The 115343-nt window shown below is 47.0% G+C and carries 95 protein-coding genes, 3 rRNA genes, 2 riboswitches and 1 other annotated feature (2 of these 101 only partly in view); of the genes, 25 read left to right on the top strand and 73 right to left on the bottom strand.

The annotated features are described in order from the left end of the window. From ACR32F_RS03850 to ACR32F_RS03835, 4 genes are all read right to left on the bottom strand, one after another. Positions 1 to 2093 carry the 5' portion of a TrlF family AAA-like ATPase gene (locus tag ACR32F_RS03850; protein WP_440116318.1) on the bottom strand. Its footprint begins 688 nt before the window's first position, so the window shows 2093 of its 2781 coding nt (coding positions 1-2093); the start codon lies at positions 2091 to 2093; its stop codon lies beyond the left edge, outside the window. A gap of 376 nt (positions 2094 to 2469) precedes the next feature. Next, on the bottom strand, positions 2470 to 3384 hold the full coding sequence (locus ACR32F_RS03845) for a hypothetical protein (RefSeq protein ID WP_440116316.1): 915 nt from the start codon (positions 3382 to 3384) through the stop codon (positions 2470 to 2472). Between the two features lie 268 nt (positions 3385 to 3652). Next, the gene (gene rlmD / locus ACR32F_RS03840; protein ID WP_440119672.1) at positions 3653 to 5203 is read right to left on the bottom strand and encodes a 23S rRNA (uracil(1939)-C(5))-methyltransferase RlmD; all 1551 of its coding nucleotides are present in this window, start codon (positions 5201 to 5203) and stop codon (positions 3653 to 3655) included. Between the two features lie 283 nt (positions 5204 to 5486). Then, positions 5487 to 6368, bottom strand: a complete 882-nt coding sequence (locus tag ACR32F_RS03835; protein WP_440116314.1) for a diacylglycerol kinase — start codon at positions 6366 to 6368, stop codon at positions 5487 to 5489. 608 nt (positions 6369 to 6976) lie between these two features. Here ACR32F_RS03835 and ACR32F_RS03830 point away from each other — a divergent pair. Next, positions 6977 to 7693: an NPP1 family protein gene (locus ACR32F_RS03830; protein ID WP_440116312.1), complete on the top strand. Its 717-nt coding sequence runs from the start codon at positions 6977 to 6979 to the stop codon at positions 7691 to 7693. A 152-nt stretch (positions 7694 to 7845) separates the two neighbouring features. Here the strand turns inward: ACR32F_RS03830 and ACR32F_RS03825 are convergent, their stop codons facing one another. From ACR32F_RS03825 to ACR32F_RS03810, 4 genes are all read right to left on the bottom strand, one after another. Next, complete coding sequence (locus ACR32F_RS03825; RefSeq protein WP_440116310.1) at positions 7846 to 8049, bottom strand: DUF4395 family protein; 204 nt, start codon at positions 8047 to 8049, stop codon at positions 7846 to 7848. Between the two features lie 42 nt (positions 8050 to 8091). Then, a protein-coding gene (locus ACR32F_RS03820; RefSeq protein WP_440108848.1) for an IS3 family transposase occupies positions 8092 to 9425 on the bottom strand; the annotation gives its coding sequence in 2 pieces (ribosomal slippage) (positions 8092 to 9021 and positions 9024 to 9425; 1332 coding nt in all). 93 nt (positions 9426 to 9518) lie between these two features. Further along, entirely contained in the window at positions 9519 to 9734 is a 216-nt protein-coding gene (locus ACR32F_RS03815; protein WP_440116308.1) for a DUF4395 family protein, read from the bottom strand. Between the two features lie 151 nt (positions 9735 to 9885). After that, the gene (locus tag ACR32F_RS03810; protein ID WP_440116306.1) at positions 9886 to 10812 is read right to left on the bottom strand and encodes a ketopantoate reductase family protein; all 927 of its coding nucleotides are present in this window, start codon (positions 10810 to 10812) and stop codon (positions 9886 to 9888) included. A 166-nt stretch (positions 10813 to 10978) separates the two neighbouring features. Here ACR32F_RS03810 and ACR32F_RS03805 point away from each other — a divergent pair, with 166 nt between their 5' ends. Then, a complete protein-coding gene (locus ACR32F_RS03805; protein ID WP_440116304.1) occupies positions 10979 to 11545 on the top strand; it encodes a TetR/AcrR family transcriptional regulator in 567 nt (188 codons plus the stop codon). Between the two features lie 19 nt (positions 11546 to 11564). Here ACR32F_RS03805 and bioC read toward each other — a convergent pair whose 3' ends face one another. The 8 genes from bioC to ACR32F_RS03765 form a co-directional block, all read right to left on the bottom strand. Then, complete coding sequence (gene bioC, locus ACR32F_RS03800) at positions 11565 to 12428, bottom strand: malonyl-ACP O-methyltransferase BioC (RefSeq protein WP_440116302.1); 864 nt, start codon at positions 12426 to 12428, stop codon at positions 11565 to 11567. Beyond that, positions 12415 to 13206, bottom strand: coding sequence for an alpha/beta fold hydrolase (locus tag ACR32F_RS03795; protein ID WP_440116300.1), 792 nt, complete (start codon positions 13204 to 13206; stop codon positions 12415 to 12417). Before ACR32F_RS03795 ends, bioC begins: the two co-directional genes overlap by 14 nt. Beyond that, the gene (gene bioF / locus ACR32F_RS03790; protein WP_440116298.1) at positions 13203 to 14381 is read right to left on the bottom strand and encodes an 8-amino-7-oxononanoate synthase; all 1179 of its coding nucleotides are present in this window, start codon (positions 14379 to 14381) and stop codon (positions 13203 to 13205) included. The genes ACR32F_RS03795 and bioF overlap by 4 nt, the downstream gene beginning before the upstream one ends. 12 nt (positions 14382 to 14393) lie before the next feature. Further along, positions 14394 to 15398 carry a biotin synthase BioB gene (bioB, locus tag ACR32F_RS03785; RefSeq protein ID WP_440116296.1) on the bottom strand — a complete coding sequence of 335 codons (1005 nt, stop codon included), beginning with the start codon at positions 15396 to 15398 and terminating at the stop codon, positions 14394 to 14396. After that, a complete protein-coding gene (gene bioD / locus ACR32F_RS03780) occupies positions 15395 to 16129 on the bottom strand; it encodes a dethiobiotin synthase (RefSeq protein WP_440116294.1) in 735 nt (244 codons plus the stop codon). The genes bioB and bioD overlap by 4 nt, the downstream gene beginning before the upstream one ends. Positions 16130 to 16134: 5 nt before the next feature. Next, on the bottom strand, positions 16135 to 17484 hold the full coding sequence (gene bioA / locus ACR32F_RS03775) for an adenosylmethionine--8-amino-7-oxononanoate transaminase (RefSeq protein WP_440116292.1): 1350 nt from the start codon (positions 17482 to 17484) through the stop codon (positions 16135 to 16137). Positions 17485 to 18031: 547 nt separating this feature from the next. Beyond that, on the bottom strand, positions 18032 to 18811 hold the full coding sequence (locus ACR32F_RS03770; protein ID WP_440116290.1) for a sirohydrochlorin chelatase: 780 nt from the start codon (positions 18809 to 18811) through the stop codon (positions 18032 to 18034). 1 nt (position 18812) lies between these two features. Beyond that, entirely contained in the window at positions 18813 to 19103 is a 291-nt protein-coding gene (locus ACR32F_RS03765) for a YerC/YecD family TrpR-related protein (protein WP_017690665.1), read from the bottom strand. 452 nt (positions 19104 to 19555) lie between these two features. Between ACR32F_RS03765 and ACR32F_RS03760 the strand changes: the two genes are divergently transcribed. Then, positions 19556 to 20185, top strand: coding sequence for a tyrosine protein kinase (locus ACR32F_RS03760; protein ID WP_440116287.1), 630 nt, complete (start codon positions 19556 to 19558; stop codon positions 20183 to 20185). A gap of 175 nt (positions 20186 to 20360) precedes the next feature. Beyond that, the gene (locus tag ACR32F_RS03755) at positions 20361 to 21443 is read left to right on the top strand and encodes a DNA alkylation repair protein (RefSeq protein ID WP_440116285.1); all 1083 of its coding nucleotides are present in this window, start codon (positions 20361 to 20363) and stop codon (positions 21441 to 21443) included. A 693-nt stretch (positions 21444 to 22136) separates the two neighbouring features. On the opposite strand, the gene corA is transcribed toward ACR32F_RS03755, so the two are convergent. From corA to ACR32F_RS03735, 4 genes are all read right to left on the bottom strand, one after another. After that, a complete protein-coding gene (corA, locus tag ACR32F_RS03750; RefSeq protein ID WP_440116283.1) occupies positions 22137 to 23096 on the bottom strand; it encodes a magnesium/cobalt transporter CorA in 960 nt (319 codons plus the stop codon). 361 nt (positions 23097 to 23457) lie between these two features. After that, positions 23458 to 24447 carry an anion permease gene (locus ACR32F_RS03745; protein WP_440116281.1) on the bottom strand — a complete coding sequence of 330 codons (990 nt, stop codon included), beginning with the start codon at positions 24445 to 24447 and terminating at the stop codon, positions 23458 to 23460. A gap of 14 nt (positions 24448 to 24461) precedes the next feature. Next, positions 24462 to 25079 (bottom strand): DUF47 domain-containing protein, encoded by a 618-nt coding sequence (locus tag ACR32F_RS03740; RefSeq protein WP_440116279.1) that lies wholly within the window; start codon positions 25077 to 25079, stop codon positions 24462 to 24464. A 315-nt stretch (positions 25080 to 25394) separates the two neighbouring features. After that, positions 25395 to 26468, bottom strand: coding sequence for a DUF3048 domain-containing protein (locus ACR32F_RS03735; RefSeq protein WP_440116277.1), 1074 nt, complete (start codon positions 26466 to 26468; stop codon positions 25395 to 25397). Between the two features lie 343 nt (positions 26469 to 26811). Here ACR32F_RS03735 and ACR32F_RS03730 point away from each other — a divergent pair, with 343 nt between their 5' ends. After that, positions 26812 to 27351, top strand: coding sequence for a DoxX family protein (locus tag ACR32F_RS03730; protein WP_440116275.1), 540 nt, complete (start codon positions 26812 to 26814; stop codon positions 27349 to 27351). Positions 27352 to 27503: 152 nt separating this feature from the next. Next, positions 27504 to 27716 (top strand): hypothetical protein, encoded by a 213-nt coding sequence (locus tag ACR32F_RS03725; protein ID WP_440116273.1) that lies wholly within the window; start codon positions 27504 to 27506, stop codon positions 27714 to 27716. A gap of 173 nt (positions 27717 to 27889) precedes the next feature. On the opposite strand, the gene ACR32F_RS03720 is transcribed toward ACR32F_RS03725, so the two are convergent. Further along, positions 27890 to 28675 (bottom strand): DODA-type extradiol aromatic ring-opening family dioxygenase, encoded by a 786-nt coding sequence (locus ACR32F_RS03720; RefSeq protein ID WP_440116271.1) that lies wholly within the window; start codon positions 28673 to 28675, stop codon positions 27890 to 27892. A gap of 178 nt (positions 28676 to 28853) precedes the next feature. Continuing rightward, complete coding sequence (locus tag ACR32F_RS03715; RefSeq protein ID WP_440116269.1) at positions 28854 to 29684, bottom strand: alpha/beta hydrolase; 831 nt, start codon at positions 29682 to 29684, stop codon at positions 28854 to 28856. A gap of 932 nt (positions 29685 to 30616) precedes the next feature. On the opposite strand from ACR32F_RS03715, the gene ACR32F_RS03710 reads away from it, so the two are divergent. Further along, complete coding sequence (locus tag ACR32F_RS03710) at positions 30617 to 31459, top strand: hypothetical protein (RefSeq protein ID WP_440116267.1); 843 nt, start codon at positions 30617 to 30619, stop codon at positions 31457 to 31459. A gap of 171 nt (positions 31460 to 31630) precedes the next feature. Here ACR32F_RS03710 and ACR32F_RS03705 read toward each other — a convergent pair whose 3' ends face one another. Continuing rightward, positions 31631 to 32488: an AraC family transcriptional regulator gene (locus ACR32F_RS03705; protein WP_440116265.1), complete on the bottom strand. Its 858-nt coding sequence runs from the start codon at positions 32486 to 32488 to the stop codon at positions 31631 to 31633. 203 nt (positions 32489 to 32691) lie between these two features. Beyond that, positions 32692 to 35835 carry a stalk domain-containing protein gene (locus tag ACR32F_RS03700; RefSeq protein WP_440116263.1) on the bottom strand — a complete coding sequence of 1048 codons (3144 nt, stop codon included), beginning with the start codon at positions 35833 to 35835 and terminating at the stop codon, positions 32692 to 32694. A 316-nt stretch (positions 35836 to 36151) separates the two neighbouring features. Here ACR32F_RS03700 and ACR32F_RS03695 point away from each other — a divergent pair, with 316 nt between their 5' ends. Together ACR32F_RS03695 and ACR32F_RS03690 are read left to right on the top strand one after the other, a co-directional pair. After that, entirely contained in the window at positions 36152 to 36865 is a 714-nt protein-coding gene (locus ACR32F_RS03695; protein WP_440116261.1) for a hypothetical protein, read from the top strand. After that, positions 36862 to 37119 carry a hypothetical protein gene (locus ACR32F_RS03690; RefSeq protein ID WP_440116259.1) on the top strand — a complete coding sequence of 86 codons (258 nt, stop codon included), beginning with the start codon at positions 36862 to 36864 and terminating at the stop codon, positions 37117 to 37119. The genes ACR32F_RS03695 and ACR32F_RS03690 overlap by 4 nt, the downstream gene beginning before the upstream one ends. A 121-nt stretch (positions 37120 to 37240) precedes the next feature. Here ACR32F_RS03690 and ACR32F_RS03685 read toward each other — a convergent pair whose 3' ends face one another. The 23 genes from ACR32F_RS03685 to ACR32F_RS03575 all read right to left on the bottom strand — a co-directional run bounded on the left by ACR32F_RS03685 (position 37241) and on the right by ACR32F_RS03575 (position 63985). Beyond that, positions 37241 to 37843 carry a GNAT family N-acetyltransferase gene (locus ACR32F_RS03685; RefSeq protein ID WP_440116257.1) on the bottom strand — a complete coding sequence of 201 codons (603 nt, stop codon included), beginning with the start codon at positions 37841 to 37843 and terminating at the stop codon, positions 37241 to 37243. Next, positions 37843 to 39135: a threonine ammonia-lyase IlvA gene (ilvA, locus tag ACR32F_RS03680; protein WP_440119671.1), complete on the bottom strand. Its 1293-nt coding sequence runs from the start codon at positions 39133 to 39135 to the stop codon at positions 37843 to 37845. Before ilvA ends, ACR32F_RS03685 begins: the two co-directional genes overlap by 1 nt. 415 nt (positions 39136 to 39550) lie before the next feature. Beyond that, the gene (locus ACR32F_RS03675) at positions 39551 to 40156 is read right to left on the bottom strand and encodes an alpha/beta hydrolase (protein WP_440119670.1); all 606 of its coding nucleotides are present in this window, start codon (positions 40154 to 40156) and stop codon (positions 39551 to 39553) included. Between the two features lie 14 nt (positions 40157 to 40170). Further along, the gene (locus tag ACR32F_RS03670) at positions 40171 to 41124 is read right to left on the bottom strand and encodes a ring-cleaving dioxygenase (RefSeq protein ID WP_440119668.1); all 954 of its coding nucleotides are present in this window, start codon (positions 41122 to 41124) and stop codon (positions 40171 to 40173) included. A 300-nt stretch (positions 41125 to 41424) separates the two neighbouring features. Then, positions 41425 to 42507 (bottom strand): hemolysin family protein, encoded by a 1083-nt coding sequence (locus ACR32F_RS03665; protein WP_440116255.1) that lies wholly within the window; start codon positions 42505 to 42507, stop codon positions 41425 to 41427. 296 nt (positions 42508 to 42803) lie between these two features. After that, the gene (locus ACR32F_RS03660; protein ID WP_440116253.1) at positions 42804 to 44141 is read right to left on the bottom strand and encodes a hemolysin family protein; all 1338 of its coding nucleotides are present in this window, start codon (positions 44139 to 44141) and stop codon (positions 42804 to 42806) included. Positions 44142 to 44780: 639 nt separating this feature from the next. Next, positions 44781 to 46046: a phosphoribosylamine--glycine ligase gene (gene purD, locus ACR32F_RS03655; RefSeq protein ID WP_440116251.1), complete on the bottom strand. Its 1266-nt coding sequence runs from the start codon at positions 46044 to 46046 to the stop codon at positions 44781 to 44783. A 373-nt stretch (positions 46047 to 46419) separates the two neighbouring features. Next, positions 46420 to 47967, bottom strand: a complete 1548-nt coding sequence (gene purH, locus ACR32F_RS03650) for a bifunctional phosphoribosylaminoimidazolecarboxamide formyltransferase/IMP cyclohydrolase (protein WP_440116249.1) — start codon at positions 47965 to 47967, stop codon at positions 46420 to 46422. Between the two features lie 295 nt (positions 47968 to 48262). Next, positions 48263 to 48880: a phosphoribosylglycinamide formyltransferase gene (purN, locus tag ACR32F_RS03645; protein ID WP_440116247.1), complete on the bottom strand. Its 618-nt coding sequence runs from the start codon at positions 48878 to 48880 to the stop codon at positions 48263 to 48265. After that, positions 48880 to 49920: a phosphoribosylformylglycinamidine cyclo-ligase gene (gene purM / locus ACR32F_RS03640; RefSeq protein WP_440116245.1), complete on the bottom strand. Its 1041-nt coding sequence runs from the start codon at positions 49918 to 49920 to the stop codon at positions 48880 to 48882. The genes purN and purM overlap by 1 nt, the downstream gene beginning before the upstream one ends. Before the next feature lie 67 nt (positions 49921 to 49987). Then, complete coding sequence (locus tag ACR32F_RS03635; protein ID WP_440116243.1) at positions 49988 to 50428, bottom strand: immunity 26/phosphotriesterase HocA family protein; 441 nt, start codon at positions 50426 to 50428, stop codon at positions 49988 to 49990. A 12-nt stretch (positions 50429 to 50440) separates the two neighbouring features. Then, positions 50441 to 51919 (bottom strand): amidophosphoribosyltransferase, encoded by a 1479-nt coding sequence (gene purF / locus ACR32F_RS03630; RefSeq protein WP_440116241.1) that lies wholly within the window; start codon positions 51917 to 51919, stop codon positions 50441 to 50443. After that, positions 51904 to 54147: a phosphoribosylformylglycinamidine synthase subunit PurL gene (gene purL / locus ACR32F_RS03625; protein ID WP_440116239.1), complete on the bottom strand. Its 2244-nt coding sequence runs from the start codon at positions 54145 to 54147 to the stop codon at positions 51904 to 51906. Before purL ends, purF begins: the two co-directional genes overlap by 16 nt. Continuing rightward, entirely contained in the window at positions 54125 to 54814 is a 690-nt protein-coding gene (purQ, locus tag ACR32F_RS03620; protein ID WP_440116237.1) for a phosphoribosylformylglycinamidine synthase subunit PurQ, read from the bottom strand. The genes purL and purQ overlap by 23 nt, the downstream gene beginning before the upstream one ends. Before the next feature lie 4 nt (positions 54815 to 54818). Further along, positions 54819 to 55064 (bottom strand): phosphoribosylformylglycinamidine synthase subunit PurS, encoded by a 246-nt coding sequence (gene purS, locus ACR32F_RS03615; RefSeq protein ID WP_017690695.1) that lies wholly within the window; start codon positions 55062 to 55064, stop codon positions 54819 to 54821. Positions 55065 to 55890: 826 nt separating this feature from the next. Then, positions 55891 to 56766 (bottom strand): phosphoribosylaminoimidazolesuccinocarboxamide synthase, encoded by an 876-nt coding sequence (locus ACR32F_RS03610; RefSeq protein ID WP_440116234.1) that lies wholly within the window; start codon positions 56764 to 56766, stop codon positions 55891 to 55893. Positions 56767 to 57000: 234 nt separating this feature from the next. Continuing rightward, positions 57001 to 58299, bottom strand: a complete 1299-nt coding sequence (gene purB / locus ACR32F_RS03605; protein ID WP_440116232.1) for an adenylosuccinate lyase — start codon at positions 58297 to 58299, stop codon at positions 57001 to 57003. Beyond that, complete coding sequence (gene purK, locus ACR32F_RS03600; RefSeq protein ID WP_440116230.1) at positions 58296 to 59498, bottom strand: 5-(carboxyamino)imidazole ribonucleotide synthase; 1203 nt, start codon at positions 59496 to 59498, stop codon at positions 58296 to 58298. The genes purB and purK overlap by 4 nt, the downstream gene beginning before the upstream one ends. After that, positions 59495 to 59980 (bottom strand): 5-(carboxyamino)imidazole ribonucleotide mutase, encoded by a 486-nt coding sequence (gene purE / locus ACR32F_RS03595; protein ID WP_440116228.1) that lies wholly within the window; start codon positions 59978 to 59980, stop codon positions 59495 to 59497. Before purE ends, purK begins: the two co-directional genes overlap by 4 nt. A 191-nt stretch (positions 59981 to 60171) precedes the next feature. Next, positions 60172 to 60273: riboswitch (purine riboswitch) on the bottom strand. A 271-nt stretch (positions 60274 to 60544) separates the two neighbouring features. Next, on the bottom strand, positions 60545 to 60979 hold the full coding sequence (locus ACR32F_RS03590) for a universal stress protein (protein ID WP_440119667.1): 435 nt from the start codon (positions 60977 to 60979) through the stop codon (positions 60545 to 60547). Positions 60980 to 61168: 189 nt separating this feature from the next. Beyond that, the gene (locus tag ACR32F_RS03585; RefSeq protein WP_440116226.1) at positions 61169 to 61432 is read right to left on the bottom strand and encodes a DUF1294 domain-containing protein; all 264 of its coding nucleotides are present in this window, start codon (positions 61430 to 61432) and stop codon (positions 61169 to 61171) included. A gap of 125 nt (positions 61433 to 61557) precedes the next feature. Next, entirely contained in the window at positions 61558 to 61695 is a 138-nt protein-coding gene (locus ACR32F_RS03580; protein ID WP_440116224.1) for a hypothetical protein, read from the bottom strand. A gap of 160 nt (positions 61696 to 61855) precedes the next feature. Next, positions 61856 to 63985: a DNA topoisomerase III gene (locus ACR32F_RS03575; RefSeq protein ID WP_440116222.1), complete on the bottom strand. Its 2130-nt coding sequence runs from the start codon at positions 63983 to 63985 to the stop codon at positions 61856 to 61858. Between the two features lie 369 nt (positions 63986 to 64354). Here ACR32F_RS03575 and ACR32F_RS03570 point away from each other — a divergent pair, with 369 nt between their 5' ends. Then, positions 64355 to 66289: an amidase family protein gene (locus tag ACR32F_RS03570; RefSeq protein ID WP_440116220.1), complete on the top strand. Its 1935-nt coding sequence runs from the start codon at positions 64355 to 64357 to the stop codon at positions 66287 to 66289. A 174-nt stretch (positions 66290 to 66463) separates the two neighbouring features. Here ACR32F_RS03570 and ACR32F_RS03565 read toward each other — a convergent pair whose 3' ends face one another. The 8 genes from ACR32F_RS03565 to ACR32F_RS03530 all read right to left on the bottom strand — a co-directional run bounded on the left by ACR32F_RS03565 (position 66464) and on the right by ACR32F_RS03530 (position 78395). Further along, positions 66464 to 67465, bottom strand: a complete 1002-nt coding sequence (locus ACR32F_RS03565; protein WP_440116218.1) for a ketoacyl-ACP synthase III — start codon at positions 67463 to 67465, stop codon at positions 66464 to 66466. 441 nt (positions 67466 to 67906) lie between these two features. Continuing rightward, complete coding sequence (locus tag ACR32F_RS03560) at positions 67907 to 69403, bottom strand: alpha/beta hydrolase family protein (RefSeq protein WP_440116216.1); 1497 nt, start codon at positions 69401 to 69403, stop codon at positions 67907 to 67909. 357 nt (positions 69404 to 69760) lie between these two features. Beyond that, a 5S ribosomal RNA gene (gene rrf, locus ACR32F_RS03555) occupies positions 69761 to 69877 on the bottom strand. 84 nt (positions 69878 to 69961) lie between these two features. Continuing rightward, positions 69962 to 72888, bottom strand: a 23S ribosomal RNA gene (locus ACR32F_RS03550). Positions 72889 to 73227: 339 nt separating this feature from the next. After that, positions 73228 to 74780 (bottom strand): 16S ribosomal RNA (locus ACR32F_RS03545). The 16S, 23S and 5S rRNA genes sit together here, the layout of an rRNA operon. 690 nt (positions 74781 to 75470) lie before the next feature. After that, complete coding sequence (locus tag ACR32F_RS03540) at positions 75471 to 75860, bottom strand: hypothetical protein (RefSeq protein WP_440116214.1); 390 nt, start codon at positions 75858 to 75860, stop codon at positions 75471 to 75473. A gap of 240 nt (positions 75861 to 76100) precedes the next feature. Then, positions 76101 to 77477 carry an NCS2 family permease gene (locus ACR32F_RS03535; protein WP_440116212.1) on the bottom strand — a complete coding sequence of 459 codons (1377 nt, stop codon included), beginning with the start codon at positions 77475 to 77477 and terminating at the stop codon, positions 76101 to 76103. Positions 77478 to 77658: 181 nt separating this feature from the next. Beyond that, a riboswitch (purine riboswitch) is annotated at positions 77659 to 77758 on the bottom strand. A 382-nt stretch (positions 77759 to 78140) separates the two neighbouring features. Then, complete coding sequence (locus ACR32F_RS03530; protein WP_440116210.1) at positions 78141 to 78395, bottom strand: hypothetical protein; 255 nt, start codon at positions 78393 to 78395, stop codon at positions 78141 to 78143. Positions 78396 to 78764: 369 nt separating this feature from the next. Between ACR32F_RS03530 and ACR32F_RS03525 the strand changes: the two genes are divergently transcribed. Further along, positions 78765 to 79289, top strand: a complete 525-nt coding sequence (locus tag ACR32F_RS03525) for a pyruvate kinase (RefSeq protein WP_440116208.1) — start codon at positions 78765 to 78767, stop codon at positions 79287 to 79289. A 640-nt stretch (positions 79290 to 79929) separates the two neighbouring features. On the opposite strand, the gene ACR32F_RS03520 is transcribed toward ACR32F_RS03525, so the two are convergent. From ACR32F_RS03520 to ACR32F_RS03490, 7 genes are all read right to left on the bottom strand, one after another. Further along, the gene (locus tag ACR32F_RS03520) at positions 79930 to 80178 is read right to left on the bottom strand and encodes a tyrosine-type recombinase/integrase (protein WP_440119666.1); all 249 of its coding nucleotides are present in this window, start codon (positions 80176 to 80178) and stop codon (positions 79930 to 79932) included. Between the two features lie 79 nt (positions 80179 to 80257). Next, positions 80258 to 80833, bottom strand: a complete 576-nt coding sequence (locus ACR32F_RS03515; protein ID WP_440116206.1) for a tyrosine-type recombinase/integrase — start codon at positions 80831 to 80833, stop codon at positions 80258 to 80260. A gap of 159 nt (positions 80834 to 80992) precedes the next feature. Beyond that, positions 80993 to 82531: a glutamine-hydrolyzing GMP synthase gene (gene guaA, locus ACR32F_RS03510; RefSeq protein WP_440116204.1), complete on the bottom strand. Its 1539-nt coding sequence runs from the start codon at positions 82529 to 82531 to the stop codon at positions 80993 to 80995. Positions 82532 to 82904: 373 nt separating this feature from the next. After that, positions 82905 to 85268, bottom strand: coding sequence for a transglutaminase TgpA family protein (locus ACR32F_RS03505; RefSeq protein WP_440116202.1), 2364 nt, complete (start codon positions 85266 to 85268; stop codon positions 82905 to 82907). After that, positions 85255 to 86508, bottom strand: a complete 1254-nt coding sequence (locus ACR32F_RS03500) for a hypothetical protein (protein ID WP_440116200.1) — start codon at positions 86506 to 86508, stop codon at positions 85255 to 85257. The genes ACR32F_RS03505 and ACR32F_RS03500 overlap by 14 nt, the downstream gene beginning before the upstream one ends. Beyond that, positions 86505 to 87494: an AAA family ATPase gene (locus ACR32F_RS03495; protein ID WP_440116198.1), complete on the bottom strand. Its 990-nt coding sequence runs from the start codon at positions 87492 to 87494 to the stop codon at positions 86505 to 86507. Before ACR32F_RS03495 ends, ACR32F_RS03500 begins: the two co-directional genes overlap by 4 nt. Before the next feature lie 102 nt (positions 87495 to 87596). Continuing rightward, positions 87597 to 88898 carry a polysaccharide deacetylase family protein gene (locus tag ACR32F_RS03490; RefSeq protein WP_440116196.1) on the bottom strand — a complete coding sequence of 434 codons (1302 nt, stop codon included), beginning with the start codon at positions 88896 to 88898 and terminating at the stop codon, positions 87597 to 87599. Between the two features lie 250 nt (positions 88899 to 89148). Here ACR32F_RS03490 and ACR32F_RS03485 point away from each other — a divergent pair, with 250 nt between their 5' ends. Beyond that, the gene (locus ACR32F_RS03485; RefSeq protein ID WP_440116194.1) at positions 89149 to 89793 is read left to right on the top strand and encodes a DedA family protein; all 645 of its coding nucleotides are present in this window, start codon (positions 89149 to 89151) and stop codon (positions 89791 to 89793) included. 98 nt (positions 89794 to 89891) lie between these two features. Here ACR32F_RS03485 and ACR32F_RS03480 read toward each other — a convergent pair whose 3' ends face one another. Further along, the gene (locus ACR32F_RS03480) at positions 89892 to 91196 is read right to left on the bottom strand and encodes an MFS transporter (protein WP_440116192.1); all 1305 of its coding nucleotides are present in this window, start codon (positions 91194 to 91196) and stop codon (positions 89892 to 89894) included. Between the two features lie 174 nt (positions 91197 to 91370). On the opposite strand from ACR32F_RS03480, the gene ACR32F_RS03475 reads away from it, so the two are divergent. From ACR32F_RS03475 to ACR32F_RS03455, 5 genes are read left to right on the top strand one after another with little or no spacing between them, the layout of a single operon-like run. Continuing rightward, the gene (locus tag ACR32F_RS03475; RefSeq protein ID WP_440116190.1) at positions 91371 to 92885 is read left to right on the top strand and encodes a spore germination protein; all 1515 of its coding nucleotides are present in this window, start codon (positions 91371 to 91373) and stop codon (positions 92883 to 92885) included. 18 nt (positions 92886 to 92903) lie between these two features. Beyond that, on the top strand, positions 92904 to 94106 hold the full coding sequence (locus tag ACR32F_RS03470; RefSeq protein ID WP_440116188.1) for a Ger(x)C family spore germination protein: 1203 nt from the start codon (positions 92904 to 92906) through the stop codon (positions 94104 to 94106). A 5-nt stretch (positions 94107 to 94111) separates the two neighbouring features. After that, on the top strand, positions 94112 to 94348 hold the full coding sequence (locus ACR32F_RS03465) for a hypothetical protein (protein WP_440116186.1): 237 nt from the start codon (positions 94112 to 94114) through the stop codon (positions 94346 to 94348). Between the two features lie 17 nt (positions 94349 to 94365). After that, positions 94366 to 95472 carry a GerAB/ArcD/ProY family transporter gene (locus ACR32F_RS03460; protein WP_440116184.1) on the top strand — a complete coding sequence of 369 codons (1107 nt, stop codon included), beginning with the start codon at positions 94366 to 94368 and terminating at the stop codon, positions 95470 to 95472. A 52-nt stretch (positions 95473 to 95524) separates the two neighbouring features. Continuing rightward, positions 95525 to 96637 carry a GerAB/ArcD/ProY family transporter gene (locus tag ACR32F_RS03455; RefSeq protein WP_440116182.1) on the top strand — a complete coding sequence of 371 codons (1113 nt, stop codon included), beginning with the start codon at positions 95525 to 95527 and terminating at the stop codon, positions 96635 to 96637. Between the two features lie 168 nt (positions 96638 to 96805). Here the strand turns inward: ACR32F_RS03455 and bcp are convergent, their stop codons facing one another. From bcp to ACR32F_RS03435, 4 genes are read right to left on the bottom strand one after another with little or no spacing between them, the layout of a single operon-like run. After that, complete coding sequence (bcp, locus tag ACR32F_RS03450) at positions 96806 to 97270, bottom strand: thioredoxin-dependent thiol peroxidase (protein WP_440116180.1); 465 nt, start codon at positions 97268 to 97270, stop codon at positions 96806 to 96808. 45 nt (positions 97271 to 97315) lie between these two features. After that, a complete protein-coding gene (locus ACR32F_RS03445; protein WP_440116178.1) occupies positions 97316 to 98101 on the bottom strand; it encodes an ABC transporter permease in 786 nt (261 codons plus the stop codon). A 4-nt stretch (positions 98102 to 98105) separates the two neighbouring features. Next, complete coding sequence (locus ACR32F_RS03440; protein WP_440116176.1) at positions 98106 to 98900, bottom strand: ABC transporter permease; 795 nt, start codon at positions 98898 to 98900, stop codon at positions 98106 to 98108. Position 98901: 1 nt separating this feature from the next. Further along, complete coding sequence (locus ACR32F_RS03435) at positions 98902 to 99948, bottom strand: ABC transporter ATP-binding protein (RefSeq protein ID WP_440116174.1); 1047 nt, start codon at positions 99946 to 99948, stop codon at positions 98902 to 98904. Positions 99949 to 100162: 214 nt separating this feature from the next. On the opposite strand from ACR32F_RS03435, the gene ACR32F_RS03430 reads away from it, so the two are divergent. Both ACR32F_RS03430 and ACR32F_RS03425 read left to right on the top strand, forming a co-directional pair. Continuing rightward, positions 100163 to 101206, top strand: coding sequence for an LCP family protein (locus tag ACR32F_RS03430; protein WP_440116172.1), 1044 nt, complete (start codon positions 100163 to 100165; stop codon positions 101204 to 101206). A gap of 137 nt (positions 101207 to 101343) precedes the next feature. Beyond that, positions 101344 to 102663: a glutamate-1-semialdehyde 2,1-aminomutase gene (locus ACR32F_RS03425; RefSeq protein WP_440116170.1), complete on the top strand. Its 1320-nt coding sequence runs from the start codon at positions 101344 to 101346 to the stop codon at positions 102661 to 102663. Between the two features lie 195 nt (positions 102664 to 102858). Here the strand turns inward: ACR32F_RS03425 and ACR32F_RS03420 are convergent, their stop codons facing one another. After that, entirely contained in the window at positions 102859 to 104244 is a 1386-nt protein-coding gene (locus tag ACR32F_RS03420; protein ID WP_440116168.1) for a PLP-dependent aminotransferase family protein, read from the bottom strand. Positions 104245 to 104435: 191 nt separating this feature from the next. Here ACR32F_RS03420 and ACR32F_RS03415 point away from each other — a divergent pair, with 191 nt between their 5' ends. The 5 genes from ACR32F_RS03415 (at position 104436) to ACR32F_RS03395 (ending at position 108970) form a co-directional block, all read left to right on the top strand. Then, positions 104436 to 105371, top strand: a complete 936-nt coding sequence (locus ACR32F_RS03415) for a DMT family transporter (RefSeq protein ID WP_440116166.1) — start codon at positions 104436 to 104438, stop codon at positions 105369 to 105371. A 27-nt stretch (positions 105372 to 105398) separates the two neighbouring features. Beyond that, positions 105399 to 105720: a binding site (T-box leader), on the top strand. A 384-nt stretch (positions 105721 to 106104) separates the two neighbouring features. Further along, the gene (gene trpS, locus ACR32F_RS03410) at positions 106105 to 107100 is read left to right on the top strand and encodes a tryptophan--tRNA ligase (protein ID WP_440116164.1); all 996 of its coding nucleotides are present in this window, start codon (positions 106105 to 106107) and stop codon (positions 107098 to 107100) included. 124 nt (positions 107101 to 107224) lie between these two features. Then, complete coding sequence (locus ACR32F_RS03405; protein ID WP_440116162.1) at positions 107225 to 108106, top strand: GerAB/ArcD/ProY family transporter; 882 nt, start codon at positions 107225 to 107227, stop codon at positions 108104 to 108106. Between the two features lie 203 nt (positions 108107 to 108309). Continuing rightward, positions 108310 to 108513: a hypothetical protein gene (locus tag ACR32F_RS03400; RefSeq protein WP_440116160.1), complete on the top strand. Its 204-nt coding sequence runs from the start codon at positions 108310 to 108312 to the stop codon at positions 108511 to 108513. Positions 108514 to 108565: 52 nt separating this feature from the next. Then, positions 108566 to 108970, top strand: a complete 405-nt coding sequence (locus ACR32F_RS03395; protein ID WP_440116158.1) for a Ger(x)C family spore germination C-terminal domain-containing protein — start codon at positions 108566 to 108568, stop codon at positions 108968 to 108970. Positions 108971 to 109047: 77 nt separating this feature from the next. Here ACR32F_RS03395 and ACR32F_RS03390 read toward each other — a convergent pair whose 3' ends face one another. Further along, the gene (locus ACR32F_RS03390) at positions 109048 to 109458 is read right to left on the bottom strand and encodes a sensory rhodopsin transducer (protein ID WP_440116156.1); all 411 of its coding nucleotides are present in this window, start codon (positions 109456 to 109458) and stop codon (positions 109048 to 109050) included. 96 nt (positions 109459 to 109554) lie between these two features. On the opposite strand from ACR32F_RS03390, the gene ACR32F_RS03385 reads away from it, so the two are divergent. Next, positions 109555 to 110922: a hypothetical protein gene (locus ACR32F_RS03385; protein ID WP_440116154.1), complete on the top strand. Its 1368-nt coding sequence runs from the start codon at positions 109555 to 109557 to the stop codon at positions 110920 to 110922. Between the two features lie 150 nt (positions 110923 to 111072). On the opposite strand, the gene ACR32F_RS03380 is transcribed toward ACR32F_RS03385, so the two are convergent. The 4 genes from ACR32F_RS03380 to ACR32F_RS03365 form a co-directional block, all read right to left on the bottom strand. Then, positions 111073 to 112281 carry a rhamnogalacturonan acetylesterase gene (locus ACR32F_RS03380; protein WP_440119665.1) on the bottom strand — a complete coding sequence of 403 codons (1209 nt, stop codon included), beginning with the start codon at positions 112279 to 112281 and terminating at the stop codon, positions 111073 to 111075. 99 nt (positions 112282 to 112380) lie between these two features. Next, entirely contained in the window at positions 112381 to 113220 is an 840-nt protein-coding gene (locus tag ACR32F_RS03375; RefSeq protein ID WP_440116152.1) for a carbohydrate ABC transporter permease, read from the bottom strand. A 2-nt stretch (positions 113221 to 113222) separates the two neighbouring features. Next, positions 113223 to 114125 (bottom strand): carbohydrate ABC transporter permease, encoded by a 903-nt coding sequence (locus ACR32F_RS03370; protein WP_440116150.1) that lies wholly within the window; start codon positions 114123 to 114125, stop codon positions 113223 to 113225. 144 nt (positions 114126 to 114269) lie between these two features. Continuing rightward, positions 114270 to 115343: the 3' portion of an ABC transporter substrate-binding protein gene (locus ACR32F_RS03365; protein WP_440116148.1), read on the bottom strand. The gene runs 210 nt beyond the window's last position; the window shows 1074 of its 1284 coding nt (coding positions 211-1284); the start codon falls outside the window, past its right edge; its stop codon occupies positions 114270 to 114272.

Below are 115343 nucleotides of genomic sequence, written 5' to 3'. Positions count from 1 at the left end.
TCTATCTTCAAATTATCAGAGTTCATAATACTGTTTACAAATCTTTGCCTATGAACAGTTACATCTTTCCGAATTTGGATGTATTGCTTTTTTATCTCTTCTTTCTTCGTATGCTCTAATAATAGTTGCTCTTCAAGTTCTGTTATTGCTTGTAGTTCTTGTTTTTTCGTATCTCCATTCACATGTAATTGTTCAATGTTTTGTAGATCTTCAATCCCCTCCGCGAGCAAGTTCTGTTTTTTCTGTTCGAAAAGACTATTTACATCCTCTTTTATTCTTTTCCAATCTGAATTCTCCAAATCAACCTCCATTTTGTCTATGGAAGTCGATAGTTTTTCGTTTATCAATTTTAATTCTATTGATAATTGCTTAATCTCTTGAGAAGTATTTTGATAAATAATTGAAAGCTCATCTCTGTACTCTTCAGAAATATTATTTATCAAATTATTGATTTCAAATTTCTCGAATTTTTCAACGAACTGTTTAAATTCATCTTTCTTATTATTGAGTTTCTCTCGAACAGAATTCAGAATAACTGAATCTTCTTTAAACGACTGATGTTCTTTATAAATTTTCTCGAAGCCACTTTCTTTATAGGAGGTTATTTGTTTTTCATTATCAATGATTTCAGTTTGTATTTTATTTTTAGTACTTGTGCGTTGTTGAATTTTTCTTATTCTTGCAGTTTGTTCAAGGAATTCTAATTTCTTGTTCGATAACTGTTCTGTTAATAGAGTCATTTCTGTAACTGAGTTATCTATTCTATTTCTAAGCGCATTGGGCGTTTGAGCAATCTCATAAATTTGTTTTTGCGAAAAGATATCGACATCAAAGAATTCTAAAAAACCGTCGAGTTCCACAACACTATAACAACTTTCCTCTGGTAGCCACTCTTCAATTTTTGACTCCGAATTTATTCTTGTAAAATTACTTACTGAGATTTTATACTTTACATTATTTCGATAGAATATAACTTCAATTTGGGAGCCATTATTCAGTACTCCCTTTTTATCCCTCGGGTCTTTTAACTTGTAAAAATCACTTTGCTCCTTGAGTATGCTCTCCAACGAAGAAAGATCTTCTGATTTATTAAGTACCCCTCTTAGGAATCTAAATATACTAGATTTTCCAGTGCCTCTGCCTCCGATGATTGTTGTTAACTGAGGGCTAAATTCCACATAAAAAGGTTGTAGACTATTAGTTACTTCTGTCATTGAGATTTTAATACTCTTAATCCATAGAGCAGGAATTTTATATGGGTTATGTTGCATATTAAAATCATTTCTAACTCTAAATTTCGGTAATAGTAGTGCTTGTCTTAAACTTTCCAAACTCACACTTTCACTCATTTTTATCCACGTGTATCTATTCCCAATTCCCCACAGTCCATGTTGTGAATCGCCCTCATCATGGGGATTATCTGAAAACGTCAATATAGTTTTATTATTAGTAAGTGCTTGATTTACAGTACTTGCCCACTCTTTCCTATAATCAGTACCAATTGATTTTCCATAATAATCATCCAAGTTGACAATTATTTGTTCATTTGTAAAGCTATCTTTTTCAACAAATTCTTTATGAACAACTTGTACAGCCTGTATTGATTTATTTTTCAGAAACAGATCACGGTTGGCATATCCTGCCTCTGAGATTCCATTAAATTCATCAATATGTGCAGGAATTATTAAAGCATTCTTCTTCTCAGCAATTTTTACAACTTTGTCTAAAGACATACTTGAAAAAGCAGTATCTTGTGCAAAAACCGATCTTTCTATTCCAGTCTCTATTAAGAAATCTTCTACATCAACCCTACCCTTATCAAGGTCAAAAATTATAAGCAAATGAACCTTGGCATCACTGCAAGTAATCTCAACACCTGGAAAAACAATAAGCTCGGTTGCAAGTGCCGCCTGCTTTATTTCATCAATCCATTCACCGGTATTGTGGTCAGTAACTGCGACGCACTTAAGGCCTTGATCTAAGCATCTTTGAACCCAATTTTCAGCTGAAACTTTCTTATTTCTGAAGCATTTACTGGCTGGAGTATGTAAATGAAGATCACACTTGTACCATCTCGTTCCCCTGTATTCCAAGTCTCAACCTCCTAGAATTATCTTCTTGGAGACTATATTCAACAAATAGCAATTATATCCTGCAAAATCCGCCTATTTCAGATAACATTCAAGTCTATTCTCTATACATTGTCACAATATGAAGCCTCTAACGCTAAAAAAAGACAGCATTTCTGCCGTCCGATTATAAGGTCTTGGAAAAGATATATGGTTTGCTTCTCACCGTATTCTCGCTGTAACTGAATCACACTTCTACCAACTACGTTAAAACCTATTAAAATGCATGAGTTAGTACAAAGTCTATTATTTTGAAATATTGATTAGACTTTCCTTATTAGGTGTTAAAGTAAGGTATTGGCACCACTATCTCATCAAAACTTAACTATTTCACTATACATCATACAGCACCATCTATACTTACTCCATTGAACAAGTTAGGATAGATATTAAATACATGCAGAATTTTATTGATTTTTGTATTAGAAGATATAGATACTAAACCAGGTATATCTTGGAACTTAAAATATCTATCATTTATACTACTCGAATACTGTTGCAATAAAAATGATAAAAAGAATTTCTCCCCTGAAGAAATTGATTTCACCACAGTTTCAAAATGATCAAAATTTAAACCAACCACATTGGTATTCTTATTAAATGCGTCTCTCCTAATTAATATACAATCTTCGAACTTTAATAAAGAGGTATTAAAAATTTCCCCCCATAAATCTTTAATAAGTTTATATTTTGTATATTTTTGATACTTCGTTTTCAGACACAACTCCATTTCCGATAAAACTTTTGTTAAAATATCTATAAGATTCATGGATTTCTCTAATGAGAGGTTATTACTTTTCCTAGTTTGTCCACCTAGAATATATTCCCTTCTTGATATTGTATTATCATGAGCCAATCTATTTCTATATTCTGAGACCTCCTCTATTGCCCCTTTATCAAACATTAATTCAATAGCCATAATACTTTGTGCTTTTTGCAAAAGAGCTAATGCATCACCTTTTGAAATAGATTTAATTTCGGCATTAATAATAGCATCGACTATGTAATTAGATGAATAAATATTATTGAAAATATCTGAATTTTTAATTTTCGGCTGTTTTTCATCTGATAGCTTTTCGGGAAAGGCGGCTAGTATTCGACGTAAAGCCTCACAAATACTACTTTCAAATAAAGCAAATGAGTAAACAAAAAATGCTTCATAGTTGCTTCTATTCAATTGTGAAGACATATCTTTAATTTTGTCAATATTCACATTAAGATCATTAATCAGTTCTTCGCAAACAAGTATCCTCATTCTAAATTCACTTCCTCTTATTTAAAAAATTCATTAAACAAATCATGATTAATTTCATTTCTAAAACTATTAGAAGAACCCACACAGATGATACTTAACTCCACTGGCTCTATTTTACCGTAATTTTTAGTATTTGGGTTATAGAAATGAGGATTTGGGCTGCCATTCCAAGACAGCCCATTTTGAGGTCTTATTTGTACAAAAATACCTTAAAAATGACAGCTTACACTATTCCTATTTGATAAAAATACAAACAAGAGCTCAAGCATTACTCCTTAACCAACAAAGCCACCGACTCCACATGAACCGTGTGAGGGAACATATCCACCGGCGTTACCTCAACCGTACGGTACCCTCCATCCTCCAGCACACGAAGATCACGTGCCAATGTACTCGGATTACAGCTCACATACACCACTCGCTCCGGCTTCATCTCCAGGATTGTATCCAGCAAACGTGGATCGCAGCCTTTGCGCGGCGGATCGACTACAATGACGTCGGCTTCGATGCCTTGTTCTTTCCAGCGAGGGATAACATCCTCGGAAGCGCCGACTTCGAACTTGACGTTCTTCATCTCATTCAAGAGCGCATTGCTGCGAGCATCCTCTATCGCTTCGGGCACAATCTCCACCCCATACACCTGATCCGCATGTTGCGCCAGGAAAAGAGAAATCGTACCGATGCCGCAATAGGCATCAATGACGGTTTCTTTGCCGCTCAGGCCTGCGTACTCCACCGTTTTGCCATACAGCACTTCCGTTTGCACCGGATTCACCTGATAGAACGAACGCGGAGAGATGGCAAACTGCACATCGCCAATAAAGTCATAGATCACATCACGGCCCCACAGGACGCGAGTCTCATCGCCAAAGATGACGTTCGTTTGCTTCTTGTTCACGTTCTGGCAAATGCTCGCGACATGCGGAATCGCTTCACGGATACTACCAATCCATTCGTCCTTGTAAGGGATGTCTCGTCCATTGGTGACCAGGACGAGCATCATCTCGCCTGTACGGAAAGCCTTCTTCACGACCACGTGACGCAGCAAGCCACGACCTGTCTCTTCGTTATAGGCACTGATTCCAAAATGACTCCCAATCTCCTTGACCTTCGCAACCACTTCGTCGTTATGCTCGTGCTGAATCAAACAGGTGTCCATATCGATGATCCGATGGCTTCCTTTGGCGTAAAATCCACCCACCAAGCCACCCTCTGCTGCACCGATGGGCACCTGTGCCTTGTTCCGATAGCGCCATGGCTCGTCCATGCCCATCGTAGGCAGTACGCGAATGCCTTGCTCCGCATCTTCTTCGTTCATGACACCTTCGAGACGAAAACGAATACGATTACTTCCAATCATTTGTGCTTCAGAAGATGCTTGTCCAGGTTGAGTTGCCTGATTCTCATCCTGTACCAACCGTTCCTCCAGCTTCGCCTCAACAACTAAAGCATCATTCTGCACACGCTGTTCAGCGCCCTCTTCATCTTCCTGCACGTTGGATGCCAACGTTTCCGCATCCTCCACCATCACGTTCAGCTTGCCAATCCGCTGCAAATTATCTACCACCAACTGGCGTTTCCACGCAAGCTGACCAGCGTAACTCATATGCTGGATCTGGCAGCCGCCGCATTGATCGTAGATCGGGCAAGGCGCGGATACACGATCCGGGCTGGCCTTCACGATTTCCAGCAACTTGGCGTAGCCATATTGCTTCTTGGTTTTCATCACACGTACGCGCACGGTTTCACCTGGAAGCGCACCCTGCACAAAGAGAGTGTATCCACTCGCACGACCTACACCCTCCCCGTCATGGTTCATGCCAATGATGTCGATGACGGTCTCTTCATTTTTGTTGACAGGCAGTCCCTCAATTGAGGCAGATTCACGCGCACGTCCCTTCGGACGAACGGCAGAAAGAGATGCGCCTTGTGGCCGCACCTCTTTCCCTTGCTGACGTGTAGATGGACGAGATGATTGACTTGGCTGACGGGACACTGAAGCGTTCCCTTGCTCCTGAGAGGCAGCCGAATTCCGGCGGTTTTTTCCACGACCGCTGCGGTTCGTATTAGACAACGTACATTCACTTCTTTCTTTTTAGTATTTAACGATACAACATCAGATGATGACGCAGGTTTGTAAATGTGGCCGGCAATGTGCCGCCCAGCTCTCCATCCAGGTTCAGCTGCACGTATCCTGGCGACGTCACTTCCATATGATCCGTTTGGAAATGAATGACCTTCTTGTCGTTCAGATGTTCACCACGGAGCGCAAGCGTCACGAGGCGAATCATGTCGGCCAGATTACATTTGCGCACACCAAGCACATCGAACAGACCATCATCAATAGTCGCACCCGGAGCCAGCTTCTCGAAGCCCCCGACGGAGTTCGTATTGGCGATGAGGAATAACATGAATTCATCATGAATTTCTTCCTGACCATTAGCGCGGATAATCAGCTCCTGCGGAGAGAGGCTTGCCATTTTTTCAATACCCTTCATATAGTAGGCCAGTTGCCCAATCATCGTTTTCAGACGGCTTGGTACCTCATAGGTCAATTCGGTTAACGAGCCACCGCCCGCAATATTAATAAAATATTTATCATTCGCCTTGCCCAGATCGAGCGGACGAAGTTGCTGATTAATGACCAGATCGACGTAATCTTCCCATTGTCTTGGAATACCCAGCGCGCGCGCAAAATCATTCGTCGTACCCAAAGGAAATACACCCAGCGGAGGACGATTCTCCCGCTCGGCCATACCGTTAATTACTTCGTACAACGTACCATCTCCACCAGCGGCAATGATCATATCATACCCTCGCTCAATCGCGAGTTCAGCTTCCCGGGTTGCATCTCCTTCACCCGTTGTTGCGTGACACGAGGCTTCGATGCCACCTTGATCCAAACGCTGCAAGATATCAGCCAGACGTTTCTTCATTTCTTCCCGGCCAGAGGTCGGATTATATATTAAACGAGCTTTTTTCATCTCATACGCCACCTATTCCACAATATCCATGAGTTTGAACGACCTCATTATCTTTCCATTACAAGCGTCCACAGAAAGGTACAATTTAACACGATCACTCACATCTGTTAATCCTGCTCGAATCTTCATCCATACCTATATCTATGCATAAAGAATTCCGTCTCATTCCAAAGCCTTTAGCTTCTATCATATCATCAAATGTGAAGATGTCCTAGCCTATAAGGAATAAGTAATTTTTTTCATATCAACGCATACCCACATTTTACATTAAGATGATAAGTTCAATATGTACCTAGCACTGCACACCACTCTAAATTGAATATTCAATCCTTATTACTGCTTTCGATCCTATCTATCCTTTACAAAATAAACCTCTTACCCCCATCTTGAATCGGATCGCCTTGATTTCCTGTCATTCACAACCGTCCATCACCATTCTGCCCCTCTGGGCAGGAATTAGTCTTTTACACTCCTATCATCCAGAAAGAGGAATCGCACATAAATTTACAAAAATCCAAATAAGAAGACAAATAAGATGAATACTCTTCCAATATAGTCATAGTACACCTCAATAAATTATAAATCATACCCATGAAGGAGATTTACAAATGAAAAAACTCGTATTATTGCTCATGGTTTCGCTCTTGGCTTGTATTCCCTTTGTTACAGCCGTTGAGGCGGCAGTTATTAGTCATGATCAGGTTGTCGGATTCCAGGAGGTAAGCCCCGTCACCGTCACGCAAAAAGCAGCAAAGCGTTTCCAACCTTACTTAAAAGTCTATCATGGATGTGTCCCTTTTCCTGCGGTCGATCAACAGGGCAATACCAATGCAGGCCTGCAGACCTCCGGCACCCATAATGGAAACTGCAGCTCAAGTACAGGACAAGTGTACTCCCGTTCAGCATGGCACAATGGCGTATGGGCGATTATGTACGCATGGTATTTCCCTAAAGACTCCCCTTCCTCTGGCCTCGGTCATCGTCATGATTGGGAGGGCATCGTTGTATGGGTAGACAATCCCGCAGCAGCTAACCCACAGATCCTCTCCATTGCCTATTCTGGGCATGGGCAGTTCACCAATATTGCCCCAAGTAGCTCAAACCTGAAGGGCACAAATCCTTTAATTAGCTACAATAGTACCTGGCCTCTAAACCATGAACTTGGCGTTACCGGTACCGTGGGTGGAATGCAGCCTTTAATTGGATGGGACGATCTGACACCTGCAGCACGTAATGCACTCAATACAACAGACTTTGGCAGCGCAAATGTCCCTTTGAACGACAGCAATTTTACGAACAATTTAAACAAGGCCTGGTTTAGATAAATGAGTCTAGGTTATTGCTATTGATCAACATATTCAATCTCTTGCTCTGTGTCTTTCTACGTTAGAACAAAATAACGCTAACAAGGGATGTCCCCCGTCATATTCATGACTTATGGAACATCCCCATTTTTGCAGTCTCACCTGATTTTAATTCAGAAGCCAATCTTCCTACCTGCACGAAGTTGTTTGTACCAGAAATAAACGGTGCAGCCCACACAATAACCGAGCAATGCGGCACTTGCAGCCGCGAGAAGCATCACGGAGAATACATAACCTGCTGCCTGCCAGCTCAGAGAGAACGAGAGGAGTGCCAGAGACAGAAACAGTACGGCCAGAACATTATTAAACCGTTGCAACTCTAAACTGTACCCTATGTAAAGGACATTTCTAAAAAAGACCTACATGGCCCGAAGAAGGTGATCTCTGTATTCTACAGGGGTCATCCTTTTTAAGTTCCATTGGTATCTGTAGTGGTTGTAGTAGGTCATATATGATTTAATTTCTCGTTTGACTTCTTCCAGTGTGGTGCAGTCCTTCAGCAATACTTCATCCTTAAAATGACCAAAGAACGACTCCTGCGGAGCGTTATCCCAGCAGTTCCCTCGTCTGGACATGGATTGTCCAAAGCCCATACGTTTCACTTTCTTCTGAAAATCCGGATGGGTATAGTGGGTACCTTGATCCGAATGAATGAACGCGTCTTTGGTCTTCTTCCATCTTCGATTCTTCTGTAAGTGAAGCAACGTATTTGTCGCGAGATCCATGGTAATTCGTTCCGACACATGGTAAGCCAGAATTTCATTGGTGGAGCTGTCCTTGATGGTGGACAGGTAGGCTCGTTTCCCTTTTCCATAAGTTAAGTAGGTAATATCGGTTAGAAGCACTTTGCCCGGCACGCCCTGTTTGAAGTTACGTTGTAACAAGTTAGGCACGGTCCGATGTTCGTGGGTCGCCTTCATCATTCGCTTGTACGGATTGGCCTTTCGAATAGGACATACGATACTATATTTCTTCATGATTCTTCGGATTCGCTTGAGGTTCCAGACGATTTGAAACTTTCCCTCCAGTGTCATCTTGATGGAGCGTGCACCTTTGTAGCGCTTTTTAAAATGGAAGGCCCGGCTGACGTGAACGCGCAACTCTTCATCGGCCTGTTCGCTCCGATGGCGTCTGTGGATGGCTGGAGCGCTAAAGTAGCGGTAGTAGCCGCTTTTAGAGACACCTGCGACCTCGCACAAAACACTCACCATCCGCCTTAGATGGTATTTCTGAATCACGAATCGAATCAATCTGTATCGAAGACCAGGCACTAGTTTTACTCGTGGTTCCACCCCCGTTCGGCCATCCGAATCTTTTTTAAGAGTTCATTCTCTGCTTGGAGCAAACGAATCTGCGCTTCGAGTCTCGCGTTCTTCTCATCCAAGGTTAATTCTCGCTTTAAAGGTCTTCCTGAATGCTTGCCTCTTGCATCGTGTAAACCTAAATCGCCCTGCTCTCTGTATCTGGCTCTCCACCGTTTGGCAGCGGCTTCGATGCGAGTCATTCCAACGATCTCCGCATCCAACCCACAGGACTCAAAAATGTCTCTGGGCGGCTTTCCTTGCTGATTCGATGCAATAAAGAGTTGCTTGAACTCGTCTGTATACGTAATCCCTTTGGTCGATACGGACTTTACATATGGGTTTTTTGAAAGTTGTTTCATTTCTCGATCTGTAAACATTTTTTTACTCATCAGCTTATCTCCATCCTCGTCTCGTTCGTGGCATACAACAAAAATACCCCATAGAGAGACTTTTTTCAAAGTGTCTACTCTATAGGGTACAGTTTACTCCACCGCCTGGGTCTCTTTACCTTTCCCTCGAAGCACTGCCTTTGCAATCTGTACAAATAGATTAAACCTGCCACCAGAAGCTAGACCAACCACTTGAATGACCCACAATACTCCCAGAATGAATAGTGGATTAGACACAAACGAGAGCAACACAAACAGTACAATTCCGATCTGATTCGCTTTGACATAGCGCATGGGCACTTCTCGCATCTCTATACCTCCTTATCCCTATTTTATTAGTTGGTTTTATTGTAGTCCGTATGAGGGCAATGAGCAACAGGGAAGATATTATTGTGAGAATTGGCTGTCATTTCATCGCTGTAAATGAGGAAGGAATCCCGTTTGACAGTGAAATTTCACTTCACTTAAGGATCGAGAAATCTCTTTTCAGCACATCCCAATGGGGAGTCGGGGTACCTGTTGCCTTTTTCCAATCGGTAAATGCATCACTTAACGCTTCGATCTCACCAAAAGCACCCGAAACCAGTTTATGCGTCGGAAGCATACTATAGATTTTCAACAGAAAGTAAATCATTCGTGGATGCCTGCGAATCAGTTTGGCCTGACTCTCCGGTACAATCGATATACCCATGGCTTCAAGCACGTCGAATCCTTCTTCCAGCGCCCCAATCATATGCTGGAGTTGCTTTCTGTTCCCGTCCAGCCTGGTCATCTCACGCTTCTCATTGAAGCTCACCGCATTAAGCATCAGAATGGGCACAATATGGCTTTTCAGCCAGGCATCAATATTATCCAAATAATTCAGTCTGTATTTCGTCTTTTCAAAGGCTTGTTCCAGCAAAGATTTAAAGCCTATCTCACCGTCCAGACTACCAATCACCATTTGTCCGCTTCCTCCACCAATGGATATCATGCGATCCTTTTCCCGCCGTCCTCCACTCAGCTGGAAACCGAAAGCGATCCGTTTTTCTACCCGACTGTTCGCTTCCAAAAAGGTCTGCATGCTTCGTGCATCTGCGTTGTTGCCAACGATCACAATGTTCCTGCTCTGATTTTCCGCCAGAATAGGTAACACCGATGGGAAATCGTTATATTTCATGACTACAAAAACAAGATCATATTTGTCGTCCACTTCCAACGTTCGGGCTACCCGAACCGGATCAACTGTCGTTTTCAATTGAAACATATGACGAATAACGATACCATCCCGCTCCAGTTCCTCTGCTCGCTTCCCTCTCGCCAGAATGGTGACGTCATTTCCCCCGCGCACTAGAATGTGCGCCAGCTGACTACCCAAAACGCCTGCACCATACACTAATATTCTCATCGCTTATCCCTCTATTCGATTTTTATGGATAATCGTTGCTTTATCAACATTTGTTGATAAAATAAGAGTAACAAAGCACCTGCAGTGCTTCAATCGTTAAAATATCCGTTATTGTTGAATAATCAACGAATGAATCCATATTGTTGAAAACATCAGAGGAGGGCCCATGGATAGACGAGTTGTCAAAACAAGAAAGGCCATAATCGAGGCATTGATCGGGTTGTTGGAAGAGCGGGATTTCGAGCAAATTACGATAAACGATATTGCTGATCGGGCCAATGTAAACCGGGGAACAATCTATTTACATTACACGGACAAATTCGATCTGCTCGATCAAAGCATCGAAACGTATTTGCAGCAATTGGTTGACAGCTGTATGGTCGAGAATCCTACAACTCCCATGACCATCAAGGAAGCATTGCTTCGCACCTTCCGTTACCTGGAAGAGCACGCTGCCGTTTATACCACGCTATTAACCCGAAAAGGAATTCCCGCTTTCCGTAATCGGCTGATGGCGATCCTGATTCAGGGTGTCGAGGAGCAGGTTGATGCGTGTGGCATTCACAAGGGGATCAACAGGGAGATCACTGTGCAATTTCTGGCTTCTGCCGCTGCTGGCCTGATGGAATGGTGGATTATGAATGCCATGCCATATCCTGCGGAGGAGATCGTCGAAGAATTGATGTCTTTGCTGGAGCTTCATCTGATTCTTCCTTCTTCGGTAAAGGGTTAATATCGCTGTAATTCCATGATTAATAAGGGGCCACGGATTGAATGAATAGGAGATCATATGTCGCAGTGATTCCTTCCTGCGTGCTGAACCTATCCTCGTACTCCCTGTACATATTAGTAAACAACCGTCGTAAACTGTGCCCAGATATCGTTACTGCTTCTGAAGTGCTAGCTCCCATTCCTTTAACCGAATACAGAAAATCTCTGGCAGAAACATACTTTTCTATATGAATCGAACGCTCACAATTAAAACCTGAATATCCGGCTTTCTCAAACATGATCTCCCATTGGATTGGCGAATGAAACGACAGTCCGTGCCGCTGTGGTTCCATTCCTTTGGCTCGATAAGCTTCATTAAATGCCTCATGCATTTCACGAAATGTATCCGGCCCGAATGTGGTAAAGAACAGCAAGCCTCCGGGGCGCAGAATGCGCCGAAGATGACCCAGTGTCTCCTGCGGATCACTTAGCCATTGAAAACAGGCGTTGGAGACAATGATATCCACCGAGGACTCGGGAGCATGTTGCACCCATGTTTCAATATCCGCCTGCAGAAAACGTAAACGATCCACCACACACTTTTCAACACCTGAATGCTGTTCCGTCAGCAAACGTTTTGAAGCCACTTCAATCATCTCGGGTGCAATATCAAGTGCAGTAATTTTCGCACTAGGCCATTCATTGACTAGGATTTGAGTCAAAGCCCCTGTGCCACAACCGATTTCGAGAATGCTCGGATCACTTATGAACCCTTTGTTTTTCCATTCTGCGAGAGATCTTGCTAGCTGATCCGCCATAGAACGCTGAACATGAGCATGCGCATCATAAGACATGGCACTGCGATTAAATTGGCGTTGGACAGCACTACTTCTACCAATGGTCATGCCACCATCTCCTCCATTCATCAGCTACGTGTATTTCATTTCCCAAAAAGGGTGCATGCCCGAAGCCCGTTAATGTAATTAACTTGGCTTGAGGTAATTGAGTCATAAGTTCCAAGCCAGCACCGTGAGGACATATCATATCCTCAGTCCCGTGAATAAGAAGAACCGGACAATCAATATTGGGCAGTTGAGTCAAACATTCCTCGCTTCTCAAAATCTGAAGACCTGCTAGCATTGCTTGAGTTGTCCAGCTACCCATTTGAGGTAGACGTCCAGCAAGACCTGCCTCCCACTCTTGCTCCGTAAACATGATCTTTCGAAAATGGGCTTCAACTGCATGTCGATCCTTTAAAATCCCTTTGATCATCTTCCTAACGTATGCATCTGCTAAGCCACGGTCAAACTCTTCTTTTGAGCGGGTAAAACGAGCTGTTGCACCGAACAAAACAAGGCCATTCCCATAACCTTTAGCCGCTAGTCTGAGCGCAAGTAAACCTCCGAGTGACCAACCTGCTATCAGAAGTGGACCGCGGGGCACTCTCTCCCTGCAAGCTGACTCTTCAACAAATAACATATCCCTAACTGCTGTTTCAGTTAAGCTCAGCATTTCTTCTGAAGAATCGGCGGCACTGTAATCTACAGAAACATGACGAAAATCAGGCAATAACAGGCGAAGGTGATCAAACACCGTATCTGGCATGCTCCATCCCGTTAGCCATAATATGGTTCCACTTGTCTCTTGCTCGATTTGCAGCGGATTATTATCCAAAGCATTCATGAGTTCAGCACCCCCAACTGAAGCCCGATTTTGCAGATTAGTGCGCTGGCATCATTCAGTTCCTCAGTGGTATGGTCCGCTGATAAGGAGAAGCGAATTCGCGCGGTGCCATCAGGAACAGTGGGCGGTCGGATGGCGACCCCAGCAATACCGCCTGCTTCAAGTGCCTCACTGAAACGAAGAGCCCTTTCGTTATCACCGACGATTACCGGTACAATAGGAGAGTCCCCGGTCCCAACGTTAAATCCGGCATCACAAAGCGAAGAACGAAATAATTTGCTTGCTGAGTAGAGACGTTCGCGCCGCCAATGATCCTCTTTTACCAAAGTTAACGCTGTTGAAATACCAGCTACGAGAGAAGGCGGCAATGCCGTCGAATAGATGAGCGGCCTTGCTTTGTTGATGAGATAGCGGATTAATGTTCGACTACCGCAGACATAAGCTCCATATAAACCGAATGATTTGCTAAACGTCCCCATATGCACATCCACATCATTATGCAGAGCAAGCTTAAAGCACAGTCCTTCGCCCTGTTTCCCGTAGATCCCCCCGCTGTGCGCCTCATCCACCATCAGAATTGCCCCGTACTCTTGTTTGAGGGCAACGAGCTCACGCAAGTGTGCTTGATCACCATCCATTGAAAAGACGGCATCCGTAACAATCAGCTTACGTGGTTTATCCCGATGTTTGTTCAATAACACCTTCAGATGTTCCATATCATTATGTCGATACCGAGCATGTTCCGCGCGGCTCAGCACAATACCATCCACTATGCTGGCATGGTTTAATTGATCGCTAAAAACCACATCGTCCCGGCCCATAAGTGCACGAATGACCCCGGTATTAGCCATGTACCCACTCGCAAACACAAGTGCGGCTTCACTCTGCTGCCAAGTGGCCAATGCTTCTTCTAGAGGGCCATAAAGCGGTCGATTACCAGTAACCAGACGGGATGCCCCCGAGCCTCCTCCTTCGGTTAGAAGCGTCTCGCGAATCGTATTGATGATAGCAGGATGTTGTGCAAGTCCTAGATAGTTATTGGAGGCCAGGTTGAGGAGCACCCGCTCTCCTCTCAACGTATAACCTGGACAATCTGGAACCGTAGCACTGTCACGTAAGTAACGTTCATTGGAGGCATCAGCCAATAATGCAAGCTCTTTTTCCATCCAGTTCATATTCGTACCACCTTAAAGTGCATTTAACTCAATCTCAAAACCCAAATCTTCAATCATTTGATGATCATTCGATATCTCCTGACCTGCTGTTGTTAAATAATCACCTACAAAGAGTGAATTAGCAGCATACAGTGACAAAGGTTGCAGCGTACGGAGGTTGATCTCGCGTCCACCCGCCACACGAATCTCTTTCGATGGACAGATGAACCGAAATAGTGCCAGTACCTTGAGCGCCTTCATAGCCGGAGTGCGTCCTGCTCTTTCCAGAGGGGTCCCCGGTATCGCATTCAGGAAATTAATCGGAATCGAATCCGCATCAAGCTTGCGGAGTGCGAAAGCCATCTCGACAATTTCCTGATTACTTTCACCCATACCGATAATGACACCGGAGCAGGGGGACATGCCGTATGCTTTTACCTTTTCCACTGTTTCAATTCGCTGGTCATAGGTATGAGTTGTGGTTATGGACGGATAATTAGCCTTGCTTGTGTTCAAGTTGTGATTGTATCGGTGCACACCTGCTTCAGCCAAACGTTCTGCTTGACCGTCCTTCAAGATTCCTAGACAAGCACAGATTTTAAGTGGCATCGTTTCACGGATTTCTTTTACCGCCTCTGCAACTTGATCCAGTTCCTTATTCGTGGGACCTTTCCCTGAAGCCACAATGCAATAGGTTCCTGCTTTACGAGCCATAGCTTCGTGTGCTCCTGCAAGCAACGTGTCTTTGTCGAGCAAGCTGTATTTTGGGATGGGTGCGGTTGATACGATGGATTGTGAGCAATACCCGCAATCTTCGGGGCACAGACCACTCTTAGCGTTGATGATCATATTCAGCTTTACTTTTTTGCCGTAAAAATAGTGTCTCACATGAAAAGCGGCTTGCAAGAGCGGCAGGACCTCATCGTCGTCTGCTTCCAGCACGGCAAGCCCCTCTTCAACGGTCAGGCATTCCCCTTTCAAGGATTTGCTTGCAAGCGATAACCACTCTGGATGATTCGAGGCTGTTCTCATGTTCATTTATCCTCCCATGATTGAATTGCCAAAGCCTCTCTGACGGGTGCCAGATCGATCTTTGCTTGAATCATTTCGATCAACAATTTGGTGTGGATCTCTCCTGTCAGACGGGGAAAGCGTCCAAGAAAGGGTATACCGCCATATCGTTCAATTCCTTCCGCGTTCGTTCTAATGCTTGGGTCGTTATGAATCTCGTCCAAGTGACCGTCGTTCAAAATAAAACCCACGATGGGAACCTTATGTTGTCGCAGATATGACACAGTGAGCAGTGTGTGATTAATTGTACCCAGACCTGTCCGCGCAACGATCACGGTTGGTAACCGAAGCTCCGAGATCAAATCGACTACCAAAGCATCCTCGGTCAGTGGAACAGCTACACCCCCTGCCCCTTCAACGAGTACAGCTTCATATCGGCCGGATATCCGCAGACCAGCGTTGATCACATCTCGTAACGTAACACTCACCCCTTCCTGCCTCGCGGCGAACATCGGTGCAAGAGCAGCCTGAAATGTAAATGTCGCCACATCCTCGGTCCGCGCCACAATTCCGGTGTATTGCAACAGACGCTCTGCATCGGTTTCTCCGCTGCTAAGAAGTCCCCCGGACTGTACGGGCTTCCAGACGCCTATATTCCGCTTTTCAGCACGAAGGGCAGCAACAAGAGCCCCTGTAACGATTGTTTTCCCAACACCTGTGTCCGTACCTGTTACAAATAATCCGCGAATCACATTCATGTTTCCTAACCACCTTCGGTGATGTCAAAAATGGATTTCATTAAGATATCGATCATTGCATCAAGCTCAGCCTCTGTGCTAGCAAGAGGAGGAATGAACACAACAACATTACCAAGCGGTCTCGTAAGCATGCCAAGCTCTCTGGCCCGTTGGGTTACCCTAACGCCGATTCGTTCGGCCCAATCGTACGGTTCCCGAGTAGCCTTATCCCGTACAAGCTCAATTCCTATCATCAGTCCCTTTTGCCTGATATCACCGACGTGCGGAGAATCTTTAAGCGCTAAGAGCTTGTGCTCTACAAAAGACGCCTTTGCTCTTACACCTTCTAACATGTCGCGTACTTCAAACCGTTTCAAGCTAGCTAAAGCAACGGCGCAGCCGAGCGGGTTACCTGTGAAGGAATGTCCGTGGAAAAATGTTTTCTGCTCTTCATAATTGGCATAAAATGCGTTGTACACCTCATCTGTTGCCAGTGTCGCTGCCACAGGCAAATAGCCGCCTGTAAGACCTTTGCCTATCACCATCAAATCAGGTGATACCTCTTCGAGATCACAAGCAAACATAGCGCCTGTCCTACCGAAGCCTGTCGCCACCTCATCGGCTATGATCAGCACGTCATATTTACGGCAAAGTGCTGCCATCTCGCGTAAACAGCCCTCTGGCATAATAAGGATGCCACTAGCCCCTTGCACAATCGGCTCCACGATGATTGCTGCGATTTCATCTGCACTGAATTCAAGTAAATTACGCAATGCGGTTAACGTAGCTTCCATCGCTTCCTGTTCGCCGTCCTCATGTCGATAAACGTAAGGATATGGAATGACATACGTAGGAAACAGCATGGGACGGAACACATCATGGTACAACGGAATTGCACCAACACTTACCGCACCAATCGTATCTCCGTGATAGGCTTGATTCATCGTAATAAACTTCGTTTTCCCGGTTTCACCTTGGTTCTTCCAGTATTGAAACGCCATTTTCACTGCGATCTCGACACCGGTTGCTCCCGAGTCGGAATAAAATACTTTATTTAATCCTTCTGGAGAAATCTCTACTAGTTTTTCTGCAAGCTCAATAGCGGGCACATTAGCCATTCCGAGTAGAGTAGAATGTGCGACACGTTCCAACTGATCCGTTATTGCTTGGTTCAGCTCCGGTACGTTATGTCCATGAACGTTAAGCCAAACCGAGGAGAAGCCATCATAATAAGCACGTCCCTGGACGTCATACAGCATGATGCCTTCGCCTCGTTCAATGATGAGAGGATCGGAGTTATTGTAATCTTTCATCTGCGTAAAAGGGTTCCATAAATGAGCCTTATTGATAGCTGCAAGCCGTTCATAAAGTGTCACAAGATATCACCTTCCGTTAGATCATTTCAATTGTTAACCAACTAAATTAATTTGGTTAACAATTGAATGTTGACATCTTATCAGACAAAAACTTTCCTGTAAAGAGAATCATTTCAGAGTTTTTTTGATCAATCCTCCCAAAAATTTACTAGATGAAACCTACGTGAGTGTGAACTGGCGGACCTTGAGCGGCAGATTCAGACGAACAATACTCCTCCATTAAAACCCTAATCCTCCACCCCGTCTGAGCGGACTGAAACCGGATTTTTGCCTCGTAGAGGGCTTTGCCAAACACAAAAAACACGCCTGATTTGGCGTGTTCCTGTAGTTTGGTGGAGATTAGCGGGAGGTGTGAATCCTGATAATATAGCATAGAAGTTTATTTCGAGGACTATGTTATATGCTGCGTTTCTTGACTGATTTCGCAGCATTCATATTGAGTACTCCCTGTCTAAAGTGAAGACAAATACAAAAAAACGGCATCTCTGCCATTTGTGTTTAAGCTGTTGTTAGGGCTCCCCAGAATGATTGCTGGCAGCGACCTAAACTAAATCTTCGCCTCATTATATCTTTCCAGCAAAATCTGGATCTGGCGCTCCATCCACTGCCCTAACAACGGATGTGGAAGCAACGTCTCTCCGCTATACGCGTAATTCAGTTCCTTAAGTCGGCTCGGAATCACCTTTCTCGTGAAGTAACCGGCACTCAAAAACAGCGGCGCCACAATAACACGGCTTCCCCGCTCCTCGATCCAGTACTTCGCCTTGTCGTGTACACTTTCCGGATTAAGCAGAGCGTAATCCGTATGGGCTACACCACTGACTTCCTGCACCCGCTGTGCGAGTGAAGAAATGCCTGCTTCCCAGCGCTGACGGAATCCATCGTGAATACTGCCGTGTCCTACGAGCAGAATGGTTTCCTGCTCCGGTTGCTGCGACAGCGACTTTACCTTGTCCCACACCATGACCGCAATGTCCGGATCGTTATCCACGGGATAGCCGAAGTGTACTTTGGCCGTTACCTGGAATGGTTCCAGATCCGTCTCACGTTCGGGCGCAGGTTTGGCACCCATGGCATACTCGATCTCATCGACATGTGTACTGCCAGACGAAACAAATAGAGGTACCACCAAGATATCAGTTACGCCCTGTGACTCCAGTCGGTCGATACCGTCCTGGATCAGGCGTCCTTCCACAAGCTCAAGAAATCCAGCTTCAACTGGCAAGGATTCAGGCAGATTCAACCGGGAGACCGCGTCATCGACGGATTCCACCCAGGTCTTCTCCTGAGAACCGTGACTAATGATGAGTACACCCGGCTTCTTCATCTTAGCGTCCCAGGCGTTCCAGCGTCATTTTATAACCATCATTGCCGTAATTCAGGCAGCGTTTGACACGCGAGATCGTGGCTGTACTTGCACCTGTCTCTGCTTCAATCTGGTTATAGGTATTTCCTTTGCCAAGCATACGTGCTACTTCCAGCCGCTGGGACATGGATTGAATCTCGTTTACCGTGCAGAGGTCATCAAAAAACACATAACACTCTTCAATATCTTTCAGAGTCAAAATAGCCTCAAATAGTTGTTCAATGCTTTTATCATTTAGCTTTTTCAGCTGCATTTCATCATCATCCCCTAGCGGTTACTGTGTACCTTCATTGTACCCACCCTGAGTTGGTATTTCAAGCGTTACCGATTTCACGCAGTACAGAATAAAAATACATGTTACCGCTTCCAAACGGACTATTTGTCCTCTCCACGCGCACAACTCCCCGGAAAACTAACGATTTATCCCAATTTTTATCTGAATATTTCCGATTAAATATGTAGGATTTCTCTCTTCTTATTTGTGACAATTCTGTGTCCGAACTATCTAATCCTGCTGAGAACCCTCCAATCCTCCTTGCGCCCAAATCCGCAAATATCCCGTTTTCCGGGATACACGCCTACGCCCTTTCTCCGCGAATGACATACAGTATAGCAAAAGGGAGTTCCATCTCGGTCTGCTGTGCACATCTATGCAGCTGAAGGAACGCAATTCCGAAATCCAACACAGAAGGAACGTGATCGTTCATGCCACAGCATTATTATCACCGCCAGCCGGTGCCGCGACAGCGTCCGTCTTCATATCGGCAAGGGCATACATCTGCTTACATGCCGCCTGGTACTATTCCGAGGTCATTAAATGAAGCTCAAGTACAACCCATGTATCCCGGCGTTGAGCCATACTACCCCCACTATGGAGAAGTCGAATCATCCGGACTTGTGCCTTATGGGCAAGGTGCGCCTGGTGGTAACTTTTTGGGCGGGGGAGATCCTCTTACTCCCACTGTTCCGGTGCAGGCTCCTACTGCTACGGGCGGTTCGGGTTTTTCACTGGCCAACATCGGTGAGCTGAAAGGAATGATTGACCGCTTTGGCGGAATTGACGGCATCATGAATGGGATCGGCAAAATGCAAAAAGTCGTTGGAGGCTTCCAGCAGATGGCGCCAATGATGAAGCTGGTTATGGGCATACTGCCTTTTGGAAAAGGTAAGACCAATAAAAGCGCAGCAGATGCGGATTTTGAAGAATATACACCGCGTCGCCCTCGCAAGCGCCGTAAGAAAACGACTACCGCTCCGCGACGTCGTACGACCAGTACCACACCGCGCCGCAAATCCAATTCCACTAAGCGTCGACCCAAAAGCAAAAAAAGTTAAAAGCTTATCCAGGCACCTCCCTTGCGGAAGGAAGGTGCCTTCATCTTGACTAACCCCATTCCAATTCGATCCTCCCATCCTTCACAGAGCTTATTTACAACATAAAAATTCAGGAACCTATGTTCTTATTCCTGTGAATTGAGGTATACTGGATAGTAGATAAAGGAGGCGGACTATGGAGCTCATTAAAGACAAATATACTCCCGCATTAATTGATCGGACGGGAGAGCTGCTGCATCAATTTTATCCCCAGCTAGATACACAGCAATTTAACGAACTGGTCTTTGCTGAAGGCTGGGGACAGCTGGAATTCAAAGCACGAATTCGCCGGATTACACTGGCCTTGGGTGAAGTACTACCTGACAATTATGAAGAATCATTGCAAATTATAGAGCAAGCAGCACCCCAGATGCGGGGTGTCGAGTATCTGTTCGTACCGGATTTCATTGAGGTGTATGGACTTGCACCGGAAAACTACGAGCTTTCCATGAAGTACCTGACCGTCTTCACACCTTATTCCAGTTCCGAGTTCGCGGTACGCCCGTTTATTGAACGTTATCCGATCGAAACGATGAAACGCATGATGGAATGGACAGGCAGCTCCAGTGAGCATATTCGCAGACTTGCGAGCGAAGGCAGTCGCCCCCGCCTGCCATGGGGTTCCAAACTTCGGGAATTCATCACCGATCCAACGCCTGTAATTCCGATTCTGCACCAGTTGAAGCAGGACGAATCCCTGTATGTTCGGAAAAGTGTTGCCAATCATCTGAACGACATCTCAAAAGATCACCCTGAGCTTGTCCTTGACCTGACTTCCAGCTGGTACGGACAGCATACACACACAGACTGGATTGTGCGTCATGCGAGCCGATCTTTGCTGAAGAAGGGTCATCCTAAAGCGTTAAGTCTCTTTGGTTATGTCGAGCAGGATGCGACCCACATTGAGCATCTACAGCTTGCCCAGGATACCCTCGCTATTGGCGAGGATCTTCACTTTTCGTTTGATGTGGTCAATGAGAGCGGTCAATCACAGATGCTAAGGATCGAATATGAGATCGGATATATGAAGGCTAATGGCAAGCAGGCTCCCAAGCGGTTCAAATGCTCCGATAAGACTTATGCAACAGGGCGAACCAAGGTAACAACGAAACAATCGTTCAAAGTCATTACGACGAGAAAATATTACACCGGTTTACATACGCTAACGATTGTTGTAAATGGACAACCTACCGCTACTACTACCTTTGTATTGGAATAAGAAATGTAACTTGGTCAATGTCGTGCACATTCCCGGCTTCTCATGTAACATATTGTAGCTCATGATCATATATTGTGAATTTGCATGTCGAAATCCGCTCATAAAATTGCTGAAATCCCGATAAGAGGCTGTCCCATAAGTCATGAGTATACAGGGGGCAGCTCTTATTAGCGTTATTTTGTTCTAATGAATCGAGCCCATGCTATTCACTCCCATTTGCATAGATCTGATGCTTAACGAATCACAGAGACATTATTTCGTCGATTTAGTCCATTTTTAGGTTCTGACGTCACTTATGACGGAATAACGTTACTGTAGTTCGTTAAACGTTGCAATTCTTGATCATCCACCGTATAAGATGCGGTAGTTTCGTAGCGCTTGGAGCGAGGCGAAATCCCCTTTCGAGACAGCCCTTTATTTCATTTTAGCGGAACAACTTTTAATTTATCTACAAATCAAGTTATACACACTATCCAGCTTAATTACATTATCCACATGTGGACATCTTCTCAGAAAATGCATCTATATGTACTCCAAGTACCTCTTGTGCACACCATACACAGGCCAAAAAGCGATCTTTACAGACCGCTATATAAGTTGAACTATACATTTATTTACACGATAACAGCGATCGGAAGGTTGTTCTGTCAATGGAGTGCCAGTGTAAATATTCATTAGTTGAACTTATATCCTCTACTTGAACCAGCCCCGCTTCACAAACCAGGCCACCATGCACCCGCCAAGCACAAACATCAACAACAGCACCGCACCATACCCAAACTTCCATTGCAGCTCAGGCATATAGGCAAAGTTCATCCCATAAATTCCCGCAATCAGCGTGAGCGGCATAAATACCGTCGTAATCACCGTAAGTGTCTTCATAATCTGATTCATCCGGTTAGAATTCAGTGAAATGTAACTGTCGCGCAGGTCTGCCGTCATCTCCCGGTCGGCTTCGATCATGTCCGTCAGCTTCAATAAATGGTCATAGATATCAGTAAAATACGCCGTATGTTCCCCTGTTCGCTGCACATGCTGGGAGTTTATCACCCGATAGAGAAGATCACGCATCGGTACTACCGTTCGTCTGAGCTTAAGCAATCGGCTGCGCAAGTCAAACACCTGGTTCATCAGGTCTTCCACCGACTCTTGTCCGCCCCGGTTCTCCAGTTCAGCCAGCTCATCCTCTATTGAAAATAAAGATGGGAAATAATGATCGACCAACTTGTCCATCACCGTATAAGCTGCTGCCACCGGGCCACGTGCCCAGATGGTTCGTTCGTGTGCATGATGCAACAACCGCTCCCAAGCTTCATCGACTTCTTCCAGTACCCCATGATGGAAGGAAACCAGGAAGTTCGCTCCCAGAAAAAAATCTACCTCATCGGCTTCCAATGTGGATGGATTCAGGGCATGCAGCACGAGAAACTGCAGATTGTCGTAATAGTCTAGCTTAGGGCGCTGCAACACATGCAGACAGTCCTCAATAGCTAAGGGGTGAAAATGAAAATATGTATCCAGCAGCCGGCTTTCCTCATCCGTAGGCTGGTTGAAATCTGCCCATACCCAAGCGTAATCCTGAAGATCCAGCTGGGTAAGAGGCACGTTCACAGAAACCTGATGATCCCGAGTGATGGCGAGTGTACGAATCATAAATTAGACCACGTCCTTGTCTTGTATCCTTTACGTTATTGTACAACTTTAATCCCCGCATCGTCTCTTCCAATAGCAAAACGGTACACATTATCCCGCAAATGCGACAACAAAAAAAGCCAACCCTGTTGGCTTCCCTCATTTCCCTATCCACAGTTTCCTGTATCCACAGGAATATCTTCTTTTGGTTTATCATTCCACGGATGGCTATCCACATATCCAGCCTGTCCACACATTCATGCACAGGCGTCTCTTCATTATGGTTGTATAATTGTCCACATATCCCGATATTCACACAGTTATGAACAGCTTGTCTAGTAAATCTGGTAAACCCGATTGCTTCTTGGGATAACTTCTTTAATTAGAAGATGATCCAGTACAACAATCCTGCCAGTCCCGCAGTAATCGGAATCGTAATGAACCACGTAATAATAATACGTCCAGCAAGTCCCCATTTTACGGCAGAAAAACGCTTCGCGGAACCAACACCCAGAATAGCCGATGTGATCGCGTGAGTTGTACTAACCGGTAGATGAAGCAACGTTGCTGTGAAAATAACGGATGCAGCTGACAGATCGGCGGCAAAACCGTTAATCGGTTCAATTTTAAAGATTTTGGTTCCCATCGTTTTGATGATTTTCCAACCACCGATGGAAGTACCGAGAGCCATCGCTGTTGCCGCAGAGATTTTAACCCACAGCGGAACATCCAGATTATCCTGTACACCTGCTGCAACCAGAGCAAAGGTAATAATCCCCATCGCTTTCTGGGCATCATTCGTACCGTGTGTGAATGCTTGCAGCGCTGCCGTAAAAATCTGTACCGTACGGAAACCTTTGTTCACATTATGTGGACTGCGTTTGGCGAAAATATATTTGAGAATGATCATGACCACATAACCTATCGCAAATGCGATCAGAGGTGATAACAATAGACCTCCGACGATATCAATAAATCCGCTCCATTTCACTTTATCAGATCCTGCGCCAACGAGTACGGCACCTGCAAGGGCTCCAATAAGTGCATGTGAGGAAGAGGACGGAATACCAAACCACCATGTAACCAGGTTCCAGATAATCGCTGATATCAAGGTGACTATGACGACCTCTATCCCGTTATCCAGCGTGGTGGGGTCGGTCACACTCCCCCCAATCGTCTTCGCAACGCCTGTAAACATCATTGCACCGACAAAGTTCATCACCGCTGCCAGAAGGATCGCACGTCGTGGCGTCAGTGCCCGTGTCGATACCGAAGTGGCAATGGCATTGGCCGTGTCGTGAAAACCGTTGATGAAGTCAAACGCCAGTGCAAGGAAGACGACTATACCTAATACCCAAATCGTTGTTTCCATTATTCTCTGGCTCCTTAAGAATTACGCATAATGATGGATTCAAGCACGTTCGCTACGTCTTCACAAGCATCTGTTGTCGTCTCAAGACGCTCGTAGATTTCCTTGCGTTTGATCAGCTCAATCGGATCAGACACAGTAGCGAAAAGATGTTTGATACACATACGCAGTACTTCGTCACCCTGGTTTTCCAGATCATTCAGACGAATGGTGTACTCGCGGATCGCCAGCAATTTTTTCTGTGACAGCAAATGGATAGCCTTCTGAATTTCGTAAGCCGATTGGCGCAGAATTTCAGCAAACTGTACGATGAACTCATCCGGTTCAGTCAATTGGTACATATAGAAACGGGAAGCAGTTGCCTCAAGTCCGTCCAATACGTCATCAAGCGTTGTTGTCAGCTCCATGATATCATCGCGCTCGATCGGCGTGATAAATGTTTTGTTGAGTTCTGTAATGATCGTATGCACAAAATCATCACATTTCGACTCGTACTTCTTCATTTCATTGGCAAAAAGAGTCACATCTTGAAGGTTGGAAACTTGCTGGGAGAAATAATCTGCCGCTTGAACAACCGTATCTGCCATGTTCTCCAGTGTTTCAAAAAATATATCCTTCTTCTTCTTAAACTTCATACCTCTATCCCCTTTACGAGAAATTGCCGATAACCGATGAAACATGAAATGACAACCTTTGATATCTTATCATATTTGTTTCATGGTTTGTACAAAAGGTGTGATCCTTTTTTATATTCTTATCACATTCATCTGAAATGAATCTTAAATATTTGGAATAATGGCAAAATCAAGCTATATATTTTACACTGCATTTACAAATCGACATTAAAATCAGATTCGACACCATTCCACTTTTCATGCAAAAGTGCAATTTCATGCTTTTATAACTACTCCATTGACGCTTGTTTCATCTTTTTCTTTCATTTCATTCAGTTATTGCACAGCCAAATTCACATGACTCGCAAATTCCGGTTGATTCGGAACAATGCTAATGAAGGTCTTTCCAGGTACAAGAGCTACCTCACTGCCCTTTTGAACAAAACGAATGATATCGCCTTGCTTCTTCACCCACTGTCCACGAATCATTTTGCCCTTCTGGAACAGCATTGCATCTCCGCCCTGCTCAAGATTGACAGACAATCTGCCCACACTATCGAGCACCTTGTGATTCGCCCCGGCTACAATAATGTTGGCTGCTCCGATCTGATCGCCGTTATCCACATCCTGATCTGCCTTACCGTTCACCAGTCTCATATATCGTCCGCTAACTTCATCATAATCATACGTCACACGGTAACTATCCAATAAGTAATGAACTCCGAATTGCTCCGCTGTCTCTCCACCTGATGTGGAGCCTTCTTCATTGTAAGTGTAGACTGGCGACTTACTATCGCGACTATAACCCTTGATATCCGAGCCTTCTCTCAGCTTGTCCACAGAGGTGTATAGATTATGTGGGGCTTTACGATCAGATGAACGCCAGAAATAAGGCCCGCCATTCGAAATCTCATCCATATGTTGTTTTTGCTGTCGTTGTAAAATGGAATAGGCCGCTGGGCTACCGCCTGCATGAATAAGCACCCCATCATAGCTTTCGCCAAGCTCAATCAGATACGGACGTATGCTGCGTACAGGTCCGACCGTCTCCACACCGCCTTCACTCTGGAAGATGGCAATAAAACGGGTAATGCCTCCCTCTGCAAGCACTTCGATAATAATATCGGCTGAACTCAGACCTGACTGGGGCCGAGCTGCAGGTGCATTGTTAATCATTACGGCCAGTGGGCGCCTCGAGATCCTTTCATCAACAGGCAGACCTGTGAGAGGTGCCGTGTAGAGTGAAGTGTTCAGCTCTTTTGTGACTTGTTCTTCCTGTACGGGTGCTGGAATGGACTCTGGCTGCGGCGGCGTCTGGGCCACCTCCTGATTCTGACAAGCTACCAGACTCATGGCTAAAATAAAAAGCGACGCAGCAGACACTGCTTTGTTCCATTTCAATGGCTTCAATATATGACCTCCTGAACGATATGGCCTGGCTCTAGGCTGTGACAATTCTCTCATGTAGGCAACCATTTACGTATTACTTTCCATTTAATCACACACAACACGATTTGTCTGCGCCTAGAAAGCCTTGATGTAACCTGAATTTTACATTTGAAACAACCGAATGGGAGAAAAATATGTCCTAAATGTGAACTTCTTAAACCTTACTTAAAATTTGAACTAGATTGTGATTTTAATCACAAACAAGATGACTTATGGACTATACAATAAAGACATCAAAGGTGATCACTTAGAAAAAGAAAAAAAAAGAAACACACACACTAAATTCCATGAAGGAGTGGTTTATATGTTCAGCACCAACCAATGGCTTAGAGAAAACAAAGTGGCAATGTGGATTTTAACAGTACTTCGGGTGTATATCGGGTATGACTGGATGACTCATGGATGGAGCAAACTGACTGGCGGATTCGAAGCTGGCGGGTTCCTTGCAGGAGCAATTGGGAAAACAACGGGTGATCATCCAGCAGTTCAAGCTTGGTGGGGAACGTTTCTTGAGAAATTCGCATTACCAAATGCAGGGCTGTTCGACTTCATCATCCCTCTCGGTGAATTCCTTGTAGGTGTGGGTCTCATTCTGGGCTGCTTCACAACACTGGCTGCACTGATGGCTATGGTCATGAACTTCGCGTTCCTCTTCTCGGGAACAGTAAGCACGAATGCACAACTGGTAGTAATGGAAATCTTCCTTGTAGTTGCTGGTGCAAATGCTGGTAAAATCGGTTTGGATCATTGGGTACTGCCTTACATCCGCGGATTGTTCACACGTAACAAAAGCAGCCAGCCTAAAGACACACCGACAATTACTCCAACTCATAAAACAGCCTAATCCATAAACAAACCTTCAGCCCTGCTCCCATCCCCCTGGAGAGCAGGGCTTTTACTATCCTTCCATCTCCTTATGTGCTCAATCTGACTTGCTCTTCCACAGAAACAAGTATTATGATGAACATAAAGTTTATAACCAAAGGAGTACAATACATGCCGACCCAGCGCCGTATTGAGATGGATGCCGACTTCCAGGAAGCTATGGATATGCAGCACAAGATTCGGGTTTTTAAAGATAACCACCAGATTGATTCCGGTGGCATTATTATCCGTTTTGACAGCAAGACCATTGTCGTCCAGTCCAGTGTAAGCGAATTGGCTTATCATTCGCGTACAGACTGTGAGTTCTTCGAGATCCGCAAGTAAATAAACAACGTGCGCAACGCTTAAGTATTAGAAAAAGGTTCCTGTAGCCAATCATACTGGCTGCGGGAACCTTTTTTGTCTAAACGTTTCAACTAAAAACCTTTTCCATTTACCCCGCTTAACAGCAGAATAAGCCACATTAAATCCCTTCAGATTCTGTTGTCTGCTCCAAGTTACATGCCGTCTCCAAACTGCCAGCAGTTCAAACTGAGCGTACCGTAAGGATACGACTGAAATAAACGCTTCGCTGATCGGGATATATCGGCCGTACCCATAGCGTAGAACAAGGGAGCGAGGTGTTCCGTTCCATAAGATGGGACGGCCATGCGGGCATGAGGAGCTTTTTTCTCATATTGAAACAGTTCTCTTGTGTTCCACTGCTCCAAGCGCTCCCCTATCCAGTTATCGAATTCCACTGCCCAATCTTGGGGCTCATCATCGCTGCCAAGCATGCGCAGATTATGAACCGTTCCACCGCTGCCAATGATCAGCACATCATCATGACGGAGTTGTTCCAGCATCCTGCCAATATCGTACTGTTCCTGCGGGGAACGCAGAGAATCTACCGATACGGCAATGACAGGAATATTCGCCTGTGGATACATATGTAGCAGCGGCACCCATACGCCATGATCCAGACCTCGGCCTCGAATCGGCTGATAGGGCAGATTGCTTCGTGTGAACAAGGCACAGATCTCGTTTGCAAGCTCCGTTTGGCCAGGTGCGGGGTAATCCATTGTATACATATTCGAGGGATATCCGTAAAAATCATGCAAGGTCTGATGTGTATCATCCATCGTCACGGACGGTTCGGGACAATCCCAATGTGCCGTAAATACAACAATGGCTTTCGGAGCCGGCAGCCTGTCTCCAAGCTGGTTCAAGAAGTGAGTGTAGTCATTGCTCTCCACCGCCAAAGCGGGAGAACCATGCGCAATGAAAAATGCGGGTAATGTCATTGCTGCCAACCTCCAGACACAGATAGAATGGTTACCCTTCTATTTTACTCCGAAGAAGGCGCTTTTCCAAGCTAACTCCCCAAACAGATGCAATCCGGTGCGTATGCTCCGGGCGGATTACTCCATTTTGGCTGTGTGATGTTCCAACACATTCAAATCTATCGTCCTATGACCTCTCTTAGATCATCCAGTGCTGCCAATCCTGCTCGATCTTCTGACGCTCTCCCAGCCATTCTCTGGTACGCGTGATCAGTTGTTCCCGCTCTTTACCTGAAGAGAAAGTATGATCTCCCTGGAAGATAATCTCTTTGTCGCAACGGCCTTCCTGGCGCATCCAGAATACCTTTTGATATAGGAATGCGTAGTCAACAGGAATGATCTCGTCAGACGTTCCATGCACGACCAGAACATCCCCATTGAACTTAACCGCTTCCTGGAACGGTTGCTGCTCACCCAGTGACTCAAAGAACGCAGGAGTGAACCTGTAGCCGAGATAATCCGCAGATCCCAATTTCACGCCTTCATCGTATACGTCACGTCCGGTAATCTTCACGATATCATTGAACGGATATCCCACGGAAGACCACATCACCAGGTTCTTGACACGTTTGTCACGAACAGCGGCCAGCAGTGCAACTGCCCCACCCAGACTATGACCAATCAGAGTTACACGGGTTGGATCTACATCACTGCAGTTCACGGCATAATCCAGTACGGAACGTGTTTGGGTAACCATGGACTCCAGTCCTTCTGCTCCGTACTCACCGCTGCTCTCCCCGCAGCCAATATAATCGAAGCGCAGAACCAGATACCCATCTTCGGCCAGCTCACGGGCGGTCTTCACAAACAGACGATCCACACCGATCCGACTTCCTACGAAGCCATGGCAGATGACAGCCAGAGGTACGCGCTGTTGGTGATTCCCCTCCTTGATGTCTTTCACGACCGGATAATGAATCGTGGCTGTTAATTCTTCTTGCCCATGACGAATACTGATCTGACGCTCCATGCCGATTTCCCCTTTCCAATCTTGCCTTTCGTTGTTCATTTCTTAATTATATATAAATCCGATAAGTTTAATGTGTATTAAGGTGGTATTAGTATATTATCATCATGCGATCCTCAAGTCAACGTGAGGAAATGTTCTTTTCCATCCATGGCTTGTCTACATTTATCGGTATTTCCCAAAAAAAATGAGCCATGCTGACAGCAGCTGACCCGAATCGTTTCTAATCTTATTTATAGGCAACATAACGTACTCATCCGAGTTTCTTGTCAAAAGCGGGGCGGGCTATTCGTAACTACGCCGGAACATCTCATGGGTCTCCACGCGCCCCTGCCAATCATGCTCATGCGCAGAATTCGAGTTCTCCCAGAGGCTCCCTGCCCGAAAAACACCATCTGTAAACTCTTCTCCAAACTCAGTATCCTCCAACGTCTCTTCCAGAGGTATAACCTCATCTGAACCTCCGCGGAGAATTGCTATTCATCAGCAGTTTCCTTGTTAATTTATCTGTTTGTTGATCCATCCTTGGCACACTCCAATCCCTGGTTTCTGTTGGAAATGCTACTATTGTGGTGGAATCGCCTGTTCTTTATTCATTCTTCACACAATCGTTAGATATGGAATGACGATACGCATATTAACGGTGAACCACGGGGAAAATAAACCATAATTCACAGGGAACATTTGCCTCGGATTCCTTCTGGTGAAAGGATTGAGTTCATGGAACACATCTTGGATTGGATTCGTAATCATGGAAAACTGGTGCTCCTATGCACCTGTGTCATTCTAGCCTGCGCAGGGCTATGGTCCAATCACAAACAACTGTTTTATAAGGAATGACTTTGCGAAACGAGAGCCCTTCCCGTATACTAAAATACCGTCAGGGTCTCCAGAGAACCGGGGATCAGAACGTGTGTAGACAGGGGGAGCAATCATTGGGGATTTCCTATAAGAAGCTTAAAGAAATACAGAATCGGCAGATGACCGAGATGAGTCGAATGACACCTGAAAATGTGAAACTGTTTGACCAGCTCAGCACTATTGCGCGCCATACATCAGCCGATGAGAGAACACAGGAAGAATGGATTCTCTCCACCGGGAGAGCAATTGTACAAGCTCAGCGTGAGGATAAGCCCGCTCGTGAGTTGTTTGGGCCTGATCTGGAACAACATATTCACCTCCAACTTGGTGTGGCTGATAAGCAACCGGATGCCACTACAGCTGGTACGAGTGTTCGCCGATCCAGAGGTTCCGGTACGGTTGCGAATTCCACTGGGAACAAGAACAAACCCAATAAAGCCAGTGCATCCAACAAAAAGGCAGAAACGGATGAAGCCAAACCGGTGGAGACATCGGATGAGATCAAACGGACTCCCAAATGGTACGTTATGATCGCTTGGGCAGCTTTGTCTTTTGTGATGCTGATTCAAGGTGGTGTAGGGCTATTTATTGGCTGGACTGGCGGAAATACGGAGCCATTTAGCCATATCAGTCTATTTTCGCTCATCGTTGCAGCGGTTGGCGGAATTGCGCTGGTAGAAATGCTTCGTCGTCTGGCAGAGCGGCCAGATGATCAGGGGGCAGACATGATATCCAGACCGCAGGTCAATCTTCGTGGGATCGTCATCTACATTATCATCGTTGTGCTTGTCTTGTTTGTGGGTTATCCACTCCGTGACCGCCTTCCGGTGTTCACTTTGGCTCCATGGATAAGTCTTGTCATCGGAATTATAGGGATGGCTACGTTGAGACCACTCTTTGGGCAAAAGAAAGCATAATGACTGGCCTTGCGGAGCAGTAAAGTTGAAGGATATCGTTTTCCTTGATAGGGTAGTACGATATGAGATAAGTCAAAAATGGGGCCATAGAGGCCCCTTTTGTCATTCTCAGGCGAACTTCAAAATGAATGTTCTCCGACTTGAAGTCCAAGTCCGAAACAGCATGCCTGGTCATCCTTCCGAAGGGTGATCAGCCGTATCTGTAGAATGGTTCATTTTAAGCTGATTGCGATGCTTGATCTCCTTGCCTGGAGTCTCTCCGAATTCTCGCTTATACATGCGGATAAAATAGTTCACTTCCATCCCTACCGTCCCCGCCGCTTCCCTTACACTCGCTGCTGGGTGCTTGTCCAGCCATTCGGATGCCTTCTGCAAACGCAATCGCTGCATATACTGATGTCCTGTGACACCATATGTCTGATGAAATAGCCGGTTGAGATGTTGTACAGAATAACCAACAGCTTCAGCCACATGCTTTAGTAGGAGATCATCCTGATAGTGAGTATGCATCAGCGCTACAGCACGAGTGAATGCCTCATTTCCCGAATCGGGCTCATTCGGAAGTATGGATCGTGATATGTCCAAAATAAGCTGGTAGATCACCATCGAGGTATTCCATGCTTCAGTCATCCCTTTGTCCAGCGAGTGCCAGATGTCAGTCATTCGATTCCAGAATTGTTCAAAACCGGACAAGTTGCGCGGCTCGTCATGCAACAGTCCTGCCGATCGAAGCACTGATCCTGCTGATTCGCCACCAATACCGATGTATCCAAGCTCCCAGCTATTCTTGGAATGAGGAATATATTCATGCGCCACCCCGGGCTCCATCACCAAAAGTTGCCCTCCCTCCACCGTCCATACTCCCTTGCCAGGAACTTTAAACTGCCCTTCACCGCTGCGTGACAAAAAAAGCTGATACACCGGAAATCCCTCCGGTCTATACTGCACTTTCTCTTCTTGTGATCCAACACAATACAGGTACAGAGGCAACCGGGAATCCGGTAGGCCAGCCAAACGAAATGCAAGCATTCCATCATTCCTTTCGGATCATGCTCTTCCTGCCCCTATTATCCACCTGCTTTCCCAGTTGCAGCAACGGCCCAACGAACCCTTTTAGCGACAAGATTTTCATTAAACAGGTGCGGCAATCACGTCGGCTTAACGAAAAGACTCCCTTTCCGTGTGGAAAGGGAGTCCTTACTATCATTGCAGTTACTTTATTACCAGGGTCTTTAGCTCTGTGGTGCTGGTGGTACTTCGCCACTTGGAACCGGAGTTACAGGCGCAGCTCGTTCCAGCTTAACTGTACCCGATGGAGCAGAAAGAGCATGGGTATGGGTTGTTGTATTTCCGGCAACAGACAGAATATATGCTTTGTATTCATTTCCAACTGTAAGTTCAGTTCCAGATGAATCTTTAGTACCCACAGTCAAGTTCATTTCACCTGTCAAAAGTTCTTCCGGAGAAATAACTCTATAATTGTTGTTTGAGCTTGCCGAGGCCGTATTCAAACTATCTGATCCTTTAACCATAAAAAGTCGATATTGGGATATTCCAGTTTCATCCAACGGTTTATTGAATATCACTTTGTAACTTGCATCCGTTGCTGAACTGGTATTCCGAAGTTCTTTTACCGTCGCTGTTTTAACTTCAGTAACTTGGGCAAAGATATTAAACTCATTGGAAGCAGGCGACAGATTGGAAGCACGTGCCATGCTGTCTGATACTGATAACACAAACACTCTGTATTTCTGCCCTACAACGAGTCCCTTCCCATTAATATCTCGGTGTCCATTGTTTAACACGATTGGATTTCCTGCATCATTTTTGTTGATATCAATATAAGAATTAATCCCAAGTGCAGAACTTGTATTAAAACCACTTACTTGACTCGCAGGCACAATCAAAACACGATAACCGGCAATCCCATTTTCAGAAGACGCTTTGTTGAAACTGATCCTAACATCCGAAGAGTCTCCTGATTGTCCCTGATCTTTCACAGTTACGGTTACATTGCTCACTGCCGCCACGGCGGTATTGGAAGCCAATGTGATCGTTCCTGAGACGGAAGACAGTGCATTGGCAAGGGAGCCGTTATTGTTTACGGCCATTACATATACTTGATAGGCGACACCATTTACAATCGGACTACCATCTACTGTTCTCGAACTACTTGTGAAATTGACAGTCTGGTTATTTCCCGTTTTACCTACATACGTATAATTTGCAGTATTCGTAATTCCGTTCGCTGTGTTCAGATTAAACGTACTATTCGACTTCACCACAAACACCCGATAGTGATTCACATTCGTCTCATCCGCCGATTTATTGAACGTCACACGCAGATCGCTGCCATTGCCACTATCCCCAATATCACTTGCCGCCACATTACTCGGAGCTGTTACAGTAGCGTTCGGAGCCAACGTGATCTGTGAAGAATAAGAAGACAACGCATTCTGACTAGAGTTCCCACTTGAGCTTACTGTCAGGACAAATATACGATAGGGAACATTATTGGAAACAGTGTAACCATTGGTATCTACCGCGTAGTTCGGAAGATTAACCGACAGATTCCCCCCTGTTTTGTTTACCTGAATGTAATTGTTCGACGCATTAGCCGCGCTTAGCGTAAAGCTGCCCGCATTGCCAGAACGTACAACATATACCCGGTATGCCAGAACCTTGGATTCATCCGCAGCTTTGTTAAAAGAAACCCGCAGATCGCGACCGTCACCATAGTCACTCACATCTGTAACTGCTAAGTTACTTATAACTCCCGCGTTACCGTTCGTTGTCAGTCTCAGCAATGTTGATGAAGAAGACAACGTATTGGTATATCCATTTTGCTGGTTGCCTATAGCCATAACATAAATTCGGTAATCCTGCAGGTTCGTTACGTTATAACCACTTGTATCCTTCATGGATGAAGGCAATGTTGTTGTAATGTTATTGCCTGTTTTGTTCACGGTATAATACAAACTGGAAGACAGGTTGCTTGCCGTAGTCAGGTTGAAGCTGCTCGCCACCGAGTTGCGCACCACGAATACACGATAGTTAGCGACCTTGGACTCATCGGACGAGCGGTTAAAGCTCACCTGAATGTCACGGCCATCTCCATAATCCGAATTATCTCTGACTTGTGTAATGACAGGAGCTGTTGCTGAATTTACACCCAGCGTTAACGAAGATGAAGCTGCCGACAGCTTGTTGTCTGCTGTTGTCGCATTGGAGCTAACGGACATAATGTAGACCACATAAGCTGTGCCACTTCTGATCAATTCGCCGGACGTATCACGTGTTGAAGAAATCAGCTGACTCTTGACCGAAGTACTGTTGCCTTTGTATATGATCGTTGAATTCGAGCTGGACACTTTGTTCGCTGCGGCCAGATTGAACGAGGAAGAATCTTTCGCTTTGACTACAAATGCACGGTAGTTCGTAATATTGGACGTGCTGCTCGGTTGGGTGAAATTAATCTCCAGGTCACGACCATCGCCATAGTCACTAACATCTGCGGCCCGCAGGCCGGCTACTGCCTGTACCGTCGTTTTGACATTGTTCAGTTTTAGAACTTGGGAAGACCACCCTAGCGTGTTTTTGGAACTATTGCTGCTATTGCCCACAGTCAGTACATACAGACGATAGGTTTCATTGCTATTAAGCAGATCACCGTTCACATCACGCGTCTGTGCATTAAGCGTCAGTCTGGGGTTACTGCCATTTGGAGTGACGGATCTATAGTTAGCAGCAGGTACCGCAGATGCCGTCGACTCGTTAAAACCGTTCACATCGCGCGTTTTCACCAGCATAATCCGATATGCGGACACTGCCTTCTCGGACGTTGGACGTGTGAAGCTGACGGTCAGATCCCGGCCATCTCCATTACTTCCAGATACAGCACCGTAAATATTCCATGCTGCATATTGCGTAGTATCCACAGGTGGCGTGGACGTTGTTTTGATATCTACCCGCTGTTTGCGGGAATTCCAGAATACTTTCTCCCCAAAGGCTTCACTCACAAAACGAATCGGAACCATGGTGTTCCCCTTAATCGTGTTTGCAGGTACATCCAGTGAGATTGCTTCCCCATTGATGTATGCCGTTTTGGAACCAAGTTTCAATGAAACTTCCTGATCTCCGCGGCTTGCAGTAATCGTTTTGGTTTTGTTGGTGTAACGTACATCTGCATCCAAGCCTTCAAAAATAGACCGAAGTGGAACCAGTACGCGCCCACCCTTCATTACAGGTGCCTGAGCAGATGACAACTCTGCATCATTAATATATATACTGATTCTAGCAGCTGCATCCATAACTGATGTAGGCAGTGCTGACATCAACATGGCCGATACAGCCAGCGCTGACATTACCTTTTTCACTTGTTTTCCTCCCGCTTTCCTCATATCCCATATCCCCATTCTATCAAATAGTTAAAATCATATAGATTCGTTGTTTATCCCGATAATTCCTGTATTTTCCTATGCACAACTAAGACGTTCCGAACGGCTCAAAAGTTTCCAGTCCCTCAAAAAACATTTTCGCAGAAATGTCTATCCATCATCCACCCTCCAAAAGTTAAAAATAACAGAAGAATTTGTCATCATTCCGAAACAACATCCATCCCCTATTGGGTTAAAGTATAGTGACTAGTGAATACCAGCCTATCATTTTCTAAACTACGGGAGGTTCATCCTTATGACATCAACGTTCCTATCTTCCAAACGTAAAGGTATTCGAATTCTTGTTACAGCTACGGCCGTCGCCATGCTGCTCCAAACGGCTGCCGTTCCGCTATCCGGTGTCGCTGCTGCCGCTTCTTCCAAAACAGATGTCAAAGTAACGACCAGCAGTTCAACCACCATATATAGCACCTTTCAATCCATGCTCAAAAAAAAGAACGGCTTACCCGCCGCTGATACTTATCTGGAATCTCATATCAAAAAAGTAACCACACATCACGCGACCCTGATGATGCTGCAATTGGAGAACGCGCGCATGAAGGCGCTGATATCCATGACGGATCGCTTGCTCGTTCCTAACGTTCAGGACAAGATGCTCAAGGCATACCAGATGAACGACAGCTTCACCAAACTGATGGAACGCACCAAGGATTCTAATCTGCGCGCCCTGTTAAAGGAAGCCCGTGACAGCGGCTATCGCCTCGTCATGCTCGAAGGATCGCTATATCCCATTATGAATTATTCGGCATTCCAGAAATATGACTCCGAGATTAAAGAAGATATTTCAAGCTACATCGACATCATGGCGAGGGAAACGAAAAATTTGCCTGCGGATGACGGTGCCCTCGTTATCGGCTATCAGCAAGTACTCCTTCGAGCACTCAGTCAGGAGAGTTTCTGGAGCTTTATCCAAAATCCAGCCGAGCCAAGCAAGTACAGGATCTGTTGAATAGTTATACCCTGTATACCTTTTATGGGCTGAACAATACACCGCTCTTTGATTATGAAACGAACAAGATGGCTGCGAATGCCCAAAGAGGATACAATGGCGTATTACAACGTCTTGAATCCGTTGATAGTAAATTCCTGACCAAGCTGGGTGCCTTTATGGATGTGGTGAAGGAAGCCAAGTATGAGAAAACAGCAGTGGTGGAGAAATGGCTTGACAAGAATGTTCCTACCGAGGAAGAAGCCAATTATTAAATAATTTTTGGTATTAATCTCCTCCATAAACACAGAGAAAACCGACACAGGATTCACTCCCATGTCGGTTTTCTCTTCATTCTATTGATGTTCTCTTTCACAAGTCAGGTCCTATTCGGGACTATAAAATCGGCTTGATCATATGGTTATACTCATGTCCAGCAATAACAATCACATCATCCTTGGTATATCCCTGCCGTTCGTACAGCATCAAGGCACGGCCATTGTCACGCTCAACGATCAGGGACACCTGAGAGTGACCCAATTCCCTGCCCTGCTGCTCAAAAGCAGCCATCAATGCCTTGCCGATGCCCTGCCCCTGATATGCTTCACTTACCGAAAGAGTATCCAGATAATACTCCCCCGGACGGGTTTCTTTGACCAATGCATATTTCGCATCTGCACTTCGTCCAGGCCGATTCAGAATCGGCTGGTCCAGACGATCTGCCTCTCCACCATCATAAGCCACCAAAATTCCCGCGACTTGCTCATCCTGTTCCATTACCGTTATATTGCGATAGCTAATCCGATTGTCTTCCTGCACATAAAACTGCTGCAAAATCTGCATCGCTTTCTCATGGTCATCTTCACCCGCCAGAGCATAGGCAATATCACCAATCGCCTGATAAAGCAAAGGAATAACTTGTGCTGCATCTTCCTTTCGAGCGGGTCTCAACTGAGGATATGTCTCAACATGGTCTGTATTCACATTGGAATGATTCATCAGATTAACATGTTGAACAGATTGAGATTTTTGTTCAGCTCGGTGTAGGCAATGCCTTTCCGATTCATGCGTTCGATCAGCGGCTGGTAATCTTCCTTGTACATCAACTCAATCCCCACCAAGGCAGGTCCGTTTTCCTTATCATGCTTCTTCGTATATTCAAAACGGGTGATGTCATCATTCGGACCCAGTACTTCCTCCAGGAATTCGCGCAAAGCTCCTGCACGTTGCGGGAAATTGACCATGAAATAATACTTCAGGCCTTCATAGATCAGAGAACGTTCTTTGATTTCCTGCATCCGGTCAATATCATTATTTCCACCACTAATCACACAGACCACCGTCTTGCCTGCAATCTGCTCACGATATTGTTCAAGTGCAGCAACTGCCAGCGATCCGGCAGGCTCCACCACAATAGCATTTTCATTATATAGTTCCAAAATGGTCGTACAGGCTTTGCCTTCAGGAACCTTCACAATATCGTCCAACAAGCCACTACAGATGTCAAAGGTCAGATCACCAACCCGTTTCACCGCAGCACCATCCACAAACTTATCAATATCATCCAGGGTGACAACCTGCTTACGGAACATTGCCTCGCTCATGGAAGCTGCCCCAAGGGGTTCCACGCCGATAATACGCGTCTCCGGACTGACGGTTTTCATATAGGTCCCAACTCCGGCTGCCAGACCACCGCCGCCAATGGTCACGAATACATAATCGGCATCTTCATCAAGGCTTTCCATGATCTCCATTGCCACAGTACCATTGCCCGCAATAATCTTCGGTTGGTCAAACGGATGGATAAATGTCATGCCCTGTTCATTACACGCACGCATCGCTTCTTCATAAGCATCGTCATACGTATCGCCTGTCAGTACAACCTCAACATTACTTCCTCCAAATCGGCGTACCTGCTTCACCTTCTGGTTTGGTGTTGTACTTGGCATGAAGATTTTGCCGTGGATTCCCAATGCGTTACAGGAAAAAGCAACCCCCTGCGCATGGTTACCCGCACTCGCACAGACAATGCCTTTCTCCATCTCTGCCGGAGTCAAACTGCGAATCATATTGTATGCGCCACGGATCTTGAACGACCGCACCACCTGCAGATCTTCCCGTTTGAGATAAACATTACAATTATATTTGGCCGACAACACAGCATCCCGTTGTAACGGCGTTCTTACAATGACTTCACGCAACACATGGTGCGCGCGCACGATATCTTCCATGCCAACACTGGCACGATCGGGGATTATGGTCCCTGTTGGTTCTTGTTCCACTGGTTTCATCTCTTCTCCACACTCCGCTATCTTGGTTGGCAATGCACGCATTACTTTTTCTTTCTTTTTATTGTATCACTTTTGTTCTGTTCTTGCGCCTGAGCCCAAATCATTTACCATTCGCAAAATCTCATCAAAATAAAGCGTATCTAATTGAAAATGATTATCATTTACTTGATTATAGAATATTCCATCCTTTACGACAAGGCATGGTGTGCATCTGCCCTCCCCTCGACAATGGATACCAAAAACCCGATCCATTCAAGGATCGGGCAGGTAAATAGACTGCATATAGCCGTTTGGAGAAATATTTAAGTCATTATTTTATAAAAATCTATATCAAACAAACCCATAACTCATTCAAATGATTACCCGGTTAGTAACGTTTGCATAACACCAGTCCACAGCTACTTACCAACAAGGCTCACGCCTGAGTTTTATACCACGCCGCCGCGGCTTCTGCCTCGGTACGCGTTAACTGGTGGCCCTGACGCTCCAAGTGTATGTGAACATCGGCACCAGCACCGCTAAGCAGTGAAGCCAGTTCATCCGTTTCGCGTTTCGGCACAATCGGATCATTCTCTCCCGCTCCAATGAAGACAGGCAGGCCTTTCATATCTGGTAGTTCCAGACCGCGCAGGGGTACCATCGGGTGGTGCAGAATGGCTCCTTTGAATACGTTAGCCTGATGGAACATCAGACTTGCGGCAATATTGGCTCCGTTTGAATAACCCAGTGCAAAGACATTGGAACGATCGAATCCATATTCCACAGCGGCTGCATCCACGAAAGAACCCAGTTCTGTTGTCCGTGCAATGAGGTCTTCTTCATCGAATACACCTTCCGCCAGACGACGGAAGAAACGGGGCATCCCGTTCTCGGATACGTTACCACGTACCCCCAGAATGCCTGCTCCTGGTGCGATCATCTCGGCCAGACCTACCAGATCATTCTCCGTTCCTCCTGTGCCGTGCAGCAACAAAAGTGTCGGGGCATCCGGCTGAGCACCTGCTTTATAGATATGTTTCATTGTATTTGTAGTGGTCATGATTTGGAATCCCCTTTCCATTCACGTACTTGAATAGGTGGCAGCATCTGTTCAATCTGCTCGCGTTGTGGTTCGTACCATTCAGGCAGCATCAGTTTCTCACCCATGCTCTCCTCTGGTTCATCCCGTGCAAATCCAGGAGGGTCGGTAGCCAGTTCAAACAGTATACCTCCCGGCTCCCGGAAATACACAGCATTGAAGTATTGGCGGTCAATGACAGGGGTTGGATGGTAACCCGCTTTTTCAAGATCCTGCTGCATTTGTTCATGCTCTGTATAGTCTTTTGCACGCCACGCAATATGGTGTACCGTTCCGGCTCCACCAATACCGCGCTGAAGGCCGGTGGATTGAATATCGATGAGCTGACCAATATCACCACTCGCCTGCAAACGGATGATTCCGTTCTCTTCTCCAACCTGCTCCAGACCGAGCATCGTTTCCAGCACGTGAGTCGTTTTGTCAGGTACATGGCTGAATAATACAGCTCCACCAAAACCTTTGATCGCATCTTCCGGTGTTACACCGTTGTATGCCCACTTGCTTGGCTGACCGTCTTCACGCTCGACCAGTTCGAGCAACAAACCACCTTTATCGAAGAAACGAATATACTGCTCGCCAAATCGTGTTTTATTTTCAAACGGGATATCAAAGGAAGTCAGACGTTCTTTCCAGAATAGCAGACTGCCAACCGGAATCACAAATACGGTTACTCCAGTCTGACCTGTACCGATGACACCTCTTCTTGAATTTTGCTGAGGGAAGAAAGTCATGATCGTTCCTGGTGCACCTTCTTCATTACCGTAATACAGATGATACACATCAGGTGCATCAAAATTGATTGTTTTTTTCACCATTCTAAGCGCCAATACACCTGCGTAAAAATCAACATTTTTCTGTGCATCGTCTACAAAAGCCGTAATGTGATGGATTCCTGAAGTTCTGAACATAATCTCCACTCCCTTGGTTTTTAATTTTCTCATGGTTGTATTTAGCAGTTCGTTATTCATTGCTTTTGTTATTTATCTTTAAATTAAGATTCTTTAAATTTATATTAATCCATTGGACACCAATATGCAAGCTTTTGTTTAAAATTAAAATATCGCGAGTGTTTAGCCAGTTGGACTGCAGCTTCAGGACTTCATTCAGTATCACGAAGAAAAAAACAGGCCCCCGATCACATCGGGAACCTGTTTTTCCTTACTCTTATTCGATTGCTTATGATTTCTACCCTAACATTTCATCGCAATACGTTAGGTCAATTTCAATTTCTTAGGCGTGTAGACCAGATCTTTGCCATCGTATTCATCTTTGATATCTCCGACAATCTCTTCAAGGATATCCTCCATCGTAACCAGTCCAATCGTTGCACCCTCAGCATTGTACACGGATGCGATATGGGAACGATTTTGCTGCATCTGAATCAGAACATCCTTAATCGGCGATAACTCCGAGAATTTCATCATGTCATGAACGAAAATATCCATACTAAAGGCCCGACCTGCCGCAACACTTGTCAGCATCTCCTTTGTATGGATAAATCCAACGAAGTGGCCCTGATTTCCGTTTTCGATGACAGGGTAACGCGTGTATTCATGCTGCCTCAGAACCTCGATCATCCGATCCAGCGGCATTTCTTTGTCCAGCGTAACAATTTTATCTTTTGGAATCATAATCTCCTGAAGCAGACGCTCGTCAAAAGCAAAAATGTTTTTCAGATAGTCCAGCTCAGTCTGATTGATTTCACCACTCTCATAACTCTGTGCCATAATCAGCTTCAGCTCTTCTTCGGAGTGAACCGTATCGTGACCGGCAGGTTTTACACCAAATATGCCAAGCAACAGACGAGCAGCTCCATTCAGCGCATAGATGAACGGGTTCATGATCTTACCAAACCAGTACAGCGGTGGTGCGAGCATAAGAGTCATTTTCTCTGCAAACTGGATCGCCAGTGTTTTTGGTGCCAATTCACCAATAACAACGTGTAGGAACGTAATAAGCGCTAGGGCGATACCGTAGGAAAGCACGGTAGACAACGCAGCCGGCACTTCCAGTCGCTCAAACAGCGGATGTAGCATTTTCTCAACGGTAGGTTCACCCAGTGCCCCCAAGACCAGCGCCGTGATGGTAATCCCCAATTGACATGCAGATAAATAATAATCCAGATTGTGAGCTACTTTTTTGGCCAATACCGCTTTTTTGTTCCCTTCCGAGATCAATTGATCTATTCGGGACATCCGTACTTTTAGAATTGCAAATTCTGCTCCAACAAAAAAGGCTGTCAGACCTATAAATACGGCTACTAAAAATAAATTCAAGGCTATTATTCCGTCCAATGATTTCCCTCAGGTTGAGGGATTCACCTCCAATAAAATTTAAAATAAGGTTGCACGAGTGACGTTCCGGTTACGGATCGTTCTTCCGATCGCCATTGCCTACAAATTTCCCTGATTGTTGTTTTCAAAGGTTTAAAATTTGTTTGCAAACGCGAACGCTACGCTTCTTCAGAATCGATTCCGTCCCCTACACTGCTACGTTGCCAAAACGTTTAAATTCAGTGAGCAGCTGCCATGTTTGGCCTAACGGTTGCAGCACGGTGATTAACAGCATTACAGTCCTGATCGATCCAAAATCAGACCAGATCGCTTGTAGCTTCCTCAACCTGAGCTCCGTTCACTCGTTCAAGAAGAACTTGCTTGATGTGATAATTATCGGTGTCCACAACGGTCCATACATAATCACCGTGTTCCACTGTGTCGCCTTTTTCCACACCTACACCCTTCTGGTACTGAATCCATCCGGCCACGGTATCCATCTCTTCATTACCTTCAAAATTCAGCCCGAACTGCCGCTCCAGTTCATCCAGAAGTACCCGGCCATTAATGAGATATTGATTCTCTCCAGTCTCCTGAATGTCAGCCACCTCATCGGCATCGAATTCATCCCGAATTTCACCGACAAGCTCCTCCAGAATATCCTCCATCGTGAGTATACCCGAGGTGCCACCGTATTCATCCACCACCACGGCCATGTGTACACGTTCCTGCTGCATCTTAATCATGGCATCCTGAATGCGTGTTACCTCGGAAACGAAGGGAATCTCGCGAACGAATTCAATAAGCTGATGTTCCCGCGTTGCCACCATGTCTGGCAGTATCTTTTTCACATTCACTACGCCGACAATACGGTCCTTGTCCCCATCTTCGACGACGGGATAGCGTGAATAGTTATGTTCATCCAATATAGGAATGATATCGTCATAGGTCATATCCTGATTAAGTGTCACCAGTTCTGTTCGCGGTACCATGATGTCTTTTGCATCACGTTCATCAAATACAAATACATTTTCCAAATAAGACAGCTTGGTTTTATTGCTCTCGTCACCTTCATAACTCTGGTTCATGATGATTTTGATCTCATCTTCGGAATAAGCTTGATCATGGTCAGCAGGTTTCACACCGAATCCGCGAAGCAGAACACGTGAGGCTCCATTGAGCGCCCAGATGAAAGGATACATGATCTTACCAAACCAATATAACGATGGTGCGAGCATCAATGTCAGTCTTTCCGAGAACTGAATCGCCATCGTTTTGGGAGCCATCTCACCCACAACCACATGCAGAAACGTGACAAGGATAAAGGCAATCGCATACGAAGCAATCGACGAGATCGATGCTGATACGTTCAGGTAATCAAATACTGGGTACAACAATCTTTCAACCGTCGGCTTTCCGAGCGCCCCCAATCCAAGGGCAGTGACCGTAATACCGAGCTGACAGGCTGACAGATAATAATCCAGGTCCGAGACAACTTTTTTGGCCAATACGGCCTTTTTGTTGCCCTCGGCAACCAGTTGATCTACTCTTGAAGTACGAATTTTGACTACAGCAAACTCCGATGCTACGAAGAATGCAGTCAATGCAATCAAGATAATAAGTAATACAATATTCAATATGGTAATTATGTCCAATGATTTCCCCGTTTAACAGGGATTCACCTCCAGAGATAGTTACAGCATGATCCGTTAACCTCGTTAACCATTCATCAGCTGATTGTCGTTCATGGATTTTCGCTCAAAACAGCGTATGCGTTATATGAAATCAATCTGATTATAACGTTTGTATTGTTGTACTTTGACCTTGTAAAATTGCAAAACAGGAATTCAGGATGAAGTCAATCACGTACAGAAACTACTTCACTAAAAACAGGGTTCCCCCTCAAGCTGTCATGGTTTCTCGATTTACTCCTGCAAAATTCTCCATTTGGACAGTTTACAATATCGCCTTCCCAATAGATATCCACCTCCCCTCATACTCATTCCTGTTTCCGAAAAGTATACCATGATCCTAGCCAAACCATCTAGTTTCACGTTATGGTTTGGAACAAGCTAACAGTATATTGTTCACAAAATAGTCTTTATATATGTTGTGTTACCTTATATGTGATTATTTGTGTTACTTTATTATGTGATATTGTTCACTTCATTAGTATAGTACAATGTAAAAAAATACTACCCTATCCTTTAGGGCGTTAAACATATATACGCAGAAAAGAACCCGCAGGATGCAAACACCTTTCCAGTGCACATCTTGACGGGTTCTCTTATTCATTATACCAATGCTTTGGCAGCAATGTCAGAACGCTGATGTTTTCCATCAAAGTGGATTCGTTCGGCCTGCGCATATGCTTTGTTCCTTGCTTCGGCAATATCGGCACCAAGGCCCACAACACCCAGAATACGACCACCGTTCGTAACCCACTCACCTGATACACTACGCGCTGTACCTGCGTGGAATACCACCGCATCGTCAACTTGATCCAGTCCTTCAATGACTACGCCTTTAGCATAAGGACCAGGATATCCACCTGAAGCAAGCACTACACATACTGCAGCTTCATCACTCCATTCAATCTCAATATCAGCTAATTTACCGTGAACGGTCGCCCAGAAGATATCGAACAGGTCACTCTTCAGACGTGGCAATACGACCTGTGTCTCCGGATCACCGAAACGTGCATTGAACTCGATCGTTTTGGGTTTACCATCCGGCGAGATCATCAGTCCGGCAAACAATACCCCCTGGAACGGACGCCCCTCGGAAACCATCGCTTTGGCAGTTGGTTTGATGATCGTTTCCACGGCTTCTTCAATGATAGAAGCCGGTATATGCGGCAGTGGCGAGTAGGTTCCCATACCACCCGTGTTTGGCCCCTGATCATTGTCGAATACCGGTTTGTGATCCTGTGCTGCTGCCATTGGTCGAACCGTCTCTCCATCCACAAAGGCCAAAATGGACATTTCCTGCCCTGCCAGGAATTCCTCAATAATAACCTTGGCACCCGCTTCTCCAAACACTTTTTCCACCATGATACTGCGAAGTGCCTGATCTGCCTCTTCACGGGAATAGGCAACTGTAACACCTTTGCCCGCTGCCAGTCCATCTGCCTTGATGACAACCGGAATCGCTTGCTCATCCAGGTAAGCCTGGGCCTGTTCGTAATTGTCGAATTTCTCATAGGCTGCGGTCGGAATATTGTATTTGTGCAGCAGATCCTTCATGAACGTTTTGCTGCCCTCAATCTCTGCTGCATTGCGACGTGGTCCAAATACCGGGATGCCTGTCGAATCAAATGCATCTACAATGCCATCTGCCAATGGATCATCTGGCCCAATCACCACCAGACCCACTTGAAGTTCCACAGCAAGCGCCGTCAGTTTACCAAATTCATTCACCGCAATCGGATGACACTCAGCCAGCTGTGCAATACCTGCATTTCCAGGTGCACAATGAATCTTGTCTACCTTTGGACTCTTTGCCAGCGCCCAAATGATTGCATGTTCCCGGCCTCCGCCGCCCACTACCAGAATATCCATTCGCTCAGTTCCCCCTCCATGAATTACAGGATGTTGTCTACCTCTGCTCGTATAAAAGCTAAAAAAGAGGGGCGTCCCATAAGTCATGAGCATGACGGGGACACCCCTTTTTAGCGAATTTTCACTTTAAAGAATCGAGCACATTCTATTATTCCAATTCCCACGGATTTGCAGTTTAGCGAATCACAGAGACGTTATTTCGTCCATCTGTAGGTTCCTACGCTGTTTTGTCCCTAGATAACATCACTACAGTTCGTTAAACTTTACATTCCATGATGATTCGCCTTTTGAGGTGCGGTCGATTCGTTAACGCTTTGACCCGAGAGTAAAATCACTGCTAGCACAACCTACCTGGAATATATATTCGTGATGTTTAGTGTTTGAAGTGACGAACGCCTGTGAAGACCATGGCGATGCCGTATTCATTCGCTACTTTGATAGACTCTTCATCCTTAATCGAACCACCTGGTTGAATTACTGCCGTAACTCCAGCCTTCGCTGCAAGTTCAAGTGTATCGCCCATTGGGAAGAACGCATCGGATGCCAGAATGGCTCCCTTCGCTTGTTCTCCAGCTTGTTCAATAGCAATCTTGGCTGCGCCGACACGGTTCATTTGTCCAGCGCCCACACCCACAGTCATATCATTTGCTGCAAGCACAATCGCATTGGATTTCACATGCTTAACCACTTTCCAGCCAAACAACAGTTGTTTCAGTTCTTCTTCGGATGGTGCACGATCTGTAACTACCTTCAACTCGCTCGCTTCAATGGAATGTACATCGCTTTGTTGTACAATCATGCCTCCGTCGATGGACGTTACCACGAATTGGCTCTCTCGTTTACGGGCAGCATTCAGTTCACCCGTTTTGAGCAAACGAATGTTTTTCTTCTTAGTGAGGATATCAAGCGCCTCTTGTGTAAAGTCAGGAGCCAGCACGATTTCCAGGAAAATCTCACTCAATTTGCCTGCTGTATCGCTGTCGATAATGCGGTTTGCTGCCACGATGCCGCCAAAAATGGATGTTGGATCAGCTGCATAAGCTTTGCTGTAGGCTTCGTAGATGCTTTCGCCAACGCCCACGCCGCAAGGGTTCATATGTTTAACCGCCACAACGGCCGGTTCTTCGAATTCTTTGACAATCTGCAATGCTGCGTTCGCATCGTTGATGTTGTTGTAGGACAACTCTTTGCCGTGCAATTGCTCGGCTGTTGTCAACGTATCTTGGGCAGCCAGCGGTTTGCGGTAGAATGCCGCCTGCTGATGTGGATTTTCGCCGTAGCGCAAATCCTGGAGTTTTTCGTAAGTAACCGTCAGGCGCTCTGGCAATGGATCACCATTCAGGTTGGAGAGATAGTCGGAAATGACTGCATCGTAAGCCGCCGTATGACGGAACACTTTTGCCGCAAGCCGTTTGCGTGTTTCGAGTGTGGTGTTCCCATTGCTGCGGACTTCTTCAAGCACCTTGCCATAATCTGCGGTGTCTACAACGACACTAACATAAGCATGGTTTTTGGCAGCGGAGCGAAGCATGGTTGGACCACCGATATCGATGTTCTCGATTGCGTCCTCATACGTTACGTCCGGTTTAGCGATGGTGTCCTGGAACGGATACAGATTCACAACAACGAGGTCGATATAACCCAGTCCGTTCTCCTCCATCTGACGCTTGTGCTCTTCGCTGTCACGAACAGCCAGCAAGCCCCCATGAACTGCCGGATGCAATGTTTTGACACGTCCATCCATAATCTCCGGGAATCCAGTCACATCCGAAATTCCGATGACAGGTACGCCTTCCTTCGACAACAGGCTGCTTGTACCTCCTGTCGAAATAATTTCCACACCCATTTGCGACAGCTCGCGGCAAAAGTCCACGATGCCTGTTTTATCCCATACGCTGACCAGCGCTCTTTTGATACTCACAATATGCTCCTCCTTTAATGTCCCATGGCTCCGCGTTTCATGGCGAAACACAGCCGATTTATTTCCCGAGAAATATCACAAAATGCGTACCAATATTCGACTTCTGTTATACAAGTTGAACCAAGATGTTTACACGGGACACTCCGATGACAGAACAACCTTCCAATCGCTGTTATCCCCAGATTTTTTGATTCCCTTTTCTTAAAGGGAAAATCCGGTGATAAAGGCGAACGCTTCGCTTTTTCAGGTTTTTTCTGTCCTCTCCGTTAATGTGTAAAAAAAATTTCAACTTATATCAAACCGGTTTGTTAACAGTGACGTGACGTCCGTCTAACTGAACCAGACCTTGCGCGAACCAGGATACAACTTCTGGGTATAGCTGCTGTTCAGCAGCATGAATGGAACGGCTAATGGATTCAGCAGTGTCCCCTGGCAAAATGGGGACAGGATGCTGGGCAATAATCGGACCTGTATCCATGCCTCCATCCACAAAGTGCACAGTCACGCCTGTAATTTTGACGCCGTATTCCAGTGCTTGTCCTATCGCATCCTTGCCTGCAAACGCCGGTAACAAGGATGGATGAATGTTAATCAGCCGACCTGCATAACGATCCACAACCACTGAAGTTAACAATCTCATGTATCCTGCAAGAACAACCAGGTCAATGTTTTTGGATTCAAGCACTTCCACAATCTCAGCCTCGTAGGCTTCGCGGGAATCATAATTTTTGGGAGTAAACAGATGGCAATCCACGCCTGCACCCTGCGCTCGCTGCACCACGCGTGCAGCCGGCTTGTCACATACCAGCAGATCTATGGATGCATCCAGACCTCCATTCCGTGCTGCATCAACCAATGCCTGAAAGTTCGACCCTTCACCAGAGGCAAATACAGCAATGCGGTAGCTCGCCATTAAACATCCGCTCCCGTGAAGGTTACTCGCGCATCTCCTTCGGTTACACGGCCAATGATGTACGCTTCTTCACCAGATGATTTCAGTTGTTGCAGAGTTTCCGCCGCATCTGCTTCGTTCACAACCAGTACAAGTCCAACCCCCATGTTAAACGTGGTGAACAAGTCACGGTTCGAGACAGATCCCTTCTCCTGTAACAGGTTGAAAATCGGCAGGATCGGCCATGAGCCGTAGTCAATATCCACATTCACGTTGCTAGGCAACATACGTGGGATATTCTCGATGAAACCGCCACCTGTAATGTGAGCCATGCCTTTTACGTTCACTTTTTCCAGCAGGGATAGCAATGGTTTCACATAGATTTTTGTAGGTTCCAGCAGGGAATCCCCCAGCTTGCCACCCAGTTCCGCTACTTCATCATGCAGATGAAGTCCCGCATCTTCCAACAAAAGTCTGCGTACCAACGAGAATCCGTTGCTGTGCACACCGCTGGAGGCCAGTCCAATCACCGTGTCGCCAGGGGCGATGGTTGTACCGTTAATGATCTTTGCTTTGTCCACGATACCTACGGTAAATCCGGCAATATCGTATTCGCCTTCACTGTACATGCCTGGCATCTCCGCCGTTTCGCCACCGATCAGCGCACAGCCAGACTGATGACAGCCTTCAGCGATCCCCGCAACAATGGCTTCAATCTTCTCAGGGATGACTTTGTCACAGGCCAGATAATCAAGGAAGAAGAGTGGCTCTGCGCCCTGTACAACAATGTCGTTCACACACATCGCTACTGCGTCGATTCCGATGGTATCGTGACGGTCCATCGCAAATGCGATTTTCAGTTTGGTTCCTACGCCGTCTGTACCGGATACGAGCACCGGCTCATCATATTTATCTTTGTTCAAACCGAACAGGGCACCAAATCCCCCCAGATCTGTCATCACTTCCGGACGGAAGGTACGTTTTACGTGTTTTTTCATCCGTTCAACCGCTTCATTACCTGCCGCGATATCGACGCCGGCCTTTTTATATGCTTCAGACACAACCCTCACACCCTTCTGATTCTATAAATACGGTTAATGATGTATCGTTTCTACAAGTCCAACTCATCTATCGTTGCTCCATCTCTAACAGATGGTTTTGCACCAATTCATACCCGGCCACGCCAAGTGTATTAAACTGGCCGTACTCCTCCGGTGGAAGGTTTCGGATGTATTCGTCTCCGCAGTACAGATGACCCGCACATTCGAATACTTGCAGTTCCTTCTTCTCAGGAGTCAGCGGGATATTGCCAACGATTCTCCACGTTCCATCTCGAAGATAGGCCGGTGAGGCAAAAATCACACTGCTCTCACGTTTCCCGTAGGTATAACAGAGAAAATCGCCATCTTCCATCATTACCGTTTCGTCACGCTGAATGCTCATCACGCCGAATGAAAACGCCTTTTTGAAGCGGCCTTTCAGTGCACAAATAATCTGGCACACAGCAAATTGCCCATCGTTCATTGGAGTCAGAAATATATCGCCTTCGTTATAGCCTTTTTTCCGCATATGCATATGCGTCTAGCAGCTACAGCCGAATTTTTCTTCGCCGTTGAAGTCGAGGCGGGTTGGGTAATCATGATCAAAACATGCGAGACATAGTCCGCCTTTAGGATCATCCTGATTATCTCCCTGAATCGATGCAATCAGTCCATCGGGACTGAGAAACTCCAGGGAGTCCGCGTTGATTTCACGGCAGATTTCTTCCACCGACAGCTGTGAAGCGATCAATTCGCGGCTGTCGGGTGTATCGATGCCATAGAAACACGGATTTTTAAAAGGTGGTGATGTGATGCGGACATGAACCTCGGTTGCTCCTGCATCGCGCAACATGTTCACGATTCGCCGGGAAGTGGTTCCCCGTACGATAGAGTCGTCAATCATGACCACACGTTTGCCTTCCACAACGCGACGCACGGCGCTCAGCTTCATCTTCACGCCTTGCTCCCGCAATTCCTGGCTTGGCTGGATAAATGTACGTCCGGTGTATTTATTTTTGATCATACCCATCTCATACGGAATACCTGTCTGCTCGGCGTAGCCAATGGCCGCGGATATACTGGAGTCCGGTACGCCTGTTACCAGATCTGCATCCACAAACGACTCAATCGCCATCCGGCTTCCCATCCGTTTACGGGCAGCATGCTGGTTCACACCATTCATGTCACTGTCTGGACGGGCAAAGTAGATATACTCCATCGCACACAGCGCCTTGCGGTGTTTGTGATGATCGAAACGATCCTCGTGCAGACCATCTGCATCCAACACAAGCAGTTCACCGGGTTCAATGTCACGAATCAACTCTGCGCCGATCGTTTCCAATGCACAAGTCTCGGAAGCAAACAGATATGCATCCCCGAGCTTACCCATCGTAAGCGGCCGAAGTCCGTGTGGATCAGAAGCTACCAGCAGCTTGTCGTTGGTCATGATCAGAAATGCATAACCACCCACAATGCGTTGGAACGCCTCTTTTGCAGCTTCCACAAGTCCCTTGGATGAACGTGCAATCAGATGCGCGATAACCTCAGTATCACTCGTTGTTTGGAAAATGGACCCGCTCTGCTCCAGTTCACGCCGGATCGTTGGTGCATTCACAATGTTACCGTTGGTCGCTACGGCCAGATCGCCATCACGGTATTTGAATACCAATGGCTGTGCGTTCGTCAGTTTACTGTCACCACTTGTTGAATACCGGACATGTCCAATGGATATGTCCCCGGTCAACGTCTGCATCAGGTCTTTGGTGAATACTTCCTTCACCAGACCCATGCCGCGATGATAATTAAACTGGCTGCCATCACTCACACACATGCCTGCACTTTCTTCGCCCCGATGTTGCAGCGCATGCAGTCCATAATAGGAGAGTGAAGCAGCATCAGGGTGTCTGTACACCCCGAACACGCCGCATTCTTCCTTCAATTTATCGAGCCCTTCTTTACCAGACCCTTCATTATAATAATCGCCTGTCCACAACGGTCCTGTCGTCAGTTCATGAGACATGGAATCGCATCCTCCCAGACCTGAGTTAAACCTCCTACAGGTTCGTTCACGGCTGATGTTCCGTTCAATTCAATCGCCAGGTTACTTCCTTCTACACGTCCAATCACAGCTACAGGTACACCACGCTCACGTACAAATGCTTCAAGTTTACCCGCTTGCTCCGGCGTAGCCGACAACAAGATACGGGATTGACTCTCACTGAACAGAGCGTGATCTCCACGCAACGTAGTCTCCACATTCACCTGTGCTCCAACGTTACCGCTGATACAGGATTCAGCCAATGCAACAGCCAAGCCGCCTTCGGACAAGTCATGCGCCGAGCGAACAAGACCGGTTTGAATTGCTTCCAATACCGTGCTGAGCAATGCTTTTTCCGTTTGCAAATTCAGCTCTGGTGGACGGCCTTCCGTCTGACCATGGACCGCATATTGCAGCTCGCTGCCACCCAGTTCAGCTTTCGTTTCACCGAGGAGGATGATGACATCCCCTTCGGATTTGAATGCTTGTGTCGTGATATGATCCGTGTCATGAACGAGACCTACCATACCGACAACTGGCGTTGGATAGATAGAGCCTTTGGCGTTTTCGTTATAAAGACTGACATTACCACCGATAACCGGTGTATCCAGCACACGGCAAGCTTCTGCCATACCGTCTACCGCTTTCTCCATTTGCCAGAAAATATCCGGTTTCTCCGGGTTACCGAAGTTCAGGTTGTCCGTAATCGCCAGTGGCTCCGCACCGGAACATACAATGTTACGCGCTGCTTCACTCACGGCAATGCGTCCGCCAACTTCAGGGTCGAGATACACATAACGTCCATTACAGTCCGTTGTCATCGCTAATCCTTTGCGTGTGCCGCGAATCGTCACAACAGCTGCATCCGAACCTGGGCGAACCGCTGTGCTTGTACGCACCATGTAATCGTATTGATCGTACACCCACTTTTTGCTCGCTACCGTTGGGGAAGCCAATACTTGTTTCAATGCTCCGCCGAGATCCGACACTTCGTCGTAACGAAGCGTGTCGATGGAAGCACTTTGCTCATAATAAGCAGGTACAGAAGAAGGTTTGTCATACACCGGGCACTCATCAACCAGTGCAGTTACCGGCATATCTCCAACCACTTCGCCGTGGTGGATCAATTTCAGACGACCATCATCCGTTACTTTTCCGACTTTGGCGCAGATAACGCCCCAACGTTCAAAGATTTCCATCGCTTGTGCCTCATCCTTCGGCTCGACAACAAACAACATCCGTTCTTGGGACTCAGACAGCATCATCTCGTAAGGCGTCATGCCTTCTTCACGCTGTGGCACCTGATCCAGATACAGCTCCAGACCGTTACCCGCTTTACTAGCCATCTCCGCACTCGAACATGTCAGACCAGCAGCACCCATATCCTGAATACCGAGCACGATGCCTGTGTCGATCAATTCCAGACAGGATTCCATCACCAGTTTCTCCATAAACGGGTCACCGACCTGAACCGCTGTCCGTTGGGACTCGGATTCTTCCGTCAATTCAACCGATGCAAAGGTTGCTCCATGAATACCATCCCGGCCTGTTGGTGGCCCAACATAATACACAGGGTTTCCTACACCTTTAGCTACGCCGCGCTGAATCTTGTCATGATCAATCAGACCTACACACATCGCGTTAACCAGCGGATTGCCTTCATAGCTCTCATCAAACATAACTTCTCCACCAACGGTAGGAATACCGATACAGTTCCCGTATCCAGCAATACCCGCTACGACATGCTCGAACAAATATTTAACACGATCACTCTCCAGCTTGCCGAAACGAAGGGAGTTCAGCAACGCAACCGGTCTCGCTCCCATGGAGAAAATATCACGGATAATACCGCCCACACCTGTCGCCGCACCTTGGTAAGGCTCAACCGCGGAAGGGTGGTTATGGCTTTCAATTTTGAATACAACGGCCTGATTATCACCGATATCCACGATCCCGGCACCTTCACCCGGTCCCATCAGGACACGTGGTCCAGTGGTTGGGAAACGGCGCAAGAGCGGCTTCGAGTTTTTGTAAGCACAGTGCTCGGACCACATGACACTGAACACACCGATTTCCGTGTAGTTCGGCTTGCGCCCCATGAACTCACAGATCAGCTCATACTCGCTGTCAGACACGCCCATTTGTGCGTAAAGTTTATGTTCTGCGACCTGTTCTGCTGTCGGTTCCTTAGCGGATAGCTGCTGCGTCATGCCGATCCCTCCATGCTTTCAAAATTGATGTAAACATCCGTTTGCCGTCTTCCGAACCAAACAGTGAGTCCACTGCACGCTCTGGATGCGGCATCATGCCGACCACATTTCCGCCCTCGTTACAGACTCCCGCGATATCACCCAGGGAACCGTTCGGGTTGCTGCCATACGTAAATACGATCTGGTTATTTGCTTGCAGACTCGCAAGCGTCTCCTCGTCGCAATAATAGTTGCCTTCACCGTGAGCAATCGGGATGATAATTTCTTCCTCAGGTGCATAGTCACGTGTAAATGGCGTATCTGCATTCGCTACTTTTAATACCGTATCGTGACAGCGGAATTTCAGGGAGGTGTTGCGAATCAAAGCACCCGGAAGCAATCCTGCTTCAGTCAGGATCTGGAATCCGTTGCAAATGCCCAAAATATATTTACCTTGTTCAGCAGCTTTGGCTACCTCGTTCATTACCGGTGCAAAGCGGGAAATCGCTCCACAGCGCAGATAGTCACCATACGAGAAACCACCCGGAACCAGAATACAATCATAAGCCGACAGATCTGTAGCCGTGTGCCATACATAATCAACCTCTTGCCCAATGGCATCTTCCACTGCCTTGTAACAGTCGATGTCGCAGTTGGAGCCAGGGAACACAAGAACTGCAAATTTCATGAGATTAACCCTCCAATTCGTAGCGGTAATCTTCAACAACGGTGTTGGCCAGCAGCTTTTCACACATTACTTTCAATCGTTTCTCCGCTTCCGCACGATCTGTTGTATCCAGGTTCAGTTCCATGACTTTACCGATCCGTACACTTTCCACTTCATTGAATCCCATGGAATGCAGGGCTCCTTGAACAGCTACGCCTTGCGGGTCGAGTACGCTTTGCTTAATAGTGACATATACGGTTGCTTTGATCATGATCCTATGTTCCTCCTCAGTAATGAACGGGATAAATGCTTTATGCTGTTAAAAAGGGGCTTTGGAGCTTGCTCCGGGGCAGATTGTTCTTCCGGTCGCTGTTGTCCCCAGGTTTTCTGATTGTTTTGGCCCGCTGTGCGGTCAAAACCCGGGGACAAAGGCGAACTCTTCGCTCCTTTAAGAACAATTCCGCCCCTTCGCTAGTCCATGCGACGTTTTCTTAAAGGCCTAACCCTTTTACGTTGCACGGTTGGTAATGGTAAAGCTTGCTCCGGGGCGGATTGTTCTTCCGGTCGCTGTTGTCCCCAGGTTTTCTGATTGTTTTGGCCCGCTGTGCGGTCAAAACCCGGGGACAAAGGCGAACGCTTCGCTCCTTTAAGAACAATTCCGCCCCTTCGCTAGTCCATGCGACGTTTTCTTAAAGGCCTAAACCTTTTACGTTGCACGGTGGGTAATGGTCGAGCCTGACCATTACGTGAAACGGTGAATGGTCTTCGGGTTACATGAGTAACCAGTGAATTTGATTCTCGCAATTTTTCAGGCTTCCCTACCTGTTGGAAGCCACCGCTCTTAATTGCCTCTCCCCCAGTTTGACACTGGCGGAGGGAAAGATTTGAGCTGGAGAAGCGTAAGCTAAAAGCTTTCTGAAAGAAAGCTACTTCGAAAGCATATGCTTCGCCTTTGCAACCGGAATGTATCCTTTTGAAAAAAGGATTCCAATCTAAACATTCCGGGGGCAACAGCGATCGAAAGCCAAGCTTTCCCGTAGCCCGCTCAAACGTTAGCCTCCTCAAACTTTCCCGCAGCTTACCTCAAACGTTACATTTTATTGTGCCGTTAAACGGTTATAAATATCGACGTATCTTGCGGTTGTTGCCTCCACAACCTTTTGTGGCAGTGGATCAGGCTGGCTGTTCTTGTCCCAATCGGTTCCGGCGAGATAGGTGCGCACCGGTTCTTTATCCATGCTGTCGATCTCGATGTCGAGTGCGTAATTCTCTTTGGCCCAGAAGCGGGAAGCATCTGGAGTGAAGATCTCGTCAATCAGAATGACTTTTCCGTCTACCAAACCGAACTCGAATTTGCAGTCTGCCAGAATGATGCCACGTTGATCACAGTAATCACGGGCGAATTTGTACAGGCGCAGGCTCTTTTCCTGAAGCTCAATCGCGAGTGCATCCCCCACCAGTTCTTTCATGCGATCCAACGGAATGTCTTCGTCGTGACCGACATCGTTTTTGGCAGCCGGGGTGAAGATAGGAACTTCGAGCTTGGCGTTTTTGCGAAGTCCATCAGGCAGCTTAATCCCATTCACTTCACCACTCGTCTCATATTGTCTCCATCCACCGCCAGTGATGTAGCCGCGCACAACACATTCAATATCAATGCGTTCCGCTTTGCGGGTTACCATGATGCGATCTTTGAGCAAATCAGGGTTGGTGATGATGTCCCCCAATTGATTCACATCCGTATAAACCACGTGGTTGTCCATCATGCCACCTGTCAGTTCAAACCAGAAGCTGCTGAGTTTATTCAGTACATTTCCTTTCTCGGGAACCGCCGGGTCCAGCACGTAATCAAAAGCCGAAATTCGGTCCGTAACCACGATGAGAAAATGTTCACCCAGATCGTACAATTCACGTACTTTTCCTTTATATATCAGAGGAGCTTTAACGAGATCTGCCGCAGTAGACAGCGCCATGGAGGCTCACCTTCTTTCAGGAGATGTAAGGCTAAGGACAGAATCCTGATGGTGCGGACTCCACTCCGATGACAGAACAATCTTCCGATCGCTGTTATTCCCAGATTTTTTGATTCCACTTTTTCAAAGTGAAAATCCGGGAATAAAGGCGAGCGCATTCGCTTCTTCAGCTTATTTCTGTCCTCTGCGCTCAAGTGTCGAACCATCATTCTGTTCTCTAGCCTTATTAAGGTATTAATCGTTCAAACCAAGCTTTTTGAAGATGGTATCTACGTGCTTCAGATGCCATGACGGGTTGAACGCATCTGCGATTTCTTCTTCGTTCAGTACTGCCATAATTTCCGGGGTGGATTTCACGATATCCTGGAATTGACGTTGTTCTTCCCATGCTTGCATCGCACGTGGTTGAACGGTATCGTACGCCTGCTCGCGGCTGAAACCTTTGTCGATCAGCTTCGTCATGACGCGGCCAGAGAATGGCACGCCGAAGGTGCGCTCCATGTTGCGTTTCATGTTTTCAGGGAATACCGTCAGGTTCTTCACGATGTTGCCAAAACGGTTCAGCATGTAGTTCAGCAGCATCGTTGCATCTGGCAGAATGATACGTTCTACGGAAGAGTGCGAGATATCACGCTCATGCCACAATGTCACGTTCTCGTATGCCGATACCATATGTCCGCGAATGACGCGGGACAGACCGGAGATATTTTCGCTGCCGATTGGGTTACGCTTGTGCGGCATCGCGGAAGATCCTTTTTGACCCTTCGCAAAAGCTTCTTCCACTTCACGGAATTCACTCTTTTGCAGTGCGCGTACCTCTGTAGCAAACTTGTCCAAAGACGTTGCGATCAACGCCAGTGTAGCCATATATTCCGCATGACGGTCACGTTGCAATGTTTGAGTCGAGATCGGTGCAGGCTTTGTGCCCAGCTTCTCGCAGACAAACTCTTCAACAAATGGATCGATATTGGCATATGTGCCAACTGCTCCGGAGATTTTACCGTATTGCACGTTGTCTGCTGCATGACGGAAACGCTCCAGGTTTCGTTTCATCTCTTCATGCCACAATGCCATTTTCAGACCAAATGTCGTTGGCTCCGCATGCACCCCGTGCGTACGTCCCATCATTGGTGTGTGCTGATAAGTCAGTGCTTTTTCACGAAGGATTTCAATGAAATTCACGATATCCTTTTCCAGGATTTCATTGGCTTGACGCAGTACATAACCAAGAGCCGTATCCACGACATCTGTGGAAGTCAGTCCATAATGCACCCATTTCCGCTCCGCACCCAGACTTTCAGATACCGTACGAGTAAATGCGATAACGTCATGACGTGTTTCCTGTTCAATCTCATAGATGCGGTCGATGTCAAAAGATGCGTTCTGACGAAGCAATGCTGCTTCTTCCTTAGGAATCACACCCAGTTCAGCCCATGCCTCACATGCACAAATTTCAACTTCCAGCCACGATTGGAATTTGTTCTCTTCCGTCCAGATCGCTCTCATTTCGGGTCTGCTATAACGTTCAATCATGAATTTGTATTCCTCCAGAGGTTAGTTTGTTCAATCCATTGCAATCCTTCTTCAACATCCTGACAGAGCAGATTCACATGCCCCATCTTACGTCCTGTTTTCGGTTCGGTTTTACCATATATATGAAGCTTGGGAATCACACCGAGTTCTATCGCTTCTGCATCAGGTTGCCCTGTTCTTGCGATAATGCCTTCCAGATGTTCTCCAAGCACATTGACCATAACAACCGGGCTCAATAACGATGTGTCCCCAAGTGGTAATCCGCAGATGGCACGGATATGTTGTTCGAACTGAGAAGTCGCACAAGCTTCCATCGTATAGTGACCAGAATTATGCGGTCTTGGCGCCAGTTCGTTGACGTACAGTCTTCCATCCGCCGCTACAAACAGTTCCACGGCAAGCAACCCGACAGCCTTCATCGATTCTGCCACCGCCGCTGCAAGTTTTTGCGCTTCAATCTGGATGTCCGCAGCAACTCTAGCCGGTACAATTGACGCATGTAAAATGTTATTCACATGAATATTCTCCGCTGGCGGGAATGTCTTGATCTCCCCATTTGTACTGCGCGCTACAACGACCGAAATCTCACATTCGAACTTGATGAATTGCTCCAGCACCAGTTCCGCACCTGTAGCTGCAAGTTCTTCGTACGCGGCAACAGCCTCACTTGCTTCCCGAATAACCCGTTGACCTTTGCCATCGTATCCTCCGGTTACCGTCTTCAGTACACAAGGCACACCCAGTTCGCTTACAGCAGCAAGCATCGTATCCGCACTCGTAATTTCACGATAAGGCGCAACTCCTACTCCAGCAGCTTCAATCGCTCTCTTCTCACGCAATCGATGCTGAGTGGTGTACAATAACGAACTTCCTTGCGGAACATAGGACTCACGTTCGAGCAGAGCAGCAACTTCTGCATCTACATTTTCGAATTCATACGTAATGACATCGCATTGCCGTGCCAATTCAAGCGCAGCTTTTGCATCGTCGTATGCCGCTTCGATCTGACGAGCAACTTGTCCACAAGGTGCGTCTGCAGCCGGATCAAGGGTAACAAAGCGATATCCCATTGCAGTTCCCGATAACGTCATCATCCGTCCGAGCTGCCCGCCTCCGAGAATGCCAATGGTTGTTTTCCCTGGCAGCAAGACACGCTGTGATTCTCCTGTAGATGCGGATTGAATACCCGTATTACTCATATTTCTTCACTGCTTTCAAGCACTTCTTGTTTGATTCGCTCCCTGCGGGCCTCAGAACGCCGTTGGACATCTTGGTCAAAAGCACCAATGATCTGGGCTGCAAGCAATCCCGCATTCGTTGCACCTGCCTTACCAATCGCTACCGTTGCGACAGGAATGCCGCCAGGCATCTGAACAATGGACAACAAGGAATCGAGACCATTCAATGCTTTGGATTGAACCGGAACGCCAATGACCGGAAGCATCGTTTTGGCTGCAACCATACCCGGTAGATGTGCCGCCCCGCCCGCACCTGCAATGATCACCTTGAACCCGCGGTCGATGGCCTGCTCCGCATATTCAAACATCAGATCCGGTGTACGATGGGCGGAGACAACCTTTTTCTCATACCCAATCTCCAACTCATCCAGCACCTCACACGCATACTTCATCGTTTCCCAATCCGATTTGCTGCCCATAATTACAGCGACCTGCACTGACATGAATATATCCAACTCCCGTCTGAGCGTTTTAATTTGATCCTCTTTGGTATCTCCTGGTCTACTTTAGAAATGAAAAAATCCGCTACCCGCGAAAACATCACATTTTCTTCGGACACCGGACTCCAAGAAATACGTATCCCACATTTGAGCATGCCAAAAGGGGCTTGCTGTCCGCATCTGCAATCATGCGACTCTCAGCCGTATCTCCTCGTAGTCCGGAAATTTACGGTTTCCAGGTAGATACTTCCGGGCCCTATTCCCGGCGTTATACGAGCAAATATCTATTTCAAACAAACTATTTCAAACTGTTCCATCTGTTACACGTTTCGTTCCTACTCGACCTTATTCTTACCTGATCGACACATCTAACATTCTAACAATCCCCTACAGCTAATGTCAACTTAAAGACGAACATTTAACATATTGACAAATATAATGTTCGGGAATTACTCCATTCACTTCTACTCTCTACCTATTTCTTCCTATAAAAGAAAGCCAGCTCCTCTTCAATCTATCGAAGACAGCCGGCTCTCTACTTTTTGGTGTGCACTCACACTTAATCAATTATTTCACGATAAGTACTGGAACCTTAGCATGCTGCACCACGTTGTGACTAACACTACCCAAGACAAACTCCCGGATTCCGCCGAGTCCACGACTACCAATAATAATGATGTCCGACCCGTTCTCTTTTGCATAATCGAGCAGCACTTCAGCAGCAGCACCTTGAATCAGATCCACGTTCGCTGTAATACCAGCAGCCTGAATTCGCTCTTTCGCTTCATCCGTAGTTTGCACGGCCAGATTGTAATAATCATTATTAAGCGAAGGTGGGAGTGGGGCCAATCCCTCACCAATAAATACACGAGGGAAGTCAAAAGCATGAATAACATCAAGTACGGCATCAGGAGATACTTTAGTTAACTCAATCGCACGATCGAGTGCTTTATTCGAAGCCTTTGAACCATCATAAGCAACCAGTATTTTGGAGAATAACATGTACATCCCGTCCCTTCCCTTATATGTAGAACATCCGAAACAAACTTCGGCCTGACATAAAAAACACAAGAACCATGTAACTCCTTAAACGCCTATGGGTCAGAATGAAGCATTCATAGGAAAACTTTACATATCACTCTAGCCATCTCACACATTCAACAATAGACCGACATGGGTTAATCCGTCACATTATTGCAGGAAATAACCATAAAGCACTGCATTCAGGAATAACAGCAGCGGAATGCCGATCGTGAAGCTGGGATGTTTGGTTTTGTGACGTTTCCGATACATTGCAATCCATACTCCCAACGCACCTCCAATAAAGGCTAACAGAAATAGCGTTCTTTCGGGCGTACGGTCACGACGACGCTGCGCACGTTTCTTGTCATCTGACATAACGAGGTAACCGACTACATTAATAAATAAAAACCACAGTATCAATCCGGTATGCATATAATTCTAGCGGTCCCCCTATCCCGGGACATCTCCCTGTACCTCCATTATAATCCTCCGGAGGAACATGAGCAACGCGGGCAGGGAACCGCATGATTGGAAGGACTATTTTGATCGTTTTGAATCTAGGACTCTTGTTTTGGAATCCCGTTTAGGCTGGGCACTCTTTTTGCTGCTTTCTCCGGACGTACTGCGATATGCTCTTCCCGGATACTATCATTGTTTTGCTGATTGCGGATCTTCTCTGGCTTGTTATGCGGCATCTGCGTGTCACCTCCTTGGCTTACGTTGCCTGAAAACGGAGGATCTTATACGACTTGACATGGATAGGTTAGGATTAGCTTCCATGCTTCTCTTTTGGAGCAACACATTGACATGACGCATAGCGCAAGAGGTACGTCCTCAACCCTTCTGGATCACGTGTTACTCTCCTTTTTTCTCCATGGCCGCCTTAAGCAAATCTCCCAGATTGGAGCCAATCGATTCCTGTTTAGCATATTGTTTGACGAGCTTTTGTTGGTCCCGTTTGTTCACATGTTGTTTGTCTTTGTCCAACGTTTCTGTAATACCACAAGGCAGACATTGCACGTATAGGCCCGCCTTACCTTCTTTGATTTCCATCTTTTTGTGACACTGTGCACAGCGACGGTTGGACAATCTTTTCTCTGCCGAACGACGATATCCACAATCCTCGGTTGGACATACAAGAAACTTGCCGCGCTTACCCTTCTTCTCCAGTAACCTTGCATTACAGTCCGGGCAGTGACTATTCGTCACATTATGCGGCTTGTACTCCGCCTTACTGCCTTTTACCGTAGATACAAGTTCTTTCGCCATCGAACGGATACCCTCCAGGAAAGGTCCAGGTTTCCCTTGTCCACGGGCGATCCGTTCCAACTCAGCTTCCCAACGCGCTGTTAACTCCGGTGTCCGAAGCTGCGGGGCAGCCAGTTCAATCAACTGTTTTCCTTTCCCTGTTGGGTGCATGCTGTTGCCTTGACGATCAATCGTGTCGGAACTGACCAGTTTCTCAATAATATCCGCTCGTGTAGCCGGAGTACCCAGTCCATGCTTCTCCATTTGGGAAAGCAGAGCCGCTTCGGTATACCGTTTGGGCGGCATCGTCCGCCCCCCTTTAATATGGCAACGCTGAACCGTCACGGCCTGCCCCTGCTGCACATCTGGCAAAAGCGCACGTTCATGGTCTGATGGATCGTCTGCACGGTCATCGTCATCATCGCTGTAATCTCCGCCATACACTTCACGCCATCCACTTTCTTTCACCGTTGTGCCTTTGACATGGAATGAATCGTTGCCCACCTGAACGGTGATCGCGACAGAATCGTACTTCGCAGCCGGGTAGAACAAGCTTATAAACCGACGTACGATGAGATCGTACAACTTGCGCTCCTCTGGATTCAACAGATTCAGAAGTACCGTCTGTTCTGTTGGAATGATCGCGTGGTGATCGGTTACCTTGCTGTCATCCACGATACGTTTGGTAATATTCAGACTTTTACGCAACAAAGGACGTGCGAGAGACGCATAAGGTCCAATCGCTACACTGTCCAGCCGTTCTTTCAACGTAGCTGTCATGTCCGAAGTCAGGTATCGGCTGTCTGTACGCGGATACGTGACGAGTTTGTGCTGCTCATACAGACGTTGCAGAACATTCGATGTTTGCTTTGCAGAGAAACCATATTTCCGGTTGGCATCTCGTTGTAATTCAGTCAGGTCATAAGCCAGCGGATGCGGCTCCACCTTTTCGCTTTTTTTCACTTGAGCAATTGTGCCCTTACGGCCCTCTACCCGTTTCTTCAATGCTTGTGTCTCTTGTGGATCGAAGATGCGTGAATCACCACCTGCCGCCCGCCATACGGCCTGAAAACCTCCCAAATCTGCCGTCAACATCTCATATTCCTGTGAGCGGAAACCATTAATCTCAGTCTCCCTATCCATAATCATGCCAAGTGTGGGCGTCTGAACCCGTCCAGCTGACAACTGCGCATTAAAACGAACCGTAAGTGCACGGGTCACGTTAAGTCCAATCATCCAATCCGCTTCCGCCCGGCAACGCGCCGATTCATAGAGACGATCGAACTGACTGCCTGGCTTCAGTGATGCAAACCCGTCTTTGATTGCCTTGTCTGTCTGGGATGAAATCCACAGCCGTTTGAATGGCTTTTTCCACTGCGCCATCTGCATAATCCATCGGGCCAACAATTCTCCCTCACGGGCCGCATCCGTTGCGATAACCAGTTCACCAACATCCTGACGCTTCATTAGCTGCTGTACCGCTTTATATTGATGATTGGTCTCTTTGAGTACTTTCAGCTTGGTACGCTCTGGCAGAATCGGCAAATCCTCCAGATTCCATGTTGCATACTTCTTATCGTAATCCTCCGGTTCAGCCAGTCCAACCAGATGTCCAAGCGCCCAGGTGACGATATATTTCGGGCCTTCCAAATAGCTTTTATGTTTATCGCGCGCACCCATCACTCTAGCTATTTCGCGTGCCACAGATGGTTTTTCTGCGAGTACCAATGTCTTCACTTCATATCTCTTCCTCTCTGTAATACCTTATGTCTCTTCTATTCCTATCTTTTCATTATAACATTTCATGGTAAAGGTATGCTCTGTCCCCTGCCCGATTAACAAGCTGCTGATGGAGTATTAATTATTCAAATGTATAATTAGTGCATGTCACATTACCTTACATATCATTATTAAAAAACTTTCTTGATTACATGGGAACAAGAGCATTCTAGAGTATCTTGAATAAATAGATTGCTTGTATACGTTTTTTTGGATAAATACGATCATTGTAAGATTACCTGACATGAATATAGAATGTGTCAAAAGCATATAAACCAGATTTGCTAACACACACATCATTGAGACACAGGAAGGGAGCGTGGGTGCATGACTTATCATGGATCTGTTTTGAAAAAAAGTGGGGCTTTGTTATTGGCAGGAGCCGTTTTTGCCACAACATGGGGAGGAACAGTACCCTCGGCGTCAGCCGCAACGGCAACGCCTTCAAGCAAAACTACGGTTGCAGCCGTATCAGCTGGTAAGACTCCTACCACGGCAGAAGCCTTTGTCCAAGCCATGGAAGAAGCGGCTACACTTGCAGGTGTTCCTTTTACCATGGACAAGCTCTCAGGTGCAACAGTGCCACGTAAAGATGCTGCCGTAGCCTTGCAACAATGGCTGAAGCTAGACCCTGTCACAGAATCGTTCAAGGATGTCCCGGATCAATCCGATTTTGCCAGTGCTGTTGGTGCGTTGAATACTGCAGGGTTAATGAAAGGATATACGGAGTCTCTCTTCCTCCCTAATGCCGTACTTACGGAAAATGATGTCGTCATATTGAAAGACCGCATTTATAACTACATAAAACCTTTTGTTCTGGAGGAAGCAACGATTACAGATCTCCAGGCCGCAATGACGCAAGGAAAACTGACATCCAAAGAACTAGTTCAGAAGTATCTGGATCGCATTGAAAAATACGATGATCAAGGTGTAAGCATAAACGCCGTATTAACACTGAACCCGGATGCGCTTCAAATTGCGGAGCAATTGGATGAAGAACGTGTTGCTCAAGGTGCTCGTGGACCTCTTCATGGCGTTCCGATCCTGGTGAAAGACAACTTCGATACCAATGACATGCCTACAACCGCAGGCTGTATCTGTCTGAAAGACTCCATTCCTGCTCATGATGCTGAACAAGTGAAGAAGCTCAAAGCAGCCGGTGCCATTATTTTGGGCAAAACAAACCTGCATGAATTCGCGTTCGGCATCACCACTTCCAGCTCATTGGGTGGACAAACGCTGAACCCTTACGCCCTGGACCGCTATCCAGGCGGATCAAGCGGTGGAACAGGTGCTGCTATCGCTTCAAACTTTGCTGCAGCGGGTATGGGTACCGACACAGGGGGTTCAATCCGTATCCCTTCCAGCTTCAACAGCCTCGTAGGTATCCGTCCAACGATTGGACTCTCCAGCCGTGAAGGGATTATCCCTCTGGCCTTGACGCAAGATGTCGGCGGACCTATGGCTCGTACGGTTAGTGACGCTGCAATCATGTTGGATGCTACAGCCGGATATGACAAAAAGGATGTTGCTACAGCTTACGCAGTAGGCAAAATCCCATCCAGCTACACGGACTTCTTGGATGTAAACGGGCTGAAAGGTGCACGTATCGGTGTGGCCACTGAACTCATCCCAAGTACCAAAGCTGAAGAAAAAGCCGTAGCTGACGTGATCAACACAGCTGTGGAAGAGCTGAAGTCACTAGGTGCTACCGCAGTTCCTATTTCCATCCCAAACTTGGCTGAAATCAACAAATACCCAAGTCTCAGCGGATATGAATTCAAGTTCCAACTGAATGACTATCTGGACTCATTGGGTGCAGATGCTCCATATCACAGTCTGTCCGAGATCATTGCTTCCGGAGAGTTCGACAAATCTCAGGAGCAATCTATGAAGACTCGGGATGCACGCCAAACGTTGGAGACTACCGAATATAAGGACATTGTCCTGAAACGTACCCAAGTTACACGTGAGTCCTTGCTAAAAGTCATGGCAGACCATAACCTAGATGCCATCATCTATCCTACGTCTACACAGGCTGCTGGTGTTATTGGTGAAGGGCAATCATCAGGTGGTAATAACCGACTGAGTCCTTTCTCCGGCTTCCCTGCGATCACGGTCCCTGCTGGTTTCACAACCGATGGTTTGCCTGTAGGTATGGAATTCCTGGGTCGCGCCTTTGATGAAGGAACCTTGATCAAGCTGGCTTACAGCTACGAACAAGGAACTCATCACCGCCAAGCCCCTAAGCTTACGCCATAAAACATTTATGGGATTAAGCAATTTGTGTTAATTCAAAAAGAAACATAGCTATATTCGTATTCCTTTAAACGAACTACCTCACAAAAGAGACCACCCTCTTCATGACTGCATGAAGTCTGGGTGGTCTTTTATATTTTCTCTATTTATCTTTGTTACATATTGTTATAAGTCATTCTAACCCCTGTCCGGTATGCCCCATTTGAGCACCAGGCCCGCGTAAGTCAAGCCACCGCCAAAGCCAAAGAGAGCTACGCTCTGTCCTTCTTTCAACTTCCCTTCATCTACTGCAAGTTGCAGTGCCAGCGGAATGGAAGCGGCAGATGTATTCCCACGATACTCGACACTGGTTAACGTACGTTCCAAGGGAACCGGTCCACGTTCACATACAGCCTCAATCATTCTCATGTTGGCACTATGCGGGACAAACCAGTCAATCTGCTCAGGACTTAATCCAGCTTTCGTTATAAGGTTACCCAATTGCTCTGGAATCGTCCGTACAGCCCACTTATAAATCTCTCGGCCATTCTGAACTAAACAACCTTCACCCTGTAATGGTACACCATTCATCTCTGAAGACAGGCCACTCTTATAGAGATGTACACCACCATCTCCATGCGTACCTGATATGGCTGCCATAAAGTCACCTTCTCCAGCCGCCGATCTCTCCACCAGAAAGGCTCCCGCTCCGTCACCAAACAATACGCAAGTCGTGCGGTCAGTGTAATCCGTAATTTTGGATAAAGTCTCTGCTCCAATAACCAGTACTTTACGGTAAATTCCACTGGTCACCAGACTATCGGCTAGCTGTAGCCCGTAGGTAAAACCAGCGCATGCAGCATTTAAATCCAGTACGCCCGTGTGTGGAATTTTAAGGTTAGCTTGTACCCTGGATGCCGTACTTGGAAAAGCATATTCAGGTGTGCTGGTAGCCACAAGGATCATGTCCACATCTTCTACACTTACTTGGTAACGATGTATCATGTCTTCCACAGCCTTCGTAGCCAGGTCAGATACATATTGATCCTCAGCTGCAATTCTCCGTTCTCTCATGCCTGTACGCTGTACGATCCATTCGTCACTTGTCTCGACCAATTTCTCCAGATCAGCATTTGTTAATATTCGATCCGGTACATACGTCCCCATTGCCGTGATGGTTGCCTTTGATTGATGATTCATATCGGTAGTCACCTCACTTGTTTTTCATTATTATAGCACTAACTTCTAGTACTTGGTACTAATTTATGAGAAGACAGCTCAATTCTTTGCGAAATATAAAAGATGTACTCTCCTTGCTCCGCATAAAAAGTTTCAAGTTGAATTTAAATCATGATGAGCCGTTCTGGGACGCGGTCAACAGCATCATCGAATTCCGTAGTAATTGAACCGAGCCATCTCCACACCTCAGAGTCAATCTTGCCTTCAAGTAAAATACAAGATACATCTGCTTGTGGAAGTATGGAAGCAGCGTTCAAGAGCGTTCAACACTAACTTGTGCCCGACTGCTGGACTGTGGTTGTGTCCTGGCATATTGGGCAACCACGCTTGAGGAAACGGAAACGATATCACATAGAGAACAGGCTATCGCAGAATCGGCAGCCTGTTCTCTAATTATAATAGCTAGTTTACGAACTTCACCTCCGGAAAGCGGCTATCCGGTCCTTTCATTAAGTTTCCACCTTGATTTTTCAGATACATATCGAAGAAATCCAGCATATAGGCATTGATAACGGAGTTCGCTCTTTCGGGCGCAATCTTTCCTGTAATGCCCAGCATGTTGAAAATCGGAGAAATGAACTGTACATCGGCAAAATTCAAATGCTCCGTATTATCGATATAGAGGACTTGTCCCCCTTCGTCGACCGTTTCGCGCATCCGTTCAAGCTCTAACTTTTTATCTTCCGTTACTTGATCCTCCCACTCTCTTGTCGAGCCCATACGGTTAAGCTCTTCATCCGTGTAGACCCGGTTATCCATCACCCTTTTTAATTTTTCGGAATAGCTTTCCGAGTTGATGAACAAAAACGGCTTTCGCAGCCCCTCTCTTTCACGCAGTCGATAAAGCCCTCCATCTAAGTCTATTCCAACCGTGATTCTCGGATCGTAAGAAGCGTCATAGGCCGTCGCTCCGCCTATGGAATGACCGAACACCCCGACATGACCGAGATCGATTCTCCCTTTTAGATGACTTGGAATCTGCCCCGATTGAATGAGCTCGAATTGGTCCAGCGCAAATGCCACATCTTCGGTTAAAACTTTTCCCAACTTGTCTCGAACTCCCCTTCCCGTCCGGTAATCATGATCGGGCGAGAATAAGTTGTCGGTTGTGCTGGTCGTGATTCGACCGTCCGGAAACTTGGTCGCAAATGTATTGTAGGTGTGGTCGATCACAGCCACGATATATCCGTGACTCGCGAGATTTTCGGCTTGCGACGTGTGGAGGAACCTGGAGGATACGTTTCCAGGATTTGCAAGGATCAACGGGTATGAGGCCTGTTCCGAAGAGACTTCGCCCCCCGAATATGAATGACTGGATACATACTTCAGGTGTTGAAAAGTAAACCCGGGAAGACCAAAGTTCTCCCCCATATAAGATAAAATCCGGGTATCAGGGATAAAGGGAGCGTACTCCCCAGTGCCGGCTTCAGTCGGATACCATACCTGAACCATCAATTCTCTCTTGCCCGCCGCGGTTTTTCCAAATGTCTCCTCTCGGTTAGGATCAACGAAATGGAAGACTTGCGTACCTACCTTCAACTTGCCGGTTGGCGCCGGAAGGTCGAATACGGGAAACACATAGTTAAGGCACGCTGTTGCGATTAACCCAATCACAATTAAAAGGGGACCCAGCACTCTACGGATTCGCGAGGTAGTCCGTACGGCTTTCTGCGTTATGAAAACATCTATAATTGAAAGCATAAGCATCAGGATCGTAAATCCGTATAAAAATAAAAGCTGAACCCTGTATCCTTCGACAAGCAGATGTATCACTAAAAAAATGGAGCCTGCTCCGCTTGTCAGGAGCAAAGCAGATCTCCTGATACGTTGATTGAAAATAAATGGGATTGCCAACAAAAAAACACTTGAAAAGAACAGCAGTATTTCAAAAAACCTCACGCCAACTCCCCCTAAAAATTAATCCCATCGATGGATAGGATTAATATACAGGAGCAGCAAGATTGATACCTATTGATCTAGATTACAATCGCCTTACACTCTTGTAAGATTGTTGTAAGTTGCCTACGATGGGGCAGAAAACAGCATGTTATGTGCTAGCTTCTTCCTTTCGGCAAGATTAGTTTGTTTGTTCATCTATAAAGTATGTATCCAGGTTGCTGGTTAAGTGCACATCTGGATATCTGAGGTGAATGGGTATAAAAAAACAGCCCATCAAATCTGAGCTGTTCCTAATTTCATAGATCAAATTAGACAAAAATAAAAACCACCACCGAATTACATCGGCAGTGGTTCTTTGCTTGGCGGCGTCCTACTCTCCCAGGACCCTGCGGTCCAAGTACCATCGGCGCTAGAGGGCTTAACGGTCGTGTTCGGGATGGGTACGTGTGGAACCCCTCCGCCATCGCCACCAAACGCATAGCTTGTAGCTTATATTTCAGAGTATTTGTTCTCTGAAAACTAGATTCGAAACGAAATTTGCGCCTTACAACGTGCATATTGGATAAGCCCTCGACCGATTAGTACTGGTCAGCTCCATGCATTGCTGCACTTCCACCCCCAGCCTATCTACCTCGTCGTCTTCAAGGGGTCTTACATACTGGGAAATCTCATCTTGAGGGGGGCTTCACGCTTAGATGCTTTCAGCGCTTATCCCTTCCGTACATAGCTACCCAGCGGTGCTCCTGGCGGAACAACTGGTACACCAGCGGTACGTCCATCCCGGTCCTCTCGTACTAAGGACAGCTCCTCTCAAATTTCCTACGCCCACGACAGATAGGGACCGAACTGTCTCACGACGTTCTGAACCCAGCTCGCGTACCGCTTTAATGGGCGAACAGCCCAACCCTTGGGACCTACTTCAGCCCCAGGATGCGATGAGCCGACATCGAGGTGCCAAACCTCCCCGTCGATGTGGACTCTTGGGGGAGATAAGCCTGTTATCCCCAGGGTAGCTTTTATCCGTTGAGCGATGGCCCTTCCATGCGGTACCACCGGATCACTAAGCCCGACTTTCGTCCCTGCTCGACTTGTAGGTCTCGCAGTCAAGCTCCCTTATGCCTTTGCACTCTTCGAATGATTTCCAACCATTCTGAGGGAACCTTTGGGCGCCTCCGTTACTCTTTAGGAGGCGACCGCCCCAGTCAAACTGCCCACCTGACACTGTCCCCGCACCGGATTACGGTACCAGGTTAGAACCTAGATACGATCAGGGTGGTATCCCAACGGTGCCTCCACACAAGCTGGCGCTCATGCTTCAAAGGCTCCCACCTATCCTGTACAGATCGTACCCAAATTCAATATCAAGCTGCAGTAAAGCTCCATGGGGTCTTTCCGTCTTGTCGCGGGTAACCTGCATCTTCACAGGTATTAAAATTTCACCGGATCTCTCGTTGAGACAGCGCCCAAGTCGTTACGCCATTCGTGCGGGTCAGAATTTACCTGACAAGGAATTTCGCTACCTTAGGACCGTTATAGTTACGGCCGCCGTTTACTGGGGCTTCGGTTCACAGCTTCGGATTGCTCCTAACCACTCCCCTTAACCTTCCAGCACCGGGCAGGCGTCAGCCCGTATACTTCGCCTTACGGCTTCGCACAGACCTGTGTTTTTGCTAAACAGTCGCTTGGGCCTTTTCACTGCGGCCCCCTCGTGCTATTCACACTACCGGGGCACCCCTTCTCCCGAAGTTACGGGGTCATTTTGCCGAGTTCCTTAACGAGAGTTCTTCCGCGCGCCTTAGAATACTCTTCTCGCCTACCTGTGTCGGTTTGCGGTACGGGCACCATCACCTGGCTAGAGGCTTTTCTTGGCAGTGTGAGATCATGACCTTCGCTACTATAATTTTCGCTCCCCATCACAGCCCAGCCTTATCGATGTGCGGATTTGCCTACACATCAGCCTCACTGCTTAGACGGACATCCATCAGTCCGCGTCACTACCCTGCTGCGTCCCCCCATTGCTCATAACGGCTTACGGTGGTACAGGAATTTCGACCTGTTGTCCTTCGACTACGCCTTTCGGCCTCGCCTTAGGTCCCGACTTACCCTGAGCGGACGAGCCTTCCTCAGGAACCCTTAGGCTTTCGGCGGATCAGATTCTCACTGATCTTTTCGTTACTCATACCGGCATTCTCACTTGTATAATGTCCAGCGCTCCTTACGGTACACCTTCAACCCTTATACAACGCTCCCCTACCCCTGATGCAAAGCATCAAGCCATAGCTTCGGTGGTGTGTTTAGCCCCGTTACATTTTCGGCGCAGAGTCACTCGACCAGTGAGCTATTACGCACTCTTTCAATGGTGGCTGCTTCTAAGCCAACATCCTGGTTGTCTGGGCAACTCCACATCCTTTTCCACTTAACACACACTTGGGGACCTTAGCTGATGGTCTGGGCTGTTTCCCTTTTGACAATGGATCTTAGCACTCACTGTCTGACTCCCGGAAGTAAGTCTATGGCATTCGGAGTTTGACTGAGCTTGGTAACCCTTGCGGGCCCCGCACCCAATCAGTGCTCTACCTCCACGACTCTGTTTTCCGAGGCTAGCCCTAAAGCTATTTCGGGGAGAACCAGCTATCTCCGAGTTCGATTGGAATTTCTCCGCTACCCCCACCTCATCCCCGCATTTTTCAACATGCGTGGGTTCGGGCCTCCAGTGCGTGTTACCGCACCTTCACCCTGGACAGGGGTAGATCACCCGGTTTCGGGTCTACGTCCACGTACTAACTCGCCCTATTCAGACTCGCTTTCGCTGCGGCTCCGGCTCATCACCTTAACCTTGCACGGGAACGTAACTCGCCGGTTCATTCTACAAAAGGCACGCCATCACCCCTAAAACGGGCTCTGACTTTTTGTAAGCACACGGTTTCAGGTTCTATTTCACTCCCCTTCCGGGGTGCTTTTCACCTTTCCCTCACGGTACTGCTTCACTATCGGTCGCTAGGAAGTATTTAGCCTTGGCAGATGGTCCTGCCGGATTCATACGGGGTTTCACGTGCCCCGCACTACTCGGGATTGGTCTCGGAGAGAGCAGACTTTCAACTACAGGGCTTTTACCTTCTTTGGCGGGCCTTTCCAGACCTCTTCGCTTAATCGGCTCCTTTGTAACTCCATGTGAGACGTCCCACAACCCCAAAGAGCAAGCTCTCTGGTTTGGGCTTCTCCGCGTTCGCTCGCCGCTACTGACGGAATCACTATTGTTTTCTCTTCCTCAGGGTACTTAGATGTTTCAGTTCCCCTGGTATGCCTCTGCACAACCTATGTATTCAGTTGTGAGTAACTGGAAATTACCCCAGCTGGGTTTCCCCATTCGGACACCCCCGGATCAAAGCTTGCTTACAGCTCCCCGAGGCAGTTTCGTTGTTCGCCACGTCCTTCATCGGCTCCTAGCGCCTAGGCATCCTCCGTGTGCTCTTAGTAGCTTAACCATATCGCTCGTGTTCGAGCTGTCGCTCCGCTTGTTTTGGACTACGTCCAAAGCCAAAAGTCGCTCCATTTCGATCACTCGCTCATGCAATCTACCTTATAAACACTTCACTTGTTTACACAAGATCAGTTTAAAGGAATGTTCTAAATCGCAAAATTTCGTTTCGATATCTAGTTTTCAAAGAACAAGCTCCATGCAAAAGCAAGCTGTTTGAGAGTTTGAGCTCTCAAAACTGAGCAACGAGTGAGTTAAAAGCTTTACGAAGTAAAGCTCGCTTCGGAAGCATGCTTCCTGAAGACTTGGTTTTGAATGTTTCCACTCGGGAAACGATTCTCCATAGAAAGGAGGTGATCCAGCCGCACCTTCCGATACGGCTACCTTGTTACGACTTCACCCCAATCATCTATCCCACCTTCGGCGGCTGGCTCCTTGCGGTTACCCCACCGACTTCGGGTGTTATAAACTCTCGTGGTGTGACGGGCGGTGTGTACAAGACCCGGGAACGTATTCACCGCGGCATGCTGATCCGCGATTACTAGCAATTCCGACTTCATGCAGGCGAGTTGCAGCCTGCAATCCGAACTGAGACCGGCTTTGTTGGGATTCGCTCCATCTCGCGATTTCGCAGCCCGTTGTACCGGCCATTGTAGTACGTGTGTAGCCCAGGTCATAAGGGGCATGATGATTTGACGTCATCCCCACCTTCCTCCGGTTTGTCACCGGCAGTCTATCTAGAGTGCCCACCCGAAGTGCTGGCAACTAAATATAAGGGTTGCGCTCGTTGCGGGACTTAACCCAACATCTCACGACACGAGCTGACGACAACCATGCACCACCTGTCTCCTCTGTCCCGAAGGAAAGATACATCTCTGCATCGATCAGAGGGATGTCAAGACCTGGTAAGGTTCTTCGCGTTGCTTCGAATTAAACCACATACTCCACTGCTTGTGCGGGTCCCCGTCAATTCCTTTGAGTTTCAGTCTTGCGACCGTACTCCCCAGGCGGAGTGCTTAATGTGTTAACTTCGGCACCAAGGGTATCGAAACCCCTAACACCTAGCACTCATCGTTTACGGCGTGGACTACCAGGGTATCTAATCCTGTTTGCTCCCCACGCTTTCGCGCCTCAGCGTCAGTTACAGCCCAGAGAGTCGCCTTCGCCACTGGTGTTCCTCCACATATCTACGCATTTCACCGCTACACGTGGAATTCCACTCTCCTCTTCTGCACTCAAGTCACCCAGTTTCCAGTGCGATCCGGGGTTGAGCCCCGGGATTAAACACCAGACTTAAATGACCGCCTGCGCGCGCTTTACGCCCAATAATTCCGGACAACGCTTGCCCCCTACGTATTACCGCGGCTGCTGGCACGTAGTTAGCCGGGGCTTTCTTCTCAGGTACCGTCACTCCTTGAGCAGTTACTCTCAAGGACGTTCTTCCCTGGCAACAGAGCTTTACGATCCGAAAACCTTCATCACTCACGCGGCATTGCTCCGTCAGGCTTTCGCCCATTGCGGAAGATTCCCTACTGCTGCCTCCCGTAGGAGTCTGGGCCGTGTCTCAGTCCCAGTGTGGCCGATCACCCTCTCAGGTCGGCTACGCATCGTCGCCTTGGTGAGCCGTTACCTCACCAACTAGCTAATGCGCCGCAGGCCCATCCCCAAGTGACAGATTGCTCCGTCTTTCCAGTTTCCTTCAGGAGAAGAAAACAAGTATTCGGTATTAGCTACCGTTTCCGGTAGTTGTCCCAAGCTTGAGGGCAGGTTGCCTACGTGTTACTCACCCGTCCGCCGCTAAGTATCAAGGAAGCAAGCTTCCTATCCACTCCGCTCGACTTGCATGTATTAGGCATGCCGCCAGCGTTCGTCCTGAGCCAGGATCAAACTCTCCAATAAAGTATTGAAAAGAGCGATAAGCTCATTTTGAATCTGACGAGATTAAAAATCTCATTTGTGCTCCAGCCGATTCAAGCCAAGGCTTGTCTCAAACTTTCGCGTTCATTCTGCAAGCAGAATGTTTACTCACTCGTTGTTCAGTTTTCAAAGATCAAACTTGTTTTCGTTACCGTCGTTGTTCTCTTCGGCAACTTTTATATCATATCACTTCCGAACCAACTTTGCAAGCTCTTTTTTTAAGTTTCTTTCGAAGCTTCAATCATTTGCTTGCCGCACCGTGTTTCTCGTGTTTTCTTGGCCGGAATTAGAATATACCATGTACAGTTTTAGAACGCAAGTCTTTTTTTCAAGAAAAGCTCCATTCCCCCCTCTGATCCCCACATTCCCTATAAACCAGTCTAAACCTACTTACTCAGGCCATACTTTAACACTCAAACACTATCGCACAAAGCGGAGGGAAATATCCTCAGTTATTATTCAAAGGCTTTGATATGCATTCCAAACCCGGAGTTTTGATACTCCATTTCGTAACACTACTATCTACTATATATAGTAGGTAAATTAAGATGATTATTTATGAAGCCTAGAAAAACAATAACGGATATCTTCGCCCCAGTTAGTGACCACCCCAGTGCAGCTATATTATCGAATTAAAGATGAATCTCGAAAATCTCTTTCCCAATATATCTATCATGGCCTTATGATCTCCCCATCTAATCCACTCACATCAAAAAATCCGACCTGATGTTTCTTAGCTAACTCACGCATCAAGCTATATGCATCCTCCGCAACAGACCATGCGAAGGCAGCGTAGATCAAATCTTCTCCCAGAGAATAGTCCGTTAATCGATTATCCGTTCCAGCCTCTTCCATCGCTTCAAAAATCTCATCGTCTACGTTCATTGGAGGAAACGTCTGAATAAGCTCTTTATATAAATGTTGCAACTTGCGTGAGCTAACTGTAATGTCCGAATAAGAATGATCTTCCGACCATTTTGTCTGCTCACCATACCATTCCATAAATGCCGGTTTATCTACAGGAGCCTTGGATGGATCAAAAACCATTAAATCATAACTCATATTCGTCCCTCCCCTAATATAGAAGAAATTCAATTCCATTTATCTCATTAAAGAAAGATTAACCTCTTCACGAAACATTTCAACGAGTCTCCTGTCCCTTATTTCAAAGTTCATGCTACCTATTATAGAAGAAACGAAAAAAAGCGAAAGCCCCGATAGTGTACCGAGGCTTCCGCTTCTTTCATTTATATAATAAGAAATACATCATAAGTAACTGACTCATTTCAATCCATCAACTTGTTACTCTCCGCCCATAAATACATATCGGCACACAACGATGATAGCCAGTATCCACATGAGCCAGTGTATCTTCACTTTGCGTTCGGTAACCAGGTTACTGAATACAGCCAGAATCACATAGGATATAATCCCTGCGGAGATCCCGTTTGCAATTCCTCCAGTGAAAGGCATCAATACAATGGTAAGGAAAGCCGGGAAAGCTTGCAGGAAGTCATCCCACTCAATGCTGCGAACCTGACTCATCATAAGTACACCCACGATAATAAGTGCCGGGGCTGTTGCAGCGGATGGTACAACCAGGGCAAGTGGTGCGATAAACAGAGCCAGAATGAACAGGAGACCTGTCGTTACGGAAGTCAGACCTGTACGTCCTCCTGCTTCAACACCGGATGCACTTTCGACGTACGCGGTAATTGTACTTGTACCCAATGCAGCACCTGCGCTGACACCGACTGCATCGACAAGCATCGCTTTACCAATGGTTTTTTCGCCTTTTTTCTTATCCTTCATAATCCCCATTCGCGTTGCTGTCCCCACCATCGTTCCGAATGTGTCAAACAGCTCTACAAAGGTGAAGATAAAGATAATTTCAAACAATCCAAGACTAATGGCACCCTTCAAATCTAGTTGTCCCACCGCTAGATCGCTGAAGTTAGGCAACCAGCTTGCACCGGACAAGCCGCTAAGATTCGTAACGCCCATCGGGATACCAATCAACGTTGTGGCAATGATACCGATCAATAATGCACCTTTGACGCGCATAACCATCAGTACAGCAATAATGAGCAGTCCGATCAGGGCCAATAATGCATCATGATGCGTTACAAAATTCCCCAAAGATAGATTAAAGCTGCTGCCCGGAATCGGTTGGCTCAGATCTGCATCAGGTGCAACATTGACTGTTACAGCGACCAGATTGGCCAGTTTGAAACCGACAATGGTAATAAAGAGACCAATACCAACCGTAATAGCCATCTTTAATGAATCCGGAACTGCAACAAGCAGCATTTGACGAATTCTGGTCACAGTCAAAATAATGAACACAATCCCCGAGAGGAACACAGCTCCCAGAGCTGCCTGCCAGGTAATCGCACCATTCGAGCTCAGGACCACGGTCATGAAGTAAGCATTCAACCCCATACCCGGTGCCAGCGCAATCGGGATGTTAACGAACAATCCCATAATAATGGTCATCAATCCGGCGCCAACGGCTGTTGCAAAAAATACTGCATTATCCGACATCCCCGCCCCGGCTTGTCCCAAGAACAACGTGTTTACAAAAAGAATGTACGCCATTGTCATAAAGGTAGTAAGACCCGCAACAATCTCCGTTCTAACGTTCGTTCCATTTTCTTTTAGTTTAAAGAAACGATCCATAATTCACTAACTCCTCCTTAGAGATGTTGAAGCCATATTGAAAAACGACAAATGACCCTGAAGATAAATATCTCACCCAGGGTTATCGCTGACGAGGAGAGGCACTGTGCCAATTACGGAGAACAAAAAAAATTCTAATGTGCGTGATGTTATGCCCGACGCAATCATGTAGAATTCATGTGCTCAGCCTTCTCCTCTTCGTAGCCAGATCATTAGGGTGATCTCGTAGAGACTCCCGGGCCAATCCCCGGAATTATACGAAGTAGTATGCGCTATTTGTGTGTTTCCCATCACTATTTTAGGAGGGTTACCTGTAGTTTGTCAATGAGAAAAACGAATGTTATTATCAACTCTTAGATAAATCGTTCGTATTATTTAACAAAATGAACCAGTTCAGCGGTTTACAACCCAAATTAAAATGATTTTTACGTGAATTATTTAGGTGCATATGTCGATCTTGCCACAGGTTTCTCTTCATCTTCAACACTAAAAAGCTACCGTGGTTAAAGGTGCACGTACACCTTTAACCACGGTAGCTTAACGGTTCATCTAGAAGATGGTTATATGAGGAGCATAACGTATCTTAATATTCAATAGTTTAGGTATACGGAGCAAGCTGCGACGATCGCCAGATCACTTTTTTATATGATATGTCCTATGTTTTTATATTTCTGTCTTAAGTACACCCTTTGCCTGTTGTTGCTCCTGACCATTGTTCACCGTTGATCCTTCAGATATGTCCTGGTTTCGGGTCTGATCGGAAGATGAGTCTGCTCCTGCCTCTAAGTTAACAAATGAAAAGTCTCCCGAACCGGAAGCCAAGTCTTGCACACCTGAACCGCATCCTGCCAGCATCACCATCAGAAACGCACTTCCAATGCCCATCTTCCATTTGCTCATATAGTCGGTTTTACGCATACATTCAATTCTCCCTTCAGTAGCCATATAGCCTTTAGTATGTACTCATTGTACAGGCTGGACCTGAAAGGATCATGAAGTGAACCTAAAAAAGGGACAAACGATGAAAAATACTACTGGCATTTCCATGCCAAAAAAGGAAACACTCTTAGAACAGGACACATTTTTTATGGTGTAGCTACCCAAACAGGAGCTAATCCTGCAAGATAATATTATCGTTTCTTTAATTTACATACCCTCTCCAAAACTACATTAAAGAAATAAATGTTATTAACTTTCATTATTATAGTTAAATACTTTCACAAAAGTAAATAAAATAAGACATCATAAAGTTAATCACTTATCCCCAAGAAAAGGGAGGCCTTCTAATTGCACATCGATATCCAAAAACTCCATGATAAATACCTGTCATTGAGCATTCCCAATCCTTTCTCGTTGGAACAAATTCATTCTAGACTAACTGAGGAGTATTACGCTGAAAAGGTAGATTTAGAACATTTCTCTAGTTTACGCAATGACCCTGAGGCTAATTTTGATCAGGCTGTGGCAGCCTATACCATTCGTGACCCCAGAGGTACAATTAAACTAATTAAGTTGAATAAAGTTGAAGACATTCATGAACCATTAGAATTTAGCTGGGTAATTGATTCAACAGTAATCGGGATGTCCTTTTTGTTCAATCTTGAGTTGAACATATTTGATGGTATTGAAAAATCGGAAATGTGTCTTGGCAATCTTCGTTATGAAGAGTATTTGATTGCCCTCTATCTAGCAGGCTATATTAAATTCGAAAATGATCCTTTAATTGACGAAATAACTGCCCGTTATAGAGCTGGGAATTATCTACGCTATTTCGGAATGCAGGATGGTTATGAAAACTATCTGTACAAGTAAACGATAGTTTTATCAATAGTCTTGTTAATGCCTTTTCGCCAAGGAAGGGCTTTTTTTATTCGCACGCTTTATCAATTTGGTCAGCCCGTCGCGGTGGAAGTGTACACCGGCAAATCGTGGTAATTAATAGGATTTTTGATCTCCCCCCCCCTCCCCTAGTCGGTCGAAAGTGATGTCTAATATGGATTAGACATCACTTATAACCTTAAAATATCCATATATTAGAATAAAAGTATTTAAAACAATTGATATACTCTACTTTTGCATATTTATTCATTACAAATAATTATTTCATCTTAGTTCAGTACAATTTCCGGAAATCAGATGACACTTCTATGCATCAGAATGTTGTTTTAATCACCTTTATTTCTTTCATGACAATTGACCAGACAGACCACTATGTGTATCATCTTGAAGAATAAGCCGTTACACACTCCAAAACTCTACTAGCGCCCTACTTCTACCAATGAAGCGAGCGTGAACCTCTAGAAAAGTTGATGGAGAGTGCTTCCTTTCTTCTTAAGCAAGTAGCAAGACAACTATGCAAGTCTCATTTGTAGGGAATTCGTCCTTGCATAGAAAAGAGTACATATCCATTACACACAATTTTCAGTTCTGAGCATTTCATAGGTTTTATTGCTTATATCCTTACCTTATTCAATAGACTATACACTTTCCCTATTTCCAATATATCATGTTGCTCTAGTCCTCTTAGATACTTGGAAGTAATCTGTGTATCAAAATGTCCCATTAGTCTACTCAGGCTATATACATCTATTCCATTCTTCAATTGCTTCTGAGCAAAATAATGACGACAATCATGTGGTGAACACCGTACCTCCTTTCTTACTCCTGCTTTTTTACAATGCTCTTTCAGTATCTTATTGATACGTGAACGTGATAAACGCTCAGCAGATTGGTCTAGGAAATAATAATCCTTGTGCTTAAAGCGTCCCTGCTTCGCTTCCTCATACTTCCCTTCTCATTATCTTGCTAATGTAGATTAGATGCTCCTTAGAGCCTTTACCATGGATGAGAATGTGCGCTCTTGATACATCATCATTCTTGATGTTACACAGTTCTGAAACACGTATCCCAGTATCAAATAGCATGATAAGAATTAACTTATCCCTTAGATTAGAGTAGGTTCCTTCATTCACATCATTAATGATACGCCTTACTTCTTCATCATTAAATGTAATAATTACTCGCTTCTCTTCCTTCAAGTTCTTAATTCTCCGCATAGGATTATCCTTCTCATCTATATATTCTTCACCTACAAGATATTGAAAGAACACTTTAATTGTGGCAAGTTGATTATTGATTGTAATATTGGCTTCTTTACCTCTACTTTGACAGTGCTGAATATACTTCTTAATATGCATTGAAGTCACTGCTTCCGCTTCCTCAACTTCTAATTGCTCATTAGTGAACTCCATCCAACGTTGCAAGCGATACATACAGCCTAAGATATACTCCTTTTTTCTGCCTTGGATTTCTTGATTCAACTTAAAATCATCTATTAATTCATTGATTCTTGACACAAAAAAACTCTCTTCTATTTGTTTGAATAACACAAATAAAAGAGAGAAATTTTTAAAGACCAATAGTTGCAGGTGAATGAAATATGATTTTCAATCGTTGTCTAAGACCCCTTATACAGCAAGGATTCTCAGTCAATAATCAATTGAAAAATACCCAAATCACTCCCACTCAATCGTTGCAGGTGGTTTGGAAGTTACGTCATACACGATACGGTTTACGTTATCGACTTCGTTAACGATCCGTACGGAGATTTTCTCCAGCACATCCCAAGGGATACGTGCCCAGTCAGCGGTCATGCCGTCGATGGATGTTACGGCACGAATACCTACAGTGTAGGAATACGTACGTGCGTCACCCATAACCCCAACACTCTTCATGTTAGGCAGGGCCGTGAAGTATTGCCAAATTTCGCGATCAAGACCGGCTTTGATAATTTCTTCACGCAGGATGTAATCCGAATCACGGACGATTTTGAGCTTGTCCTCTGTTACTTCGCCAAGTACACGGATGGCAAGACCCGGACCTGGGAACGGCTGACGCCATACGATCGCTTCTGGCAGACCGCACTCTTCGCCGACTTTACGCACTTCGTCCTTGAACAAGGCACTTAGTGGTTCGATCAGTTTGAAGTTCATGTCTTCAGGCAAGCCACCCACATTGTGGTGAGATTTGATGGTCTGTGCAGTCGCTGTACCACTTTCCACGATGTCCGTGTACAGTGTACCTTGCGCCAGGAATGCAAAATCATCAAACTGCTTGGACTCTTCGTCAAATACGTAAATAAACTCGTTACCGATAATTTTACGTTTTTGTTCTGGATCATCCACGCCTGCCAATTTGGATAGGAAGCGTTCCTGTGCATCGATTTTGACAACTTTCATGTCGAATTTGCCAACAAACGTCTCCATTACGCTCTCCGCTTCGCCTTTGCGCAGCAGACCATGGTCGATAAACATACATGTCAGTTGGTCACCGATGGCTTTGTGAAGCAGTGCAGCAACAACAGAAGAATCCACACCACCGCTCAGTGCGCACAGCACTTTACCGTCGCCTACTTTTTCACGAATATCCTTGATCGTATCTTCGATAAACGTCTCCATCGTCCAGTTGCCTTCGCAACCACAGATTTCGAACAGGAAGTTTTTAATCATATCGTTACCACGAACAGAGTGACGCACTTCCGGATGGAACTGGACAGCATACAATTTGCGCTCGTCGTTGCTCATCGCTGCGATTGGCGCACTTTCCGTGCCTGCATCCAGTTTGAAACCCGGAGGAAGAGTAACCACGTGGTCACCATGACTCATCCATACGGTGTGCTCCCCATCAATACCTTGTGCAAGAGCAGCACCTGCTGCGAACTCAATATCAGCTTTACCGTACTCGCGTTTCTCGGAACGTTCTACTTTACCTTCAAGCTGTTGAGCCATAAGCTGCATGCCGTAACAAATCCCGAAGATTGGAAGTCCCAGATCATAAATGGCTGGGTCAACATGTGGTGCATTTTCAGCATAGACACTGGATGGTCCGCCCGAGAAAACGATCCCTCGTGGTGACAATTCAGCAATCTTCTCTGCTGGGGTGTTATACGGCAAAAGTTCGCTGTATACGCCGAGATCCCGAATTCGTCTGGCGATTAACTGGTTGTATTGGCCCCCGAAGTCAAGGACAACCACAATTTCATTTGGTTTATTCATTACCGTGCCTCCCTCAATTCAATGAAACTAATTATACGCAACGACAAAACATACCGTCAAGGAAAGGCGAAACTCCTTTTTTCGACATTTCAAAACAGGGTGTACCAAATGATTTCAAAAAGGAGATTTCGGTTAAAACGCTTGGCAGCAAGATGATGGTTCAAGTGTATGATCGTGGAAAGACGCCTCATTCGCAATACAGCGAGAAAGGCGTCTTATATGTGACATGCAACGATGAACAAACGCTGCATAAAAGAATAGTACGCCAATGGTGATCGTCATCCGCTAACAACCTGCCATATTCTATGGGAAAGCGATAGCGAGTATAAAACTATGGCAGAGAATGTTGTGCCCTTGTTGTAACATCCCTGTGTTACAAGGCCTGTAGGCGCCGGGCCAGATGAAGTGCCCGGCGCAGGAAGTCCAGACTGTCCGCGCGCAGCGGACGGTCCGGCCCGTACAGCAGCCGCTCCCAGTCGGCTGCAAACCGCGCGATGTCCGCGCCGTGCGTGCCTGCGGCCAAAGCTGGGGACGCTGCATATTCACGCAGCGTCATCCCCGGCGGCCGCGGGCCGTACCGGCGCGCGAGCGCGGCCCAGACCGGAGCGGCGGCGCTGAGCAGCCGCTCACGGTCTGGAAAGCTGCTGCGCGGCCACGCCAGCAGCAGCCTTATCCGCAGCGCGGGGCGTAGCCGCCGCATGCGGACCAGAGCAGCGGCGCACAGCAGCGCCGCTGCCACAAGGGCTGCCGCGAGCCATGGCTGCGCGGCAATGGCCCGTGCGCGGGCGAGCAGCCATGCGCCCGCGTAAGCCACTCCGCCGTTCGTATGCGGCGGAGTCACCTCGCCGGGCTGCTGCCCGGCGAGCGCTGCGGCGTCTTCGCCCTTGCCTTGCACCATGGTGAAGCCAGGCGTAGCCTCGAATGGCATCCAGCCTGCACCCGGAAAATACACCTCTACCCAGGAGTGTGCATCTCCCTGGGAAACAATGTACTGACCAGGGAGATCCGGGTCAGCTACTCCGGAACCAAAGCCCTTAACCCAGCGTGCGGGGATTCCCTCTGCACGCAGCAACACAATCATGGCTGTCGAGAAATGATTGCAATACCCCTGCCGTGTGACGAATAGAAAATCGTCCACAAAATCCGCTCCTCGCGGCGGCATACGGGTATCCAACGTATATTCAGCATGAGCAGCCAGATAAATCTTTACGGCTTGCACAGCATCATAACGTGTATCACTCCCTTGGATGATCTCCTTGGCGAGAGTCTGCACTCGACCGGGAAGTGATGTGGGCAGTTGCAGATATGTCCTGCGAACAGCTGCAGGATCTTTCCCTTTATTTGTCTCCGCAAGCAGACGTAATTGAGCAGGCGATGCCACGGGAACCATGACGTCTGCTGTATAATTTTTAACCGTCTTATCGGTACCGGAGCCCGCGAGCCACAATGTTGCGGAATCTGTATTGGACAGCAGGGACAGCATGTTTCCCTGATTATCTCTGTTTTTATCCTGAAAGGATAGCTTGATTGGTATTCCACCAGTAAACAGCGGGTTCGGTGCTTTCCATTCCCGCTTCATCATGACCGTTTGGCGGATACGCTTCCAATAGGCTTGATTCTCCCAACCATCGGCACGAAGCAAACCCGATGGACTCGCACTTTCAAAACTTTGCCCAGGATCACTCCAGGTACTACCGTTATAATATGAACGAGTCTCCCCTCGCCAATACGTAACTTCCGGACTTCTCGCCGTAAAAAAGATGGAGTTCCCCTGCACCAAAGGCGCTCCCATGGGTGCATCCGCTGTGCTGTACCCCGTGACCGACGTTGCAGCCGGGATACTACTGTGCTGCGTATAACCTGCCCAGCGAGCTAAGCGTTCACCCATCTGTTCAAGGGATATGCGTTCGGGTTGAGGAATGGAAGCCAACTGGCCGGGTAACGCCGAGAAAAGCACCATACCTGCCGAAACTACAATGGTAACAGCAGTCCATCGCCCATAGGGACTGCCGTTATAACTGGGAGTAGTGACTCCTCCATTGAGGCGGAGTAGCTGCAGCAAGGCCTGGATAAGAAAAATCCATAGTACAGAACGTATTACTGAAGTATAGACATCCAGTCCGGCAAATGATTCGAGCAGCAGCAAATAGACCAGCGTTGCAATGCCAAACAGCATAACGCTTCGACGTAGCAATACCAGAGATTGCACGGAAGCCATGAGCATGCTCCAGCCGCACATCATGAGCAGGCCTCTCGTTTCGGTACTAATCGAGTGGAATTGCCAGTGATTCATAAAATGGCCCATGTCCGCTGACAGTGTTCCCGGATATGCAGTTGCCCATCCGACAGGATCACTTCCTCCGTACATCAGACATAATGCAGCCAGAGTAATAAACAATCGGATCAGCACTCCCGTGATCCAGCCTGTACGAAGTAACCCTGCGAGCAGCAGAGCTCCGGTTAATCCCGCCATCACGGACAAGAACCGTTCACTGCCCTGCTGACCCGATGACGTAACAGGATACATCCACTCCAGAGACAATAGGAGCAAAATGGCCGAAATAAAGCTTCTGTACAGGACAGGTACGATAACATGTCCCTCATCCTTTATATCCGTTACTGATGTCTGGTTCGCAGCTTTATATACAGAATGGGCCGATTTTATTCTCAAACGGGCTGTTGACTCTTGGTCAGCCACAGTGGAATTCGGTTGTTGGTTTCCATTATGCTCCCACATCCGATACCTCCGCCTTTCCCAATGAAGGTAACACACGGTCTGTCACTGAATGGATCGGCACCCCGATGTGACGAAGCTGCTCTAAACGGTCATATCCCAATCCATTCATCGATCTATCCGTTGATAATGACAGGATTGTCTCAGTCAGTTGCACCTCTACGCTGTAACCCAACCCGATTGCGGTCGTTATCCACTCGGCCAGAACCTGATCCAATTTGCCTGTGAGAACCACAATGCGTGACCCGCTCGCCAGTCTGTCCAGCATCTCTGTACGGATCGAAATAGGGACAGCTTGTACCTTGGATATTCGTGATCCCGCAAGCTTGTCCAGTGCATGATTTTCACAATCCATATGAAAGAGGTCCTGTTGCCATTTATCTTGACGACCATAACTCCTATCGCCACCTTCCATCCACAGATGATAAGGAATGTCATCCCGTTCAGCTGTATGAATCCAGCGGGCCGCTGCACGAACCACACGTTCAAAAGCAGGTGTATCCAAGCTCTCCGGCTGTTTCACGTCATAACCTGAAGCGCCTTCGTACACAAGGATGCCCAGCGAAGGTAAATCCGAGGTATCGGGCAAAAAGGTCTGAAGTCGACCCGTTTTGGCTGTACTTTTCCAATGAACACGTCCCAGGGGGTCCCCCTGTTGATATTCACGGAACTCAGGGCTACGGTTCCCCTGGCTGTGTCTTCGCTCAGACAGAGCCCCTTCGGTCATCGCTGCGAATTCTACCGAATCGCCCTCCCCCGAAGCCGTTGCTTGAGGAATAACAATCAGAGGTGTATCGCCCGTAGTCTCTGCGGAGATGGTATTCCAGCCAAATATATCCCCCCAGTACAGTCTGCCCGTTTCCCATCTGTAGACCCCTCTGCGTAAACCAGAACACTCATATTGATAGGTAAATTGACGCCGTGTTCCCGGGAAAATCAATTTGCGATGTACACCCGCAGGTGTGTTCTCACACAGAATGATCCATAACAATGGAATTCGGCAATCGAATTCCAGCTCCACCAGAACCCGCACCCCTTCGCCTGCTTCAATCCGTTTTGAATGCATTTTCCGACGAATGTTAAACCTTCGCGGTCCGAACCAATGGAGAAGCACCCCGCCTGTAAACATCAGGAAAGCCATCATGGACAGAAACAGCGCAGCTTTGCCCCCATGCCACATATACAAAGAAGCGAAAGCCACCACCAAGACAGCACTCAAAACCCGTTGTCCCGGTGCAGTCATTGCCTCCGTCCCCTTCCCTGTGATGCCATTTGTACAGGTACCGGGACAGAAGACATTGCTTCCTCTATGACTTGTACTTGTCCCCAAGTATCCGCTCTGTTCTGGGCCTTCAATTGAATACGATGGGAAAGGACGGGTACAGCCACCTCTTTTACATCATCCGGAATGACATAACTGCGTCCTTGAAGGTAGGCGAATGATTGCGCGGCAGCCATCCAGGCCAATGTTCCACGCGGGCTTATTCCCAGTCTTACCGCCGGAAGACTACGAGAGGCCACAGCAACTGCGACTAGATACTGTTTGACGACCGGATCGACATGTACTTGTTTTACTTCACGCTGCATGGCTACGACCTCTTCGGCAAGCAGAACAGGGCGAAGTTCATCCAGCAACTCCCTGCTTGCCATCCGGGTTAACAATTCCAATTCCTGCTCTGGATCGGGGTATCCCAGTCCAATCTTCATGATAAATCGATCCAGCTGTGCCTCAGGCAGACGATACGTGCCCTCGAATTGCAATGGATTCTGTGTTGCCAGCAGAAAGAAAGGACGTGGCAACGCATAGGTTGTGCCGTCAACCGTAACGCGCCGTTCCTCCATTGCCTCCAGAAGGGCAGACTGGGTGCGGGGTGAAGCACGATTTATTTCATCAGCCAGGACGATGTTGGACATGACGGGTCCAGGCCGAAACTTGAATTCACCTGTATGCGGGTGATAGATCGAAGTGCCTGTAACATCTGCCGGCATAACATCGGACGTGAACTGAATCCGGCCCATGGAGCAATCGAGCGCAGAAGCAACGGCACGAACCAGCATCGTTTTCCCGGTACCCGGCACATCTTCCAGAAGTACATGACCTCCACTGAGCATCGCAGTGAGGACATAACGAATCTCTTGTTTTTTGCCAATGATCACACTTTCAACACGCTTCATGACCCTGTTCAGCAATTCAACCGCATGTTCATGTTCCATTCGGATATAAGACATTTCCCTTGATCTCCTTCCATCCATCAGCATTCCTGAGCCATAGTAATCTATGATTCAGTGTTGCCCGGAAGTAGAGAGAATAGTCCTGTAAGAATGACTTTCTCAGATCATTTTATTCTTAAATACGCTATTCGTTGCTGATATGGATATGGAAGGGCCCGCCTTCACCGTCCACTCTGTTTCATTGCTGGTTAGTGAATGCACCCTTAGTCCCATCTGCTCCAGTAACTCACGCAGCGGAACCCAGATGGTCCCCCCCTGACTCTGTACCACTCCCGGTTCACTTGACCCTGACGTTGTCAGCGTTCTACTCACACTATCTGCATGAATCGTTCTTTCCTTCCATACCGCTGTGGCTGTCCTTGATTCTGCATCCCAGCGAGTGCTGCCCCCAAACTTTTTCATAAAGGTACGCAAAGGTACCATGATTTGCTGATTTTCCATGTGGAATTCTCCCGGCTTCAGGGTAGCCGCAGCCAATCCGACTTCTACCTTCAGCTTCTTGCTTGCGAGCCACAGCGCCGCATTCGCTTCTACATGTTCTGCAATCCAGGCCGTTCCCGGAGCCTTGCGCGCCTTATACCTGTCATCTGGATGTATACGGAATTGAACCGGTTGATCCGAACTCTTTATTGTGTCAAAACGATATCCATGATCACGATAATACTTGATAATACCCGGAAGTGCTTTTACCGTTTCAGCATGTGCACCTCCGTCATGCATCAGTACAATGACCGAGCGTGCGCCCGCAGGCACTTTGGTAGAATTGCTTAAGATTTCTTTGGCCGGAACGCCCTTGCGCTTGGAATCTCCACTGTCGACGTTCCAGTCCATGACGGTATATCCACCCAATTGGAGCAAATCAAAATAGCTCTGGTCAAAATGCCCATAGGTACCGCCTGGTGCCCGCACCAGATTCGGACGGAATCCGGTAATACGCTCTAGCACTTCCTCTGTCTGCTTGATCTGTTTCCAGAACACTTTGAAATCACTGTACAGCTGTTTGTATTGATGATTGAACGTATGATTGCCCAGAGCATGTCCATCCTCCACAACGGCACGGATCATCTCGGGATAACGCTCTGCTTGCTCACCCAGCACAAAAAATGTAGCTGGAACCTGCTCCTTGCGTAAAATATCCAAAACTTCACGGGTATGCTTACCCGGTCCGTCGTCAAAACTCAGATAGACTACCTTGTCTTGGGTATTCTTTACCTTCGTGATAGGCTCATCTGAGCCGGTAGCAGAAGATGCGTAAGCCGTTCCTGCATATGCGGCGAATGCACATAGCAATAGAACAATTCGGACTAGGAAAACAGACCATTGTCCAGATAAAAACGTATGTATGGATGTTACGGAGATTTCCCCATTTCCCTTGATTCTGAATTCCGGTCTCTGTACCATTTACGAATCGACCTCCACCGTCTCTAGTTAATTTGCTGATAGACTGATAGACTTCAGCAGATTTGTTAGAATTATATGGAGGTCGTCGCAAAAAAAGACGCGATTTTGTTTTATATTTTTCACAATTTAGGAAGGCTCGCGATTGATTCTTCGCTTCGGATTAGGTAGCATAATGGACAGGTAGTGTCGTGAACAAAATACCCTGGAGAGTACTTATGCTCCCACCCTGTCTGCAGGAGAGTGAAATCTATTGGAATTGCTTGAGAAGATCCAGCATTTGTTTGGGTCCTATGGATACAGCGTTTTGTTCTTTGGCTTGTTGCTGGAGTTTATTGCCCTTCCCTTTCCGGGAGAAACAACGATGGCTTACGCAGGATTTCTGTCCTACAAGGGGCATCTGGACTTCGGGATACTTGTCATACTGGCTTTTCTGGGAACAACGATCGGTATGACAATCACCTATTTTATTGGGGCCAAAGCAGGTCTGCCTTTTATTACACGGTACGGGAAATGGTTCCTAATGAAACAGGACAAGCTGGACAAGACGCAAAAGTGGTTTGCAAAGTATGGTAATGCCTTGATCTTCATCGGTTATTTCATTCCGGGTGTAAGACACTTTACCGGGTATTTCGCCGGAATAGCTGCTGTTCCCTTTCGCAAATTCGCGTTATATGCCTATTCAGGTGCACTGTTTTGGGTTGTGCTGTTTCTGGGCATTGGCAAAATATTCGGCCCCCAGTGGAATGCAGTATTCCAGCTGGCTCATCAATATGCAGCATATATCGTGGGAGGAATTGGCCTATTGCTCATCGCAGCCGTGCTTTACCGTTACCGCAAAGCGTGGGCAGCAAAATCCGTGTCCAAGCCAGCTCCTGTTCGCCAAAGACAAAAGTAAAATTTCTCCGTAATCCATCCTTAGAGACGTTTCATGTTTCCACTTTGGATAGGAATAAGCAAGAAGCTGCGTACGATTGCAGCTTCTTTTTTTCATGTTCATTTGGATATGCGTCTGATATGAAAAGCCTCACGTGCCCGTAACCATCCATAACCTGTCAGCAAAGCAGCAATCGCTGCGAAACCCAGACCACCAGCAAACCCCAGCTTCCGCGGTTCCACCACCTCCAATAATAAACCCGCACCAAACATGGATAATCCCAGCATGCTACTACTACATGCCGTCACTAATCCAAAGATGAGTCCACGGTATTTCTCAGGCGTTTCACGCATCAATAATGTATCCAGACAGGTATTGCCTACGCCTGACATAAGAGCCAGCAAAAGATAGATCAGGGAAGCAAGTAATGGTAGAGTCGCAGCACTAAGCAGCATAAGCAGGCCCCCTTCCACCAACAGACATATGATCACACCAGGTAGCAACCGGTGCTGGAAATAACGAGAGAACCAACTACTCAATACCAGGCCTGTTCCTAGTGCAGCGTAGAACACACCTACTCCCCAATCCCCCAATGCAAACACTTCAATCGCATACACACTGATTAATACATTATCGATCCCATTTATAACGGGTACCCATAACTCAAACAGAATGATGATCTGTAACGCTACAGAGGACCGAACCAATCGCCATATCGCTGAAGCCATATGAACTGTACCAGGGGCCCGAGTGATATCTGAAGTACAACCAGAACCCGCACTGGCTGACCTGTTCACATTTTCATATGAAGTCTCACCATCTTCAGCATCTCTTTCCGATGGAAACGATATTTTGCGGATCAACATAGCTGCCACCAGAAAACATAATGCATTGGTTATAAACGCGGCCTGCGGCCCCACCATGGATGAAGTGATTCCCCCGAGTAGGGCACCTAAAATTAGTACCGTACCATTCATCACCTGTTCAAGGCCGTTGATCTTAAGCAGATTATCCGGCTGAACAAGAAGCGGTATTCCTGATTTGCGAACCGGTGCGTAGAGGGCCTCAGCACAAGCCAGTAAAGTACTCACGGTGTACAGAATCCACAAATCACCCGTTTGATTTACGAACAAATAGCCCAAGGCAAGAGGCACCCTCAATACATTGGTAACCAGCATAATCATTCGCCGTGAAAAGTGCATGGTCAATAAGCCCCCTGCCGGGGCAAGCACCAGATATGGGATCACACGCAGACCAAGTACAAGTCCTACAGCTAGCCCTGACCCTGTAATACTAAGAATCAATGAAAGCATGGCAATCTGTGAAAATCGGTCACCTATGCCGTTTACCAATCCTGCAATGAAAATTCTTCGGTACCCCGATTCTTTTTGCAGGAGAGACAGACTGGGAAATCTGAATAACATGACGAATCCTCTTCTCAATAAATTAGATATAAATCTAATTAGATATTATTCTAATATATAGAGATTAGCAATCCGCTATTTATCCTTTGGCATATTCGATGACACTTTTATAATAATCCGTATTCATCCAGGTCATACTAATTTGAAAATATAGGGTGTATAGGGGGTGAAGGAATGAGTACAGCAACGCAAAGCAGTCAGAATCAGATAAAGATATCGCCGGATCTTACAGAAAATACGAATTATTGCATGAACGTGATGGGGAATAGCAAAGACTTGATGATTCGTCCTTTGCAATGTCTGCACAAGTGGCCTGCTGTCATGTTATACATCGATGGGATGGTAGATGTGCAGATTATTAATCAGTCCATCCTGGGATCCTTGCTACAAACCCGTGAGTTGCCTGACTTTGCGGCGGATCATGAGCATTTGACCTATCTACAGAATGATGTGCTCGCGACCAGCAGCGTCATACTAATTAATGAGATGAAAGATATTCTCAATGCTCTGCTGGCAGGCTTTGTTGTCATACTGCTTGAAGGATCGAATCAGGGGTTAAAAATCGCAGCAGCAGGCTGGGAAGACCGTGCTGTCAGTGAACCCATCTCTCAGACGGTTGTCCGAGGCCCCATGGAGGGATTTAATGAAAATTTACGAACCAATACAGGCCTGATCCGCAAGCGAATTCGGGATCCTCATCTCTGGATTGAAGAAAGAGAGATTGGGCGAGTCACCAACACCCGAGTAGCCGTGGTCTATTTGGAACATATCGTCGATCAAGAGGTCGTCAAAGAACTGCGGAGCAGGCTGGATCAGATTGATATTGACTCTATTCTGGAAAGCGGATATATCGAAGAGTTCGTACAGGACAAAACAGGTACGATCTTCCCTACGGTCTATAATAGTGAGCGGCCAGACAGCGTTTGTGCAGCACTGCTTGAAGGCCGGGTGGCGATCATTATAGACGGCACTCCTTTCGTACTGCTAGTTCCAGCCCTGTTTGTTCATTTCTTTCAGTCTCCCGAAGATTACTACCAACGGGCCGATATTAGCTCATTGATTCGCTTGATTCGTTACCTGGCCTTCTTTATCGCATTGCTCGCTCCTTCCTTTTACATTGCCATTAGCACCTTTCATCAGGAGATGCTTCCTACCAACCTGCTTATTAGTCTGGCCGCTCAGCGTGAAGGTGTCCCGTTCCCTGCTTTCATTGAAGCCATCTTAATGGAGTTAACCTATGAAATTTTACGGGAAGCCGGTATCCGAATTCCAAAGACTGTCGGCCAGGCCGTATCCATTGTGGGTACCCTTGTTATTGGTCAGGCCGCAGTAGACGCAGGCGTTGTATCGGCTGCCATGGTGATCATCGTATCTATAACAGCGATATCCAGTTATGTTATTCCTGAAAATGGGTTATCCATCTCTGTGCGAATCCTGCGTTTCGTGCTGATGATCCTGGCTGCAGCCTTTGGTTTTTACGGAATTCTGATGGTTCTGCTGATTACGGTAACACATCTATGCAGCTTAAGGTCCTTTGGGGTATCTTACATGTCCCCGTTCGCACCTTATATCGGAAAAGATCTCAAAGATACCATTTTTCGTGTGCCTTGGACCCGGATGAAAACCCGTCCTCTTTCTACTGGAACGCCGAACGAAACCAGACAGGCAAACAAAAAAACGAAGCGATAATCGGTAAGGAGAACGTGTATGAACAAATGTCTACAATGGATTCTGTCTTTTGCCGTTCTGCTCCCTCTCCTTACCGGATGCTGGGATCGACAGGAACTCAATGAACTTGGCATTATGCTGGGACTGGGTGTGGATAAGGATGGCGAACTGATTAAGGTCACGGCTCAAGTCGTTGTTCCCAATGAAGTATCTGCCAAATCAGGAGGAGGCAACGGGACACCTGTGGCGCAATACCAGGCCTCTGCCCCCACGCTCTTTGAAGCAATGCAGAAGTTAACGCAATCAAGCCCCCGGCGTATCTTTATGGCGCATATTCGCGTGTTAATTTTTGGTGAGGAATACGCCCGTAAAGAAGGCATTTATGATGTAACTGAAGCATTACTGAGGGAACCTACGGTGCGTCCTGACTATTACGTCATGGTCGCACGAAATACAACGGCATCCAAAGTACTTGACGTGTTAACACCATTGGAGAACATCCCTGCAGAGAAAATGTTTAATTCGCTGGATGTATCGTCCAAAATCTGGTCACCCACGACCACCGTTACCGGGGATCGGTTATTGGAATATATGTTAGCTCCCGGAATACAGCCTGTCATCACCGGGGTAGAGGTTGTTGGCTCACAGGAGAAAAGCGGAAGCAAGGATAACATTTCAACCATCAAGTCTCCCGCCAGCCTGAGTTCAACCGGACTTTCCGTATTCAGAAAGGATAAGCTGGTTGGCTGGCTAACGGAAAGTGAATCCAAGGGATATAACTACATCCGAAACAATGTAGTATCCACCATTGGAAATATTCCTTGTCGGAAAAAAGGGTACGTGACCCTTAAAACCCTTCGCACAACAACCAAACGCAAAGCGAAAGTGGTCGCCGGGCGTCCCACCATTCATATCAAAGTCAAACATGTATCTTCCATCGGTGCCGTGGAATGTGGAATCAAGATCGGTTCAATGGAAGTCCTCAAGGAACTGGAGCGGGATAGTGAGGAACGGCTTGTGGAGCTAATGCAAGAATCCGTCAAGTCCGTGCAACGCAAATTTCATGTCGATATTTTCGGATTTGGACAAGATGTCTATCATACAGATCCTACATTTTTCAAAAAGGTGGAGAAGGATTGGGATAGCTATCTGGAAAATCTGGATGTGCATTACGATGTCAATGTGCAAATCAAACGTGTAGGGACACTGGATGATTCGTTCAAAGATGAAATTAAGGAGTGAACAGGATGTTGCTTACACTTAGCGTCATCGTGACTGCGGGACTGATCGGATGGTTCGATCTGCCTGCCCTCATCCGATGCAAGGAATGGAAAGAAACCGCCGTATATAGTTCCTTGCTGCTGCTGGCTACCTCCCTGAGCGTCGTTGCAGCAAACTTATGGGAATTTCCGAGTCCACTATATCTCATCATATGGATCTATGAACCTGTAAATCAATTTCTGGCACACTTGACTGGAACTTAGTAAAGGAGAGGGACACTATGCTTGAGCAGGGCCGCATTGGAACAAGACAATTGTCCACTCTCATTTTCATTATGGTGGTCGGGGATATGATGTTGATCTATCCCTCCGTTATCACTTCCTATGCCAAACAAGATGCCTGGATATGCGCTCTTGTCGGGGTTCCACTTGGATTGGCCCTCATGCTCATGTTTTTGAAGCTGTGTGATCTTTATCCCGAAAAAAATCTGGTACAGATTTCACGAAGTATTCTGGGTTTTTGGCCAGGTACTCTTGTCTCCATTTTTTATCTTTTCTTTTTTATCATAGGCACCTCCACACATACCCGAGAAGTCGGGGATTTCATGGCCTCCCAGATCTTTCAGTACACCCCCATTCGCGTCATCATCCTGATGTTTGTGATTACACTTGGCTGGGGTGTGTACCATGGGCTGGAAACGATGGGACGGAGCAGTGAATTGCTCATGCCTGTCCTTATTGTGTTTATTGTTGTGCTTGCATTCTGCCTGCTGTCGCAAGTTAATCCGAGCAATTTGAAGCCTGTGACGGGTACGGGTGTGGTCTCTATCTTGCAAGGGATTCTCGTTAGTATTATATATCCGGCAGGTGAGCTCATTCCGATCATGATGATCATCCCGTATACGTTGAAACAGGCACACCGCACCCGGGATGTTCTTATTGCAGTAGGACTCGGCAACCTGCTACTTGCAATACTGGTCACCATCTCACTGCTTGTTCTAGGTGCGTTCCTGACCCAACATAATATCTATACTTCCTTTGTGTTATCTCAAAAGATAAATATCGGTGGCTTTTTTCAACGTATTGAAGCCATTATGGCTTCTTCCTGGCTTATCTCTACATATTTCAAAGCGATGGTATACCTGTACGCATTTATTTTGGGATGTGCTGAACTGTTCAGCCTCAAGCAGTATCGCATGCTTATCTTGCCAGCAACAATGTTGACATTCGCCCTTGCCAATCTGGTCTCGCCCAATGTGACCTTCATTGTCATTACGGTCGTTCCATACTGGGTAGATTGGGATACCACATTATGCATTATTTTGCCTGGATTATTATGGTTGGTCCATCTGTTCAAACAGCGCTGGAAAACCAGATCTTCGGGATAAAAATACGGGAGCAACCAAGATGCAGGGTAAATCTGAAGGGAGGATAGGGGCCATGATCATTAAAGAAAGAATCAGCATTCGGCAATTCACCTTGCTTACCTTTCTTGTCATGGTGGGGGATATGATTCTCATCTATCCTTCGCTTGTCACAACCCTGGGCAAAAACGATGCATGGTTATGCTCTATCCTCGGCCAGCCCATCGGTCTATTCATCATTTGGATTATGTACAAGCTCCATCAGACCTATCCGGATCTTTCCCTGATTGAAATCAACAGAAAATTGCTGGGTCTGTGGGCTGGATCGGTTTTATCTGTTGGTTACCTGTTCTATTTCGCCATAGGCGCTGTCATCTGCATCCGTGAGGTTGGGGACTTTATGACAACCCAGATTTACCTTCAAACGCCCATTCGTGTGATTTTGATTATGCTCCTGTGTTCGCTGATCTGGGGCCTTATGAATGGTCTGCAAACCATGGGAGCCAGCGTCGAAATGCTAACCCCTGTCGTTGTTGTCTTTATGCTTCTCCTGTTCATGGGGCTTCTACCCAAAATAGACGGTTCACATCTGCAACCTTTTTTGAGCGTCAAGTGGATTCATCTGGTTGAAGCCATATTTCGCGGAGCCTTTACTTCATTTGGTGAACTTATCGTACTTACCATGATTCTTCCTTATGTGATGACCGGTCCAAATGTCAAACGCGATATGCTGCTTGCCACTTTGTTGGGAGGTTTGCTTCTAAGTGCGCTGTTACTGGTCTCACTACTCGTTGTAGGGACCTTCATGACCCAGCATAACATCTATATCTCTTATGCCCTGTCCCAGAAGATTAATATCGGTAACTTCTTTGAGCGTATTGAAGCGTTCATGGCGACGGCCTGGTTAATTGCCACCTATTTTAAATGCCTGCTGTATATGTTTGCTTTTATTATTGGACTAGCTCATCTGTTTCAGTTGAAAACCTATAAACCTCTTATATTGCCTACAGCCTTGCTTATGTTTGCGCTCGCCGTCCTGATTTCTCCCAATGTCCTTTTCTACACCAATATCATCATGCCTGTATGGGTAGATTGGGATATAACCGTAAGTTTCATCATCCCTCTATTCCTTTTGTTGGTTCATCGCATTCGTTCCGGCAAGGGCAAAAAAAGTCAGACTAATCCATAACGCTTCCCTACATGAATACTGGAATAAGTCCAACCCGTTTATACTGCCAAAATAGCCATATAAAAAGGCTGTGTTCTACGGTATGTTCCGCAGGCACAGCCTTCATATATAGGTTTTCGTTATAGCGAGTGAGGCTTATTACGCTTATACAGTTTCTACTTGCTGTTTCTACAGTTCCTGCAAAGCCTCCAGCGCAGCTTCAATATGACCTTTGACCCGTACCTTCGACCACGCCTTCAGCAGAACACCCTCTTCATCAATGAGAAACGTAGAGCGTACCAAGCCCATATATTCCTTGCCATACATTTTCTTCATCTGCCATACGCCGTATTGCTCGGCTACCTGATGCTCTTCGTCAGACAACAGAATGAATGGCAAGCCGTACTTGGCAATGAATTTGTCGTGCTGCTTCATCGGGTCTGTGCTAATGCCCAGAATCACCGTATTCAGCCCTTGGAATTCCTCATGTCGATCACGAAAATCACAGGCCTGCTGCGTACAGGAAGAAGTCATATCCTTCGGGTAAAAATAAAGCAATACCCGTTGTCCACGGTAATTCGATAGCTTCACGTTGTCTCCAGTACTCGACGGAAGCTCAAACTCCGGTGCCAGGGTACCTTCGGTTAATGTCATCTCATTTCCTCCCTATCTCGCCCAACATCTCCTAAAGGGCTTCCGTTATGATCCTGCTCCGCGATACTTCTTCACGCCGTAATTCCATAGCAGAAGGCCAACGGAGCCGAATACCAGTCCCATCACAGGTGTCAAGAGTGCCATGCGGTGCATCTCCGATCGCTCCAGGAACAGCGCTGCCGGATAGATACCCACGAAGGCAAATGGAATGATCCATGTTAACAAGACCTGTATCGCACGATTATAGATCGTTATTGGATAACGTCCATATCCCTGAATGTTGTACATCAATGGCAGAATGCCTGTAGGTGCGTCCGAATAAAAGGACAGCGACGTTAAGGTGATATAGATACCCGCATAGATTAACACTGAGCTAAGAGCAAGAATAATGAGAGCCGGAATATGCCACCACTCCAGCATTAGACCCATCTCTGCCCCGCTAAAGATCATGATGATCAAACCGATAAACGAACCTACAAGCGCAGGCGGGTCCACATTTTCGAGCAAAATCTGGAACAGGTTATGCGCCGGACGGGTCAAGATGCGATCCATCTCACCTTTTACAATATACCGCTCGCTGAACCCCCACAGATTGATAAAACAACTGAAGATACCATAAGGCACCATAAAATATCCATAAACAAAAAGGACTTCACTCTCACTCCAGCCGCCGAGATTATCCGTATGACGGAAGACCACAAAGATAAAGATCAGGTTCGTTGCCTGGAACAGCAGATCCGATATGATCTCCACCCAGAAGTCGGCGCGGTACGTCAGACGTGTTTTCATGTAGTTTTTCAAATATTCCCAGATCAGACCTATATAGTACATTCCGTTATCCCCCTTGCACGAACAGACGCTTGCGCGCCCGACGCCAGATCAGCATCATCGGAACGAGCAGTATGGCAAACCAGAACACCTGAATGCCGAGTACGCTCCAGATGGCTGTACCTTCCACTCTTCCGGTGAAAACCGAACCGGGCAGATACGTGATGGCCTGAAAAGGCAATACCTTCATCACCGCGGACATCCAGCCAGGGTACAGGCTGATCGGAATAATCAGACCGGAGAACAAATCGACCACTACGCGTTTCATACGCATCATGCCTTCATTGTTTTCCACAAAAAATGCTGCCAGCCCCGTAATGACATTAATCTGGGAATTAATGAGGAAACTGAAAAACAGCATGACCAGAAAGCCAATCCACGCGGATGGCGCTGTAGGCAGTTCAACCGGGAACAGCAGAATGGCAATGAGCATACCCGGAATCATGAGCAGCAGAAAGCGGAAAATGCCTTCACCGAGACCCTGCATCATTTTGACCATAACGTAATTGATCGGCCTTATGAATTGAATCGCAATGGAGCCATCCCGAATGTCTGCGGCAATCTCGCGATCCAGGTTGTTAAAATAAAAGGCACGTGCCATCCAGGATACGGCAATATAAGTGGTCATCTGAGCTGCCGTGAAGCCGCCAAGTTCACCACTGTTACCGTAAATGGCTTGCCAAGTAAAGTAATACACGCCAATATTCAGCGTATATATCAAAATGCCGGAGTAATAATTCACCCGATATGCAAGCATCGTCAGAAACCGGATGCGCATAAAATCAAAAAATGCACTATTCATCTCAAGACGCACCCGCCGCTTCGTTCCCTGCTCCCACAATCTCGGGACGCTCGGCGGAGCCGGATTGGTAAATACTGCGCACAATCTCATCCGTGTTGATCTCAATAATCTGAATATCGGTAATATCGGCCTGTCCAACGACACGTCCGAGTACATCCGAAACGTTCAGTTCCAGCGGAATCCAGACGGATGCGGACAATTCGTTCTCCACCGTCCAGCGCACAGGCAACGCAGCAGTCCATTCCTGCATCTGACTGATGTTATGACCTGAGCCAAACTTGAAGCGGATTTCCCGTTCCTTGCCCCACTGGGACTTCAGATGATCCAGGCCGCCATCATAGATGATGTTGCCCGCATCGAGCATGATAACCCGGGAACACAGGGCCTCAATGTCCTGTAAATCGTGGGTTGTGAGCAGAATGGTCGTTCCATGCTCCTTGTTCATGTCTTTCAGAAATTCCCGAATTTCCGACTTCACGACAATATCCAGACCAATGGTTGGCTCGTCCAGAAAAACAATACTCGGGTTATGCAATAACGCTGCCACTAACTCACAGCGCATGCGCTGACCGAGACTGAGCTTCCGTACCGGACGGCTTAGCAGATCCTGAAGCTGCAACCGCTCAACCAGTTCATCCAGCCTTTTGCGGAAATCGACCTCGCCCACACGATATACTTTGCGCAGCAGATGGAATGACTCGATGACGCCGATATCCCACCATAGCTGACTGCGCTGACCAAATACGACACCAATATTCTGTACAAACTTCTCCCGTTCCTGATACGGAACATATCCACCAACCGATATTTGCCCTGAAGTAGGTACCAAAATGCCGGTTAACATCTTGATCGTTGTTGATTTACCGGCACCGTTCTCCCCGATATATCCGCATATTTCGCCCCGGGGAATCTGAAATGAAATATCATTTACGGCCAATACCTCCTGGTATTGACGTGCAAACAGATCCTGGAAAGCGCCCTTAAGTCCACCTCGGCTTTTCTGGACACTAAACGACTTACGTAAATCTTTGACATCAATCGCCAGCATGATTATACCTCACTTGGATTTTGTTGAAATTGCTTGTAGCCCAAAAAGAAATTATAATGGTATCAGTCAAAATTCAGCAAGCTTTAAAATTAGTTTGGAGCCGCGTCCTCTGTCTGATATCGGAAAGAGACGTGCACGGAAAGCTTCGACTAGGTCATATTCGAATACTCGTACTCGTTTTTTTATTTCATCTCAAATACAAAGGAGAGCTAGCATGACCAGAAAGACGAAGAGAACCATCTGGATTTCTCTTGCTGCCTTCGTGTTAATTATCGGAGGAGCAGCCGCATATTATTTCGGTTCTATTCTCAATCAATTGGACGGTTTGCAGAAGGACGGTGACGACTCACCATTTGCCGGCATCACAAATGTGGAGAAAGTGAATACGCCAGATCCACCAAAATGGGAAGGCACAGAGACTGTGAACATTCTCGTTATGGGTGTCGATGCCCGCGGATTGAAAAAAGGGGAAGTTCCCCGTTCGGACAGCATGATGGTTGTATCGCTTGACCCGCTCACCAAAAAAATCAATCTGTTCTCCATTCTGCGCGACACATACGTCAATATTGAGGGGTATGGCAAAGAGCGGATCAATACGGCCATCACCCATGGTCCCAATGCAGCGATGCAAGCTGCCGGAGACCTGCTCGGCATTCCTGTACAGTATTATGTGTATACGGATTTCCAGGGATTCATCAAATTGGTGGATGCCGTTGGCGGTGTGGACTTTGATGTAGAGAAGGACATGCACTATACAAGCAAAGCAGACAATAACGAATATGATATTGATCTAAAAAAAGGTTATCAGCATCTGGATGGCGAGACAGCTCTCATGTACGTTCGTTTCCGTCATGATGCCATGTCGGATTTCGCTCGTTCCGAGCGCCAACGTGAGTTGTTGAAAGCTGTAACAACCAAAATGCAGTCGACGACAACCATTGCCAAGCTGCCAGCCATTCTGGAACAGGTTAACCCCTATGTCGATACGAATCTGACGCTCTCCGATATGTGGAAGCTGGGCGGACTCGGATACCAGAGCAGCATGAACGGCAGTGAGCAGATTCCGCCAATGAACCTGCTGAAGGAAGAACGTACAGCGGGCGGCTCTCAGGTGTTAACTGTCACTAACGAAGAGAAGTTGAAACAGCATATTCAGGATATTATTCATCCACCTGTTGAGCCGGAAGACAGCACGACTGGTATCGAGGATAAAACAGCCAGCAGTGAAGAACAAAAGTCAGAACGACTGGCTCAGTAATGAGGTTAAACATGCAGAGGGCAGCCATTACGCTGCCCTCTCGCTGTGCCCGGCTATAAAAATATGCGAACATCATCATATCATTCTGCAGCTTGTTAGTTTATTATACTTTTGGAATTACGAAAGGAAGTTATCTTATGAATACATCACGTTCCCGTTCCGAACTTCTATACGCAGAAGCACTTGAACATATTGTAGGAGGTGTTAACAGCCCCTCACGCTCGTTCAAAGCCGTTGGTGGCGGTGCACCTGTATTTATGAAAAAGGCCCAAGGCGCCCACTTCTGGGATGTCGACGACAACCGCTACATCGACTATCTGGCCGCTTACGGCCCGATTGTTACAGGACATGCCCACCCTCATATTACCCAGGCGATTACCGAAGCGGCTGCGAATGGCGTTCTGTATGGTACTCCGACTGAACTTGAGATCAAGCTCGCCAAGATGCTGAAGGAAGCCATTCCTTCCATGGACAAAGTTCGTTTTGTCAATTCAGGTACAGAGGCGGTCATGACCACCATTCGGGTAGCTCGTGCCTACACCAAACGCAACAAGATCGTAAAATTCGCCGGATGTTACCACGGTCACTCCGATCTGGTGCTTGTGGCTGCCGGTTCAGGCCCTTCCACGCTGGGTATCCCGGATAGTGCAGGGATTCCAACCAGTATTGCACAAGAGGTCATCACGGTGCCTTACAACGATCTGGAAAGCCTGAAAGCGGCACTGGAGCGTTGGGGTGACGATGTCGCTGCGGTAATGGTGGAGCCGATCGTTGGCAACTTCGGTATGGTCATGCCGGAACCCGGGTTCCTGGAAGGGCTTTGTGCCATGACACGGGCCAACGGCTCACTGGTCATTTATGACGAAGTCATCACGGCATTCCGTTTCCATTACGGTTCAACCCAAACCTATGCCGGACTCGATAATCATGCCGAGATCGAACCGGACCTGACTGCTCTTGGTAAAATCATTGGTGGAGGTCTGCCCATCGGTGCTTATGGTGGCCGTAAACAGGTCATGGAGCAGGTTGCTCCACTCGGTCCCGCATATCAAGCTGGAACCATGGCTGGTAACCCGGCATCCATCTCAGCGGGTATTGCCTGTCTGGAAGTCCTGCAAGGTGCGGGTGTATATGAGGAAATGGAACGTCTTGCTATTGATCTGACAACAGGCCTGCAGGCTTCTGCTGACCGTCATGGGATTGCATTGACGATCAACCGAATTCGCGGTGCATTCTCCACCCATTTCTGTGACCATCCGGTTACGAACTATGATCATGCCCAAGATACGGATGGAGAACTGTTCGCTTCCTTCTTCCGTCATATGTTGAACCGCGGCATTAACCTGGCTCCGTCCAAATATGAAGCCTGGTTCCTGACCACAGCACATACGTACAAGGATATTCAGGAAACATTGGAAGCGGCTGAAGCTTCCTTCAAAGCAATGGCTCAGGAATAAATAGAAGTACTCTATCCACCATGCACCGAACAAGCATTATGGATAATGGATCATGACTCACGGTAAAAGGCGTCCAACAAGTGATCAACTTGTGTGGACGCTTTTTGGTGTTAACTTACAGTTCGTGTGGGATCTATATATCGCCAGATGTATGAGGTGAACAACTTCATGTGTTGCTTGGTGTTATGTTCTTATTTATCGCTGCTTGATCTGTAGTTTCGATATCTCCTCACGAATGATTCGCATGCCTTGTTTGATTCGCTGCTTCGGTACATTGGATATGTTCAGCCTCAGCATTTTGCTCCGTTGTATCTCGGTTATGCCTTCTGGATAATATCGTTCTGTTGTATCGGCCATGACTCCCCGTTGTTCCAAGCGGGTCAACAACACGCTGAGAGGCAGATCCTCAGCCAGCGGCAGAACCGTATGCTCCCCTCCTGTACGCGGCGCGTTTGCAAATGGAGTGAACTCAGGAAAAGCATTGAGTTCTTGATGCAATGTGTTCATCCGGGCAGCATAGCGGCTGCGGATGACTTTGCCGTGATGAGCAAACATCCCATTGCGGATGTAGACCTCCAGTGCAGCCTGGGACAGGACCGCTGTGTCAATGTCGAGCATTTTTTTGTATTTATGGAACGCCTCGGCAAGTTCGGAAGGCAGAATGGCTACACCAATCCGCAGGCCGGGAAACAGAATTTTGGAGTAACTTTTCAGATAGATAACTCGCCCTTCAGTATCGTAGGACCATAACGGGTCCTGCTTGGTGTTATCTTCCAGATCTGCCAGGAAATCATCCTCTACGAGATAGACATCATAACGCTGCGCCAGCCGGATCAATCTCTTCTTCTCTGCAACCGTCAGGGACGTGCCAATCGGGTTGTGAAACCGCGGCATGACATAGAAAAATTTGATATCTCCATCGCGGAACTGTCGTTCAAGCGATTCCCAATCCAGACCGTTCAGCGAGCGGCTTACGCCAGCAATCGGTACATTCAGTCCCTTTAGCAGCGAAGGCATATTATGATAACCCGGAAGTTCCAGCATCACTTGTTTTTTCCCATTCGGAAAAGGCATTAATGCAAGAACAGCCAATGCCTGCTGCACCCCTGACGTAATAAAGAACTGCTCCTTGCGTGCAAACACCTGATAATCCGCAAATTGCTTTTGCAGCAATTCAATCAATGAAGGCAAGCCCCTCTCCGTTCCGTACAAAAACAAATCCGCCTGCTTCTTCTCCATTGCCTGGTCCACACAATGACGAAAATCGGAATAAGGGAACACCCGTGGATCAGGAGCTGCGGAGGCAAAATCCAGCGGTCCCTGCCACTCTCCATCCTCCACTGCGGCTCCATTCTGTACCGCATAATACCCCGACTGAGGCACAGCGTAGACCAGATGTCGTTCTTCCAACCACTCATATGCGCGTATAGCTGTACTTATACTGCATTGATATTGTTCGGCCAGAACACGCACAGCGGGGAGTTTGATGCCTTTGTCCTGCCATTGTCCACTGTGCTGTCGTCGCAATTGCTCCTGAATCCATTGCTTAAGTGATTCGGCGATGACTTCGTATTTTTTCATTGGATTCTGTCTCTCCCTCCAACTTCAGTCTTTCCTTAATTGTACCGGTACAGTACACATTTTTGTCTATTGTACCACTATTGGTCTGGCAGTATATTGAATAAGGCCAGCACAACACAGCGCAGACCAGCTCTGCTCTCGTGGCACCACAAATAAAGAATAGAATTGCAGTATTGATCGGAGGAGCCAACATGAAAAACTCTCAAACTCGAACATACGCTTATGTAGCTGCCGTTTTATATGCAGCCATTATCGGTTTATCTTTTCTATTTGTAAAAATGACGGTCACGGTGGCACATCCCATCGATGTACTGGCACACCGTTTTGCCCTGTCATTGCTCGTTATCAGCATCCCTGTCATTTTCGGATGGATCAAGATTAAGCTGACTCTGCGTGATCTGATGCGCATCATTCCGTTAGGGCTGCTCTCTCCTGTTTTGTTCTTTGCCTTTCAGGCATTCGGACTCGTCTCGTCTAATTCTTCCGAAGCAGGCATCATTCAGGCCATTGCCCCGGTATTCACCCTTCTTCTCGCCTCTATCTTTCTCAAGGAACGTACATCCGCCCTGCAAAAATTGTTCCTGCTGCTGTCCGTGGCAGGTGTAGTCTTTATTTTCGTAATGAAAGGTAGTGGAATGTCGGCTGGCAATTTTAAAGGTATTGCTTTACTGCTGCTCTCCACCGTTTGTTTTGCAGGTTATGGTGTGCTGGCGAGGCCTTTGGCTCAGAAATATAAACCGATGGAATTAACCTGGGTAACCCTGATGGTCGGTTTCCTGGTCTTCAATGCAGCATCCCTGATTCGTCATGCATCTAACGGAACCATGGTCGATTATGTAAAACCACTCTCAGAACCATCATACCTTGGGGCGCTGGCTTATCTTGCGATCCTCTCCACGATGATTTCCACGCTGCTGGCAAGTTATGCGTTGATCCATCTGGAAGCCTCCAAGATGAGTGTGTTCAGCAACTTCTCCACTCTGATATCCATTGCTGGCGGGGCCTGGATATTGCATGAGCCGGTACACGGTTACCACTTTGTCGGTGCCTTGCTTATCATCGCAGGTGTACTTGGCACCAATATGAGCGGTAGAAAACGCGAGCTGGTCAAGCCAATCAAAGCGTGATACAATGTGAAAAATTGTAAACGGATGTAATCAACGATGATGAAGAGAAGTACATAGGACAAGATGCTTCAGAGAGCCGGCGGATGGTGTGAGCCGGTGCATCCGTCCTGTGGAAATGGGCTTCGGAGTTCCAAGTTGAACGCGATCTGCACCTGTACTCAGGAGTATGGATCGTCAGTAGGCAAGGCGGCATGTTCAGCCGTTACTCATGAACAGGATATCGATAAGGCATATGCCGGCTTCCCGCAATTGGGATTTCCGCATGATGTGCCATCCGTATCCCTCAAGTGGGCCGCACAACCAGCGGCCAATCAAGGTGGCACCGCGAAGCATAAGCTTCGTCCTTCTATTCTGTTCCCGTCCGGGAAAACAGGATGAAGGACGAGGCTTTTTTTATTGAATTTCTATTTAAGTTCGCCTAAACATTTACACGATAACGGAGAGGACAGAAATAACCTGAAGAAGCGAAGCTAAAAGCTTTCTGAAAGAAAGCTACATCGAAAGCATACACTTCGCCTTTATCCCCAGATTTTCACCTTTGTAAAAGTGAATTTTAAAAAATCAGGGGATAACAGCGATCGGAAGGTTGTTCTGTCATCGGAGTGGCAAGTGTTAATATTCTTTAGTTCAACTTATAAAGATGCAGGCTGAAAGGAGGTGATGGTCGTGGAAGACGGCTGGTGGCGTCAGCATGAAATAATCGAAAAAATACAAACCCAAAGGAGAATAAACCATGAACACCAACAAAGATATTATTTTAACCGGAGACCGGACAACCGGACAGCTTCATCTCGGCCATTACGTGGGCAGCCTGCGCAGTCGAGTTCAATTACAGGACGAGTATACAACGTATGTTTTACTTGCAGACATTCAAGCACTCACTACCCATTATGATCAGCCGGAACTGATCGCGGACAGTGTGCATCAAGTTACGCTCGATTATCTCGCTGTAGGTATCGATCCCAACAAAGCTACCCTCTTCATCCAATCCATGATCCCTGAAATCGCCGAACTGACCGTCATCTTCTCCATGTTCGTGACCGTGAACAGCCTTCGGCACAACCCGACGATCAAGAGTGAAGCTCGTGACCGTGGCTATAAAGATCTCTATTATGGATTTCTCGGTTATCCTGTCAATCAGGCTGCCGATATTGCATTTTGCAAAGCAACTCTTGTTCCGGCAGGCGAAGACCAGATTCCACATATCGAAACAGCACGGAAACTGGTTCGGCGGTTTAATGAGTTATACGCTCCGGTTTTGCCTGAGCCGAAGATCCTAACCGGAGCGCGCCTGGGCGGACTTGATGGCATTGGAAAAATGAGCAAAAGCATGGGTAATGCAATCTCTTTGAATGCTCGTCCGGACGATGTCCATGCCAAGCTGACCAAAGCCAAGACAGACCCAGCGCGTATCCATCGTTCCGATCCCGGACACCCGGATATCTGCCCGGTATTCGCCTATCATCAGCTGTTCCGCAAGGAAAATGCAGAAGAAATCCATGCCAGTTGCAGCCAGGCAACGATTGGATGCAAGGAATGCAAGCGGTTGGCTGGCAATGCAATTAATGAGTTGCTTGGCCCCTTCCGTTCACGGCGACACTACTATGAGCAACGTGGAGATGAGGTGAAAGAGATTCTTGTTGAGGGGACACGCAGGGCTCGGAAAGTGGCGCGGGAAACGATGCTTGAAGTGAGAGAAGCGATGGGTATTCGTTATTTTGATATCTGAATGGACAAAATTGCTTGAAAACTGTTGAGACGGATGACATCGACGACATGGTTTCCTGTATGAAGCACCCCCATCACGTGAAGACTGCTGAGGACAGTCTATTGGGAAAAGGGGACCTCGCAGCATGAAAAGTACACAACCTTCTTTCTTGCAAGCCATGATGTTAATCATGTTATCTGTAGGCCTGCTCAGCCACGTTATGATTATCCCTGCCCTTTTGTCTTCAGCCAAAAGAGATGCCTGGATTTCGATTCTGTTGTCTGCAGGCCCTTATCTTTTATTCACTCTAATGCTTGCCTATGTCTCTCGTTTTCTCCAGCACCAAACATTGCATGAATGGCTGACTTCCCATCTTGGCAAACCTCTTGGCTTGCTGTTTCGGGTGGGAAACAGTCTCTTTTTTCTGTCCGTGATCTACTTCACTCTGCGTGATACGACCACCTGGGCCAAAACCAGTTACCTGACCGAAACGCCCGTATTGGTTACAAGTATTGCCTTTATATCTCTATGTGGCTATACCGCCTATAAAGGAATACGTTCTCTGGCGTTTACAGCAGGGTTGATCTTGCCTCTTGTTGTGCTGCTCGGGTTCTATGTTGCTATCGTTAATGCACAATACAAGAATTACAGTCGTCTGCTGCCTGTACTTGAACACGGTTGGCAGCCTGTGCTTCATGGCATGGTCTACAGTCTTGCTGGCATGTTTGAGTTGCTATTCATCTGGTACTTACAGCCCCACCTCTCCAAACGTATACGCGTATGGCAGTACCTGATGCTCGCAGCAATTATTCTGGGGCTGACACTTGGCCCGCCATTGGGGCTATTGTGGAATTCGATCCGTTTGAGGCGGCCAAAATGCGATATCCAGCCTTTGAGGAATGGCGAATTGCCTCCTTGGGCAAATATATTGCCCAGACAGATTTCTTTTCTATCTACCAGTGGCTTGCCGGCGCTTTTACCTGGATTAGTCTGGCCAGTATATTTTGATCGAAATTTGGAATATTAAGAGCGCCTCCAGAAGGATCATCAGTTGCGCTTCGTTAGCTGTCATATTTGTATTTGCTATGATGTACCCTCTGGATGATATGACATTCGAAAAGCTGCTTGTCCACTACATATTTCCGATCAATCTCATGTATCTGAGCGGACTAGCGGTAATTGCAACAGCAGTTGCATTCATCAGTTCACGCCATCAGAGGAGGAAACATCATGGAGCATCAAACGATTGACACCACGTCCCATGAAACGCTGCTTGCCTCTTTGGAAGAGCAGTTCAGTCCCTGCGCTGATGTTGTGATTCAAACCTTTCCTGCCAAAGATGAAGCCGACTTATCGGTCATTATGGTTTATTGCGAAGGCTTGGCGGACAATTGCTGCTCATTTTCGGAAACGGTGATCAGTCCTGCAGTCTAGATATTGCGAGCATCCCGGGTCGAACCCCCGAGATCGAGTCTATCAGTATCCGTTGTACGTTTACAAGAATGGAGGAAAGTCTCCTGAGCTGACTCTCCGGCTTAACCATCCAAAAACGACCATCAAGGCGAGAAAAGAAGGAAATGGTGTTACCTTTGACCTGGTTACTTCGATTAAAGGTACCATCACCGAGGATCATGGTGCTCCCCGGTCTCCCCGTCCCATGGAAGTGGAAGCCGGTAAACAGATCGAGTCTGAAATACGTGAAACGTTTGAGAAAACCAAATTACGCAAGATCGATACCTACGGTCTTGTGGAACACCTCTATCGACATGACCTCCCCCTATGGAGACAAATCGTGCATCAACGGGCTAATCCACTGGAACGATTCAAACTCGGAAAGGTGCAGGTTCACGTGAAAATCCTCAATGCCAACACGTATAAATACAATGAGTAGTGCAAAAAGACGATCGGCAGCCTGCAGTTCATGCAAGGTTACTGATCGTCTTTGCTTTTCATGATTCACATGTTTGCCTATGCCGACGGAAACGCCATCACACTCATCAGTGCCAGCTCAGGCTGGGTTGTATCCAGACGACTGTACTGGATGATTACCGGAACATTACTGGAGACGGTAATGGCATAGGGTACTCCCGCGAGAATAAACTGCTCATTCGATCTTAGCGAGGCTGTCCGAATATGCTTTGTTCTTCGCGCAGGGACTATAGCCGTGATATCTTCGAGCGGTTCTCTGTCTTCGAAGTAGACCGTTATTTGCAGTTGTGCATCCGCTGTACCTGTATTTAATACACAGATGCTCTCATGACTCTCCAGTGCGCCTGAGCTTTCCGGTGGGATGTAACCATCGGGAATTACCCAGTAGGTGTGACCTGTGGCTGTGGGAGATATTTCACGTGCTGAAGTGTTCGGCTGATCCTGTGGCATATATATCCTCCTTTGCGGATGCAATAATTAGATTAAAAACACGGGGGGGCTCGCTGGGCGGACGCTTCGGCGGGTGGATCGGGCTGTGGGCCGCTGTTGGCTCGGGATTTCTGTTCATTCCCCCTTAGCAGGGGAAATCCCGCTCCAAAGGCGGACGCTTCGCTCCCACTGCTCCGATTCCGCCCTTCTTCGCTGCATCGCTCGCCATGGCTTTTTAAAGGCGTATTGCCTTGGCTCACTCGCTGGGCAACTTTATTTGCTCGTTACTTCGTTAACTCGCTTAATAAAAGCAAGGCGACTCGCGGGGCAGTCGCTTCGGCGGGTGGATCGGGCTGTGGGCCGCTGTTGGCTCGGGATTTCTATCCATTCCCCCTCAGCAGGGGAAATCCCGCTCCAAAGGTGGACGCTCCGCTCCCACGGCTCCGATTCCGCCCTTCTTCGCTGCATCGCTCGCCATGGCTTTCTAAAGGCGTATTGCCTTCGCTCACTCGCTGGGCAACTTTATTTGCTCGTTACTTCGTTAACTCGCTTAATAAAAGCAAGGCGACTCGCGGGGCAGTCGCTTCGGCGGGTGGATCGGGCTGTGGGCCGCTGTTGGCTCGGGATTTCTGTTCATTCCCCCTTAGCAGGGGAAATCCCGCTCCAAAGGCGGACGCTTCGCTCCCACTGCTCCGATTCCGCCCTTCTTCGCTGCATCGCTCGCCATGGCTTTTTAAAGGCGTATTGCCTTGGCTCACTCGCTGGGCAACTTTATTTGCTCGTTACTTCGTTAACTCGCTTAATAAAAGCAAGGCGACTCGCGGGGCAGTCGCTTCGGCGGGTGGATCGGGCTGTGGGCCGCTGTTGGCTCGGGATTTCTATCCATTCCCCCTCAGCAGGGGAAATCCCGCTCCAAAGGTGGACGCTCCGCTCCCACGGCTCCGATTCCGCCCTTCTTCGCTGCATCGCTCGCCATGGCTTTCTAAAGGCGTATTGCCTTCGCTCACTCGCTGGGCAACTTTATTTGCTCGTTACTTCGTTAACTCGCTTAATAAAAGCAAGGCGACTCGCGGGGCAGTCGCTTCGGCGGGTGGATCGGGCTGTGGGCCGCTGTTGGCTCGGGATTTCTGTTCATTCCCCCTTAGCAGGGGAAATCCCGCTCCAAAGGCGGACGCTTCGCTCCCACTGCTCCGATTCCGCCCTTCTTCGCTGCATCGCTCGCCATGGCTTTTTAAAGGCGTATTGCCTTGGCTCACTCGCTGGGCAACTTTATTTGCTCGTTACTTCGTTAACTCGCTTAATAAAAGCAAGGCGACTCGCGGGGCAGTCGCTTCGGCGGGTGGATCGGGCTGTGGGCCGCTGTTGGCTCGGGATTTCTATCCATTCCCCCTCAGCAGGGGAAATCCCGCTCCAAAGGTGGACGCTCCGCTCCCACGGCTCCGATTCCGCCCTTCTTCGCTGCTACGCTCGCCATGGCTTTTTTAAAAAAATCATGCCTTCGCTCATTCGCTGGGCAGCTTTGCCAACTCGTTACTTTGTTAACTCGCTTAATGCAAATACAGGCGCACAGGACTTAAAATCCTGCGGTGATTAGCCTTCTTTAGCGGTTGAATTGGGTCCTCTACGATTACTCGTCTACCGCAAATACATTTGCAATGACTGTAAACGCAGCTCGCGGATCGCTTCCGCCACCTGCTTGGCAAGGCGCCGGGCACCGCGCTCTTGAAAGTGTGTGTTATCCTCCACGCCTGACGGAAAGTTTACAAACTCACCCGGCAGCACCCACATAAAATCATCCTTGCTGCCTTCCACTCCCGCCTGCTCGAACAGAACACGGCTGCGCTCTGCCAGATCGATCAGCGGAACCTCTTCCTCTTCCGCCAGCTCACGCACGGCGATGATATAATCGCCATGGGTATCGGTCAATGTGCCGTCATCCGCGAAGTAGCGTCGGTGCACAGGGGTTATGAGCACCGGACGAGCCTTCGCTTCGCGGGCAGCATCGATATACTTTTTCAAATATTCCTTATATGTTGTGAATGGATCCGTCCCACGTTCAGGGTCCGGCTTCTCATCGTTATGTCCAAATTGAATAAACAAGAAATCCTCCGCCTTAATTCGCTCCATAATGGCGCTCAATCTGCCTTCATGGATGAAACTGCGGGAACTTCGGCCTGACTGTGCATGATTATCCACGGCCACATCATGTTTGAACTGTGCAGGCAACAGCTGGCCCCAACCGCAATACGGATATCCATTTTCCGGCTGATCCGTTACAGTTGAATCCCCGGCAAGAAATACGGTCATCGTCTGATTCGCACGGGTGATCTCCAATGCATTGATTCTCGGTGCAGGACCAGAGAAGGACAGACGAAGTCTGCCGCCGCGAACAACTACCGAGAAACGCACCTCTGCGCATTGCCCGGGAAGTGTGCGAATGGTTGGCAGTACAAGCCTGCCCTCACCAGCTTTAACACGAGTTACTGTCTCGGCTAACTCATCTCCTGCAACAAGTAATACTTGATAGGTACCATCGGGAAGATCCACGATAAGCGATGCCTTGAGCGGAATACAGAAGCTTGAACGTAATCGGGCAGACATGGTAGTCTGCCCCTGAATGCTATGATGTTGTATTGCGATATCCGACCCATCGTCATCACTAATCCGTTGTTTTTCATACACCAGAGAACCGGCTTCGAATCCGTATCCTCTATCGTCCTCATATGCGGTTGTTGCAGTCACTTTCAGATAATCCTCTGTCTCATCTGCTCTTCCCGAGTCCGGTCCAAAGTTAAACTTCCAGCTGGTAACGGACGCTGCGTGGCCCTCTGCCGCTACCTCCATGGCAACAGCCTGACTACCCTGAGCTTTATTCAAAAGGAACAACCTCCTTTGTTTAACTTTCGTAGACTTTCATTCGGGCTTGGAGCCAGTGAATCCTGCTTAACCTTTCAGTCCGCTGGTGCTCATGCCCTGAACAATTTGTTTCTGGAAGATGAAGAACACAGCAACCACCGGAACCAGACTGACAATAGACATCGCGAACATCGCTCCCCAGTTGGAGGCAGATTCACTATCCAGGAACATTTTCAGCGCCATCGACACAGTATATTTCTCAGGCGAGTTCAGGTACAGCACCGGACCGAGCAGATCCTCCCATCTCCAGTAGAAGGAGAAGATGGCTGCGGTCGCCAGAGATGACTTGATGAGCGGCATAATAATCTGAATATACAATCTGAATTTGTTACAACCGTCAATCGTTGCCGCCTCATCCAGCTCCTTCGGAATGGTTCGAATGAACTGCACCATCAGGAAGATGAAGAACGGCATTCCGAAGAACGTTGGTACAACGATTGGCAGAATCGTATTCAGCCAGCCCAGCTTTGTAAAGATAATGTATTGTGGAACCAATACCACGTCATGTGGCAGCATCAGCGTCAACATCATAAGGGAGAACCAGAAGCTGCGTCCCTTGAAGTTAAGTCTGGCAAAACCGAAAGCGATCAGCGATGACGATATCACGGCACCGATTGTGGAAATAACCACGATGACAAGTGAATTGGTGATGTAATCCATGAACGGTCTTCCAGCTGTTCCTTTCCAACCATCCACATAGTTACTCCAGATCCACTCCGTAGGAAAAAGAGTATCCGCAGTGACGAAGATCGTACGGCTTTCCTTGAATGAACTGAACAGCATCCAGAGTACGGGATAGAGCATCAGGAGGGCAAGAGCGGCAACGAACAGGTGATAAATGGGCCATTTCACATTTCTCCAAACCATCGTTACTTCCCTCCTTCAGATTCGTAGAACACCCAGAACTTGGATGTCAGGAACACGGCTACCGTGAGCAAACCGATCATGATCAGCATGATCCAGGCCATTGCCGAAGCATAACCCATGTTGTTAAACATAAATGCCTGACGGAACAGATACAGGGAGTACAGCATGGTACCATCCATTGGACCGCCTTCTCCTTTGGAGATAATGTAGGCAGGTACAAACGTCATGAATGCACCAATTGTTTGCATAATCATATTGAATAGAACGATCGGGCTAAGGAGCGGCAAGGTAATGCTGAAAAATTTCCGAACAGGATTCGCACCATCCACACCTGCTGCCTCGTACATCTCAGTGGGGATATTTTTAAGACCAGCCAGGAAGATCAGCATGGACGAACCGAACTGCCACACAGACAGTGAGATGAGCATAACCAGGGACGCATTCGGGTCACCAAACCAGCTGATAGGTCCAATCCCGATTGCCGTTAGCGCGCTGTTGACCACACCTTCATTACTGAAAAGGTTACGCCACATAATGGATACAGCCACACTGCCGCCGATAATGGATGGCAGGTAGTACAAGGTACGATACGTTCCAACCATGCGAGAACCCGTATTGAGGATCATCGCTACGAAGAGGGCAAAGATCAGTCTTAGTGGCACGCCAATGAACACATACAGGAACGTGACCTTCACCGAGTTCCAATACTTTGGATCATCAAAAAACATTTTGGTGTAGTTGTCCATCCCGATCCACCGCGGGGAAGTGAACAGGTTATAACTCGTAAACGACATATATAGGGATACAAACATCGGGATAAGGGTAAAACCCAGAAAACCGATAATAAACGGACTTATAAATGCGTACCCGGTTAGATTTCTGCGCAACGACGAATACTGCCTCAACGGGAACAAACCTCCTTTATTGATCCGCTTGCTCCCCACCACCTGGCTATTCAATGACTGGACGGGGAAAGGCCCTCGCGGTAAGCGAGTAGCCTTATTCCCGTCCATCCCCGTGGCAGAGATGAGCAAGCCATCATTCAACTGTTATTTATTGTTCGCAAGCACAGATTCGGCGTTTTTACGGAATGTTGCTGCCGCTTGTTCCGGTGTGATCTTGCCAAAGTTCAACTCTTCAACCACATCTGCCAGAGATGAGATTACTTCAGGTGAACCAACCGGTGGTGGAGGGCTCATTGGTGAAGCCTTAGGCTCCATGGCTGCTACGAATTCAAAGACCTGTTTCGTTGCATCACTCAGCTCAGGTGCGATGGCTTCTTTGATTGCTCCTGAGATTGGCACACCGCGCTCACCTTTGATCAGTTTGTTGGCTTCCACGTCATTCACCCAGAAATCGATGAATTTAGCCGCTTCTTCCTTCACTTTCGAGTTGGATGTTACACCCCAGTACATACTTGGTTGCATATAAAGTCCTTTTTCCATATCCGGTCCTGGCATTGGAGCGATTTCGAGCGGACGGTTCGCTACCTGTTGCAATGCTACGAACTGGTTGGACCATTGCCATACGCCAATTCCTTTTTCCTTCACCAGATCCGATTCCTCAATAATGCCCTTGGTTTGGTTGGCTACATCCGGTGTTGGTGCTGCGCCCTGTTCAATCATGCGACGCATAAGTCCGAAGAACTCAACAAACAATTGGTCATCATCATAGCCAAGACCTGTTCCTTCCGCATTGTATAGCGACAACCCTTTGGTACGCAGGAAGTAGTGGAAGAAAATATCCGGGGCTACCCCGCCATCCAAATACAGGCCTTTATCTGCGGCTTGTTTACCCAATGCCTCATACGATTCCCATGTTACATTTTCGGGGAATGTATCCACACCCGCTTTTTTGAGCAAGGCAGGATCATATTGGAAGCCCAGCACGTTAACACCGGCAGGTACGCCGTATTGTTTGCCGTTAATTACGCCTGTGCTAATAACGTTCTCGGACACATCGTCCACTTTGATCTGTTTGCCCAGATATGGCGCCAAATCTTCTAGCTGACCATTCTGTGCATATTGACTGATGTAAGAAATATCCATCTGAACAATGTCAGGCAATTGATTGGCTGCTGCTTGTGGTGCGAGCTTTTTCCAATAGTCATCAAATGAAGCATA

Origin of the sequence: Paenibacillus hebaui (assembly GCF_051934385.1) — a bacterium.
Lineage (GTDB): Bacteria > Bacillota > Bacilli > Paenibacillales > Paenibacillaceae > Paenibacillus.
Note: the sequence above shows the minus strand (reverse complement) of the source record. Positions and strands in the feature narration are given on the sequence as shown.

Bases quoted from the DNA above. Each gene is read 5' to 3' on its own strand.
- purK (WP_440116230.1), bottom strand. From the start codon at position 59,498: ATGAGTAATACGGGTATTCAATCCGCATCTACAGGAGAATCACAGCGT.
- ACR32F_RS03585 (WP_440116226.1), bottom strand. From the start codon at position 61,432: ATGCATACCGGATTGATACTGTGGTTTTTATTTATTAATGTAGTCGGT.
- ACR32F_RS03475 (WP_440116190.1), top strand. From the start codon at position 91,371: ATGAGTACAGCAACGCAAAGCAGTCAGAATCAGATAAAGATATCGCCG.
- purD (WP_440116251.1), bottom strand. From the start codon at position 46,046: ATGGATATTCTGGTAGTGGGCGGCGGAGGCCGGGAACATGCAATCATT.
- ACR32F_RS03565 (WP_440116218.1), bottom strand. From the start codon at position 67,465: ATGAATCATCAATCAAAGGCAACCATCACGGCAATGGGGACGTATGTA.
- ACR32F_RS03445 (WP_440116178.1), bottom strand. From the start codon at position 98,101: ATGTACTATATAGGTCTGATCTGGGAATATTTGAAAAACTACATGAAA.
- purL (WP_440116239.1), bottom strand. From the start codon at position 54,147: ATGACGCAGCAGCTATCCGCTAAGGAACCGACAGCAGAACAGGTCGCA.
- trpS (WP_440116164.1), top strand. From the start codon at position 106,105: ATGAACACCAACAAAGATATTATTTTAACCGGAGACCGGACAACCGGA.
- ACR32F_RS03490 (WP_440116196.1), bottom strand. From the start codon at position 88,898: ATGGTACAGAGACCGGAATTCAGAATCAAGGGAAATGGGGAAATCTCC.
- ACR32F_RS03835 (WP_440116314.1), bottom strand. From the start codon at position 6,368: ATGAAAAAAGCTCGTTTAATATATAATCCGACCTCTGGCCGGGAAGAA.
- purQ (WP_440116237.1), bottom strand. From the start codon at position 54,814: ATGAAATTTGCAGTTCTTGTGTTCCCTGGCTCCAACTGCGACATCGAC.
- ACR32F_RS03740 (WP_440116279.1), bottom strand. From the start codon at position 25,079: ATGAAGTTTAAGAAGAAGAAGGATATATTTTTTGAAACACTGGAGAAC.
- ACR32F_RS03730 (WP_440116275.1), top strand. From the start codon at position 26,812: ATGTTCAGCACCAACCAATGGCTTAGAGAAAACAAAGTGGCAATGTGG.
- ACR32F_RS03705 (WP_440116265.1), bottom strand. From the start codon at position 32,488: ATGCTTGCATTTCGTTTGGCTGGCCTACCGGATTCCCGGTTGCCTCTG.
- ACR32F_RS03725 (WP_440116273.1), top strand. From the start codon at position 27,504: ATGCCGACCCAGCGCCGTATTGAGATGGATGCCGACTTCCAGGAAGCT.
- ACR32F_RS03530 (WP_440116210.1), bottom strand. From the start codon at position 78,395: ATGCGTAAAACCGACTATATGAGCAAATGGAAGATGGGCATTGGAAGT.
- ACR32F_RS03440 (WP_440116176.1), bottom strand. From the start codon at position 98,900: ATGAATAGTGCATTTTTTGATTTTATGCGCATCCGGTTTCTGACGATG.
- ACR32F_RS03460 (WP_440116184.1), top strand. From the start codon at position 94,366: ATGCTTGAGCAGGGCCGCATTGGAACAAGACAATTGTCCACTCTCATT.
- ACR32F_RS03845 (WP_440116316.1), bottom strand. From the start codon at position 3,384: ATGAGGATACTTGTTTGCGAAGAACTGATTAATGATCTTAATGTGAAT.
- purE (WP_440116228.1), bottom strand. From the start codon at position 59,980: ATGTCAGTGCAGGTCGCTGTAATTATGGGCAGCAAATCGGATTGGGAA.
- ACR32F_RS03400 (WP_440116160.1), top strand. From the start codon at position 108,310: ATGGAGCATCAAACGATTGACACCACGTCCCATGAAACGCTGCTTGCC.
- ACR32F_RS03755 (WP_440116285.1), top strand. From the start codon at position 20,361: ATGGAGCTCATTAAAGACAAATATACTCCCGCATTAATTGATCGGACG.
- ACR32F_RS03685 (WP_440116257.1), bottom strand. From the start codon at position 37,843: ATGAATCATTCCAATGTGAATACAGACCATGTTGAGACATATCCTCAG.
- ACR32F_RS03425 (WP_440116170.1), top strand. From the start codon at position 101,344: ATGAATACATCACGTTCCCGTTCCGAACTTCTATACGCAGAAGCACTT.
- ACR32F_RS03795 (WP_440116300.1), bottom strand. From the start codon at position 13,206: ATGAATGCTTTGGATAATAATCCGCTGCAAATCGAGCAAGAGACAAGT.
- ACR32F_RS03435 (WP_440116174.1), bottom strand. From the start codon at position 99,948: ATGCTGGCGATTGATGTCAAAGATTTACGTAAGTCGTTTAGTGTCCAG.
- ACR32F_RS03715 (WP_440116269.1), bottom strand. From the start codon at position 29,684: ATGGAGCGTCAGATCAGTATTCGTCATGGGCAAGAAGAATTAACAGCC.
- ACR32F_RS03430 (WP_440116172.1), top strand. From the start codon at position 100,163: ATGACCAGAAAGACGAAGAGAACCATCTGGATTTCTCTTGCTGCCTTC.
- ACR32F_RS03810 (WP_440116306.1), bottom strand. From the start codon at position 10,812: ATGAGAATATTAGTGTATGGTGCAGGCGTTTTGGGTAGTCAGCTGGCG.
- ACR32F_RS03695 (WP_440116261.1), top strand. From the start codon at position 36,152: ATGACATCAACGTTCCTATCTTCCAAACGTAAAGGTATTCGAATTCTT.
- ACR32F_RS03635 (WP_440116243.1), bottom strand. From the start codon at position 50,428: ATGCGGAAAAAAGGCTATAACGAAGGCGATATATTTCTGACTCCAATG.
- bioC (WP_440116302.1), bottom strand. From the start codon at position 12,428: ATGACCATTGGTAGAAGTAGTGCTGTCCAACGCCAATTTAATCGCAGT.
- ACR32F_RS03420 (WP_440116168.1), bottom strand. From the start codon at position 104,244: ATGAAAAAATACGAAGTCATCGCCGAATCACTTAAGCAATGGATTCAG.
- bioF (WP_440116298.1), bottom strand. From the start codon at position 14,381: ATGAACTGGATGGAAAAAGAGCTTGCATTATTGGCTGATGCCTCCAAT.
- ACR32F_RS03580 (WP_440116224.1), bottom strand. From the start codon at position 61,695: ATGCCGCATAACAAGCCAGAGAAGATCCGCAATCAGCAAAACAATGAT.
- purF (WP_440116241.1), bottom strand. From the start codon at position 51,919: ATGTCTCATGAACTGACGACAGGACCGTTGTGGACAGGCGATTATTAT.
- ACR32F_RS03540 (WP_440116214.1), bottom strand. From the start codon at position 75,860: ATGAGTTATGATTTAATGGTTTTTGATCCATCCAAGGCTCCTGTAGAT.
- ACR32F_RS03375 (WP_440116152.1), bottom strand. From the start codon at position 113,220: ATGGTTTGGAGAAATGTGAAATGGCCCATTTATCACCTGTTCGTTGCC.
- ACR32F_RS03470 (WP_440116188.1), top strand. From the start codon at position 92,904: ATGAACAAATGTCTACAATGGATTCTGTCTTTTGCCGTTCTGCTCCCT.
- guaA (WP_440116204.1), bottom strand. From the start codon at position 82,531: ATGAATAAACCAAATGAAATTGTGGTTGTCCTTGACTTCGGGGGCCAA.
- ACR32F_RS03805 (WP_440116304.1), top strand. From the start codon at position 10,979: ATGGATAGACGAGTTGTCAAAACAAGAAAGGCCATAATCGAGGCATTG.
- ACR32F_RS03465 (WP_440116186.1), top strand. From the start codon at position 94,112: ATGTTGCTTACACTTAGCGTCATCGTGACTGCGGGACTGATCGGATGG.
- ACR32F_RS03505 (WP_440116202.1), bottom strand. From the start codon at position 85,268: ATGTGGGAGCATAATGGAAACCAACAACCGAATTCCACTGTGGCTGAC.
- ilvA (WP_440119671.1), bottom strand. From the start codon at position 39,135: ATGAAACCAGTGGAACAAGAACCAACAGGGACCATAATCCCCGATCGT.
- ACR32F_RS03815 (WP_440116308.1), bottom strand. From the start codon at position 9,734: ATGCGAGAAGTGCCCATGCGCTATGTCAAAGCGAATCAGATCGGAATT.
- ACR32F_RS03480 (WP_440116192.1), bottom strand. From the start codon at position 91,196: ATGTTATTCAGATTTCCCAGTCTGTCTCTCCTGCAAAAAGAATCGGGG.
- ACR32F_RS03830 (WP_440116312.1), top strand. From the start codon at position 6,977: ATGAAAAAACTCGTATTATTGCTCATGGTTTCGCTCTTGGCTTGTATT.
- ACR32F_RS03675 (WP_440119670.1), bottom strand. From the start codon at position 40,156: ATGAAACATATCTATAAAGCAGGTGCTCAGCCGGATGCCCCGACACTT.
- purS (WP_017690695.1), bottom strand. From the start codon at position 55,064: ATGATCAAAGCAACCGTATATGTCACTATTAAGCAAAGCGTACTCGAC.
- ACR32F_RS03770 (WP_440116290.1), bottom strand. From the start codon at position 18,811: ATGAAGAAGCCGGGTGTACTCATCATTAGTCACGGTTCTCAGGAGAAG.
- ACR32F_RS03590 (WP_440119667.1), bottom strand. From the start codon at position 60,979: ATGTTATTCTCCAAAATACTGGTTGCTTATGATGGTTCAAAGGCTTCG.
- purN (WP_440116247.1), bottom strand. From the start codon at position 48,880: ATGGCGAGCTACCGCATTGCTGTATTTGCCTCTGGTGAAGGGTCGAAC.
- ACR32F_RS03720 (WP_440116271.1), bottom strand. From the start codon at position 28,675: ATGACATTACCCGCATTTTTCATTGCGCATGGTTCTCCCGCTTTGGCG.
- ACR32F_RS03570 (WP_440116220.1), top strand. From the start codon at position 64,355: ATGACTTATCATGGATCTGTTTTGAAAAAAAGTGGGGCTTTGTTATTG.
- bioD (WP_440116294.1), bottom strand. From the start codon at position 16,129: ATGAATGTGATTCGCGGATTATTTGTAACAGGTACGGACACAGGTGTT.
- ACR32F_RS03405 (WP_440116162.1), top strand. From the start codon at position 107,225: ATGAAAAGTACACAACCTTCTTTCTTGCAAGCCATGATGTTAATCATG.
- ACR32F_RS03745 (WP_440116281.1), bottom strand. From the start codon at position 24,447: ATGGAAACAACGATTTGGGTATTAGGTATAGTCGTCTTCCTTGCACTG.
- ACR32F_RS03760 (WP_440116287.1), top strand. From the start codon at position 19,556: ATGCCACAGCATTATTATCACCGCCAGCCGGTGCCGCGACAGCGTCCG.
- ACR32F_RS03765 (WP_017690665.1), bottom strand. From the start codon at position 19,103: ATGCAGCTGAAAAAGCTAAATGATAAAAGCATTGAACAACTATTTGAG.
- bioB (WP_440116296.1), bottom strand. From the start codon at position 15,398: ATGAACATGAGAACAGCCTCGAATCATCCAGAGTGGTTATCGCTTGCA.
- ACR32F_RS03535 (WP_440116212.1), bottom strand. From the start codon at position 77,477: ATGGATCGTTTCTTTAAACTAAAAGAAAATGGAACGAACGTTAGAACG.
- ACR32F_RS03415 (WP_440116166.1), top strand. From the start codon at position 104,436: ATGAAAAACTCTCAAACTCGAACATACGCTTATGTAGCTGCCGTTTTA.
- corA (WP_440116283.1), bottom strand. From the start codon at position 23,096: ATGATTCGTACACTCGCCATCACTCGGGATCATCAGGTTTCTGTGAAC.
- rlmD (WP_440119672.1), bottom strand. From the start codon at position 5,203: ATGAACCATGACGGGGAGGGTGTAGGTCGTGCGAGTGGATACACTCTC.
- ACR32F_RS03610 (WP_440116234.1), bottom strand. From the start codon at position 56,766: ATGGCGCTGTCTACTGCGGCAGATCTCGTTAAAGCTCCTCTGATATAT.
- purB (WP_440116232.1), bottom strand. From the start codon at position 58,299: ATGATTGAACGTTATAGCAGACCCGAAATGAGAGCGATCTGGACGGAA.
- ACR32F_RS03455 (WP_440116182.1), top strand. From the start codon at position 95,525: ATGATCATTAAAGAAAGAATCAGCATTCGGCAATTCACCTTGCTTACC.
- ACR32F_RS03500 (WP_440116200.1), bottom strand. From the start codon at position 86,508: ATGACTGCACCGGGACAACGGGTTTTGAGTGCTGTCTTGGTGGTGGCT.
- bcp (WP_440116180.1), bottom strand. From the start codon at position 97,270: ATGACATTAACCGAAGGTACCCTGGCACCGGAGTTTGAGCTTCCGTCG.
- ACR32F_RS03380 (WP_440119665.1), bottom strand. From the start codon at position 112,281: ATGGAGGTAGCGGCAGAGGGCCACGCAGCGTCCGTTACCAGCTGGAAG.
- ACR32F_RS03390 (WP_440116156.1), bottom strand. From the start codon at position 109,458: ATGCCACAGGATCAGCCGAACACTTCAGCACGTGAAATATCTCCCACA.
- ACR32F_RS03495 (WP_440116198.1), bottom strand. From the start codon at position 87,494: ATGTCTTATATCCGAATGGAACATGAACATGCGGTTGAATTGCTGAAC.